Origin of the sequence: Dermatophilus congolensis, from assembly GCF_900447215.1 — a bacterium.
Lineage (GTDB): Bacteria > Actinomycetota > Actinomycetes > Actinomycetales > Dermatophilaceae > Dermatophilus > Dermatophilus congolensis_A.
In genome coordinates, this window is sequence record NZ_UFYA01000001.1 from 690779 (window position 1) to 806121 (window position 115343).

Annotated in this window: 114 protein-coding genes, 4 tRNA genes, 1 other RNA gene and 2 riboswitches (3 of these 121 only partly in view); of the genes, 87 read left to right on the forward strand and 32 right to left on the reverse strand. The window is 59.8% G+C overall.

What is annotated here, in order from left to right; genetic code table 11:
* From gmk to DXZ77_RS03005, 18 genes are all read left to right on the forward strand, one after another.
* On the forward strand, positions 1-302 hold the 3' portion of the coding sequence (gene gmk, locus DXZ77_RS02925) for a guanylate kinase (protein ID WP_115029800.1). The gene continues 256 nt to the left of window position 1, outside the view; 302 of the gene's 558 nt are visible here — the last part of the coding sequence; the start codon falls outside the window, past its left edge; it ends in the stop codon at positions 300-302.
* A gap of 103 nt (positions 303-405) precedes the next feature.
* Positions 406-669, forward strand: coding sequence for a DNA-directed RNA polymerase subunit omega (rpoZ, locus tag DXZ77_RS02930; protein ID WP_028327958.1), 264 nt, complete (start codon positions 406-408; stop codon positions 667-669).
* Between the two features lie 151 nt (positions 670-820).
* Positions 821-2152 (forward strand): bifunctional phosphopantothenoylcysteine decarboxylase/phosphopantothenate--cysteine ligase CoaBC, encoded by a 1332-nt coding sequence (gene coaBC, locus DXZ77_RS02935; protein WP_115032465.1) that lies wholly within the window; start codon positions 821-823, stop codon positions 2150-2152.
* 159 nt (positions 2153-2311) lie between these two features.
* Positions 2312-3532, forward strand: a complete 1221-nt coding sequence (gene metK / locus DXZ77_RS02940) for a methionine adenosyltransferase (protein ID WP_115029802.1) — start codon at positions 2312-2314, stop codon at positions 3530-3532.
* 208 nt (positions 3533-3740) lie between these two features.
* A complete protein-coding gene (locus DXZ77_RS02945; RefSeq protein ID WP_258553096.1) occupies positions 3741-5855 on the forward strand; it encodes a primosomal protein N' in 2115 nt (704 codons plus the stop codon).
* Between the two features lie 125 nt (positions 5856-5980).
* A complete protein-coding gene (gene fmt / locus DXZ77_RS02950) occupies positions 5981-6925 on the forward strand; it encodes a methionyl-tRNA formyltransferase (protein ID WP_115029804.1) in 945 nt (314 codons plus the stop codon).
* Positions 6922-8502, forward strand: coding sequence for an RsmB/NOP family class I SAM-dependent RNA methyltransferase (locus DXZ77_RS02955; protein WP_115029807.1), 1581 nt, complete (start codon positions 6922-6924; stop codon positions 8500-8502). Before fmt ends, DXZ77_RS02955 begins: the two co-directional genes overlap by 4 nt.
* Before the next feature lie 82 nt (positions 8503-8584).
* A complete protein-coding gene (gene rpe, locus DXZ77_RS02960; protein WP_115032467.1) occupies positions 8585-9244 on the forward strand; it encodes a ribulose-phosphate 3-epimerase in 660 nt (219 codons plus the stop codon).
* A complete protein-coding gene (locus DXZ77_RS02965) occupies positions 9244-9912 on the forward strand; it encodes a nucleoside/nucleotide kinase family protein (RefSeq protein ID WP_115029813.1) in 669 nt (222 codons plus the stop codon). Before rpe ends, DXZ77_RS02965 begins: the two co-directional genes overlap by 1 nt.
* Before the next feature lie 43 nt (positions 9913-9955).
* A riboswitch (FMN riboswitch) is annotated at positions 9956-10098 on the forward strand.
* 160 nt (positions 10099-10258) lie between these two features.
* Positions 10259-11416: a bifunctional diaminohydroxyphosphoribosylaminopyrimidine deaminase/5-amino-6-(5-phosphoribosylamino)uracil reductase RibD gene (gene ribD, locus DXZ77_RS02970; protein WP_115029815.1), complete on the forward strand. Its 1158-nt coding sequence runs from the start codon at positions 10259-10261 to the stop codon at positions 11414-11416.
* The gene (locus DXZ77_RS02975; RefSeq protein WP_115029817.1) at positions 11417-12028 is read left to right on the forward strand and encodes a riboflavin synthase; all 612 of its coding nucleotides are present in this window, start codon (positions 11417-11419) and stop codon (positions 12026-12028) included.
* Positions 12028-13329, forward strand: a complete 1302-nt coding sequence (ribB, locus tag DXZ77_RS02980; RefSeq protein WP_181816141.1) for a 3,4-dihydroxy-2-butanone-4-phosphate synthase — start codon at positions 12028-12030, stop codon at positions 13327-13329. The genes DXZ77_RS02975 and ribB overlap by 1 nt, the downstream gene beginning before the upstream one ends.
* Positions 13329-13796: a 6,7-dimethyl-8-ribityllumazine synthase gene (ribH, locus tag DXZ77_RS02985; protein WP_115029819.1), complete on the forward strand. Its 468-nt coding sequence runs from the start codon at positions 13329-13331 to the stop codon at positions 13794-13796. The genes ribB and ribH overlap by 1 nt, the downstream gene beginning before the upstream one ends.
* A 60-nt stretch (positions 13797-13856) precedes the next feature.
* A complete protein-coding gene (pnuC, locus tag DXZ77_RS02990) occupies positions 13857-14579 on the forward strand; it encodes a nicotinamide riboside transporter PnuC (protein ID WP_115029821.1) in 723 nt (240 codons plus the stop codon).
* A 9-nt stretch (positions 14580-14588) separates the two neighbouring features.
* Positions 14589-15674: a methylenetetrahydrofolate reductase gene (locus DXZ77_RS02995; protein ID WP_258553097.1), complete on the forward strand. Its 1086-nt coding sequence runs from the start codon at positions 14589-14591 to the stop codon at positions 15672-15674.
* Between the two features lie 238 nt (positions 15675-15912).
* On the forward strand, positions 15913-16143 hold the full coding sequence (locus DXZ77_RS12670) for an HD domain-containing protein (RefSeq protein ID WP_181816006.1): 231 nt from the start codon (positions 15913-15915) through the stop codon (positions 16141-16143).
* A gap of 389 nt (positions 16144-16532) precedes the next feature.
* Positions 16533-16796 carry a PH domain-containing protein gene (locus tag DXZ77_RS03000; protein ID WP_258553098.1) on the forward strand — a complete coding sequence of 88 codons (264 nt, stop codon included), beginning with the start codon at positions 16533-16535 and terminating at the stop codon, positions 16794-16796.
* 163 nt (positions 16797-16959) lie between these two features.
* Entirely contained in the window at positions 16960-18135 is a 1176-nt protein-coding gene (locus DXZ77_RS03005) for a SpoIID/LytB domain-containing protein (RefSeq protein WP_181816007.1), read from the forward strand.
* Positions 18136-18197: 62 nt separating this feature from the next.
* Here DXZ77_RS03005 and DXZ77_RS03010 read toward each other — a convergent pair whose 3' ends face one another.
* Positions 18198-18914: a TIGR03089 family protein gene (locus DXZ77_RS03010; protein ID WP_115029825.1), complete on the reverse strand. Its 717-nt coding sequence runs from the start codon at positions 18912-18914 to the stop codon at positions 18198-18200.
* A gap of 565 nt (positions 18915-19479) precedes the next feature.
* On the opposite strand from DXZ77_RS03010, the gene DXZ77_RS03015 reads away from it, so the two are divergent.
* Positions 19480-19749, forward strand: a complete 270-nt coding sequence (locus DXZ77_RS03015; RefSeq protein WP_028327938.1) for a WhiB family transcriptional regulator — start codon at positions 19480-19482, stop codon at positions 19747-19749.
* Between the two features lie 31 nt (positions 19750-19780).
* On the opposite strand, the gene DXZ77_RS03020 is transcribed toward DXZ77_RS03015, so the two are convergent.
* Positions 19781-20218, reverse strand: coding sequence for a metallopeptidase family protein (locus tag DXZ77_RS03020; RefSeq protein WP_034401654.1), 438 nt, complete (start codon positions 20216-20218; stop codon positions 19781-19783).
* Between the two features lie 63 nt (positions 20219-20281).
* Between DXZ77_RS03020 and DXZ77_RS03025 the strand changes: the two genes are divergently transcribed.
* The 14 genes from DXZ77_RS03025 (at position 20282) to secA (ending at position 38603) form a co-directional block, all read left to right on the forward strand.
* A complete protein-coding gene (locus tag DXZ77_RS03025; protein ID WP_115032475.1) occupies positions 20282-20710 on the forward strand; it encodes a DUF3499 domain-containing protein in 429 nt (142 codons plus the stop codon).
* 9 nt (positions 20711-20719) lie between these two features.
* Complete coding sequence (locus DXZ77_RS03030; protein ID WP_115032477.1) at positions 20720-22135, forward strand: phosphomannomutase/phosphoglucomutase; 1416 nt, start codon at positions 20720-20722, stop codon at positions 22133-22135.
* Positions 22136-22260: 125 nt separating this feature from the next.
* Positions 22261-22464 carry a Trm112 family protein gene (locus tag DXZ77_RS03035; RefSeq protein ID WP_028327935.1) on the forward strand — a complete coding sequence of 68 codons (204 nt, stop codon included), beginning with the start codon at positions 22261-22263 and terminating at the stop codon, positions 22462-22464.
* Between the two features lie 120 nt (positions 22465-22584).
* Positions 22585-23763: an SIS domain-containing protein gene (locus DXZ77_RS03040; RefSeq protein WP_115029827.1), complete on the forward strand. Its 1179-nt coding sequence runs from the start codon at positions 22585-22587 to the stop codon at positions 23761-23763.
* 42 nt (positions 23764-23805) lie between these two features.
* On the forward strand, positions 23806-25185 hold the full coding sequence (locus DXZ77_RS03045) for a mycothione reductase (protein ID WP_115029829.1): 1380 nt from the start codon (positions 23806-23808) through the stop codon (positions 25183-25185).
* A 307-nt stretch (positions 25186-25492) separates the two neighbouring features.
* Entirely contained in the window at positions 25493-26893 is a 1401-nt protein-coding gene (locus tag DXZ77_RS11670) for an Ig-like domain-containing protein (RefSeq protein ID WP_147279170.1), read from the forward strand.
* Positions 26894-26901: 8 nt separating this feature from the next.
* On the forward strand, positions 26902-27573 hold the full coding sequence (locus DXZ77_RS03055; protein ID WP_115029833.1) for a class F sortase: 672 nt from the start codon (positions 26902-26904) through the stop codon (positions 27571-27573).
* Positions 27574-27819: 246 nt separating this feature from the next.
* Complete coding sequence (ahcY, locus tag DXZ77_RS03060; protein ID WP_115029835.1) at positions 27820-29271, forward strand: adenosylhomocysteinase; 1452 nt, start codon at positions 27820-27822, stop codon at positions 29269-29271.
* A gap of 221 nt (positions 29272-29492) precedes the next feature.
* The gene (mtrA, locus tag DXZ77_RS03065; protein WP_028327925.1) at positions 29493-30170 is read left to right on the forward strand and encodes an MtrAB system response regulator MtrA; all 678 of its coding nucleotides are present in this window, start codon (positions 29493-29495) and stop codon (positions 30168-30170) included.
* Between the two features lie 19 nt (positions 30171-30189).
* Positions 30190-31989 (forward strand): MtrAB system histidine kinase MtrB, encoded by a 1800-nt coding sequence (gene mtrB / locus DXZ77_RS03070; RefSeq protein WP_147279171.1) that lies wholly within the window; start codon positions 30190-30192, stop codon positions 31987-31989.
* Positions 31986-33743 carry an LpqB family beta-propeller domain-containing protein gene (locus tag DXZ77_RS03075; RefSeq protein ID WP_147279172.1) on the forward strand — a complete coding sequence of 586 codons (1758 nt, stop codon included), beginning with the start codon at positions 31986-31988 and terminating at the stop codon, positions 33741-33743. The genes mtrB and DXZ77_RS03075 overlap by 4 nt, the downstream gene beginning before the upstream one ends.
* Before the next feature lie 33 nt (positions 33744-33776).
* On the forward strand, positions 33777-34562 hold the full coding sequence (locus tag DXZ77_RS03080; protein ID WP_147279173.1) for a ComF family protein: 786 nt from the start codon (positions 33777-33779) through the stop codon (positions 34560-34562).
* A 299-nt stretch (positions 34563-34861) separates the two neighbouring features.
* Complete coding sequence (hpf, locus tag DXZ77_RS03085; RefSeq protein ID WP_115029842.1) at positions 34862-35503, forward strand: ribosome hibernation-promoting factor, HPF/YfiA family; 642 nt, start codon at positions 34862-34864, stop codon at positions 35501-35503.
* 379 nt (positions 35504-35882) lie between these two features.
* Positions 35883-38603 carry a preprotein translocase subunit SecA gene (gene secA, locus DXZ77_RS03090; RefSeq protein WP_115029844.1) on the forward strand — a complete coding sequence of 907 codons (2721 nt, stop codon included), beginning with the start codon at positions 35883-35885 and terminating at the stop codon, positions 38601-38603.
* A gap of 83 nt (positions 38604-38686) precedes the next feature.
* Here the strand turns inward: secA and DXZ77_RS03095 are convergent, their stop codons facing one another.
* Positions 38687-41971: a S8 family serine peptidase gene (locus tag DXZ77_RS03095; RefSeq protein ID WP_115029846.1), complete on the reverse strand. Its 3285-nt coding sequence runs from the start codon at positions 41969-41971 to the stop codon at positions 38687-38689.
* Between the two features lie 251 nt (positions 41972-42222).
* Positions 42223-42768 carry an Rv3235 family protein gene (locus DXZ77_RS03100; protein WP_115029847.1) on the reverse strand — a complete coding sequence of 182 codons (546 nt, stop codon included), beginning with the start codon at positions 42766-42768 and terminating at the stop codon, positions 42223-42225.
* A gap of 188 nt (positions 42769-42956) precedes the next feature.
* Here DXZ77_RS03100 and DXZ77_RS03105 point away from each other — a divergent pair, with 188 nt between their 5' ends.
* A complete protein-coding gene (locus DXZ77_RS03105; protein ID WP_115029849.1) occupies positions 42957-43550 on the forward strand; it encodes a hypothetical protein in 594 nt (197 codons plus the stop codon).
* Here the strand turns inward: DXZ77_RS03105 and DXZ77_RS03110 are convergent.
* Complete coding sequence (locus tag DXZ77_RS03110) at positions 43496-43735, reverse strand: helix-turn-helix domain-containing protein (RefSeq protein ID WP_115029851.1); 240 nt, start codon at positions 43733-43735, stop codon at positions 43496-43498. The genes DXZ77_RS03105 and DXZ77_RS03110 overlap by 55 nt on opposite strands.
* Positions 43736-43976: 241 nt before the next feature.
* Here DXZ77_RS03110 and DXZ77_RS03115 point away from each other — a divergent pair, with 241 nt between their 5' ends.
* Positions 43977-45284, forward strand: coding sequence for a CpaE/TadZ family protein (locus DXZ77_RS03115; protein ID WP_115029853.1), 1308 nt, complete (start codon positions 43977-43979; stop codon positions 45282-45284).
* Positions 45285-45404: 120 nt separating this feature from the next.
* Positions 45405-45806: a DUF6912 family protein gene (locus DXZ77_RS03120; RefSeq protein ID WP_115029855.1), complete on the forward strand. Its 402-nt coding sequence runs from the start codon at positions 45405-45407 to the stop codon at positions 45804-45806.
* An 11-nt stretch (positions 45807-45817) separates the two neighbouring features.
* On the opposite strand, the gene DXZ77_RS03125 is transcribed toward DXZ77_RS03120, so the two are convergent.
* Entirely contained in the window at positions 45818-46306 is a 489-nt protein-coding gene (locus tag DXZ77_RS03125) for a DUF2505 domain-containing protein (RefSeq protein ID WP_115029857.1), read from the reverse strand.
* A 10-nt stretch (positions 46307-46316) separates the two neighbouring features.
* Positions 46317-46961, reverse strand: coding sequence for a hypothetical protein (locus DXZ77_RS03130; RefSeq protein WP_115029859.1), 645 nt, complete (start codon positions 46959-46961; stop codon positions 46317-46319).
* Between the two features lie 123 nt (positions 46962-47084).
* On the opposite strand from DXZ77_RS03130, the gene DXZ77_RS03135 reads away from it, so the two are divergent.
* On the forward strand, positions 47085-48629 hold the full coding sequence (locus tag DXZ77_RS03135; protein ID WP_115029861.1) for a sensor histidine kinase: 1545 nt from the start codon (positions 47085-47087) through the stop codon (positions 48627-48629).
* A gap of 53 nt (positions 48630-48682) precedes the next feature.
* On the opposite strand, the gene DXZ77_RS03140 is transcribed toward DXZ77_RS03135, so the two are convergent.
* Together DXZ77_RS03140 and DXZ77_RS12005 are read right to left on the reverse strand one after the other, a co-directional pair.
* On the reverse strand, positions 48683-48931 hold the full coding sequence (locus tag DXZ77_RS03140) for a WhiB family transcriptional regulator (protein WP_028327913.1): 249 nt from the start codon (positions 48929-48931) through the stop codon (positions 48683-48685).
* Entirely contained in the window at positions 48901-49047 is a 147-nt protein-coding gene (locus DXZ77_RS12005) for a hypothetical protein (RefSeq protein ID WP_181816009.1), read from the reverse strand. Before DXZ77_RS12005 ends, DXZ77_RS03140 begins: the two co-directional genes overlap by 31 nt.
* 846 nt (positions 49048-49893) lie before the next feature.
* Between DXZ77_RS12005 and DXZ77_RS03145 the strand changes: the two genes are divergently transcribed.
* Positions 49894-51381: a beta/alpha barrel domain-containing protein gene (locus DXZ77_RS03145; RefSeq protein ID WP_258553099.1), complete on the forward strand. Its 1488-nt coding sequence runs from the start codon at positions 49894-49896 to the stop codon at positions 51379-51381.
* Here DXZ77_RS03145 and DXZ77_RS11675 read toward each other — a convergent pair.
* Positions 51342-51530 carry a hypothetical protein gene (locus DXZ77_RS11675; protein WP_147279174.1) on the reverse strand — a complete coding sequence of 63 codons (189 nt, stop codon included), beginning with the start codon at positions 51528-51530 and terminating at the stop codon, positions 51342-51344. The genes DXZ77_RS03145 and DXZ77_RS11675 overlap by 40 nt on opposite strands.
* Positions 51531-51661: 131 nt before the next feature.
* Between DXZ77_RS11675 and prfB the strand changes: the two genes are divergently transcribed.
* Together prfB and DXZ77_RS03155 are read left to right on the forward strand one after the other, a co-directional pair.
* The gene (gene prfB / locus DXZ77_RS03150) at positions 51662-52768 is read left to right on the forward strand and encodes a peptide chain release factor 2 (protein ID WP_115029863.1); all 1107 of its coding nucleotides are present in this window, start codon (positions 51662-51664) and stop codon (positions 52766-52768) included.
* A gap of 147 nt (positions 52769-52915) precedes the next feature.
* Positions 52916-53800, forward strand: a complete 885-nt coding sequence (locus tag DXZ77_RS03155; protein ID WP_115029865.1) for a universal stress protein — start codon at positions 52916-52918, stop codon at positions 53798-53800.
* Positions 53801-53883: 83 nt separating this feature from the next.
* Here DXZ77_RS03155 and DXZ77_RS03160 read toward each other — a convergent pair whose 3' ends face one another.
* From DXZ77_RS03160 to DXZ77_RS03175, 4 genes are read right to left on the reverse strand one after another with little or no spacing between them, the layout of a single operon-like run.
* Entirely contained in the window at positions 53884-54255 is a 372-nt protein-coding gene (locus DXZ77_RS03160) for a biotin/lipoyl-containing protein (protein WP_028327910.1), read from the reverse strand.
* Between the two features lie 41 nt (positions 54256-54296).
* On the reverse strand, positions 54297-54590 hold the full coding sequence (locus DXZ77_RS03165; RefSeq protein ID WP_181816010.1) for a hypothetical protein: 294 nt from the start codon (positions 54588-54590) through the stop codon (positions 54297-54299).
* A gap of 51 nt (positions 54591-54641) precedes the next feature.
* Positions 54642-56201, reverse strand: coding sequence for an acyl-CoA carboxylase subunit beta (locus DXZ77_RS03170; RefSeq protein WP_115029867.1), 1560 nt, complete (start codon positions 56199-56201; stop codon positions 54642-54644).
* Positions 56202-56243: 42 nt separating this feature from the next.
* On the reverse strand, positions 56244-57746 hold the full coding sequence (locus DXZ77_RS03175) for a methylmalonyl-CoA carboxytransferase subunit 5S (RefSeq protein ID WP_115029869.1): 1503 nt from the start codon (positions 57744-57746) through the stop codon (positions 56244-56246).
* Positions 57747-57961: 215 nt separating this feature from the next.
* Between DXZ77_RS03175 and DXZ77_RS03180 the strand changes: the two genes are divergently transcribed.
* From DXZ77_RS03180 to ssrA, 6 genes are all read left to right on the forward strand, one after another.
* Positions 57962-58681, forward strand: a complete 720-nt coding sequence (locus DXZ77_RS03180; protein WP_115032481.1) for a cell division ATP-binding protein FtsE — start codon at positions 57962-57964, stop codon at positions 58679-58681.
* Positions 58678-59583 (forward strand): permease-like cell division protein FtsX, encoded by a 906-nt coding sequence (ftsX, locus tag DXZ77_RS03185; RefSeq protein WP_220181584.1) that lies wholly within the window; start codon positions 58678-58680, stop codon positions 59581-59583. Before DXZ77_RS03180 ends, ftsX begins: the two co-directional genes overlap by 4 nt.
* A gap of 122 nt (positions 59584-59705) precedes the next feature.
* Positions 59706-60185: an SsrA-binding protein SmpB gene (smpB, locus tag DXZ77_RS03190; RefSeq protein WP_115029871.1), complete on the forward strand. Its 480-nt coding sequence runs from the start codon at positions 59706-59708 to the stop codon at positions 60183-60185.
* Positions 60186-60225: 40 nt separating this feature from the next.
* On the forward strand, positions 60226-62235 hold the full coding sequence (locus DXZ77_RS12010; RefSeq protein ID WP_115029873.1) for a DUF2207 domain-containing protein: 2010 nt from the start codon (positions 60226-60228) through the stop codon (positions 62233-62235).
* A gap of 114 nt (positions 62236-62349) precedes the next feature.
* Entirely contained in the window at positions 62350-62763 is a 414-nt protein-coding gene (locus tag DXZ77_RS03200; protein WP_115029875.1) for a pyridoxamine 5'-phosphate oxidase family protein, read from the forward strand.
* Between the two features lie 137 nt (positions 62764-62900).
* Positions 62901-63273, forward strand: a transfer-messenger RNA (tmRNA) gene (gene ssrA, locus DXZ77_RS03205).
* A gap of 81 nt (positions 63274-63354) precedes the next feature.
* On the opposite strand, the gene trxA is transcribed toward ssrA, so the two are convergent.
* Positions 63355-63741 (reverse strand): thioredoxin, encoded by a 387-nt coding sequence (gene trxA, locus DXZ77_RS03210; protein WP_115029877.1) that lies wholly within the window; start codon positions 63739-63741, stop codon positions 63355-63357.
* 834 nt (positions 63742-64575) lie between these two features.
* Here trxA and DXZ77_RS11685 point away from each other — a divergent pair.
* Positions 64576-65349 (forward strand): hypothetical protein, encoded by a 774-nt coding sequence (locus DXZ77_RS11685; protein ID WP_147279175.1) that lies wholly within the window; start codon positions 64576-64578, stop codon positions 65347-65349.
* Between the two features lie 1348 nt (positions 65350-66697).
* Complete coding sequence (locus tag DXZ77_RS03225; protein WP_115029883.1) at positions 66698-69244, forward strand: DEAD/DEAH box helicase; 2547 nt, start codon at positions 66698-66700, stop codon at positions 69242-69244.
* An 89-nt stretch (positions 69245-69333) separates the two neighbouring features.
* Here DXZ77_RS03225 and hutG read toward each other — a convergent pair whose 3' ends face one another.
* On the reverse strand, positions 69334-70290 hold the full coding sequence (gene hutG, locus DXZ77_RS03230) for a formimidoylglutamase (RefSeq protein WP_115029885.1): 957 nt from the start codon (positions 70288-70290) through the stop codon (positions 69334-69336).
* A 177-nt stretch (positions 70291-70467) separates the two neighbouring features.
* On the opposite strand from hutG, the gene hutU reads away from it, so the two are divergent.
* The 4 genes from hutU to DXZ77_RS03250 all read left to right on the forward strand — a co-directional run bounded on the left by hutU (position 70468) and on the right by DXZ77_RS03250 (position 75577).
* Positions 70468-72159 carry a urocanate hydratase gene (gene hutU, locus DXZ77_RS03235; protein ID WP_115029887.1) on the forward strand — a complete coding sequence of 564 codons (1692 nt, stop codon included), beginning with the start codon at positions 70468-70470 and terminating at the stop codon, positions 72157-72159.
* Positions 72156-73346, forward strand: a complete 1191-nt coding sequence (hutI, locus tag DXZ77_RS03240) for an imidazolonepropionase (RefSeq protein ID WP_115029889.1) — start codon at positions 72156-72158, stop codon at positions 73344-73346. Before hutU ends, hutI begins: the two co-directional genes overlap by 4 nt.
* 50 nt (positions 73347-73396) lie before the next feature.
* Positions 73397-74944 (forward strand): histidine ammonia-lyase, encoded by a 1548-nt coding sequence (gene hutH / locus DXZ77_RS03245; protein ID WP_115029891.1) that lies wholly within the window; start codon positions 73397-73399, stop codon positions 74942-74944.
* A gap of 81 nt (positions 74945-75025) precedes the next feature.
* A complete protein-coding gene (locus DXZ77_RS03250) occupies positions 75026-75577 on the forward strand; it encodes a YqgE/AlgH family protein (RefSeq protein WP_115029893.1) in 552 nt (183 codons plus the stop codon).
* A gap of 32 nt (positions 75578-75609) precedes the next feature.
* Here DXZ77_RS03250 and DXZ77_RS03255 read toward each other — a convergent pair whose 3' ends face one another.
* A complete protein-coding gene (locus DXZ77_RS03255) occupies positions 75610-76431 on the reverse strand; it encodes a polysaccharide deacetylase family protein (RefSeq protein ID WP_115029895.1) in 822 nt (273 codons plus the stop codon).
* Between the two features lie 95 nt (positions 76432-76526).
* On the opposite strand from DXZ77_RS03255, the gene DXZ77_RS03260 reads away from it, so the two are divergent.
* The 3 genes from DXZ77_RS03260 to DXZ77_RS03270 all read left to right on the forward strand — a co-directional run bounded on the left by DXZ77_RS03260 (position 76527) and on the right by DXZ77_RS03270 (position 79646).
* Positions 76527-76844: a DUF3039 domain-containing protein gene (locus DXZ77_RS03260; protein WP_028327892.1), complete on the forward strand. Its 318-nt coding sequence runs from the start codon at positions 76527-76529 to the stop codon at positions 76842-76844.
* 145 nt (positions 76845-76989) lie between these two features.
* The gene (locus DXZ77_RS03265) at positions 76990-78759 is read left to right on the forward strand and encodes a DEAD/DEAH box helicase (protein WP_115029897.1); all 1770 of its coding nucleotides are present in this window, start codon (positions 76990-76992) and stop codon (positions 78757-78759) included.
* Between the two features lie 104 nt (positions 78760-78863).
* Positions 78864-79646 (forward strand): RDD family protein, encoded by a 783-nt coding sequence (locus DXZ77_RS03270; RefSeq protein WP_115032485.1) that lies wholly within the window; start codon positions 78864-78866, stop codon positions 79644-79646.
* A gap of 72 nt (positions 79647-79718) precedes the next feature.
* Here DXZ77_RS03270 and DXZ77_RS03275 read toward each other — a convergent pair whose 3' ends face one another.
* Positions 79719-81005, reverse strand: a complete 1287-nt coding sequence (locus DXZ77_RS03275) for a nicotinate phosphoribosyltransferase (RefSeq protein ID WP_243888996.1) — start codon at positions 81003-81005, stop codon at positions 79719-79721.
* A gap of 260 nt (positions 81006-81265) precedes the next feature.
* Here DXZ77_RS03275 and clpS point away from each other — a divergent pair, with 260 nt between their 5' ends.
* The 8 genes from clpS (at position 81266) to DXZ77_RS03315 (ending at position 86643) form a co-directional block, all read left to right on the forward strand.
* On the forward strand, positions 81266-81571 hold the full coding sequence (gene clpS / locus DXZ77_RS03280; protein ID WP_028327890.1) for an ATP-dependent Clp protease adapter ClpS: 306 nt from the start codon (positions 81266-81268) through the stop codon (positions 81569-81571).
* Positions 81568-82221, forward strand: coding sequence for a DUF2017 family protein (locus DXZ77_RS03285; RefSeq protein WP_181816011.1), 654 nt, complete (start codon positions 81568-81570; stop codon positions 82219-82221). Before clpS ends, DXZ77_RS03285 begins: the two co-directional genes overlap by 4 nt.
* 72 nt (positions 82222-82293) lie before the next feature.
* Positions 82294-83115, forward strand: coding sequence for a glutamate racemase (murI, locus tag DXZ77_RS03290; protein WP_115029900.1), 822 nt, complete (start codon positions 82294-82296; stop codon positions 83113-83115).
* Positions 83116-83174: 59 nt separating this feature from the next.
* Positions 83175-83945, forward strand: coding sequence for an MBL fold metallo-hydrolase (locus DXZ77_RS03295; RefSeq protein WP_115029902.1), 771 nt, complete (start codon positions 83175-83177; stop codon positions 83943-83945).
* 45 nt (positions 83946-83990) lie between these two features.
* Positions 83991-84734 carry a ribonuclease PH gene (gene rph, locus DXZ77_RS03300; protein ID WP_115029904.1) on the forward strand — a complete coding sequence of 248 codons (744 nt, stop codon included), beginning with the start codon at positions 83991-83993 and terminating at the stop codon, positions 84732-84734.
* Positions 84731-85342 (forward strand): RdgB/HAM1 family non-canonical purine NTP pyrophosphatase, encoded by a 612-nt coding sequence (gene rdgB / locus DXZ77_RS03305; RefSeq protein WP_115029906.1) that lies wholly within the window; start codon positions 84731-84733, stop codon positions 85340-85342. Before rph ends, rdgB begins: the two co-directional genes overlap by 4 nt.
* Before the next feature lie 171 nt (positions 85343-85513).
* Positions 85514-85924 (forward strand): hypothetical protein, encoded by a 411-nt coding sequence (locus DXZ77_RS03310; RefSeq protein ID WP_115029908.1) that lies wholly within the window; start codon positions 85514-85516, stop codon positions 85922-85924.
* On the forward strand, positions 85858-86643 hold the full coding sequence (locus DXZ77_RS03315) for a hypothetical protein (protein ID WP_115029910.1): 786 nt from the start codon (positions 85858-85860) through the stop codon (positions 86641-86643). The genes DXZ77_RS03310 and DXZ77_RS03315 overlap by 67 nt, the downstream gene beginning before the upstream one ends.
* Positions 86644-86675: 32 nt before the next feature.
* Here DXZ77_RS03315 and DXZ77_RS03320 read toward each other — a convergent pair whose 3' ends face one another.
* The 3 genes from DXZ77_RS03320 to bcp form a co-directional block, all read right to left on the reverse strand.
* Positions 86676-87632 carry a cytochrome b5 domain-containing protein gene (locus DXZ77_RS03320; RefSeq protein WP_115029912.1) on the reverse strand — a complete coding sequence of 319 codons (957 nt, stop codon included), beginning with the start codon at positions 87630-87632 and terminating at the stop codon, positions 86676-86678.
* Positions 87633-87904: 272 nt separating this feature from the next.
* A tRNA-Leu gene (locus DXZ77_RS03325) sits at positions 87905-87986 on the reverse strand.
* Positions 87987-88058: 72 nt separating this feature from the next.
* Positions 88059-88532 (reverse strand): thioredoxin-dependent thiol peroxidase, encoded by a 474-nt coding sequence (bcp, locus tag DXZ77_RS03330; RefSeq protein WP_115029914.1) that lies wholly within the window; start codon positions 88530-88532, stop codon positions 88059-88061.
* 162 nt (positions 88533-88694) lie between these two features.
* On the opposite strand from bcp, the gene DXZ77_RS03335 reads away from it, so the two are divergent.
* The 4 genes from DXZ77_RS03335 (at position 88695) to DXZ77_RS03350 (ending at position 90318) form a co-directional block, all read left to right on the forward strand.
* Positions 88695-88958, forward strand: a complete 264-nt coding sequence (locus DXZ77_RS03335) for a DUF3618 domain-containing protein (RefSeq protein WP_028327884.1) — start codon at positions 88695-88697, stop codon at positions 88956-88958.
* Positions 88951-89298 carry a GroES family chaperonin gene (locus tag DXZ77_RS03340; RefSeq protein WP_442778413.1) on the forward strand — a complete coding sequence of 116 codons (348 nt, stop codon included), beginning with the start codon at positions 88951-88953 and terminating at the stop codon, positions 89296-89298. The genes DXZ77_RS03335 and DXZ77_RS03340 overlap by 8 nt, the downstream gene beginning before the upstream one ends.
* Before the next feature lie 227 nt (positions 89299-89525).
* Positions 89526-89598, forward strand: a tRNA-Lys gene (locus tag DXZ77_RS03345).
* Between the two features lie 216 nt (positions 89599-89814).
* Positions 89815-90318: a copper resistance CopC family protein gene (locus DXZ77_RS03350; RefSeq protein ID WP_181816012.1), complete on the forward strand. Its 504-nt coding sequence runs from the start codon at positions 89815-89817 to the stop codon at positions 90316-90318.
* Between the two features lie 81 nt (positions 90319-90399).
* On the opposite strand, the gene DXZ77_RS03355 is transcribed toward DXZ77_RS03350, so the two are convergent.
* Both DXZ77_RS03355 and orn read right to left on the reverse strand, forming a co-directional pair.
* Positions 90400-90475, reverse strand: a tRNA-His gene (locus tag DXZ77_RS03355).
* A gap of 124 nt (positions 90476-90599) precedes the next feature.
* Positions 90600-91244, reverse strand: coding sequence for an oligoribonuclease (orn, locus tag DXZ77_RS03360; protein ID WP_115029918.1), 645 nt, complete (start codon positions 91242-91244; stop codon positions 90600-90602).
* A 132-nt stretch (positions 91245-91376) separates the two neighbouring features.
* On the opposite strand from orn, the gene DXZ77_RS03365 reads away from it, so the two are divergent.
* Both DXZ77_RS03365 and DXZ77_RS03370 read left to right on the forward strand, forming a co-directional pair.
* Entirely contained in the window at positions 91377-92516 is a 1140-nt protein-coding gene (locus DXZ77_RS03365; protein WP_115029920.1) for a PrsW family intramembrane metalloprotease, read from the forward strand.
* A gap of 24 nt (positions 92517-92540) precedes the next feature.
* Positions 92541-93332: a carbon-nitrogen hydrolase family protein gene (locus tag DXZ77_RS03370; protein WP_115029921.1), complete on the forward strand. Its 792-nt coding sequence runs from the start codon at positions 92541-92543 to the stop codon at positions 93330-93332.
* 111 nt (positions 93333-93443) lie between these two features.
* Here DXZ77_RS03370 and DXZ77_RS03375 read toward each other — a convergent pair whose 3' ends face one another.
* Positions 93444-93896, reverse strand: coding sequence for a cupin domain-containing protein (locus DXZ77_RS03375; RefSeq protein ID WP_115029923.1), 453 nt, complete (start codon positions 93894-93896; stop codon positions 93444-93446).
* A 135-nt stretch (positions 93897-94031) separates the two neighbouring features.
* Here DXZ77_RS03375 and DXZ77_RS03380 point away from each other — a divergent pair, with 135 nt between their 5' ends.
* The 4 genes from DXZ77_RS03380 (at position 94032) to DXZ77_RS12015 (ending at position 96203) form a co-directional block, all read left to right on the forward strand.
* A complete protein-coding gene (locus DXZ77_RS03380; RefSeq protein WP_115029925.1) occupies positions 94032-94370 on the forward strand; it encodes an ATP-binding cassette domain-containing protein in 339 nt (112 codons plus the stop codon).
* Between the two features lie 23 nt (positions 94371-94393).
* Positions 94394-94747, forward strand: a complete 354-nt coding sequence (locus DXZ77_RS03385) for an ATP-binding cassette domain-containing protein (RefSeq protein ID WP_115029927.1) — start codon at positions 94394-94396, stop codon at positions 94745-94747.
* A 503-nt stretch (positions 94748-95250) separates the two neighbouring features.
* Complete coding sequence (locus DXZ77_RS03390; RefSeq protein WP_147279177.1) at positions 95251-95880, forward strand: hypothetical protein; 630 nt, start codon at positions 95251-95253, stop codon at positions 95878-95880.
* A 2-nt stretch (positions 95881-95882) separates the two neighbouring features.
* On the forward strand, positions 95883-96203 hold the full coding sequence (locus tag DXZ77_RS12015) for a hypothetical protein (RefSeq protein WP_115029931.1): 321 nt from the start codon (positions 95883-95885) through the stop codon (positions 96201-96203).
* 21 nt (positions 96204-96224) lie between these two features.
* Here DXZ77_RS12015 and DXZ77_RS11690 read toward each other — a convergent pair whose 3' ends face one another.
* The 3 genes from DXZ77_RS11690 to DXZ77_RS03415 form a co-directional block, all read right to left on the reverse strand.
* Positions 96225-97655, reverse strand: a complete 1431-nt coding sequence (locus DXZ77_RS11690; protein WP_147279178.1) for a hypothetical protein — start codon at positions 97653-97655, stop codon at positions 96225-96227.
* Between the two features lie 62 nt (positions 97656-97717).
* Positions 97718-97794, reverse strand: a tRNA-Arg gene (locus DXZ77_RS03410).
* 74 nt (positions 97795-97868) lie between these two features.
* Complete coding sequence (locus tag DXZ77_RS03415; RefSeq protein WP_115032489.1) at positions 97869-98195, reverse strand: metal-sensitive transcriptional regulator; 327 nt, start codon at positions 98193-98195, stop codon at positions 97869-97871.
* Positions 98196-98470: 275 nt separating this feature from the next.
* On the opposite strand from DXZ77_RS03415, the gene DXZ77_RS03420 reads away from it, so the two are divergent.
* Positions 98471-98980, forward strand: coding sequence for a hypothetical protein (locus DXZ77_RS03420; protein WP_147279179.1), 510 nt, complete (start codon positions 98471-98473; stop codon positions 98978-98980).
* Here the strand turns inward: DXZ77_RS03420 and DXZ77_RS11695 are convergent.
* Entirely contained in the window at positions 98922-99158 is a 237-nt protein-coding gene (locus DXZ77_RS11695; protein WP_147279180.1) for a hypothetical protein, read from the reverse strand. The two genes, DXZ77_RS03420 and DXZ77_RS11695, sit on opposite strands and share 59 nt — an antisense overlap.
* On the opposite strand from DXZ77_RS11695, the gene DXZ77_RS12350 reads away from it, so the two are divergent.
* The 3 genes from DXZ77_RS12350 to DXZ77_RS03435 all read left to right on the forward strand — a co-directional run bounded on the left by DXZ77_RS12350 (position 99157) and on the right by DXZ77_RS03435 (position 102784).
* A complete protein-coding gene (locus tag DXZ77_RS12350) occupies positions 99157-99279 on the forward strand; it encodes a hypothetical protein (RefSeq protein ID WP_258553101.1) in 123 nt (40 codons plus the stop codon). The genes DXZ77_RS11695 and DXZ77_RS12350 overlap by 2 nt on opposite strands.
* 200 nt (positions 99280-99479) lie before the next feature.
* Positions 99480-101132: a dynamin family protein gene (locus DXZ77_RS03430; protein ID WP_181816013.1), complete on the forward strand. Its 1653-nt coding sequence runs from the start codon at positions 99480-99482 to the stop codon at positions 101130-101132.
* On the forward strand, positions 101129-102784 hold the full coding sequence (locus tag DXZ77_RS03435; RefSeq protein WP_115029972.1) for a GTPase: 1656 nt from the start codon (positions 101129-101131) through the stop codon (positions 102782-102784). The genes DXZ77_RS03430 and DXZ77_RS03435 overlap by 4 nt, the downstream gene beginning before the upstream one ends.
* 181 nt (positions 102785-102965) lie before the next feature.
* Here DXZ77_RS03435 and DXZ77_RS03440 read toward each other — a convergent pair whose 3' ends face one another.
* Positions 102966-103985: a hypothetical protein gene (locus DXZ77_RS03440; RefSeq protein ID WP_147279181.1), complete on the reverse strand. Its 1020-nt coding sequence runs from the start codon at positions 103983-103985 to the stop codon at positions 102966-102968.
* Positions 103986-104916: 931 nt separating this feature from the next.
* Positions 104917-105489 (reverse strand): GNAT family N-acetyltransferase, encoded by a 573-nt coding sequence (locus tag DXZ77_RS03445; RefSeq protein WP_115029976.1) that lies wholly within the window; start codon positions 105487-105489, stop codon positions 104917-104919.
* 157 nt (positions 105490-105646) lie between these two features.
* Here DXZ77_RS03445 and ettA point away from each other — a divergent pair, with 157 nt between their 5' ends.
* Positions 105647-107329: an energy-dependent translational throttle protein EttA gene (gene ettA / locus DXZ77_RS03450; RefSeq protein ID WP_115029978.1), complete on the forward strand. Its 1683-nt coding sequence runs from the start codon at positions 105647-105649 to the stop codon at positions 107327-107329.
* 141 nt (positions 107330-107470) lie between these two features.
* Here ettA and yidC read toward each other — a convergent pair whose 3' ends face one another.
* Positions 107471-108310 carry a membrane protein insertase YidC gene (gene yidC / locus DXZ77_RS03455; protein ID WP_115029980.1) on the reverse strand — a complete coding sequence of 280 codons (840 nt, stop codon included), beginning with the start codon at positions 108308-108310 and terminating at the stop codon, positions 107471-107473.
* Between the two features lie 556 nt (positions 108311-108866).
* On the opposite strand from yidC, the gene DXZ77_RS03460 reads away from it, so the two are divergent.
* The 4 genes from DXZ77_RS03460 to DXZ77_RS03475 all read left to right on the forward strand — a co-directional run bounded on the left by DXZ77_RS03460 (position 108867) and on the right by DXZ77_RS03475 (position 111714).
* Complete coding sequence (locus tag DXZ77_RS03460) at positions 108867-109268, forward strand: GntR family transcriptional regulator (protein ID WP_115029982.1); 402 nt, start codon at positions 108867-108869, stop codon at positions 109266-109268.
* A complete protein-coding gene (locus tag DXZ77_RS03465; RefSeq protein WP_115029984.1) occupies positions 109265-110140 on the forward strand; it encodes an ABC transporter ATP-binding protein in 876 nt (291 codons plus the stop codon). The genes DXZ77_RS03460 and DXZ77_RS03465 overlap by 4 nt, the downstream gene beginning before the upstream one ends.
* Entirely contained in the window at positions 110133-110819 is a 687-nt protein-coding gene (locus DXZ77_RS03470; RefSeq protein ID WP_115029986.1) for an ABC-2 transporter permease, read from the forward strand. Before DXZ77_RS03465 ends, DXZ77_RS03470 begins: the two co-directional genes overlap by 8 nt.
* A gap of 67 nt (positions 110820-110886) precedes the next feature.
* A complete protein-coding gene (locus DXZ77_RS03475) occupies positions 110887-111714 on the forward strand; it encodes an HTD2 family dehydratase (protein ID WP_220181585.1) in 828 nt (275 codons plus the stop codon).
* Between the two features lie 12 nt (positions 111715-111726).
* On the opposite strand, the gene DXZ77_RS03480 is transcribed toward DXZ77_RS03475, so the two are convergent.
* Positions 111727-112641, reverse strand: a complete 915-nt coding sequence (locus tag DXZ77_RS03480; RefSeq protein ID WP_115029988.1) for an acyl-CoA thioesterase — start codon at positions 112639-112641, stop codon at positions 111727-111729.
* A 123-nt stretch (positions 112642-112764) separates the two neighbouring features.
* On the opposite strand from DXZ77_RS03480, the gene DXZ77_RS11700 reads away from it, so the two are divergent.
* Positions 112765-112944, forward strand: a complete 180-nt coding sequence (locus DXZ77_RS11700; protein WP_147279182.1) for a hypothetical protein — start codon at positions 112765-112767, stop codon at positions 112942-112944.
* On the forward strand, positions 112941-113579 hold the full coding sequence (locus DXZ77_RS11705; RefSeq protein WP_147279183.1) for a DUF8185 domain-containing protein: 639 nt from the start codon (positions 112941-112943) through the stop codon (positions 113577-113579). The genes DXZ77_RS11700 and DXZ77_RS11705 overlap by 4 nt, the downstream gene beginning before the upstream one ends.
* Positions 113580-113693: 114 nt before the next feature.
* Positions 113694-113874: riboswitch (adenosylcobalamin (AdoCbl) riboswitch) on the forward strand.
* Positions 113875-113963: 89 nt separating this feature from the next.
* Positions 113964-114941, forward strand: coding sequence for an ABC transporter substrate-binding protein (locus DXZ77_RS03490; protein WP_115029992.1), 978 nt, complete (start codon positions 113964-113966; stop codon positions 114939-114941).
* 151 nt (positions 114942-115092) lie between these two features.
* Positions 115093-115343: the 5' portion of an iron chelate uptake ABC transporter family permease subunit gene (locus DXZ77_RS12355; protein ID WP_258553304.1), read on the forward strand. 10 nt of this gene lie beyond the right edge of the window; the window shows 251 of its 261 coding nt (coding positions 1-251); the start codon lies at positions 115093-115095; the stop codon falls past the right edge of the window.
* Positions 115298-115343: the start of a FecCD family ABC transporter permease gene (locus DXZ77_RS03495; protein WP_258553102.1), read on the forward strand. 662 nt of this gene lie beyond the right edge of the window; the window shows 46 of its 708 coding nt (coding positions 1-46); it begins with the start codon at positions 115298-115300; its stop codon lies beyond the right edge, outside the window. Before DXZ77_RS12355 ends, DXZ77_RS03495 begins: the two co-directional genes overlap by 56 nt.

Here is a 115343-nt window from a genome sequence, read left to right on the forward strand (position 1 = left end):
GGGGGCCAGTTGAGGAAGCCCTCGATGCTGGTCGGCCGATGCTGTTGGAGATCGATTTGCAAGGTGCGCGCCAGGTGCGCGCCACGATGCCAGATGCGTTGTTTGTTTTTCTGGAGCCGCCGAGCTGGGATGAGCTTGTTGCTCGTCTTGTGGGGCGCGGCACTGAATCTCCAGCCGAACAGGAAGCCCGACTCGCTACAGCAAGGGTCGAGTTGGCAGCGCGCAGCGAGTTTGATGTGTCGATTGTCAACGACACGGCCGAGCGAGCGGCTGCAGAACTCGTATCATTGATCGATCCCTGATTCCGATGCGCCCTTCTCAGGCGTGCGTGATCTTCACGGTCAACTTTTGATGAGCGGCCACCGTGCGCTCGAGTTGGCCCCATCAGCGATGAAAGGACACTGCGTGGCAGGCACCGTTGCCGATCCAATCGGTATCACCAACCCGCCCATCGACGATCTGCTGGATGTGGCGGAGAGCAAGTACTCTCTGGTCATTTATGCATCCAAGCGTGCACGTCAGATCAATGCCTACTACAGCCAGCTCTCTGAGGGGCTGCTGGAGTACGTGGGTCCGTTGGTCGAAACCGAGGTCCGTGAAAAGCCGCTGTCAGTGGCTTTGCGTGAGATTAACGAAGGTCTGCTGACGTCGACTCCGGTCGAGGCCTGAGCGGTCGAACGAACCGTTCGTCGCGAGGAACGTGGAACGTCTAAAGGCGCGCTTCTCTGATGAGAGGCGCGCCTTTAGACGTCTGTGCTGTGGGTGCACAGTGTTGCGTTGAGAACATGGGATGCGGGGCAAAGAGGAATTGGTGACTGGTATGGACAGCAATGTTGGTGCTGGCCGGCGCGTAGTGCTCGGGGTAGGTGGGGGAGTTGCTGCATATAAGGCAGCTTTGTTGCTTCGCCTATTCACTGAGTCTGGTTTCAATGTGACGGTAGTGCCGACAGATTCGGCACTGCGGTTCGTGGGAGAGCCAACATGGTCAGCCCTGTCAGGAAACCCGGTGTCCTCGCAGGTGTGGGATTCGGTGGAGCAAGTGCGGCACGTGCTACTGGGGCAACGCGCTGATCTGGTGGTGGTGGCCCCAGCTACGGCTGACCTCTTGGCGCGCGCCGCGCACGGCATGGCCGATGACCTGCTGACTAACGTTTTACTCACTGCTTCGGGCCCCGTTGTGATGGCCCCAGCCATGCATACAGAGATGTGGGAGCATCCAGCAACGACTGCGAATGTGAACACCTTGCGCTCCCGAGGGGTGCATGTGCTTGATCCGTCTAGTGGTCGACTCACAGGTAAAGACACAGGTAAAGGACGTCTGCCAGACCCAGAAGACATCTATGCCGCGGCGCTAGAGGTCCTTGATGGGGCTGAATCGGTAGCTGAGCAGAAACAGCAGCCGTTGCTTGCTGGGCTGCATGTCCTGGTGACAGCGGGTGGCACCAGGGAAGCGATCGACCCGGTGCGTTTTATCGGTAACCGCAGTAGCGGAAAGCAGGGGTATGCCCTGGCGGAGGTCGCTGTGCGCCTAGGTGCGCAGGTCACTGTGGTGGCAGCGAATGTGGCACTGCCTGACCCAGATGGGGCACGCGTCATTTCTGTCGAGTCGGCTGCACAGATGCAAGAGGCTGTCTTGGGGTGCACTTTCGGGGTTGATGAAGCCTCTGGGGGCGACGTTGCGCATGGAGTCGATAACCCGATCGACGTCGTGGTAATGGCAGCAGCAGTCGCTGACTTCCGGCCGCGTTCCATCTCTGAGACGAAAATTAAGAAAACCGATGAGACTGACCCCGCCGCGCAAACGCCCGATGCGCCCACCATCGAGCTCGTACGCAACCCTGACATCTTGGCTGGACTCGTCGCCGAAAGGCGTTCTCGCCGAACCGGACCTCTCCTGGTGGGATTCGCTGCAGAGACAGGTGACAGCGAAGGCACAGTTGTGGATTACGCCCGCGCCAAACTCCGCCGTAAAGGCGTGGACCTTCTCGTGGCTAACGAAGTGGGACACAATCTCACGTTCGGGAAAGACAGTTCCACAGTGCATCTGCTCGCCCCGGACTCAACCGGTGTCGTTACTATCGGACCCGCTGATAAACACGAGATAGCTCACGCTGTCTGGGCTCGGGTCCGCGAGATCCTGAACCAGCCGTAAACTCGAAACAGCGACGTTCGACCGCCGCGAGGGCCAGGTCCCACACCCGCTCTTATGCGGTACGGTACGGCCAGCCATCGCCGTTCGGCCGTCAACCGACGACAACTTTCAGGCGCAATCGACGCCGCCGGAGAGCCGGTGGCAGCAAGGAGAGCATTCGTGTCTCGACTGTTCACGTCCGAGTCCGTCACCGAGGGACACCCCGACAAGATCTGCGACCAGATCAGCGACTCCATCCTCGACGCCATGCTCGAGCAAGACCCCCGCGCTCGCGTGGCGGTTGAGACCATGGTCACAACCGGTCTCGTGCACGTCGCAGGAGAGGTAGCCACCAGCGGCTACGTCGACATCCCCAACTTGGTTCGCCGCACCGTTTTGGGCATCGGCTACGACTCCTCCGTCAAAGGTTTCGACGGTAAAAGCTGTGGCGTAGAGATCTCTATCGGCGAGCAGAGCGCCGACATCGCTCAGGGTGTCGACACCGCCTACGAGACCCGCACCAGCGGTGGCGAAGACCCCTTCGACCGTCAGGGCGCTGGCGACCAGGGTTTGATGTTCGGTTACGCCTGCGATGACACCCCCGAGCTCATGCCCCTGCCGATCTTCCTCGCGCACCGTCTGGCTGAGCGCCTCACCGACGTCCGCAAGTCCGGCAAGATGGAGTACCTGCGCCCCGACGGCAAAACCCAGGTCACCATCGACTACGACGGCGACAAAGCCATCAGCCTGGACACCGTTGTTGTTTCCAGCCAGCACGCCGAAGACATCAACCTCGAGAAACAGCTCCAGCCCGAGATTGAAGCAAACGTCATCCAGCCCGTCCTGGCTGAACTGGCTGACTCCGGCGTAAACCTGGACTGCTCGGACTACCGCACCCTGGTGAACCCCACCGGCAAGTTCGTTGTTGGTGGCCCCATGGGTGACGCTGGCCTGACCGGCCGCAAGATCATCGTCGACACCTACGGCGGCATGGCCCGCCACGGTGGTGGCGCCTTCTCCGGTAAAGACCCGTCGAAGGTTGACCGCTCCGCCGCATACGCCACCCGCTGGGTCGCCAAGAACGTTGTTGCCGCTGGCCTGGCCAAGCGCTGCGAGGTTCAGACCGCCTACGCCATCGGTAAGGCTCAGCCGGTCGGCCTTTACGTGGAGTGCTTCGGTACCGAAACGGTCCCGGTTGAGAAGATCCAGGCTGCGATCACCTCCGTGTTCGACCTGCGCCCGGCCGCCATCGTCGAGCAGCTGGACCTCCTGCGCCCGATCTACCAGGCCACCGCCGCCTACGGTCACTTCGGTCGTACCACCGCTGATGGCGTCGACAACCCCTTCACCTGGGAAAAGACCAACCGCGTCGAAGAGCTTCAGCGCGTCATCCGCGGCTGACCTTTTCACCGCACAGCCCGCCTAAACCGGGCACCAAACAACGCCGGGAGCCGGTGGCCAGCACGCGACGCGTCAGCCACCGGCTCCCGCGCACACCCTCCAGGTTTTGTGACGGTGCACAACCCAGCAGAGGGCAACACTGACAGTGCAATGCGGTAAAAACGAGATAACACCCACAACCATGCCGATGTGACCGAAGGGGGTGTTTATGGCCAGCGAAGACGCAGCCCCAGATCTGCTTCACATGGGCCTGGACCTGGACACCGGGCCGGTCACAGTCACTAAAAAGACCCACGAGGGCGTTCCCCTTGCGCCTGAAAATCCAGTCGCTCGCGTCGTCGTCAGCCTTGGCCTACCGCAACTAGACCAAACCTTCGACTATCTCGTTCCAGCAACGATGGACCACAGTGCCCAACCAGGTGTACGAGTGTGCGTTCCCTTCTCCGGCCGAGAACTCAACGGATTCCTCATCGAACGCACAGACACCAGCGATCATCACGGCAGCTTCTCTCTCATCCGCCGTGTAGTAGGCAGTGAACAGGTCCTCACCCCTGAAATCCTCACACTCGCCCAAAAGATAGCCCACGCCCACGCAGGCACACTTGAGGACGTCCTACGTCTAGCGATCCCACCCCGCCATGCCACCGCAGAACGCGACCTGCCCCTGACAAGACCAAACGACCCTGCCCCGCTACCGCCACCTACCAGCCAACCATGGCAGCGCTATCCAGCGGGAGAGCATTTACTGCGGCACCTACGCGAAGGCGACAACCCTGCAGCAGCCTGGGTCGCCTCACCTGGCCTACCACATGACGAAGACTGGCCATACGCGTTCGCGCACCTGGCCGCCGCCACACTCAACTCCGGTCGCGGGGCCCTCATCGTTGCCCCAGACCACCGTGACGTCGCCACCCTCGACACCGCCCTAACCGCCGTTCTCGGGCCAGACCAGCACGTATGCCTCACCGCAAGTCAAGGCCCATCAGCCCGATACACGGCCTGGCTGAAAGTACTCCGCGGCCACGTCCGCTGCGTAGTCGGCACCCGCGCAGCAGCTTTCGCCCCCGTAACCAACCTCGGACTCGTTGCATGGTGGTCCGACGGTGACCACTGCCTAGCCGAACCACATGCTCCCTACCCGCACGTGCGCGACATCCTCCGCACCCGCCGCGAACTCAACAACTGCGCCCTGTTCGTTGGCGGCTGGACACGCACAACCCATACCCAAGCCTGGATCGATGACGGATGGATCCACCCCATCAGTGAAGACCCCACCCAGCGCCGCCACCGAGCCGCCCCCATCACCATCGCCGGTGAACATGCACAAGAAGAGCGCTACGGCCCCGGAGCCCACGCCCGCATCCCCTCACTGGCCTGGCGTGCTGCTAAAGCAGCACTGGCACACGGCCCCGTCCTAGTTCACGTCCCGCGACGCGGATACGTCCCGTCCATCCGATGCACCTCATGCGCGCTGCCTGCCCGCTGCCCCGACTGCCACGGGCCGCTGTCTTTTCCCACCGCTGACGCGCCGCCCACCTGCCGCTGGTGCGCCACGACAGTGCCGCGATACCAATGCCCGGACTGCCACGGCTTTCGACTACGGGCCACTGTCATCGGCAGTGAACGCACCGCTGAAGAACTTGGCCTAGCGTTCCCCGGCGTGCCCGTTCGATTCTCCGTCGGAGCAGACATAAAAGACTCAGTACCCCCCACTCCAGCCTTGGTTGTCGCAACACCAGGAGCCGAACCAGCTGTTGATGGTGGTTACGCAGCCACCATCATCCTCGACGCATGGTCTGCACTTGGGCATGCCTGCCTCGACGTCGGTGAAGAAGCGCTATCCCGATGGATGAGTGCCGCCGCACTCACCCGGCCACGCAGCCGAGGGGGGCGCGTCATACTCGCAGGTGTTCCCGACAGCACTGCACTAACTCCAGTAGAAGCTTTCGTGCGCTGGGCGCCGGAATGGTTTTCCAGTAGAGAACTAGCCGACCGGTGCGGCCTGGACCTGCCTCCGCTCATGTGGCCAGCCAAACTCACCGGCAACTACGGTGCCCTCACCGATGCGTTAAACACCATGCAAACAGACCTCCGTGACACTAATGCCCGCGTTTTTGGCCCCGCCCTGTTAGCCACGGGCGAGAGCAAAGATGAAGACACTCCCGTCTCGGAACGACCCGCAGCTGCCCTAGTAACTTGCGACCTCGAGCATCGAGAGTGTGTGGCTGCCCTCTTGGCGGCGATGCGCGCCACTCGAGCAGCCAGACAGGAACCACAGGTACGTGTTCGCGTCGGGGACGCTGACCTCGAAGCCCTCGCCTGAGCGGCGAAGCATCGAACACAACCCCCGTAGACTGAGCGATCGACCTGACCGCCACCCAACAACACACGACGCGACCCAACAGCGTGCCGCACCCCGTAGAAACACAGCAGGAAAGCAGGAATTTAATGCGACTTGTCTTCGCTGGCACGCCTGAAGTGGCAGTGCCTTCACTCCAGGCACTCTTGGAATCTGGTCACGAAATCCTCGCCGTTGTCACCCGCCCTGATGCCGCCGCAGGCAGGGGGAAAAGACTCCGCCCCAGTCCAGTGCGGGAAGTCGCCGAAGCTGCCGGTATCGAAGTACTGACGCCTGCCACTCCTTCAGAACCCGAGTTCGTTTCCCGCATGCGTGATCTCGCCCCAGACGCAGCCCCCGTGGTCGCTTTCGGGGGCCTTATCCCACCGGAAGTGCTCTCCATCCCCACACATGGCTGGGTAAATCTGCACTTCTCACTGCTGCCAGCATGGCGCGGAGCCGCCCCGGTGCAGCAAGCCATCATCGCAGGAGACACCGTCACAGGAGCCAGCACCTTCCTCCTCGAAGAAGGCTTGGATACAGGGCCAGTCATCGACACGCTGACTACGCAGATCGGGGAACATGAAACTTCCGGTGAACTGCTGGAGCGTCTTGCTCAGGAAGGAGCCGCTCTACTGGTGTCCTGCCTCGATGCTATCGAGGCAGGAACAGCCACACCTGTCCCGCAACCAGAGGAAGGCGTCAGTTACGCCACCAAACTCTCACACGAAGATGCGCGACTGGACTGGTCAGTCAGCGCCATCGACCTGGACCGTCGGGCACGGGGCTGCACACCTACCCCTGGGGCGTGGACCTTGTTCCGTGGTGTCCGTTTGAGGGTGGGACAGATGCAGGTCGCGGCCCCTGGCGCTGTCGAAATTCCCGAAGGAGCCGAACCGGGGCGGCTTGTGGTGAGCAAGAGATCAGTCCATGTGGTGACTGGCGATGGAGTTGTTGAGCTGCAGCGGGTTCAGCCAGCTGGAAAGAAAATGATGGTGGCCAGTGACTGGGCGCGCGGCGTCCGTATCGAGGATGGGGAGTTGGTAGGACGATGAGTGACGCGCGTGGTCAGGGCAGAAACGGGGATCGGGGCTTTGAAGGACGAGGGCGAGTGAGGTACGGGGGGCGCGCCCGGGTCAATGATGCCTCGCGTCGTTCTGCGCAGCGCCCTTCGCAGCGGTCTCGTCATGGAGATAAAGCACGTTCGGTGGCTTTCCAGGCGATGCGCGCCATCGATGAAGGGGCGTACGCGAACCTGGACCTTCCGGCGCGGCTACGTCGAGCAACGCTGCATCGGCAGGACTACGCGTTCGTCACAGAGCTTGTCTACGGCACTACGCGGATGCGGGGGTTTTATGACGCGGTGATCAGCGTGGCGGGTAGTCGTCGTGTTGAGGAGGTGGACGCGGATGTCTTGGCTGCGTTGCGTTTGGGAGTGCACCAGATTCTTGACATGCGTGTCCCAGTGCATGCGGCAGTCGATGAGACGGTTGCGCTGGTGCGTGGCGAGGTCGGTGTGGGAGCGAGCAAGTTCGCTAATGCGATGTTGCGGCGGGTTAGTGAGCGCTCGCGGGAGCAGTGGTGCGAGCGTGTTGTTGAGGGGGTGGCGGATGAGGCTGAGCGGTTGGCGGTGTTGTATTCGCATCCGGCGTGGGTGGTGCGTGCGTTGCGGGCTGCGCTGATTGCTCATGGAAGTGTCTCTGGTGTGGATACTGGGGATGAGGCAGGTGGTCGGGAGGCTATTCAGCAGGCGTTGGTGGAGCTGCTGGAGGCTGATAATGCTGGGGCGAAGGTGGCTTTGGTGGCGCGCCCTGGTTTGGCTGATGTGCAGGAGTTGGTGGAGGCCGGGGGTAAGCCGTTGCCGTTGTCTGCGTATTCGGTTGTTCTTGATGGTGGTGACCCTGGTCGTATTGCGGCGGTGCGTTCTGGGCGTGCGGCGGTGCAGGATCCTGGGTCGGTGTTGCTGCCTCCGGCGTTGGTAGGGGTTCCGGTGGATCCAGTTGCCGGTGGTGGTGAGCGTTGGCTGGATATGTGCGCTGGTCCTGGCGGTAAGGCGGGCTTGTTGGCTGCGTTATCGATTGGGTATCCGGGTGATGTGGCGGTGTTCGCTAATGAGGTGAGTGAGCATCGAGCTGAGTTGGTGGAGCAGGCGGTCTCGGCTGCGCAGGATGCTGGCGCTGAGGTGTTTGTTGGTGTTGGTGATGGGTGTTCTTTGGGTGTGGAGGAGCCTGGTGGGTTCGATCGGGTGTTGGTGGATGCCCCGTGTACGGGGTTGGGTGCGTTGCGGCGCCGTCCGGAGGCGCGGTGGCGGCGTGCTCCGCGGGATGTGGCGGAGTTGGCGCAGTTGCAGGGGCAGTTGTTGGATTCAGCGATTGCTGCCACGCGTGCGGGGGGTGTGGTGGCGTATGTGACGTGTAGTCCGCATCCGGTGGAGACGGTGGATGTGGTGCAGGGTGCGTTGGGTCGGAATGCGCATGTGTCTGTGTTGGATGCTCAGCAGTGGGTGCGTGGCGCTGATGGTGAGCAGATTCAGGGGTTGGGTGCGGCGCCGTATGTGCAGTTGTGGCCGCATGTGCATGGCACGGATGCAATGTTTTTGGCGTTGCTGCGGGTGGGTGATGTTGCTGGGTGAGGGTGTTGATGGTGGTGGTTGTGTGATCTGAGCGGTTGCGCGAGCGATGGAGCCTTGGGGGTGGGGGTTCTATCGTGGATTTGTGCAGATTTCACCGAGTATTTTGTCCGCAGATTTTGCTCATTTGGCTTCGGAGTTGCAGGCGATTGCGAATGCTGATTGGGCGCATGTGGATGTGATGGATAACCATTTCGTCCCGAATTTGACGTTGGGGTTGCCCATCGTGGAGTCGTTGTTGAAGGTGACTCCTGTTCCGTTGGATTGTCATTTGATGATTGAGGATCCGGATCGGTGGGCGCCGCAGTTCGCGCAGGCCGGTGCGCAGAGTGTGACGTTTCATGCGGAGGCCGCTGCTGATCCGGTGACGTTGGCGCGCGCTATTCGTGCTGCGGGTGCGCGGGCGTCGATGGCGATTAAGCCGGGTACGGATTTTGGTCCGTATGAGGATTTGTTGCCGGAGCTGGACATGGTGTTGGTGATGACGGTTGAGCCTGGTTTTGGTGGCCAGAAGTTTATGGCTGACATGATGCCGAAGGTGGCGCAGGTGCGTGAGGCTGTGCGTCGTCATGGTGGCGATATTTGGGTGCAGGTTGATGGTGGCGTGTCGGCGTCGACGATTGAGCAGTGTGCTGAGGCGGGCGCGGATGTTTTTGTGGCTGGTTCTGCCGTGTATGGGGCGGAGTCTGCGGCTTCGGCGGTGGATGAGTTGCGCGCGTTGGCTCACAAGCACAGGCATGTCTGATGCCTGAGGTTGTGGGGGTTGAGGAGGCGTTGGCTCGGGCGTGCCGGTTGGGTTTGGGGGCTTCGGCTGGTGGTGAGCGTTTTGTGTTGGGTTTGGTGGGGCCGCCGGGGGTGGGGAAGTCCACGTTTGCGCGGGCGTTGATGGAGTCGCTGTGGGGTGATGTGGATGCTGCGTTGTGCGGGATGGATGGTTTTCATCTGGCGCATGAGGTGCTCGCGGCTCGTGGTGATGTGGGTCGTAAGGGGGCGCCGGAGACGTTTGATGCTGAGGGGTATGTGAATTTGTTGCGGCGGTTGCGTGCTCGTGATGAGGAGGTGGTGTGGGCTCCGGTGTATGAGCGGGCGTTGCATAACGGGGTTGCGGGTGCGGTGGGGGTGCCGGCGTCGGTGTCGTTTTTGGTGACGGAGGGGAATTACTTGTTGTTGGATTCGGGGGCGTGGGCGAAGGTGCGTGGTTTGTTGGATGAGGTGTGGTTTGTGCAGGGGGATGAGTCGTTGCGGGTGCAGCGGTTGGTGCAGCGGCATCAGTTGCATGGTCGTTCTGCTGAGGCGGCGTTAGAGCGGGCGACTCGTGGGGTGGATGCGCAGAACGCGGTGTTGGTTGCGGCTACGCGGGATCGGGCGGACTTGGTGGTGGATGTGCGGGGTTGGGAGTGCGCTGTTTGTTGAGTGGGTGGGGTGTGGCTGGGTAGGTGGTGGGATAGTGTGATTCGTACGTGCTCCGGGGTCGGTGTAATTCCGAGCCGGCGGTGAAAGCCCGCGAACCGAGTTTCTGCACTCTGTGTGCAGGATCTTGGCCGATCTGGTGAAATTCCAGAGCCGACGGTGAAAGTCCGGATGGGAGGCAGTGCGTGCGGTGACGCTTGTGGCGCCTGTGTGGTGTCGTTGTGGTGTTGCTGTTGGCGGTTGATGCCGTGCGTGGTCACGTTGGTTGTGGCTGCGTGTTCGGTGCTGGGTCGACTCGTCGTGAATCCCGGAGTGCTGTGTGCGTTGCAGGCTCATCCGGGAGGTTTAGATGGTTGCGGCCGTGGTCGGGGCGCGTGATCTGGTTCATTTGCGTGCCGCGTTGGATGCTGCCGTGTTGGGGCCAGCTGCTGATCCGAATCCTCGTGTGGGTTGTGTGATTACGGATTCGGCCGGGGTGCAGCTGGGGGTTGGGTATCACCGGGGTGCTGGTACGGCGCATGCTGAGGTGGATGCGTTGCTCCGGGTACGGGAAAGTGGCGTTTCACCGGTGGGGGGGACGGCGTACGTGACTTTGGAGCCGTGCAATCACACTGGCCGGACGGGACCGTGTGCGATGGTGCTGGTGGAGTCAGGTGTGTCTCGGGTGGTGGTGTTGCGTCACGATGCGGGCGTGTTGTCTGGTCGGGGTGCGCAGACGCTGCGTGCTGCTGGGGTGCGGGTGGATAGTGTGCCGCAGTGGTGCCGGGATGCTGGGCAGAGCGATGAGGCGCGGTGTGCGCGGGAGTTGGTGGCCCAGGCTGGTGACTTGGTGCGGGAGTGGGAATTTGCGGTGCTGCAGGGGCGCCCGTGGGTGACATGGAAGTTCGCGGCGACGTTGGATGGGCGTTCGGCAGCGGCTGATGGGTCGAGTAAGTGGATTACTGGTCCGCAGGCACGCGCGGATGTGCATGTGCGGCGTGCAGCGGCGGGGGCGATTGTGGTGGGTACGGGCACGGTGTTGGCTGATGATCCGGCATTGACGGTGCGTGATAGCTCCGGTGGGTTAGTGGGGCGGCAGCCGTTGCGGGTGGTGGTGGGGTGTCGTGATGTTCCTGGTGATGCGCGTGTTTTTATGACTGTTCGGTCGGCGCCGTCGTTGTTGCCAGCGCTGCACCTGCGGACGCGGGATCCGCAGGTGGTGTTGGCGCAGTTGCATGCTCGGCAGGTGCGGCATGTGTGGCTGGAGGGTGGGCCGACGTTGGCGGCGGCGTTTGTGCGGGCTGGGTTGGTGGATGAGGTGGTGGCGTATGTGGCACCGGCGTTGTTGGGCTCTGGGGTGGGGGCGGTGGGTGATCTCGGTGTTTCTTCGATGAGTCAGGTGCGTCGTTTCGAGTTGTGTGAGGTGGAGCGCGTGGGTGCAGATGTGCGCTGTGTGTTGCGTGTTCCGGGTGCGGTGCACGAGGAGCGAGTCAGTGGTGTTTCGGTTCCGGAAAGGTCGGTTGCGTAGATGTTCACGGGAATTGTTGAAGAGGTTGGTCAGGTCGTTGCGGTGCAGTGGTTGACGGATTCGGCTGTGCTGCGGGTGCGTAGCGCGTTGGCGACTTCGGATGCGTGTCCGGGTGATTCGATCGCGGTCAGCGGTGTGTGCTTGACGGTGGTTGAGGTGGATGGGGACACGTTTTCGGTGGATGTGATGCGTGAGACGTTGCTGCGTTCTTCACTTGATGGGGTGGAGCCGGGGGTGCGGGTGAATGTGGAGCGGGCGATGCCAGCCTCGGGTCGTTTTGGTGGGCATGTGGTGCAGGGGCACGTGGATGGGGTGGGGACTGTGCGTTCGCGTGTGCCGGGGCAGAGATGGGAGGTAGTTGCTTTTGATCTGCCGCAGCAGTTGCAGCGGTATGTGGTGCATAAAGGGTCGATTGCGTTGGATGGGGTGTCGTTGACGGTGAGTGCGTTGACGGCGACGGGGTGTGAGGTGTCGTTGATTCCTACAACTTTGGAGGCGACCACGTTGGGTCAGGTGGAGGTTGGGGACAGGGTGAATGTGGAGGTTGATGTGGTGGCCAAGTATGTCGAGCGGTTGTTGGGTCCGTGTGGCCAGGGTGCGGTGGGAGCGTGATGAGCGTGTCGGCGCAGTCTTTGGTTAATGGTGCCGCGGGGGAGTCCGTGGAGGGTTTGGCTTCTGTTGAGGAGGCGTTGGAGGCGCTGCGGGCGGGGCGTCCGGTGTTGGTTTTGGATGACGCGGACCGGGAGAACGAGGGGGATGTTGTTCTGGCTGCGGCGACGGCGGATGCGGCGTGGGTGGCGTGGACTGTGCGGCATTCGTCGGGGTATTTGTGTGCGCCGATGACGCAGGAGCGGGCTGATGCGTTAGGGCTTCCCGCGATGGTGCAGGATAACCAGGATCCGCATGGCACTGCGTATGCGGTGACGGTGGATGCTGCTGTGGGGGTGAGTACGGGTATTTCGGCGGCGGATCGTGCGTTGACGGCGCGACTGTTGGCTGACCCGCAGGCTGGCCCGCAGGATTTCACGCGGCCGGGGCATGTGGTTCCGTTGCGGGCTCGGCCGGGGGGTGTGCTGGTGCGGGGTGGGCACACGGAGGCGGCGGTGGATTTGTGTCGGTTGGCGGGGTTGCCTGAGGTGGGGGTGATTGGTGAGTTGGTGCATGATTCTGGGGAGATGATGCGGGCTGAGGCGGTGTTGGCTTTGGGGCGTGAGCATCGTCTTGCGGTGATCACGATTGAGGATTTGGTGGCGTATCGGCAGCTGCATGACCGGGTGCGGCCTGGTTCTAGGACGGTGTTGCCGACGGTTCATGGCACGTTCGACATGGTGGGGTATTTGGATGTGTTGACTGGTGCTGAGCATGTGGCGTTGATAGCGCCAGGGCCTGGTGGGGTGGGGGTTGATGCGCAGGGGGTGAGTACGGTGCGGGTGCATTCGGAGTGTTTGACCGGGGATGCGTTTGGGTCGCGGCGCTGTGATTGTGGCCCGCAGTTGGAGGCGTCGATGGCGCGTATCGCCCGTGATGGGGGAGTGGTGGTGTATCTGCGTGGCCACGAGGGCAGGGGGGTTGGTTTGTTGTCGAAGTTGGAGGCGTATGCGCTGCAGGATGAGGGGGAAGACACTGTGGATGCGCAGACGCGGCTGGGGTTGCCGATTGATGCGCGTGAATATGGTGCCGCGGCGGCTGTCTTGGCCGATGTGGGGGTGGACAGGGTGCGCTTGTTGACGGGTAACCCTGCAAAGGTGTCGGCGCTGCGGCAGGCAGGTTTTGATGTGGTCGAGTCCGTGTCGGTAGCTACGCCTGTGACCAGTGAAAATGTTCGCTATTTGGAAACGAAGGCTCGCCGTATGGGCCATGACGTGATGGGCATACCGGAGGGCGCAACCTCCGGGGCCGGAAAGGATATGTGATGGCAGGTTTTGGGTCACCAGATTTGGAGCACATGGATGGAGCAGGCCTGAAGGTCGCGATCGCCGCAGCCAGTTGGCATGACCAGTTCATGGATGCTCTCATCGCTGGTGCGCAGCTGGCATGCGAAGAGGCCGGGGTGGCGGAGCCAACCGTGATCCGTGTGCCCGGAAGTTTCGAACTACCTGTTGTGGCAGCCAAACTCGCGAAGAACCACGACGCAGTCGTGGCGCTTGGGGTAGTGATTCGTGGCGGCACACCACATTTCGAATACGTCGCTCATGCGGTCACAACAGGGCTGACCCGAGTGGCGCTAGACAGCGGAACCCCGATCGGGTTCGGGGTTCTCACGTGCGACAACGAAGCCCAAGCCGCTGACCGTTCCGGCTTGAGCACTTCACATGAATCGAAAGGACACGAGGCCGCGCAGGCAGCAATCGCCACCGCCGTGGCATTACGTGACCTGTAAGCCTTCCCCCGTCAACACATATGGCGGGTTCCTCCTGAAGAAAGGCACGGCGAGACAGCTGTGAGCGACGTTTTACAGTCGATCTACGAGGCACAGATCGACGTGGCCGGTTACCCCCTGTACTGGCGAGAAATCATCGGCAACGGGTTCGGTTTAGCCTCGGCGATTGGCGGTATGCGCCGGCGCGTATGGGCCTGGCCGGTCGGGATCATCGGCAACGTGATCCTGTTCACGGTGTTCGTTGGCGCCGCTGTCGGGTTCGCTGACGGCCGCCAGCCTCTGCTCGGGCAAGCGTTCCGGCAAGTGTTCTTTGTTCTCACCAGCGTGTACGGATGGTGGATGTGGCGCCGCCGCTCTGCAGGAAAAGCAAAAGACGCCCCAGCGATCGTGCCGCGCTGGGCCACCACTAAAGAACGCGCTACGTATGTCGCCACATGGGGCGTTCTCGTGGTGATCTGCCAGCAAATGTTCGCAATGATCGGAGCGGGCTGGCCCGCGCCGCGCTGGTATTACTGGACAGACGCATGGATTTTCGTTGGCTCATTCATTGCCACTTACGCCATGGCCCGCGGATGGGTGGACTTCTGGCTGGCATGGGTGGCCGTAGATGTGGTGGGGGTGCCGCTGCTATGGCACAGCCAGTACTACCCATCAGCAGTGTTGTATGCGGTGTATGGCGCCTTCGTCATCGCTGGTTTCGTGGTGTGGCTGAACGCGGCCCGCAATGAACAAGCCACCGTCCCCCCACAAACCGAACTGGAGACCACCAGCGACGGAGGATAACCTTCGCGAGTGGATCAACCCGAGAACAACAACTCTCCTGCCCTGACCGACGACGTAGCCGTGCGCCGCATGCTAGGCGACGCAACCGAACCTGAGCCAGGCCGACCCCCACGAGTACGGCCCGGTGCAACAGCCACAGCAGGCCCCGTCGCAACGATGTCAGAAGTCGGGGTAGCGCGAGTGAAAGAAACAATCGCTCACGCCAAAGGAGAACTGCTGTTCTTCGGCATCACCCCACCACGGCGCTCCACTGATCCAGAAAAACTGCCAGAAATCGCCGAACGCACCCTGGCCCGCCTGGACGGCCTCGCGCTGGACTCACTGATCCTGTACGACCTCGCCGACGAAAGCAGCCGCACCGAACAAGAACGCCCATTCCCGTTCTCCGAAACACACGACCCGGCCTCCTACCAAGCCGAATACCTACAAGCCTGGGAAGGGCACAGCATCATCTACCGTTCAGTCGGTAAATACACCCCAGAACAGCTACGCAGCTTCTTGCACACCGCACCTGCAGAAGTGTCCACCGTGTTCGTGGGGGCACCCTCAAAAAACACCCCCGTAAAAATGACCCTGCGGGACGCCTACGAGGTATACCGACACGAAAACTCACCGACGCGACTAGGGGCGGTTGCCATCCCCGAACGTCACGCTCGCCACGGAGACGAGCAAGATCGCCTCGTCATGAAACAACGACAAGGCTGCTCCTTCTTCGTCACCCAAGTCGTCTACGACCGAAGGTCCGCCAAAGACATGGTGTCCGACTACGCCCGCGCCCTACGCACCGAAAAAGACCTCCGCCCCGCCCCCATCATCTTCACCCTGTCCGTCTGCGGATCCCTGAAATCACTCGAGTTCCTACGCTGGCTCGGTGTAGACGTACCCCGATGGCTCAGCAACGAACTCGAAGACACCGACAACCCCCTGGCTCTATCTGCCGCACATGCCATCGGAGCCGCACAAGAACTATCCCAATACTGCCGCCACCTAGGCATCCCCTTCGGATTCAACGTCGAATCAGTCTCCAGCCGAAAAGTAGAAATCGAAGCCTCCGTGCAACTCGCCCACGAAGTCTCCCAACTACTTCGACGCTAAAAACATCACCCAACCGTCAGTACATATCAACCCCTGCGTGCCCCGAACTGATGCCATATCCACGCAGGGGTGAGTGCGGTATCGGATACGCAAGCACCAAATCCAAAGAAGAGTATCAGTGCAGGTCAGATGTAGCTAACCCCTAAAAATTTTAGTTAGATCCATCAAGTCTCCTGGGTATCCTTCACATAGGACCCACGCAAAGGAGCGCCATGGAGTCACAGCAGCCATCGCATGCATGGAGCACAGCCGTGCAAGCGATCTGGGGAAAACAAATCCCCAACAAGACTCATGGCTGCCACTATGGCGCCACCTAGAAGACTCCGCCCACGTCGCAGAGCTCCTTTGGGATAACTGGCTCCCCACCGCCATAAAAAACACCATCGCCTCGCATCCTAGGGCGTCCGCTTTGGGTGTTGCCGGGTGTCTATTGGTCACATCCACGGAGGCGTCTACGCCGCCCACCTGAGGTTGTTAGTTCGGTGTCCGGCCTGGTGCGTACTCTTGTGGCGCGGTTGGTAACGTGGCGATGGCGTTGCTGTGGATGGCAGCTGCGATTGCTGTGCTGGTAGCGCACCTGAGGTGGCGAGAATTCTGAGCCGCAGAGATAAGCATGCCCAGATGTGCTGAGCTGTGTGCGAGAGGGAGAAGGGAGAGGCGGTGGATCCGTATGCGACGTTCCGCCCGGTGCGGGGCAGGTGGGTTCCCGTGGCCGTTTCCGTCATCGTTTTTGTGTCGTTCACGTTCGCGGCGATAACGATCCAAGGTGCGCAATGGACACTGGTAGACCGCTTGTTCGTGTTTGCGTTGGGGGCGGGGATCGCATGGTTTTGCTCAAGATTCGTTGGGGTACGGGCGGTGCCTACGGAACAGGGGCTTATGGTTCGGAATCTGTTCCGTAAGAGACATTTTGAGTGGGCGGAGATTTTGCGGGTCCAATTCGGCGGGGGAGGGCCCTGGGCATACCTGGATGTCATGGATGGGGAAGTTTTGGAAACAGTGAGTGTGATGGCGATCCAGAAAGCTGACGGCGCCAAGGCAATCAAAGAAGCCTCACGCCTGTCAGCGCTGGTGCAGTTCCACTCCAGCGCTGAACCACATCGGGACACCCCAGGGGCCTAGCCGTCACGCGGCTGGCTCCGCCAGTTGCAGGAAAGATGATTTCTGAATAGTTAAAGGGCTGCACACGCCAGCCGATGGGTCGAATGTGACTCGTACAACGCATAACTCTGTCCGTTTTCGACGACTCGCGGTCTCAGCTACAGCGGCAGCCATGCTGTTGCCGATGTCCGCTCCCGCGCATGCCGCCACCCGAGACACCGTAAGCCGCCCCACTAGTGGCGGCTTTGTTATTTCTGGGCAAGGGTTCGGTCACGGCCGCGGAATGAGCCAGTGGGGCGCATATGGTGCAGCAACCGCTGGGCTTAGCTGGAGCCGGATCTTGGACTTCTACTACCCGGGCACCGTGCGCTCCAAGCTCCCCGAAAGCACAATGCGTGTTTGGCTGAGCGCAGATAACGACGGTGACACCCGCATCGCACCGGCACGCGGAATGTCCCTCACTGTGGGAGCAACCCGAAGAGCACTCCCATCGGGTAACGGATACCGGGCATGGCGCGCAGTCCGCTCCGGTAAAACTCTCAACGTCCAGTACCTCAACAACGCAAACACCTGGCGGCCATACACCACAACCACGGGTTCAGCTGTCATCTTTGCCACAAATTCAGGACTCGTGGACGTTCTCCTGCCAGGTGGAAATGTCAAACGAGTACGCGGATCGGTTTCTGCCGTCAGTGACCGCGCCGCCACCTCGGGGATGCGCACCGTCCTGAATTCCAGCATGGAGTCCTACCTGCGCAGTGTCGTCCCCAACGAAATGCCCGCCTCTTGGCACCCGAACGCTCTGGCTGCACAAACGGTCGCTGCCCGCACCTACGCGGCCGCATACCGCACTAACCAACGAGCAAGGAAAGCTACCTGGGATATCTGCGACAGCACTACCTGCCAGGTTTTCAAAGGCGTCGCAAACACGAGCAGACGCGGAACTCGCACGCCCGGTGAATACACCTCAACCGACGCCGCGATCAAAGCCACAACGGGAACGGTGCTACGCACCCGAAACAAAAACTTCGCTTTCGCTGAATTCTCTGCCAGCAATGGCGGATGGACCGCCGAAGGTGGCCCGTATTACCAGGTAGCAAAAGCAGACCCATACGACGGTCGAATGAAAAACCCGAATTCCAGCTGGTCTGTCACCATCTCCCCAGCGAAAATGGACGCAGCATTCGGGGTAGGGACGGTGCGCTCGCTGCGGATCACGCAACGCGATGGGCACGGCGCTCGCGGTGGGCGGGTGTTGAGTGTCTTGGTGTCTGGTTCACGGGGAACGAAGACTGTTTCTGGGGATTCGTTCCGGTGGGCGCTTAGGTTGCGTTCTGATTGGGTGTCGTTCGCTGGGTGATTTTTCAGTGAATAGATGTTGTTGCCGGGAGCGGGTTATGTGGGGCGCTCCCGGCAATGGTGTTACAGGTGGTGCAGGTTGGCTCGTTCGATTGTGGCGAGTCGGTTGAGGTCTTCTGTGGTGTCACTGGTGACGATGGATCCTCCTGCCGCTAGGACTGAGGTGATGAGGGTGAGTGTCTGCATTCGGGATGTGTCTGCTGACAGGGGGAGCAGGAGTCGTTCTGGTGAGTGGGGGCTGATGAGGTCGTTGTAGGTGACTTCGTAACCGTGGTCGGAGCAGGCGGGGTCGTGGGGGTCGGCGATGGTGGCCAGGTCTGCGTTGTCGGGGTAGGAGGAGATTTCTGCGGCTTCGTCAAGTGCACCGGCGAGGTCGCTGTCGAAGCTGCGTGCTAGGGGGGCGGTGGAGACAGCGATTGTGTCTAGGGGCAGGTGTGTCCACTTGGTGGGACGGTCAGTGATGGCTAAAAGGGGGGACCCAGTGGATGTTGTGACGGTGGCTAGGTCGGTTTCGGGGTCGATGATGTGTAGGTGCGCTCCGCATGCCCAGGTTGCCAGGGCCCAGTAGAGAGTGCGCCAGTGGCCTGCGGGTAGGTCGAGTGCGATGACGTCCAGAGGTTGGGGGCTGTATTCGGTGCGAAGTAGGTTTGTGGCTTTTGCTACCCAGTTGCCCAGGACGCGTCCGGATAGTTCGATTCGTCCCCAGGAGTCGTAGCGGGTGATGCGTGGGGTGGTGGGGTCGGTGGTGAGGGTGTTGAGGAAGCGGTGGGTGTCAAACACGAAGGTCAGCCTAGGTGAGGTTGGGTGTGCTTGGTGTGGATAGGGGGAGGTGCCTGGTGTTTGTGGCGAGTAATCGGTGTGGGAGATGGTGGCTGGAATTCATGAGTCAAGGGATCGCAAAATCTCTGTAAGACGCGCACAAAGTGGGGTCTGTGTGATTGGTGTGCACGGTGGGGGATTTGTGGATGGAATGGGGTGTTGTTTTTTGTGGAGTCGTTGTGAAAGCGGTGATGGAGTTCCTGGTCAAGGGTTCGTTTTAGGAATTGTTAGATGCCCGATTCGGTGATTGAAAAACTTTATTTGCACTTATGACCAAGACGTTTGTTTTGGACGAGTGTGCAGGTCCAATTATCAAATTCGAGCTTGACGGCTGCATTCGACACGCGTGTAATTTCGTTGTCGTTGCTTCTCTGACGCATCCGAAGTTTGGGTGCCAGGGAACACGTTCTGGCAGTAGGCATTTCCGAAGTTGATCTTGCAGGCTGTGAATGCTTCCGGGAATGCCCGTTTGTGTGGATATTAAGGCGCGAGCTCGTATAGGACCTCGGGCTAGGAGGCGTTTTAAATGAATGAGCTGCAGCTGGTTGTCGAAGAGCTAATGGTTGAGGAGACCGAGCTTTCGTGGCAGGACCGCGCATTGTGTGCCCAAACCGATCCTGAGGCATTTTTTCCCGAGAAGGGCGGATCGACACGCGAGGCTAAGCGCGTCTGCACCGGGTGTGAAGTCCGAGCCGAATGTTTGGAATATGCGCTCGAAAATGATGAGCGTTTTGGAATTTGGGGTGGTTTGTCGGAGCGGGAGCGCAGGAAACTGCGCAAGCGTGCAGTGGTGTGATGTGTTTTAACTTTCCCCTTGGTGGTGAAAGTTAGTCCCAGTCACGGGGACGGTTGGGATCCAAGGTGAGTGGATCCATGCCCAGTGCGTCGGCGACTTGGTCTACGACGAGATCGAATACCACGTAGCGCAGGTCGTCGGGGGATTCCAGGCCGGTTTCGATGGGGCGGCGGTATAGGACGATCTTGCCGGGCAGTGACTGTTCTGGCGGGAATAGTCGAGATAAGGGAACTCGTTGCTCTTCCCATGGGTTAGGGTCGGACGGAGGAACGAGTTCTACTGCGATCTCGAGGTTTTCGATATGTCCGCCGAGTCGGCGTTCAATGCGTTCGAGAGCGTCGAGGACAGCTTCGTCGAAGCGGTCGGAACGAGATTTCATTGCTGGCACTGCGGGCCAGGCGAGCGGCCCGCGGATACCGCGTCCGCGGCGGTCACGACGACGCGGTGTGTGAGGGCCGGTTGCGTTCATAGGACATGACGATACGGCGTGGTGAGCGTGGTCGGTTGTTTGAGGGGGTTTAAAGTCGAAATCGTGCCTTCCATGCGACGTTGTACCCGGACCGCGTGTGGGCGGCGGGCGGTGGCCACGCTGACCTACAACTACGCCGACTCCACGGCGGTGCTTGGCGCGTTGTCTACCTACGCCGAGCCACACAGTTACGACCTGTGCCCCAAACATGCTGAGCGGCTGACTGCTCCGCAGGGCTGGGAGGTCGTGCGGCTTATTGACGATTTTGAAAGCCTTCCTGACCCAACGGATGACCTGACAGCTGTTGCGGACGCTGTTCGAGATGCGGATGTGTGGGAGCAGGCGACGCGACACGCAGCTCAGGAGGATCGCGCGTTGTCACGTTATGGCCGTTCGCGCCGTGACGTTGCGGTAGGGGGCGAACCGTTGACGTCGAGGACTCCTCGTCTTCGTGTGCTTCGAGACAGCGACGTTCCGGACTCCGGCCGTTAGGCTGTGACCGTGAGCTCCCGTAATCTTTCCGATTTCATCAAGGCATATGACGTCCGCGGTTTGGTGCCCTCTCAGTTGGATGCCGGGGTTGCGCGGGCAATCGGTTCTGCTTTCGCGCAGGTGGTAGCACGTCCGGACGGGGCTTCTTCTGTAGTTGTTGGGCATGATATGCGCCCGTCGTCGCCTGAGTTGAGTCAGGCTTTTGCTGAGGGCGTGGCAGCTCAGGGCCTGGATGTGGTGATTATTGGCCTGTGCTCCACCGACGGTTTGTATTTTGCGAGCGGGTCGATGGGGTTGCCGGGGGCGATGTTCACAGCTAGCCATAATCCGGCGGAGTACAACGGGATTAAGTTGTGCCGTTCTGGTGCCCGTCCGGTGGGGCAGGACACGGGGTTGGCGCGGATTACTGAGGTTGCGCAGCGAATTGTGGACGGGGTGAGCCCGTTGGCTCCGGAGGGGATTGCTCCGGGGGCGATTGGTACACGGGAGACGGTGGAGGACTACGCCCGGTGCGTTCGTGATCTTGTTCCTTTGGGTGATATTCGTCATCTGAAGGTGGTGGTGGATGCGGGTAACGGCATGGGGGGATTCACTGTTCCGGCAGTGTTGGAGGGGCTGCCTTTGGATGTTGTTCCGTTGTATTTCGAGTTGGACGGGACGTTCCCGAACCATGAGGCCAATCCGCTAGATCCGAAAAACTTGGTGGATCTGCAAAAAGCTGTGGTGGAGCATCGAGCCGATGTGGGGTTGGCGTTTGATGGGGACGCGGATCGGTGTTTTGTGGTGGATGAGAAGGGCGATCCGGTTTCGGCGTCGGTGATCACTGCTTTGGTGGCGGATCGGGAGATTGCTAAAGAGGTCGCGCGGGGTGTTGATCCTTCGGATATCACTGTCGTGTACAACGTGATTTCGTCGCATGTTGTTCGTGAGGTGGTCAGCGAGGCTGGCGCGAAGGGGTTGCGCACTCGGGTGGGGCATTCGTTTATTAAGGCGCAGATGGCTGAGCACGATGCGGTGTTTGGTGGGGAGCATTCAGCGCACTATTACTACCGGGATTTCTGGTTCGCGGACACGGGCATGCTGTCGGCGTTGCATGTGTTGGCTGCGTTGGGGTCGCAGAGTGAGCCATTGTCGGCGATGGTTGAGCCGTACGTTCGGTATGTGCCCTCTGGTGAGATCAATTCCACGGTGTCTTCGGTTGAGGATGCTGTGCAGCGGGTGTGTGAGTGGGCGCAGGAGCGTCCGGTGATGATTGACCGCTTGGATGGCATTACGGTGGAGAGCACGAGCACGGAAGCGCCTATGTGGTGGTTTAACCTGCGCCCGAGTAATACGGAGCCGTTGTTGCGGCTGAATGTTGAAGCTGCGGATGTGGCAACGATGGAGAAAATCCGGGATGAGGTTCTCGGGATCGTGCGTGCGTGAGGCTGTGCCGTACCGGCAGGCTGCACACAGATCTGGCAGGATCAGGGAACGCGTTGTCCGTGCGCCCAGAGCCCGGGCTACAGCTACCGTTCCTCGTTGGGGAACGAGATTCAAGGAGATAGAGAATGAGCACCACCGGTATCGAGCCTTGGCTGCGCGAGATTTTGCGTTGCCCTGTGACGCAGAGTGAGTTGGTTGACGGCACTGGGCCTGATGGGCAGCCTGAGCTGCAGGCGAAGGATGCCGACGCGCAGGGGCGTCGTCGTGCTTACCGTGTTGAGGGTGGCGTTCCTGTCCTCATTCCGGAAGAGGCTCGTTTCATGGACTGACCTCTTTCTGGTTGGTTTTTCGGGGCGTCGCGTGTCCGCTGCGGGGATGCGCGACGCTGTCGTGTATTCGGCGTTGTGTGAGTGTTGTGGTGTTGGTGCGAACTGAGTTCGGGAGGTGGCATGCCGTATATCGATGAGGGTTGTCTCGATGATGCGGGGTGGTTGGCACAGCAGGATCGGGCTGGGACTTTGCGTGCTTTGGCCAGCGCGGGGGCGCAGGTGCGCGAGGCGCGTTTTCTTGCTGATGAGGCGGGTGTGGAGCGGCTGCGGTCGTGGGATCGTCCACGGTCGGTGTTGGTTGCGTCGGTGGGTGTGTCTGCTGCGGTGGCTGCGGTGTTGGAGATGTTGGCTGAGCCGGCTTCTCCGGTTCCTGTGACGGCGCGCCGGAATGTGCCGTTGCCGGGGTGGGTTGGGGCTTTGGATTTGGTGGTTGCGGTGTCGTTGTCTGGGCGGTCGCCGGGGGCGTTGGCGTTGGCTGCGGAAGCTGCGCGTCGGGGTGCGTCGTTGTTGACGGTGGGTGCTGTTGATTCACCGTTGGAGGCGGTGACTAGGCAGGCCCGTGGCGTGCATGTGGGGATTGGTCTTGGTCGGGTTTCGTCGCGTACGTCGTTATGGTCGTTGTTGACTCCTGTGTTGATGGGGGCTCATCGGCTTGGGTTGGTGTCGGTTCCAGATAGTGATTTGGATGCCGCGATTGCGCGTTTGGATGAGGTGGCTGAGTCTGCTCGTCCGAGTTCGGAGTCGTTTGTTAATCCGGCGAAGTCGTTGGCGTTGGGGTTGTCCGAGTGTGTGCCAACTGTGTTGGGGGATAGCCCGTTGAACGGGGTTGCTGCGCAGCGGGCAGCGTCAATGTTTTCGCGAACTGCGCGGATTCCAACCACTTTTGGGGAGATCCCAGATATGGCTTCGCAGGTGGTGGCTACGTTTGATGGGCCTTTCACTGCTGGTGGGGGCCAGGGGGTGGGCGTGAGTGCGGCGGATGACATTTTTGCTGATCCGTATTTGGATGGCCCGGCCCAGCCGCGGTTGGGGTTGTTGATGTTGCGGGAGCCGAATCGGCCGGCTTCTACTCCTGATGAGGCGCAACGGTTGGCGTTGGTGGATGGGATTGTGGAGACTGCGCAGCAGGCTGGCGTGTCTGTGCATGAGGTTTTTGCTGAGCCTGGGCCAGCGGTGGCGCGTCTTGCTGGGCAGATGGCGTTGACGGATTTTGCAGCTACGTATCTTGCGTTGGGTATGGGGGCGGATCCGTCGTTGTCGCGTCATGTGTCGGTGTTGAGGGATTTCACGGGTCGCTGATTGGGTGCTGTTCTGTGGTGTTCTCGCGCCTAGTCTGGTGCAATGGCAGATTTCGACCTTGCGATCATTGGTGCTGGTTCGGGTAACAGCCTTGTCACGGACGACTTCGCGGATGCGAAGGTGGCTGTGGTGGAGCGTCACCTGTTTGGTGGGACGTGTCTGAATGTGGGGTGTATCCCTACGAAGATGTTTGTTTATGCGGCGGAGGTCGCGGGAACAGCTCGGTCAGCTGCGCGCTATGGGGTGGATGCGCGTGTGGATGGTGTGCGGTGGCGGGATATCCGGGATCGGGTTTTTGGTCGGATTGATCCGATTGAGGAGAGTGGCCGGAGGTATCGGGTAGAGGGTGAGAACACGACTGCGTTTTTGGGTAGCGCGCGGTTTGTGGGTGACCGTCGTCTGCGGGTGGAGCTGAATGAGGGTGGTTCTAGTGAGTTCACTGCTGATCAGGTGGTGATTGCTGCGGGGGCTCGTCCTCGAGTTCCGTCAGTGATCGCTGATTCGGGGGTGCCTTTCCAGACTTCGGATTCGGTGATGCGCATTGATGAGTTGCCTTCTCGGATTGTGATTATGGGTGGTGGGGTTATTGCTGCCGAGTTTGCGCATGTCTTCTCTGCTTTGGGTGTGCAGGTGGATGTGGTGATTCGTGGTCCGCGGATGTTGCGTGCGTTTGATGAGGAGTTGTCGCAGCGTTTCACTGAGTTGGTTAAGGCGCGGTGGAAGGTGCATGCAGGGGTGGATGTGGTTGCTGCGCGTTCGACGTCTGCTGGTGGGGTGGTGTTGACGTTGGATGGTGGTGGTGAAGTTGCTGGCGACATGTTGTTGGTTGCTACGGGCAGGGTTCCGAATTCGGAAGATTTGGATGCTGCTGCTGGTGGTGTGGAGTTGCGTTCAGATGGTCGGGTGCGGGTGGATGAGTTTGGGCGTACTAGTGCTGAAGGTGTGTGGGCGTTGGGGGATATTTCTTCGCCTTTCCAGTTGAAGCATGTGGCTAATGCGGAGGCGAGGGCGGTGGCGCATAACCTCACGCATCCGCAGGATTTGCGGTCGATGCCGCATGAGGTGGTTCCGGCGGCGGTTTTTTCTGACCCGCAGGTGGCGTCGGTGGGGGCTTCTGAGGATGAGTTGCGTTCGGCTGGGGTTCGGTATGTGTCGAAGGTGCAGTCGTTTGGTGATACGGCGTATGGGTGGGCTTTGGAGGATTCTGAGTCGTTTTTCAAGGTGCTTGCGGATCCGGCCTCTGGTCGGATTTTGGGTGCGCACAGTATGGGACCGCATTCGTCTACGTTGATTCAGCCGGTTGTGATGGCGATGTCGTTGGGGTTGGATGCGCGGCGTGTGGCGCGTGATCAGTATTGGATTCATCCGGCGTTGGCTGAGGTTGTGGAGAATGCGCTATTGGGGTTGGAGTTTGATAAGTAGCAGATAGAAACTTCAATTAATCACCCGATTTGATCGCTTGTTCAATTCGGGTGATTAATTTTTTGAGTATTTTGGGAGTAGTGTCGCGTTTTAAACGGTTAAGAATAGTGAGATAGTTGAATTGCCTGGGAGTGAAAGCCGGTGGGGGAGTTGTGAATGTGGCCGGCCTCGGGGATCCGGGCGTGACGGGTCTCCTCATCCCCCTTCGCTAATGCACGGGGCTGTTTAGCACGTGGTGGCCGTTGTCACTGGTTTGCGTTCAATGCTCGAGTGGCATTGTGTGCATCTTCGATAAGAAAGGCCACTCATGGTTTCGCGGGCTCTGTCTTCTCGCTTTCCGTTTTCTCTCCTTGCGGGGGCTGCGGGTGCGAGTGTTTTTGCTGCTTCTGTTGTATTTCAGGGTGCTGCGTATGCGGCTGTAATTGATGATGCGGTTAAGCGGGTTGAAGTTGTGGAATCTTCTGCTTCCCCTGGCAGTGACGTCACGGTTGTTGTGGACTGGGCGGTTCCGGATGGGGCGCGGCGTGGCGATACGTTCACGCTTACGTTGCCGACCATGCTGGTAGCGGATGTTCTTGATGATGTTCATCGGGATGTGAAGGCCCCTGATGGTGCAGTGGTGGCGCATTATGAAGTTCATGGCCAAACTGTCAATTTCACAATGACAGAGTTTGCTGATGAGTATGTGGGCGTGCATGGAACGGTGCGTTTCGGTGTGCGTTTATCACGTTCTATTCAGCCTGGAAGTAGTAGTGAACTTGTTTTTCTTGTAAATGGTGTTGCTTTTTCTCATCAGGATGAGATTGTTGCCGTCGCTCCGCCTGCTAAAAATGACTATTCAGAGTTGGCGACTAAGTGGCAGACCTGGAAGAGTGTTGGGGAAGATAAACGAGGCAGAATTCAATGGGGGATCACTGGCCCTAGAGTGCCGCGTGGGATGGTGACAGCTTCGTATCGGATTGTTGATGAGGCTGGTCCAGGGCAAGCTATTGATTGTTCGTCGTTGACATTGTGGTCTGGGTCAGCGAATGAGGCGGGGGGTCTCAAAGAAGCCAGGTGGGTGCCGGTAAATCTGTATTCGAAGTCCTGTGATGAGAAGTCGGCTAGCGCAGTTGTGACTCCGGATGCGAGTTTGTTTGGCCGTGTCTTGATGCTGATGGGTGGTTCGCGAGTAACGGATCGGGCTTTGAATGCCTATCAGAACAGTGGCTACGTCAGCGTGTGGGACACCGCCCCGCTCCGTGTGAGCGACACCCTGCTGGTTGAAGCCACGGGGGAAGGGGCGGGCACGCCAGCTGCGGTTCCTTCGGTAACTATCACCAACCCAGCGATCCCGCCTGCTGTGACGGTCACGGTTCCACCTACCCCACCCGCGGTGACGGTGACACCTATTGCCCCCAACCCGCAAGAGCGTCCTTCGACGCCTTCAACAACCCCGATAACGGGTGCTCCTGTGAAGCCTATCCAGAATCCACAGGCTTCAGTGACTCCTTCATCGCCTAGCTCGTCCACCTCAAAACCAGCGGTGGTTTCAGTTGTTAATCGTGGGGTTTCGTATGCGGATGCTTCGCCTTCACGTATTGAGACGGGGCAGCCTGGCGATGGTCCGAATGTGCCGATGCTGGCTGCAGGTGGAGTGCTGGTCGTTAGCTCAGTTGGTGTGTTGGCAGCGGCGTTGCGTTCGATGGTGCGACGTCGGCGTATCTGATTAAGAAGATGCGCGCGAAGCTCCCTGATGTAGGGATGGGGCGGATACGTAATTTTCTTGTGGCTAGCGGTGCGGTAACGGGGGTTTTGTTGCTTTGGGGAGGCCTGAAAGGTTCTCCTCCGGATGCGGCGCCGCTGCCTGCCCGTACGTTTTCTCTCAAGGTTGAAGATGCTCGTCGTCTTACTGCTGTGCGCCACGATGCACGAGCAGCTGGGGTACGTCGGCTCTTAAGGATTTCTCCGTCGCGGGTTGTCATTCCCTCGCTGGGTGTGGATGCGCCGATAGTGGATGCGCCTGTGCGCGCAAGAGAGCTCGTCGTTCCTGGTGATGTGAAAGTGGTTGGGCGCTGGGGTGCCGGTGCGTCACTGGGAGCGGATCAGGGAGACACTCTTCTTGCTGGGCATGTTGATGTCAGGGGTGATTTGGGTGCGTTGCATCAGCTTTCGCGTATCGAGCCGGGAGCTGAGGTGTATACGAGTGATGCTGTTGGGCGAGTAAAGTTTTGGACCGCGGCTTCTTTGATTGTTCGTGCGAAAGACCATTTGCCTTCGTGGCAGGCTAGCGGTCCGCGTCGTCTGATTCTTGTCACCTGCGGGGGGCCGGTCCAACGCCGTGAGGGGCGCTGGAGTTATCGCGACAATATTCTTGTGACGGCTGTCCCCGCTGCCCTAAAGCGCTGATGTGTTGGTTCTAGGGAAAACCCCAGCGACCTTATTGTGCGGACGCGGGTAGGATGTTTTGTGGAGGTCGGCGTGTGTTCGGCCTGTGAAGCCGCGTGGAACGCGGTTCGTCTTGCAGGGGAGCCCCCCGAGCTTATTGATCGTGTCTGCTTTTGCGGGCGCGTATCCGTCGACCGTGACCGGCCATAAAGGCCGCACCCATCGGCGTCTGTGCACCAATTGCGTTTATCAACGAAAGAGGAATTCATGACGTTCGACTACAAGATTCGGGACATCAACCTGGCGGCTGCTGGCCGTCACCAGTTGCGTCTGGCGGAGGCCGAGATGCCCGGTCTGATGTCGCTGCGTGAAGAGTATGCCGAGCAGCAGCCTTTGAAGGGCGCCCGTATCGCTGGTTCGTTGCACATGACTGTTCAGACAGCTGTGCTCATTGAAACTTTGACAGCTCTGGGGGCCCAGGTGCGCTGGGCTTCGTGCAACATTTTCTCGACCCAGGACGAGGCTGCTGCTGCTGTTGTCGTCGGCCCGAACGGAACCCCTGAGAACCCTCAGGGTGTGCCCGTCTTTGCCTGGAAGGGTGAAACCCTCGAGGAGTACTGGGACTGCGCTGAAGCAATCTTCACCTGGCCTGAGGGCTCCGGGGCGAACATGATCCTTGACGATGGTGGTGACGCCACCATGCTCGTACACAAGGGACGCGAGTGGGAGCTGGCTGGCGGTGTTCCCCCCACCACTGAGGAAGACTCTGAAGAGTTCACCGTGTTTAAAGCTTTGGTGCGTCGCACCATGGAGCAGAACCCGAACAAGTGGACCGAGATCGCTAAGCAGATCAAGGGTGTCACTGAAGAAACCACGACGGGTGTGCACCGCCTGTACGAATTGGCCCGCAACGGCGAGCTGCTCTTCCCGGCCATGAACGTCAATGACGCGGTCACCAAGAGCAAGTTCGACAACAAGTACGGATGCCGCCACTCCCTCATTGACGGCATCAACCGCGCCACTGACGTCCTCATCGGCGGTAAGACCGCTTTGGTGTGTGGCTACGGAGACGTCGGTAAGGGCTGTGCTGAGTCGCTACGTGGACAGGGCGCCCGCGTCATCGTTACCGAGATTGACCCGATCTGTGCGCTGCAGGCCGCGATGGACGGCTACCAGGTTGCACGGTTGAAGGACGTCGTTGACCAGATCGACATCTTCGTCACCACAACGGGTAACAAAGACATCATCATGGCCGAAGACATGGTCAAGATGAAGGACAAGGCCATCGTGGGCAACATCGGCCACTTTGACAACGAGATCGACATGGCTGGCCTGGCCAAGGTGCCTGGTGTCAAGCGCACCGAGATCAAGCCGCAGGTGCACGAATGGACCTTCCCCGCTGATGGTGAGCGTGGTGAGCGTTCGATCATCATCCTGTCTGAGGGCCGTCTGCTGAACCTGGGTAACGCTACGGGGCACCCCAGCTTTGTGATGAGCAACTCTTTCGCTGACCAGACCATCGCGCAGATTGAGCTGTTCACCAAGCCGCAGGAGTACAGCAACGACGTCTACGTGCTGCCCAAGCACCTTGACGAGAAAGTTGCACGCGCACACTTGGCTGCGCTGGGTGTTGAACTGACGGAGCTGACCAAGTCTCAGGCTGACTACATCGGTGTTGATATCGCTGGTCCGTACAAGCCGGACAACTACCGTTACTGATTGTCGGTAGATTCTGCCTACGGGTGATCCGTGCGTCCACGATCAAGGACGCACGGATCACCCGTAGCGGGGTGGAAGTGTGCGCGCCTGGCGCAGTGATTTTCGGGCTGCGGGTAGCATGGCGGCGTTGTGAGAGCCGGTGGGGTGTGTGTCCTATGTGGTGCAGGACCCGCGGTTTTGGCAAGTGGCATGTGCGCTTGTGTCGTTTCTGAGGAGGTCTTGTGAAAGCTCACGTCCTGGTCGTGGATGACGATCTTGCGCTAGCTGAAATGCTTGGGTTGGTGCTGCAGAACGAGGGTTTTCATGTGACCCATTGCCCTGATGGTGTTTCAGGGTTGAAAGCGGCGCGTGAGCTGAAGCCGGATCTGGTGTTGTTGGACGTCATGATGCCGGGGATGGATGGCATCGAGGTGGCTAAACAGCTTCGGGCCGAGTCTGGAGTGCCAATCGTGATGTTGTCTGCGCGCTCGGACACGATTGATGTCGTGGTGGGTCTGGAATCTGGTGCAGATGATTATGTCGTTAAGCCGTTTAAGCCGCAGGAGTTGACTGCTCGTGTGCGGGCGCGGCTGCGTCGCGGTACGGATACCAATCCTGAGACGTTGCGGATTGGTGATGTGGTTATCGATGTTGCTGGTCACTCGGTAACAAAGAATGGTCAGGTCGTTCAGTTGACGCCGCTGGAGTTTGATTTGTTGGTGGCGCTGGCGCGTAAGCCGTGGCAGGCGTTTAGCCGGGATGTGTTGTTGGAGCAGGTGTGGGGTTATCGGCATGCCGGAGATGCGCGGTTGGTGAATGTTCACGTGCAGCGACTGCGGGGCAAGATTGAAGATGATCCGGAGCACCCGAAGATTGTGGTGACGGTGCGTGGCGTGGGGTACAAGGCGGGGACGAACTGAGCAGATGCCAGGTGACGTCGTGAGGTCTGCACCGATGGATGGGGTGGCCTCCGTCGAGGTGGGGGAGGTTGTTTCTCCCGGCGGTGAAGAGGCGTTGGGTGTTTCGAGTCCTGTTTCTCAGGTGCAGGAACATCGTGGCTGGAAGCAGCGCGTGAAGTCGGGGTGGAGGAACGCTCGGGCAGAGCTTGCTAAGCGGTGGCGGACAAGTCTTCAGTTCCGCACCGTTGTGATCACGGTTGTTTTGGGGGCCGTGATCACTGTGTTGTTGCAGTCGTTTTCGTATAGCCGAACGGCGGCGGCGCTGGTAGAGGGCAAAGTGGAGGCTTCGAAAGAGGACGCTGCTTATCGGGCTTCGGGTGTGCAGAGAAATTTGGATGCCACGGATCGTTCGGATGCTGAGTCGATCCGGCAGTTGACGTATGACTTGATGCAGCAGCAAACGTCGCAGGCTCCTGATCAGGCTCGTGAGGTGATTTTGACGCACGGGCCGAAGAAGTCGCCGGGCAGTATCCCGACGATGTGGACGGCTTTTGGTCCGGAGGTGTTGCCGCAGGCGTTGCGTGAGGCGGTAGTGGAGGATCCAGGGCACCAACAGGTGCAGATTGTGCCGGTGCGGGGGCATGACGGGTCTGAAGCTCAGGCGGTGGTTGTGGGGCAGCAGATCCAGATTCCAGATTCGGATGCGCATGAGTTGTATTTCGTGTATCCGATGGAACGTGAAGCCTCGACGATGGATTTAATGCTGCGTACGTATTTGTTGGGTGGTGTGCTGCTGACAGGGCTGATTGCTTTGGTGTCGTTGGCTGTGACGCGGTTGGTGGTGGATCCTGTGCGTGAAGCTGCCCAGGTGGCGGAGCGGCTGGCTAACGGTCGGTTGGATGAGCGGATGCAGTTGCGCGGTGAGGATGATCTGGCGCGGCTTTCGGGGGCGTTTAACCGGATGGCTGATAATTTGCAGAGCCAGATTCGTCGGTTGGAGGAGCTGTCGCAGGTTCAGCAGCGGTTTGTTTCAGATGTGAGCCATGAGTTGCGGACGCCGTTGACGACTATTCAGATGGCTAGCGAGATGCTTTTTGCGGATCGGGATGCGTATTCGCCTACGAGTCGGCGCTCTGCTGAGCTGTTGCACGGTGAGGTGGAGCGGTTTGATGAGATGTTGTCGGGGTTGTTGGAGATTAGCCGTCATGATGCTGGGTCGGTGGTGTTGGAGACGGACAAGCATGATGTGGTGGCTGTAGTTCAGCGGGTGATTTCGGCAGCGACCACGTTGGCTGAGACCAAGGGTAGTGAGGTCACGGTGGTTGAGTTGACGCCGGGGCCGTTCGTGGCTGAGATCGACCCGCGTCGTATTGAGCGGATTCTGCGCAATCTTTTGGTGAATGCGTTGGAGCATGGGCAGGGTGAGCCGGTGCAGATTGAGGTAGGCGCGAACGAGGAGGCTGTAGCTGTTGCGGTTCGTGACCATGGGATTGGTTTGGAGCCGGGGCAGTCTTCGTTGGTGTTTAACCGTTTTTGGCGTGCGGATCCGGCTCGGACGCGTACGACCGGTGGCACGGGTCTTGGGCTGGCGATTGCTTTGGAGGATGCGCGTTTGCATCGGGGTTTGTTGCAGGCGTGGGGTGTTCCTGGGGAGGGCAGTAGGTTCAGGTTGATTGTGCCTAAGGATGAGACGGTCTCGATTAGTGAGCCGCCTATTCCGTTGGCTGATGGTGAGGGCGTGGTGAGTCATCACGATACGGGGACGTTGCCTGTTGTTGATGGGGTGGTGCCGGGGGCCACGGTTGTTCCGGTGGATTCAGATTCTCAGGGGCAGGTGTGAGGTCGCGGCGCTGGTTGGGTGTTGCGGGGGTGGTGGTCTCGTTGTCGTTGGTGGCGGCGTGTGGTTTGCCGAGTTCAGGGAAGGTGGAACAGGGGTTGGCGGTGCAGGATCGGCCGCCGCCGCCGATCAAGTTGCAGTTTGAGGCTCCGCGGGCAGGGGCGTCTCAGGAGGAGATTGTTCGGGGTTTTTTTGCGGCGCAGTGGTCGGCTGATGATGATTATCGGGCGGCTCGGGCGTATCTGACTAAGGGTGTCTCTGAAAAGTGGTCACCTGATTCGGTGGTGGTGCATCCGACGGGTATGCGGCCGCAGACCGTGAAGTCGAAAGACGGTAGCTCGGTGACGGTGACGGTTGTTGAGATAGGGGTGTTGGATTCGGACGGTCGTTTTCATGCTTCAACGGCTGGGACGACGCGGCAGGTGGAGATTTCGCTGGCCAAGGTTGATGGTGAGTGGCGGATTTCTTCATTGCCCAAGGGGTTCGGTTTGTGGCTCTCGGAGTTTTATTTCGATTCGACGTATCGTCCGTTTCAGGTGTCGTATGGCTCGACGGTGGGGAGCACGTTGGTGCCGGATTGGCGTCGTTTTGCGGTGGGGCCTGGGTTGACGACGTCGTTGGCGCGGGCGTTGTTGGGGCCTGTTCCTTCGCATTTGGCTGGTGCGGTGCGTAGTGGTTTTCCTTCGGGGACTACGTTGGCTGTGGATGCGGTTCCGGTGGGTAATGGTGTGGCCACGATGGATTTGACTGGTCGGGCCTTGGCGATGAATTCCTCTGAACGTCATACGGCGTGGGCGCAGACGTTGCGGACGATGCGGCAGGCAGGGACTGTTGATCGGGTGGCGATGACAGCGGAAGGGCGGCCGCTGGAAGTGATGGGTTTGGGTTCGTTGCCTGAGCGGGTGGGGGATGTGGGCTTTTCGGGGGCGCCTGCGCGTTCTCCGGTGGTGGTTCGTCGTGTGGGTGATGTGTTGACTCCGTTGTCCTCGGCGTCTTTTCCTGCAGAGGTGGGTAAGGCGGCGTTGCCTGCGTTGCCGAAGGTTCCGGAGGAGTGGTCGCGTGCGGCGATTTCTTTGGACCTGCGTGATGTGATGGCTACTAATGAGTCGGGTACTGCGTTAGTGCGCTGGGTGGATGGGCAGCGTGCGTCGGTGCAGAGTCCGGGGTCGGGGATGAGCGCGCCGGCTTATGACGTGATGGGGCATGTGTGGTTGGGGGGCCAGGATGCCAAGAGTGAGGGGGCGGTGTGGGTCTTCCATCGGGTGGGGGATGCGGGTGCGGTTTCTGAGCCGCGTCCGGTGCGGGTTTCAGCGCCATGGTTGCGTGATCGGCGGGTGATTGATGTGCGGCCTTCTCCAGAGGGGCATCGGGTGGTGGTGTTGAGTAAGGATGCTGCTGGGGTGATGCATGTGGATGTTTCTGGGGTGGTGTCGCCTTCGGGGGTGCCTTCAGCTTTGCCTGAGCCGTTGGCGGTTGCGCAGGATGTGGTGGATGCAACGTCGGTGATGTGGGTGAATGACAGTACGTTGGCGTTTGTGGGGTCGCGTAATGCGGGGCAGCCGTTGGTGCCTTTGGTGGCGCCGTTGGCGGGGGTGACACAGGAGTATTCGGGTGTGGCTGGTATTTCGAGGTTGATTTCGATGGGTGGTGAGCGTGGTTTGGTGGGGGTGGATCAGGCCAATCAGGTGTTGCGTAAGGTTGGCAGTCGGTGGCAGCGGATTGGTACGGCTTCGGATTTGTTGGTTCCTGCTCGCTAGGGCGTTGTCCGCAACCGTGGTGGTGGTTCGGTGGTGGGGATAACCCGCTTTGGGGTGGGTGGGGTGGTTGAGGCTGTGGGGATGGATTGGTGTGTGCGTTGGTGGCGTGGATGTGTGGCGGCGGTGCTGGCGCTGTGTGAGTTGGTGTGGCCGGTGGTGTGTGCTGGGTGTGGGCGGCATGGGCAGTCGTGGTGTGCGCAGTGTGCAGATGTGGGGGCGTTGCCGGATGCGGAGCCGTTTTCGGTGGTGGGGTTGGGTGAGGAGTTGGTGGTGTGGTCTGCTGCGGAGTTTGTTGGGCCGGTTGCTGCTGCTGTGGTGGCGTTTAAGGACGGTGGGCGTCGGGATGTGGGGAGTGTGTTGGGGGTGGGGTTGGCACGTGCGGTTGAGGCGGCTGTGGGAGTGGAGGTGTTGCGGGGTGGGCCGCTGGATGGTCCGGTTGTGGTGGTGCCGGTTCCTTCGCGTCCTTCGGCGCGGCGTCGGCGTGGTGATGTGCCGTTGTTTGAGTTGGTTGATGTTGCGTTGGGTTCGGGTGTGTTGTCTTTTCAGGTGGGTGCGGTTGAGGCATTGCGGTGGGCGCGGCGGGTGCGAGATCAGCGTGGTTTGGGGCGGTTGGGCAGGGTAGTGAATGTGTGGGGGTCGATGGGTGTGGTGGAGCGTTGGGGTGGTGAGGTGGGTTCTTGGGGGTTGGCGGTGTTGGTGGATGACGTGTGTACGACGGGGGCGACGTTGGGTGAGGCGCAGCGGGTGTTGAGGAGGTGTGGTGCGCTTCGGGTGGTGGGCGCGGTGGTTGCGGCGACTCCGGGGGGTTCTGGGGTGTGATGTGGGTCACTGGTTGGGGGTGTTGGCTGAGTGGTGGATGCAAGTTGGCTGACAAATATGCCGGGTTCCTTCCTCCTGGTCAGAGTTTCCTCTACCGTTCTTTTATCGGGTGTTCACCCCATTGGGTGGTCGCCGGGATCCGATGTTTTGCGCGTTGTCGCGCATTGAAAGAGGTGATGCCTCACTCGCGTTAGCGAGTTGATTTCCGGGCCCGGTGTGGATTGCCTGTTTTCCCAGGGCCCATCTCAGCCCCGTAGTCCGGTTCGGGCCGTTCGGGACAGCGCTTCCAGGAGGAACTGATGGAACTCACCGTCACTGCACGTCACGTCCAGGTGTCTGATCGTTTTCGCTCCGTGCTGGAGGAGAAGATAGAGAAGATTGAGCACTTGGCGCCTAGGGCGCAGCGTGTTGAGGTCATTGTGGGGCATGAGACGTCGCGGAATGCTCCGAAGGGCAGTGTGCGTGTGGAGATTACGTGCATTGCCAAGGGGCCGGTTCTTCGTGCTGAGGCTTTTGCTGACGATCCGTATTCGGCATTGGATCTTGTTCTTGCGAAATTGTCTGAGCGGTTGCGTCGGGCGAATTCGAAGAAGAAGGTGCGTCGGCACCGTGGGCCGGATTTAGCGACGGCGACGGCTGATCTTGATGTGGTGGAGGCTATGCCGCAGGGTGGTTCTTCAGGTGGCGGCGATGAGGTCAATCCGTTGGAGGCCAAGCTTGGTGTGACGGGTGATTCGCCGGTGCAGGTGCGTGAGAAGGTGCATGCTTCCTCGCCGATGACTTTGGATCAGGCTCTTTATGAGATGGAGCTGGTGGGGCACGATTTTTACCTCTTCCATGACAAGGATTCGGATAGTCCGTGCGTGGTGTATCGGCGTCGTGGTTGGGATTACGGCGTGATCCGTTTGGAAGTTTCTGAGGCGGAGGATGTCGCGCAGTAGTTGCTTGTTTTGACCCCGCGGCATCGATGTTTTTGGTGTTGCCGTGGTGGTTGTGAGTGTGTGGGGCTGTCGTGGTGTGTTGCGGCAGCCCTGCACTGTGTCTGAAGCGTCATATCCTGTGTGAGCCCGGGTTTGGTTATCCGTGTGGGCGCGCCGCGATGAGGTCGGGGAACGCGTCGACGGTTGTAAGCGTTTAGCCTGGGTCTGGGGAGTGACCGGTGGCATGTCCTCATGTGATCTCGTTGTGGGGTCGGCGTGAGGGCGCGGAGTTCGCTGTGTTGGCGTTTTCCAGCTGGTGTCGTTTCCTGGGTGCCCAGCCGATTACTAGGTGTTCGAGGGCCGGTTTTCCGGTTTCTGTGTTACACAACGAGGAGTGTCCGTGCCGAAGATCATCGATCGAGTCCTGCGAGCAGGTGAGGGGCGTGTGCTGCGTCACCTAGAGGGCATCGTTGCTCAGGTGAACGCGATCGAGGAGGATTTTCTGTCGCTCTCTGATGCGGAGTTGCGGGCAGAGACGGACAGGTTTAAAGCGCGTATCGCTGATGGTGAGTCGTTGGATTCGCTGTTGCCGGAGGCATTTGCCGCGGTTCGTGAGGCGTCTTCTCGAACGATTGGTAAGCGTCACTTTGATGTGCAGGTGATGGGTGGAGCGGCGTTGCATATGGGCAATGTTGCTGAGATGAAGACCGGTGAGGGTAAGACGCTGGTCGCGACTTTGCCGAGTTATTTGAATGCCTTGTCGGGTAAAGGTGTTCACGTTGTCACGGTGAACGACTTCTTGGCTAAGTATCAGTCTGAGCTGATGGGTCGTGTGCACCGCATGTTGGGGTTGGAGACAGGTGTGATCTTGTCGCATCTGACGCCGGCTCAGCGTCGGGCGGAGTATGCGAAGGACATTACGTACGGCACGAATAATGAGTTCGGCTTCGATTACCTGCGTGACAACATGGCGTGGCAGACCGAAGAGTTGGTGCAGCGGGGGCATAACTTCGCGATTGTGGATGAGGTGGACTCGATCCTCATTGATGAGGCGCGTACGCCGTTGATCATTTCTGGTCCGGCTGATGGTGTGACGCGGTGGTATGTCGAGATGGCGAAGATGGTTAAGCATCTTGAGCGGGGGCGTGGCGCGGATCGTCTGCGTGGTATCGAGGCCGAGGGTGACTACGAGGTCGACGAGAAGAAAAAGACGGTCGGGATTCTTGAGCCGGGCATCGCCAAGGTGGAGGACTACCTCGGTATTGACAACTTGTATGAGAGCAACAACACGCCTTTGATCGGGTATTTGAACAATGCGATCAAGGCTAAGGAGTTGTTCAAGCGGGACAAGGATTACGTGGTCATGGACGGTGAGGTGCTCATCGTTGATGAGCACACGGGCCGTATCTTGGCTGGTCGTCGCTATAACGAGGGGATGCACCAGGCTATTGAGGCCAAAGAGGGGGTGAAGATTCAGAACGAGAACCAAACGTTGGCGACGGTGACGTTGCAGAACTATTTCCGCCTGTACAACAAACTATCGGGTATGACGGGTACGGCTCAGACGGAAGCAGCTGAGCTGCACCAGATTTATAAGGTTGGGGTGGTGCAGATTCGGACGAACCGTCCGATGGTGCGTCGTGATCAGCCGGACTTGGTGTACCGGACAGAGGTCGCGAAGTTTGACGCGGTGGTCAAGGACATTGTTGAGCGTCACCGTAAGGGCCAGCCGGTGCTGGTGGGTACGACCAGCGTGGAGAAGAGCGAGTATCTTTCGCAGCAGTTGGATGCTCATGGTGTGCCGCACGAGGTGCTGAATGCGAAGTATCACGAGCGTGAAGCGGCCATTGTGGCTGAGGCTGGCCGTCGAGGTGCGGTGACGGTTGCGACGAACATGGCCGGTCGTGGCACCGACATCATGCTGGGTGGTAACCCAGAATTCCGTGCAGTGGATGCATTGCGTCGTCGAGGGCTGTCGCCGGAGGAGACACCTGAGGAGTACGAGGCGGCTTGGGATCAGGCTTTGGCTGAGGCTGAGGCTGCGGTGAAGTCTGAGCACGACGAAGTGTCGTTGCTGGGTGGTTTGTATGTGTTGGGTACCGAACGGCACGAGTCGCGTCGTATCGATAATCAGTTGCGGGGTCGTTCTGGTCGTCAGGGCGACCCGGGGGAAAGCCGTTTCTACCTGTCATTGCAGGATGATTTGATGCGGTTGTTTAACGCTGAGCGTGTGAACCGCTTCATGGTTGCTGTGAAAATGGACGATTCGGTTCCGATCTCGGCGAAGATGGTTACCCGCTCGATCCAGAGTGCGCAGACGCAGGTTGAGGGCCGTAACTTCGATATTCGTAAGAATGTTTTGAAGTACGACGATGTTTTGAACACTCAGCGCAAGGTTATTTACGGTGAGCGTCGTCGTGTGCTTGAGGGTGAGGATCTGCATGAGCAGATGCGTTACTTCATCAACGATGTGGTGACTGAGTATGTGCGTGCTGCGACAGAGGAGCAGCTTCCGGAGGATTGGAAGCTGGAGCAGTTGTGGTCTGATGTGGCTGAGTTGTTCCCGGTGTCGTTGACGTTGGCGGATGTGGAGTCTGCTGCCGGTGGCCGTAGTTCGGTGACTCGGGAAATTCTTGTGCAAGAGCTGATCTCGGATGCTCAGTTTGCGTTGGATGCACGGGAGGCGCAATTTGGTCGCCGTGCGATGCGTGAGGTGGAGCGTCGTGTGGTTCTCAGTGTTCTGGACCGTAAGTGGCGTGAGCACTTGTACGAGATGGATTACCTCAAAGAGGGTATTGGGCTGCGTGCGATGGCTCAGCGTGACCCGGTGGTGGAGTACAGCCGTGAGGGTCACCACATGTTCCAGGCGATGATTGAGGCCATTAAGGAAGATGCTGTGCGTCTTCTGTTCAATGCCGATATCAAGGTGGATGAAAGGCAGTTGCCTCCGGAGGAGTCACCGGAGCAGAGCTCGGGTGAGGCTGTGCGTGGTGAGGGTGTCGAGCATCCTGATGCGCGTCGCTTTGCGTATTCCGGCGGCGGGGACACTGTGGGTGAGACTGAGCAGCGGGGTAACCGTCGTGAGCGTCGTTCGCGCAGGTTGCGTCGCCGCGGACGTTGATGTTGTGGTGTCCGTAGCGTTGTGAAACGTAGCTTAAGGCCCGCACGGAACACCGTGCGGGCCTTAAGCTACGTGCTGGTGGGTTACTTGGTGGTGATTTTTTCGATGCTGACTTTGGCAGAGCCGATGGCGGCGTTCTCGGAGTTCATGATTGTGAGTTCGCCGAACATGTGGCGCCCTTCGTCTGGTTGGGTGTTGGGAGTGATTTCACCCGTGATGGGCAGGGTGGCTCCGTGTTCGAGGGCGTGCAGGGAGCCGTTGTTGATGGTGAGTTTGCCTAGCGTGCTGCTGTAGTAGACGTCTTGGTAGTCGTAGGCCATTTTGCCGCTGGGGATTGTGTATCCGTCGATCTCGACTGTGTAGGTGCCCGCGGTGGGGTGAGCGAGGGTGACGGTTTCTTCAGCGGAGGATGATGCTGCGCGGCCTACTTCGGTGCCGGAGGCGTCACGGACCACGATGTCTAGGTCAGAGTTGATGTCTGCTGGTTTACCGGTGGAGATTTCCAGTCGGTTGGTTCCGGCGGGTACGGCTACTTTGTAGGTGTGTTTTTCGCCTTGGCTGATGCTGGGGCGTTCTTCGTGTGCGGAGCCTAGGGGGCCGCCGGTGCCGCGTACGGGGGTGTTACCGAAGTCGTTTTTGATGTTCCAGTTGATTTCGGTTGGGCTGCCCACTGATGCGGTAGGGATGGTTTTTTCGGCGGGGTCGACGGTGACGCCTTGTGCTGATGCGGTAAGGCGGAAGGGGTTGGATGTGACGGGTGTGCGTCGGCTGGCGTCGACGACGATTTCCCATACGCCGGGGCGTGGGTTTGTGTATGCCCGTGAGGTGGGTGGGCAGACTTTGGCGTCACCGATGGATGTGTAGCAGCGGTTTTGGATTTCTTCGCTTTCGACGGGCATGCCCAGTGGGTCGATTGCGAGGAAGCGCACGGCAGATCCGTGTGCGATTCCGGCGAGGTTGACCTGGAGTGCTTGGGTTTTTTCCGGGACGGTGACGAAGATGCTGCGTGCTCGGACGCGGTCGATGTTCCCGGCCATGGAGGCGGTGTATGGGGCGGAGTCGAGTGCGTTGGATGTGATGATGTCGGCCATCATGCGGGTGCCGCGGATGGTGTTGTCACGAGGTGTGATGTCCAGGATGGCGGCGTGGGTTCCTAGTGTTTTGGGGGTGGCGATCACCGGGATGGTGACGGGTTTTCCTAGGGGTAGTTCCACGGCGTTGGTTGAGGAGTAGGTTCCGTCGTTGCCTATCCAGGTGAGGGTGTGTGATGTGATTTCTTGGGGGCCAGCGGTACGGGTGATGGTCACGTTGTATGTGCGGCTTTGGCCAGCTTTGTGTCCACCTTTGGTGGCGTCACAGCGGTTGTAGATGCCTTCGCCTTTGTTGGGTGTAGCTAGCAGGTGGGCTAGTGGTGTGCACACGGGGGCGGAGATGGCGTATTTGTTGGAGGCTTCGGGGGCTTTGCGCAGTATTGGCCAGGCACGGTCGATGCGGATAAGGCCGTTGCCTTGGGCAGTGGGTTCGAGTCCGGGGATGAATCGTGTTGTTGATTCTAGGGATGCGCGTAGTTGTGCCGGTGTGACGGGTAGGTCGTTTTGGCGTGCTGCGGAGAGCAACAGCGCTGCTGCGCCGGTAGCTTGTGGGGAGGCCATGGAGGTTCCGTTGAACATGGATAGGCCAACAGGAAGTTTGTAGCTGACCTGCGGGATGTCTTCGGGGTCCATGAACATGGGGACAGCGCTGATGGCTGACCCGGGGGCCATGATGTTGGGTTTGAATCCGCCGTCTTCGCGGGGTCCGCGAGAGGAGTAGTTCTGTGCCCAGTATTCTTCTTTGGCTTTAGCGCCGTAGTTGGCTAGCCAGGTTTCTTTGGAGGCTCCGGCGGCGACGCTGACGGCATCGGTTGCTACGGAGGGGTCGCCGATGGTGTTCGTGCCTGCTCCGGAGTTGCCTGCGGAGATGAAGATTTGTACACCGTATTCGTCGATGATGCGGTTGTAGAGAGCAGATCGGGTGTTGTTGCCGTCGTTGAGGGCGGGGAGGCCGCCGATGGACATGTTGACTATGTCGACGCGTTGGTTGGCAACGAGTTCGATCATGCCTTCAGTGAGGGCGACGGAGGTACAGCCACCTGCGTAGACGCAGGCTTTGGCGGAGACAATTTTTGCTCCGGGGGCTGCTCCTTGCATTTTCCATCCGGGCATGTTTGCTGCGGCGATTCCGGCGACGTGGGTGCCGTGGGCGCTGGCTACGGTGCCGATGTTGATGACGTCGGCCGTGGTTCCGGCATGGCCGATGGGGGTGAGGTCGACGTTTGTGCGGTATTCGACGACGAAGGGGACGTTTTCTTGGACGCGTGTGGAGGGGTTGTCTTTACCGAAGTGTCCGACTTGGTTTTTTTCGGCGTATGGCCGCATGGGGGTGTTGTTGGTGAAGTCGTGGTCGCCGTCGGTGTCGACCCAGATGTCGTGGGTTCGGTAGTCGTACAGGATTCCCCAGCTGTCGTCGGTTTTTCCGTTCCTGTCGATGTCTCCCTTGAATTCGCTTTGCGCAGAGCTTGATTCGCGGAATGTGTCGATTGAGTATTGGGCGTCGTCGCGGTGGGGGAGTTTCCAGCTTGTTCCGCGGAATGTAGCTGTTTCTCCGGATACGCGGTTGAGCATGACTCGCCAGGTGGGGTCTGATTCCAGAAGTGGATCTGTTGCGGTGATCCAGTTGCTGATTTTGCGTTCACCGGTGGTGGTTGTTGCCAGTGCTGGGTGTTCTAGGTCTACGCCTGAGTCAAGGACGCCGATGGTGATTCCTCGCCCGTCGTAGGTGGGGTTTTTCTTGGTGAAAGCAACTGCGCCGGTGTCAGCGGTGGGGAGGTAGGGGTTTTCGGCGGGGGTTTGTGGTGAGGGGCCGGTCCAGGGGCTGGAGCCGGTGCTTGTTCCTGGTGTGGGGTCAGGTTTGGGTTCGGAGACGATTTCATCGAGGTCTACGTATTTGACCTGCGGGATTGTGGAGATGTGTTCAGCTTTGCTGGTGGGGACAGATGCGCGTACGTATCCGAGTTTGTCGTGGACGTAGCCGATGGTTGCCCCAAGTGAGGTGAGGTGTTTGACGACTTCGGCTGTTTTTCCTCGTTCAGTGGCGGCCATTACCGTGACGCGTGATTTGCCTGCGGCTTCTGCCTCGACGAGTAGCTCTTGGCTGTGGCTGCTCATTTTTTCTTTGTCGGGTGCGCCTTTGGCTCCGTCGGAGACCTCTCCTGTGGTGGAGGCAGGTGGCAGGGGATCTGCGCTTGCGGGGATGGCGGTGGCTCCGCCGAGTGTGAGTGCCAGGGCGAGGGTGGCTACGTTGCCGATCCTCGACGTGCGTGCACGCATGGGTGTTGTCCTTTCGAGAGGGGGCGAAGTGTATGGCCTTCGATCCCCCCTGGCCGCTCCGCTGTGCACACTCTCGCTGGAGGGGTGTTCTTTGGTGCGACATTTCGACGTGGTTTTTTCTGGTGTCGCGGTGAATTCCCAGGTGAATGGGTAGGTCTGTGGTTTTCGTGTCGTGTTGTTGGGGTAGCGGTAAGGCCGTGCTGGCCACTGTGATGGGTGGCTGGCACGGCCTTCTTGAAGGGTGCTGAGGGTTAGTCGAGGTAGAGCTCGGTGACGATCCAGCGCCCCCGGTTTTGGGTGATGCGTAGGGCCATGGTGTGGATGACACCTTCTTCTTCGAGGATGACGGCGGCGTCGTAGATGCCGTTTTTTGGGGTGCTGCCGACGACGGTGCGTAGTCGGACGGGTTTGATTTTCATGGTGCTGCCTGCGCGGTGGCGGCGTCGGTCGAGGGATCCGTGGATTTTGGGGCTGACGAATCGGGCGAGTGTGGAAAGGGGGCGGCGGCCGCGGAGGACTTCGAAGAGGGTGACTGCGAGGCGGCCGACGTAGTTTTCGGCAGGTGGGAGTATTTCGGGTTCGGTGGGGCGGGTGGCAGTGGTGCTGCGGGCGGGGGTGAGTTGTATGTCGAGGCGGTCTTGGGCGTAGGGGGTGGGGTTTTCCGGTTCGAGGGTAGTGGGGCGGGTGCGGGTGATGACGGTGGCGTGGGTGGGGATGTTGCTGGGGGAGGGGTAGATGCGCCATGAGCCGATGGTGGTGCTGGGGATGGTGGTGCTGTTGGTGGCCGAGTCGGTCATGGCTGTCTCCGAGGGGTCGGTGAGGGTGCTTTTGTCGGGTGGGCTACAACCTCACCTTAATGCAGTTTGATGCAGTTTGATCTTGTTTATGGGTTTAAGTGTCTCTTTAGACCTTGTTGATTTGTTGGGGTGGTTGCGGTGGTACGTAGCGGGTGTGTTGGCTTGGGGCACGTTTACAAGGAGGACGAATGCGCTGGGAACGACTGTTTTCCGATCTCGAAGGCATGGCTGACGAGCAGGATCGGGCGTTTCTGGAATCCGAAATCGCGGACCGTGTTCGTCGCGAGCTCGCTCGAGTAGAGCTTTCGGATCGTCTGCGGGCCAACGATGGCCGCATCTGTCTGGTGTTACGCGGAGGCCGAATGCTCTCCGGGGACCTCATTGATGCAGGTGCAGACTGGCTGCTGATGGAGAACCGGGAGCAGGTTCTTGTGCCTCTTCATGCCGTCATGGAGATCAACGGTCTAGGTAGGGCTGTTGCCGCGCCCTCTGATATGCGTAAGCGGTTGTCTATGTCACACGCTTTGCGTGTGATTGCGCGGCATCGAGTTCCGGTGGCTGTTGAGGATGAGATGCGGCGGGTGCGCACCGGCACGATCGATATCGTGGGTGCAGATTTCTTCGAGTTGGCCGGGCACGCCCCTGACGTTCCGCGCTCGGCGCGTTACGTCCAGGGGGTGAAGATCGTGCCGTTTAGTGCCGTGGTAGCTGTGACGACTCTGGCTAATCAGCGCAATTCATCAGCGGAGTCATCTGCGCTTTGGGGAGATTCGGCGAGGTAACGGCGCGTTTCGGCGTACATGCGTTGGATGTAGTTCTCTAGTTCCACCGATTCGACGCGCCATTGTCCGCGTCCTCCTACCCGAATGGCGGGTAGTTCGCCGCTACGCACGAGTGCGTATGCCTGGGCAGAGGAGATATTGAGGACCTCGCAGACATCGGACAACAGCAAGAAGCGTGATGTCATCGCTGGTCTCCTTCGTGGTTGCTGTGCAGGTGTGTCGACGTCAGAGATACCGGCACCTGGGTGTGGGTGGAGCCAGCGCCCGTACAGTCAACGGTCGACCGAGTTTAACCGCAGGTTGCGAGGCAAGTCGTATCGACTGTGGGCCCTGTGGATAGCTGACGTGGCGTGCGGGGAGAGCTGTTCGTGGCGGCGCTGTAGGGGGAGCTGCCGCGAGGGGCATTGAAGATCAAGGGGATTCGTAATGCGGGCTGCGCGTGTGCGAGTGATAGTCGGGGGAAATATCGGCCTTTTGCGTGAGGCGCTGGCTATCTCACGTGGTGTCGACGTGGTTGCTGAGGAAGAAGAAGTCGCCGGGGTGGCGGCTGCGGCAGAGGCAGCCCTGGCAGATGTGGCCATCGTGAATCTCACAACCGTGAGGCTGCAACGATCTCTGGTGGAGAAAATGCGTCAGCGGGGTGTGGCAGTGCTGGCCGCAGTACCACCAGGAGCAGCTGATGAGGCCCAAACCGCGTTGCGGATCGGGGTTGACGGGCACATGTTTATGAATGCGAGTCCCACCGATGTGCCTCCACTCTTACGACAGGCCTGTGAGCGCGTTGCCTGTGATGATCAGGCACGCACACAGCGACTGCGGGGGCGAGGCCCGCGAGGGCGTGAACTCCAGGCCACCAAAACCGGAGAACTCGGCGCAGCTGTGGAAGGACAGTTGGGAAGCGTCATTGCGTTGTGGGGTCCTGCGGGCGCTCCGGGACGGACAACGATTGCTGTGGGGGTGGCGGCAGCGTTAGCTGGGCGCGGTGTGCGCACACTGCTCATCGACGCCGACACTTACGGCGGCGCAGTAGCTGGTTCGTTAGGTCTTGAACAGGAATCTCCGGGACTCGTGGCGGCGCTGCGGCTAGCCGATCGGGGGCTTTTGGAGCCTGTCGATGTTGAGTTGCTTTCGGTGCAGGCAGGGCCGCTGCTGCAGGTGTTGACCGGCCTGGATCGCGTTGACCGGTGGCCAGCTTTGGTTCCTGAGTTGATTGGCCCGGTTTTTGACGTGGCACGCCGGTATGCACAAGTAACGGTTGTTGACTGTGGTTTTGCGTTGGAAGATGACCCGGAGTTGAGCTATGACACGTATGCTCCGCGCCGTAATGGGGCAACTTTAGCTGCGCTTGAGGCAGCTGATCACGTAGTCGCGGTGGGGTGTGATGATCCGGTTGGGCTGTCGCGTTTAGAGGATGGGTTGTTGGAGTTGGCCGCTGTGGGTAGCCCAGCGGAACGAGTTGTGGTTAACCAGGTCCGCACGCCGTTGCCCAAGATCACGCGAAGCGGGGTGCAGGAGGGGGAGTCCGGGCCAGTAATGGCGCGATCTGCGGCGTGGCGGCGATTGTATTTAGGGCACACGGTGCATTTGGTTCCAGCTGACCCCGAAGGCGTATGGGCTGCGCGGATGAAGGGAGTACCGGTTACTGCTCTACAGGAGCGTTCACCTGCAGGGGCGGGCATTGATCATTTGGCGCAGGGACTGCTGGAGCAAGTGGCACAGTACTCGTCGGTGTAAGGCCAGGCAGCTAGTTACCTGGCCTTAATCTCTGCTGGCAAGGCAAGAAACGTACGATGACAGTGAAGGCGTGATTAATCGGTCACGTTATATGCGTTACTGAAGCTGTGGAGGGTCCGGATGGGTGAGGTGAGGGTGTTCATCGGGGTGGGGCAAGAGGTGCCTGCTGCAGTGGCGCAGGGAGGTACATTGCTTGCTGCTGGGGGGCGTGCGCACATGCTCACGCCGACGTTGTCTGCGGTTTTTCCAGAGCATGATGAAGAAGACCTGGAGTATGAAGCACTGTGGGAGGCAGCGGCAGATTGTCCTGGCCGGATTGCTGTTGCAGCTGCAGATGTTCCAGCGGCATGGGTGAGCGAACAGCCAGAAGAAGATGCACTGGGGCATGTGGTGGTATCGGCGGAAATCCCACTTTCAGCTGTGGTGAGTTGGCATATCGAGTTAGCTGAAGATGGCCCTGACGATGAGCTCTCCTGGTACGACGTGACAGAGACGCATGAGGTTGCCCGGCTCATGGCGTGAGCCTCGCAACCTCATGCAGGCGTCCCTATTTCCTGGGCGACAGCCCGAATTGTCTCTACCAGTGCTGGGGCAGCTGCTTTTTCGATGCTGGGTCCGAACAGTGGTACGGCGGCGGTGATGTCCGCGTCGAGTTCTAGCTGGCAGCTGTCGGGGTCGGTGGGGCGCAGGTTCAGGGTTCCGATTCCGGTAACAGGGGTTCCCGGGGCGGTGATGTTGACAGATGAAGTGCGGGTTCCCTCCGCTGTGGCTGCTTCCCAGTGTTGGGTGAGTCGGACAGTCAACGTGGGGCCAGCTAGCCGCGCTGCTGCTGAGGGCATGCCTGTTGTGGGTAGAGCGAAAGTAGCTTCGACGTTAAAAGCGTCTTCCTGTTGTGTGATGTGCACGTCTGCGTTATGGGCGCCGATGTGTTCGGCGCCGCGGTGATAGATCGCCTCATCAGTAAGACGACGACCAGCCTCTTCCGCGGTTGTTGCGATCAGAAATGTCTCGTGCACATGCATGGGCGACAGGCTACCGGGTTCCTGCTTCCTGGCCGGGGTGGGGTCGTGAGGCGTTTATGTGAGGTAGTTCTGGTTCGGGGCATCCGTGCCGGAGGCGTTCGGTGGCCAAACGTAGGCGGTAGCGCGCTTTACCGGTGGCGGTGGCGTGGCGGTGGCGGCGAACATCGTCGTCAGATTCGGTGCTTGTTGGGCGAAGCAGGTCGGCGCGTAGGGCGCGCATGTTTTCTGTGAATGCGTGTAGGGCTTGTCCGAGAAACTCAGCGTCGGTGGCAACCATGAGCGAAGAGGGCATCGCATCGGGGGAGTGGGTGATTGTTGCGGCGTAGGCAAAAAGTTTGCTTGCGAGCGCGGCACAGGAGTCTACGTCTGCGTGGCATTCCAGGGATGGTGGGTTTTCGTCGTTGTTGGTGCTGGTGTGGCAGCGGCGACTGGTGCGTTCGGCGATGGCGCCAGGGGTGGGGATAGGGGCATTTTGGGTTGCGGCGCGGACGTGTTCGCTTGTTGGGTGGGCAAGGGTGGCGCGTCTGGCGATGGTGGCCAGGGCGTCGAGTAGGTGTTCTTGAGTGTGGTGGTCGCCAACGTCTACACAGGTTGTCGCTGGCAGTCTGGCGAGGGCGTGAAGGGCGATTTCGTGGGGGGTGGGGTGGTTGGTCACGGGAACACCCTAGGGTGCGGGGCGCTGGGAGGGGTGTTGCGATGTGTGCCTGTGGATGGGGTGTTTGTGGTGGGTGTTGTTGGGGATGAGTTGGTTGTTGTTGGGCGGCGCTAGTCTGGGGATATGGCGACGTTCAGCGAGAAATTGCAGTTCGTTCCAGGGCTGCGCAGTAAGGACGTCGATTGGTTGCACATGCTGGTCGGCGATTGGCAGTTAATCGCTGATTTGGCGATCGGTGATCTTGTTTTGTGGGGGCTTGCTCGTGATGAGGGGCAGGTTTGCCAGGGTGGTTTTGATCAGGCTGCGGATGAGGCGGCGTTGTTGGCTGGTCGTCGTCCTGAGGGAACGAAGTGGACGGTTTTGGCGCATGTGCGGCCTAATACGGGGCCGTTGGTGTTTTATGACGATTTGGTGGGGGATCAGGCGAATGAGGCCAGCACTTTGATGTTGGATCAGGCTGTTGCTGCGCGGGCGATTGTGACTGCGGGGCAGTGGCCGCACAGTGTGTTGCGGCGGGTGGAGGCTACGCCGGTGGTGCATCGGGGGGCGGCTATCGCGGTGGTGACGCGGCATCAGTCTGTGGCGCAGGTGCGTGCTGCTAGTCAGCTCGAGCGGGTGTATCAAGCGACCGCAGATACGTTGATGGGAATGATTCGTGATGGTGGTTTTCCGTTGTCAGGTCAGCCGAAGTCGCAGCGTCATGGCACTCCGCGGGCTGGGGATGGGGTTATTCGTATCGACAATGACGGTGTTATTGAGTATTTGTCGCCGAATGCCACGAGTGCGTTGTTGCGATTGGGGCATGAGGGCCCTTTGAAGGGTGCGTATTTGTCGAAGGTTGTGATTGACCTTCTGCAGGGGCATACGATTGTGGATGAGACGTTGCCGTTAGTGACGATGGGGCGCGCGGCGTGGCGCACTGATGTTGAGGCTGATGGCGGCGTGATGGCTATGCGGGCGGTGCCGTTGCGGCAGGGCAAGGAACGTTTGGGGGCGTTAATCCTTGTTCGCGACATCAGTGAGTTGCGGAGGCAGGAAGAGCAGCTTCTTACAAAAGATGCGACTATCCGCGAGATTCATCATCGGGTGAAAAACAATCTGCAGACGGTTGCTGCGTTGTTACGGTTGCAGGCTCGTCGTGTAACGGATACCTCTGCGCAGGCTTCGTTGGCTGAGGCTGGTAGGCGGGTGTCAACGATTGCGTTGGTACATGAGACGCTTTCGCGCAGTTTGGATGAGAGCGTGGGGTTCGATGAGATCGCTACTCGGGTGATTAACGCGATTCTTGAGGTGGCCGGTGGGACGGTGTCGTGGTCGCGGCAAGGCAGCTTTGGTCATCTTGATGCTGCGGAGGCGACACCGATGGCGTTGGTGCTAGCTGAGCTAGTGCAGAACACGGTTGATCACGCATTTGGTCCTGATGGGGGTCATGTGGTGTTGAGTGTTGCTGAGGCGGATGCTGGGGTTTTGCGGGTGGATATTTTTGATGATGGGGTCGGCTTGCCGGAAGGGTTCAAACCGGGGCGTTCAGGGTTGGGGACGCAGATTGTGCGTGCTTTTGTGCAGGACTTGCGGGGGAAAATCACGTGGGAGGCGCGCCCTGAAGGGGGAACGAAGGTGACTTTTACTGCGCGTAAACGCCTCACGGCGCACTCCCGCGCTGGGTGAGCGTGGCGAGTGCGCCGTGAGGTTTCGCCGGTGGTCGACCGGCGGGTGTGAAGTTAGCTGGCGCGGCGGGCGCGGGCGTTGCGGCGCTTGAGGGCGCGGCGTTCGTCTTCAGACATGCCACCCCATACGCCGGCGTCTTGGCCGGATTCGATGGCCCACTGCAGGCAGGTGTCCATAACTGCGCAGCGGCGGCATACGGTTTTGGCTTCTTCAACCTGGAGCAGGGCGGGGCCGGTGTTTCCGATGGGGAAGAAAAGCTCGGGGTCCTCGGTCAGACATTCTGCTCGGCTGCGCCAATCCATGAGGAGTTCTCCTTGAAGTACGTAACGGGGAAAGTGGTTGGTGGACCGATTGAGTCGTCGAGTTGTTCACCGAGGTGTGGTGTGGAGGCCACATCTCGGACATGTGCTTCCGGCATTCTGTGGAACAGGTGGGCACGTGGTGGGTGTGTCTGTTCCGTTGAACGTGTGACATCACAGGAGGATGCGTGTTCGTTAGCCGGTGTGCGTGACGCCAGGGCGTCGCACGGCAACATCCACTGACCTGCGGTGGCCAATGGGCCGCTGCCCTACGACGTCGAGAGCGATCATGCTCGCGTTGTTTGGGTCCGGTCTGTTTCACGTGCGTCTTTGCATCCCTCGTTCTGGAGGAGGAGGGCGAGTGAAACAGGTTGATCCTGTGCGCAACTCAAGATGAGTTGACCGTGGTGTGAGGGATTGATCAGTGCTTTGGAGCAAAGCGTGGTGAATGACCGCCTTCACCGCGGTGCTGTAACAGCGAAAGTTGCGGGTGGAACTGCTCAAGCATCACAGTGTGACCCGCTTTAGGGAAGAGATCTCTCAAAATTTGCGCACAAAAACTACGTCCGTTGCATACGGACGCTGCGTCAAAGTACCGCTATGCATCACGGATGGATGCCTGTGGGCGGCAATTACGTCAGGAAGGCGTGCGACCCATAGAGGAACGCTGCATATCAGCGGCTCACTGATAGAGCCTGGCCCTGTGGGTCGCCTTGACTGTCCAGACATTGCTGACTCTAACCCCAGTGAGTCCATATCGATAAATCGCGCACCATGCGACGCGATTTGCAAATGCCCACATCGCATGCTCTTGCCGTCGATCAATACATCTAGCGAGGGGTCTAGACGAGAAAGTTTCGCTACCGTAACCTACGAAACCGTAACCTAAAGTTACGTAACCGTAGGTTGCGGTCATTGCGGCCGCCCACACGCACGTGCACCACCACTGCACGGAGAGGACGGCAATGAACACTTCGCTACCAACAGTCATTCAAGGCGGCATGGGAGTAGCAATCTCCTCATGGTGGATGGCGCGCAAAGTTGCCCAAACCGGCCAGCTTGGTGTCGTCTCAGGAACAGCCATGGACTCAGTCCTAGCCAGAACCCTCGAAGACGGAGACCCCGGCGGCCACTACCGCCGCGCACTCCAACACTTCCCAGACCAAGACATGGTCAAACGCGCACTCCAGACCTACTACCGCCCCCATGGACGCAACGGAGCCCCCTACCGGCCCAACCCAAAAATCACCATCAACATCTCCCGCAAAGCAATCGAACTGGCAGTTCTAGGTAACTTCGCCGAAGTCTGGCTCGCCAAAGAAGGCCACGACGGACCCGTCGGCATCAACTTCCTCGAAAAAATCCAAATGGCCACCCCCAGTGCAGCACTGGGCGCCATGCTCGCCGGAGTCGACTACGTCCTCATGGGTGCAGGCATCCCCCGCGAAATACCAGCCCTACTGCGCAACTACGCAGCACACAAACCCGCAACCCTCACCATCGACGTAGCCAACGCCACCCGCACCCACACCACAACTCTCGACCCCACCAGCATCCTGAGCACCCCTCTACCACCACTAACCCGCCCCCACTTCCTCGCCATCATCTCCCTACACTCCCTAGCCACCTACCTGCATCGCGATGAAGAAATCCGTCCCGACGGATTCATCGTCGAAGGTGCCACCGCCGGCGGACACAGCGCACCCCCGCGCGGAAAACTCACCCTCGACCACCACGGTGACCCCATCTACGGCCCCCGCGACACCCCTAACCTCACCGCCATCGCCCGCCTAGGCCTACCGTTCTGGCTCGCCGGAGGAGAGTCCACCCCGCAGGCCCTCCACCAAGCCCAACAAGCCGGAGCCACCGGCGTCCAATGCGGAACAATCTTCGCCCTGAGCAACGATTCCGGCCTTGACTCCCACATCCTGGCCACCCTGCACCAGCACCTACGCACAAACACACTCACCATCCGCAACGACCCCCGCGCATCCCCCACCGGATTCCCCTTCAAAATCGCTACCCTCGCCGACACTCTCTCCGACCCCAATGTCTACGAACAACGCCCCCGCATCTGCGACCTCTCTTACCTACGCACCCCCTACGAACGCCCCGACGGCAGCATCGGCTACCGATGCCCCGCCGAACCCCAAGACGCATACATCAAAAAAGGCGGAGACATCGCCGAAACCGTCGGCCGCAAATGCCTCTGCAACGCACTCCTGACCAACCACGGCCGCGGACAACGCCGCAAAACCGGATACGAAGAACCACCCGGCGTCACCCTCGGCCAAGACCTCACCGGCGCGCAACGCCTACTCGACCTCTACCCCAACGGCTGGAGTGCCCAAACCGCCACACACTGGCTACTCAGCGCAGCCCACACCCCACACAACGCCAGCGGTAATCACCCTCAACTGATCTCAACCCGACGCCACTCATCAGAACGATAAAAACGCCGAACCTCTTCAAAGACCCCTGCCCGTACATACGCGACAAGCAACACCCCCGAAAAATCATCCCGCCGCGCCGTCCACTGCCCATCCCGCGGATGACCAAAATCCTCCCGACGACCATCACGCAGCCACACCCGCACCCCCACCGACCCTCCTCCTGACCCGCAACGACAAACACCACCCCCCACCCACAACAATCGGCCCCCACCAGGGCACAGTGAGCACAACAACCAACATGGTGAGAAGCAGCCACAAGCGTCGCGTAACCTTGACCATTGTGGCTGTTGACTTCGAATCCGAACTGACCGACCTCCGGACGACTATGAAGTCGGTCCGTGACGTGACCGACGTGGACGCCCTACGCGCCAAAATCGCCGACCTCGAAAAACAGTCCGGCGCCCCAGACCTGTGGGACGACGTCGACCACGCACAAAAAGTCACCTCAGCTCTCTCACGCGCCAACGCCGAACTAGAACGCGTTGAAAGCCTCGACTCCCGCATCGAAGACCTCGAAGTACTCATCGAACTCGGCCGTGAAGAAAACGACGCCGATACCCTCGCCGAAGCCGAACAAACCCTCGAACGACTCAAAAAATCCGTTGGAGAACTCGAGGTCAAAACCCTCCTCGCCGGCGAATACGACGAACGAGAAGCTGTCGTCACCATCCGCGCAGGAGCAGGCGGCGTCGACGCAGCCGACTTCGCTGAACAACTCATGCGCATGTACCTACGTTGGGCCGAACGTAACGACTACCCAACCAAAGTCATGGACACCTCCTACGCTGAAGAAGCCGGCCTGAAATCCGCGACCTTCGAAGTAAACGTTCCTTACGCCTACGGCCACCTATCCGTCGAAGCAGGCACACACCGCCTCGTACGCATCAGCCCCTTCGACAACCAAGGACGACGCCAGACATCATTCGCCGCGGTTGAAGTTGTTCCCCTCATCGAACAAACCGACCATATTGACATCCCCGAAAACGAACTAAAAATTGATGTGTTCCGCTCCTCCGGCCCCGGTGGACAAAGCGTTAACACCACCGACTCTGCCGTCCGTATGACACACATCCCCACCGGCATCGTCGTGTCCATGCAAAACGAAAAATCCCAGATCCAAAACCGCGCCGCCGCATACCGCGTGCTCCAATCCCGACTCCTACTGCAAAAACAGCAGGAAGAAGCCGCCGCAAAGAAAGAACTTGCCGGAGACGTCAAAGCCACCTGGGGTGACCAGATGCGCAGCTACGTCCTCAACCCGTACCAAATGGTTAAAGACCTGCGCACTGGCTACGAAGTTGGTAACCCTGACTCGGTCTTCGACGGCGACATCGACGCATTCATCGAAGCTGGCATCCGTTGGAAACGAGCAGCTGAAAAAGAGTGACCCCTAGCGAGTGTGCTGCCTTTCCAACACACTCAGCAACGGAACACGTAATCCGCTCAGCACGCTTCTAGACTCGAAAAATCGGGTGTCAGCGAACGCACCAGGGCCGCGGGCGCCTGCCCACCCAGACGAGACCTGGAGGCCACCATGACTGACGAGACTCGTGCCTACACCAACCGCATCGTTGTTGGCTACGACGGCTCACCCGTCTCCCAACGAGCTCTCACCTGGGCTGCCGGCGCCGCCGAACACAGCGGCGCCGGCTTAACCGTCCTCACCGCAGTCCAACTCACCGCACCCACCATCGGCGACGGCAGCTGGTACGAGCCAGCCACCGACGTACTCCTCGATGTGGCTCGCCGCGAATGCGCCGAAGGTGTCGAAACAGTACGTGCACACCACCGCGAACTTGACGTACACGCAGTGACAAGCACCGGCTCACCTGCCCACCTACTCATCGAAGCCTCAAACCACGCCCGCATGACCGTTCTGGGGTCACACGGGCGCGGCGAAGTAAGCGGACTGCTGCTCGGCAGCGTCTCCAACGCCGTGGCCGGACACGCACACGGAGTAGTGACCGTCGTACCCGAAAGCACTACCGCAGATAAGAGCGCTCCGGTAGTTGTTGGAGTCAGCGACAGCCCTGATGGTCGCGCCGCAACACGCTTCGCCGCCCAAATGGCATCTGACCTCAACGTTCCACTCATCGCCGTGCGCTGCTGGGGCGCGCTGCGCAGCTGGACCATGACAGACGAAGACCACGCACGTTTCGCTACTGCAATCGAAAACTCATCACGAGCTGTGCTCGAGGAAATCATTGCCACCGAAACCACCACCCACCCACACCTGAAGGTGGAAAAACGCCTCATCCACGGCGGCCCGGAACAAGCTCTACTGGCTACAGCCCAGAACGCTCAACTGATTGTTGTCGGATCACGCGGCAGAGGCGGATTCCACGGGCTACTCATGGGATCCACATCCCGCAGCATCCTGCATGCCGCTCCTGTGCCAGTGACAGTGGTGCACGCCTAACCGCACCAGAACCCAATACACGCCACAACTAACAGGGGTGGTGTAGCCAGCTGACTACACTACCCCTGAACAGCGAAATATGTTTAGCTTTCCGCCCACTGTAGGAGCACCTGACCGTTCTGCACGGCCTGCCCCACAGTGACCTCAACGGAAGCAACCACGCCATCCTTGGGCGCGGTCACTTCCGTTTCCATCTTCATCGCTTCCAAGATGAGCAAAGTGTCACCGGACTTGACCTCGGCACCATCTTCAACAAGCACTTTGACAACCGTGCCAGCAATGTTGGCCGTCAAAGCACTCGCCGAGGAGGCAGGAGCTTTCACCGCGGAGGTAGCAGGAATACCACCACCGAAACCGCCAACCTGGATCGCGCCGAGCTGTTTCTGTTTACGCGTGTCCTCGACCTCGACCTCGACGTCGTAGACCGAGCCGTTGACTGTGATCTTGAGCTTCATATCTTCCCTCGTATGGCTCTTGCTGGTCATTCACCGGCTGATCATCGAACGTTCGACGACTGCGGTCGGATGGTGTGCGAATGCTGAATATCACTGCGGCCTTGGTCAGCCCAGCCCGATCCAGACTTCGAGGCGAAGTGGATCTGTTTGATGGTGGCGCGCTTGCCCAGTGCCGCGGCCACCGCCGCAGAGATAGCGAGAATGACGTCCTCGCTGATCTCTTCGGGGTCGTGAAGTTCAGCAACCCTGCTTTCTAGACGTTCTACGCGGGCGCTGAGGTCTTGCACGAGTACGCGCAACTGTTCGAGCTCAGAAGGCTCAGACACATCACTCATGGTGTGTTCTCCGTTCTCGTCGACGTGTTCGTCGTGGTGAAACGTCGCCGATCACATCGGGATGAGGCCGTGCTTCTTGGGCGGTCGGATATCGCGTTTGTTCGCGAGATACTCCAAGGACTGCGCGATCATTCGGCGGGTGCTGGCTGGTTCGATGATGTCGTCGACTTGGCTGCGCGCCCCGGCAACGTAAGGGGTGGAGAACGCTTCGCGGTAATGCTGGACCAGTTCGGCTCGTTTGGCTTCGGGGTCTTCAGCGTTGGCGATTTCTTTGCGGAAGACTACGCCTGCAGCGCCCTCAGCACCCATCACAGCGATCTCAGCGGTAGGCCACGCGAATACCCGATCCGCGCCAAGGTCTTTAGAACACATGGCTAGGTAAGAGCCGCCGTATGCCTTACGGAGAACAACAGTGATCTTAGGAACCGTGGCCGAGCTGTAGGCGAAGAGCATTTTTGCGCCGTGGCGGATGATGCCGCCGTACTCCTGCTCAACCCCAGGCAAGAAGCCGGGAACGTCAACGAGGTTGACTACAGGAATGTTGAAGGCGTTGCAGAAACGCACGAACCGGGCAACTTTGTCGGAGGCGTTGATGTCTAGAGAACCAGCGAGGAAGTTGGGCTGATTCGCGATGATTCCCACAGATCGACCAGTCACTCGTCCGAAACCGATGACAACGTTCATTGCCCAACCAGCCTGCACCTCGAGGAAATCCGAATCATCAACGATGAGCGAGATGACCTCGCGGATGTCGTATCCGCGCTTGGTGTCTTCGGGAATGATGTCGTTGAGCTCAGGGATGTCTTCGACATCGTCGTTGCCATCGACGATGGGGGGCATTTCGGAGTTGTTGCTGGGCAGGAAGCTCAGGAGTTTCTTCGCGATGAGCATGGCTTGAGCGTCATCGTCGGCAACAAAGTGCGTGACACCGGAGCGGGTCATGTGCGCGCCCGGGCCGCCGAGATCTTCAGCGGAGACTTCCTCTCCCGTGACCTGCTTGATCACACCAGGACCGGTGATGAACATGCGAGATTCTTTGGTTTGGATGATGAAGTCGGTTAGTGCGGGGGAGTAGGCGGCACCGCCAGCGCACGGACCAGCGATGATAGAGATCTGTGGCACCACCCCGGAGAGCGCGACGTTCTGGAAGAACACTTTGCCGTATCCGGATAGCGAGTCGATGCCTTCTTGGACGCGGGCTCCACCGGAGTCGTTGATGAAGATGAAGGGCGTCCCGTTTTCCAGTGATGCTTTTTGAACGACCGTGACTTTTTCGGACTGTTTTTCACCGGCGGAGCCGCCCATGACGGTGAAGTCTTGGCTGGCGATGTGAACGGGGCGCCCCAGCACGGTAGCGGAGCCAGTGACGACGCCGTCGGCGGGGGCTTTGGCTTTGTCCATGCCGAACAAAGTGGTGCGGTGTTGAGCGAAGAGCCCTAGTTCAGCGAAGCTGCCTTCGTCGGCGAGTTCGGTGATGCGTTCACGGGCTGTGAGTTTGCCTTGCTCATGCTGTTTTTCGATGCGGGCTTCGCCACCGCCAGCTTCGAGTTCTGCGCGGTGGGCGCGGAGTTCTTTGATCCGCTCCGCCATGGTTGTGGGTTTGTCAGCCATGTGTGGTCCTTAAGAATGTGTGGAGGCGGTTAGGGGCTGTGGTCAGGCCGGTTTAACGGTGACGGAGTGGCTCTTGCCTCCGACGGTGACGTTGTAGGTGATGGGGACGCGGATGGGGCCGTTTTTGGTGTCTCCGGCTTGGGCTGCGCGTTCTGCTTCGAGCTCTTCGGGGCTTTGGCCGACGTTCTTGGGGCCTTCGGGCCGGGTAGCCCAGAAGCCAGGGGCGACTTTGGGGAACATGGCGTAGGTGAGGACGTCTTCATCAGTGCCGTCGAAGCCGGGGATGTTGGCTGCTTCCTCTTTGAGCTTGTCCCATTCGGGTTCGATGAGGTCGGCAGGCCGGACAGTGATGGGCTCTTTGCCTGTTTGTGCTTTGGCTTGTTCGACCACTTCGGGGTTCATGTCGCCGATGGTGGTGCCGTAGTAGCCGAGCATGAGGTCGGCGAACTCGGCGGTGAGGACTTTGTATTTGCCCATGAGGACGTTGAACACCGCTTGGGTGCCAACGATTTGGCTCGAGGGAGTCACGAGTGGGGGGTATCCGGCGTCTTTGCGGACGCGGGGTACCTCTTCGAGTACTTCTTCGAGGCGGTCGGCAGCTCCCTGTTGTTTGAGCTGGGACTCCATGTTGGAGATCATGCCGCCGGGGATTTGGCTATCGAAGATGGCGGTGTCGACGGTGTAGCTCGACATGAACTTCTGGTAGCGGGGTTTGATTTTGGCGAAGTGCTGTTTGACGTTTTTTAGCAGCTCTTTGTTGAGGTCAGCGATGTAGCCGGTGCCTTCGAGCATTTCTTGGAGGGATTCGGTGGGGTTGTGGCCCGGCCCTAGGGACATGGAGCTGATGGCAGTGTCGACGACGTCTGCGCCTGCCTCGATGGCTTTCATAAGGGAGACCAGGGTTACTCCGGTGGTGGAGTGGCAGTGGATGTTGATCTGCATGTCAGGCAGTTCATTTTTGATGGCTTTGACGATGTCGTAAGCCGGTTGGGGTTTGAGTAGGGCTGCCATGTCTTTGAGGGCAATAGAGTCCACACCCATGTCGGCTAGCTGTTTGGCGAGTTCGACGTAGCCCTCAACGGTGTGCAGCGGGCTGGTGGTGTAGCAGACGGTGCCTTGGGCGTGCCCGCCGGCGCGTTTAACAGCAGCGATAGCGTGTTCGAGGTTGCGAGGGTCGTTGAGGGCATCGAAGACACGGAAAACATCCATGCCGTTTTCGACGGCTTTTTCAACGAAGTGGTCGACGACATCGTCCCCGTAGTGGCGGTAACCCAGGAGGTTCTGCCCGCGCAGCAACATTTGTGTGCGCGTGTTTGGCATGAGTTTGCGGAAGGTGCGTAGGCGCTCCCACGGGTCTTCGTTGAGGAACCGGATACAGGAGTCGAAGGTGGCTCCGCCCCAGCATTCGACGCTCCAGAAACCTGCTTGGTCCAGGTCTGCGCAGGCGTCGACCATGTCCTCGAGTGCCATGCGCGTTGCCATGAGGCTTTGGTGTGCATCGCGGAGTGCGAGTTCGGTGACGCCGATCTGTCGCTGCGTGGTCATGGTGTGAGGTTGTCACGGTCTTGGTGGGATGCGCGCAACCTTTGGAGAAACCGGGACCAGAGTCACATGGAAGGTGTGAGCTGGGTTACGGGCTAGTGGATGGGGTTGCGACGCGCCGCTGCAGGAACGGGGTTCGTGTGGGCGAGGCGGCTAGGGTGCTGTGGCGTGTAGCCGGGGGTTTCTTGTTCGTTTCGTGTTCTGGGAGGGCAGGGGTTGTGATCTCGTTCACGGATGTGGTCAAGACGTATCGGCGTGGTGTGAAGCCGGCGTTGGATGGGGTTTCTTTTGAGGTGGGGGCCGGTGAGTTTGTTTTTGTGGTGGGTGCTTCAGGGTCGGGTAAGTCGACGTTGATTCGGTTGCTGTTGGCTGAGGAGAAGGTTTCTTCGGGGGAGCTGTCGGCGTTGGGGTGGGATGTGGTGCGGCTGCCGCGTCGGCGGGTGCCGCAGTTGCGTCGTCAGATTGGGGTTGTTTTTCAGGATTATCGGTTGTTGCCGGATCGGGATGTGCAGGCGAATGTGGCGTATGTGCTGCATGTGTTGGGGTACAACCCTGCGGATGTGGATCGGTTAGTGCCAGAGACGTTGGATGTGGTGGGGGTGGGGTCGTTAGCGCGGCGGTTGCCGCATGAGTTGAGTGGTGGGGAGCAGCAGCGGGTGGCGTTGGCGCGGGCGTTGGTGAAGCGGCCGTCGTTGTTGTTGGCGGATGAGCCGACGGGAAATCTGGATCCGGAGGCGACCGAGAGCATTGTTGAGTTGTTGGGGCGGGTGAATGCGGAGGGGACGACGGTGTTGATGGCTACGCATGATGATCGGGTGGTGGATATGGCTGGTCGGCGGGTGATTGAGCTGTGTGATGGGGTGGTTGTTCGAGATGAGGTTGGTGGTAGGTATCGGGTGGTGGCTTCGGGTGAGGGGCATGGGGGTGAGCTGCTGTGAGGCCGACGTTTTTGGTGCAGGAGGTGGGGGCGGGTTTGCGTCGCAATCTAGGGGCGTTTGTGTCGATTGTGATTGTGGCGATGGTCAGTGTTGTGTTTTTGGGGGTGGGGATGTTGTCGGGGCGGCAGGTGGATGCTGCGAAGGGGTATTGGTACGACAAGGTTGAGGTGTCGATTTTTTTGTGTACGGCATCGTCGCCGGATGCGGGGTGTGGGGGTAAGCCGGTGACTGCGGTGCAGCAGGCGGCGGTGCGGGAGTTGCTGGATGCCTCTTCGAAGGTGGTGGCGTCGTATGAGTTTGAGTCTCAGCATCAGGCGTATGAGCGGTTCCGGGCGCAGTTTGCGGGTAATCCAGCGTTTGCGCGTACTCCGGCTTCGGCTGTTCCGGCGGCGTTTCGGGTGAAGTTGGTGGATCCGAGTGAGTATGCGGTGGTTCATCAAATGTTTGGTGGGATGCCGGGGGTGGCGGCGGTGAAGGATATTCGTCAGGTGGTGGATCCGTTGATTCGGGTGTTGGACTTTTTGCGGGTGACTGCGTGGGGAGTTGCTGGGGTGATGTCGGTGGCGATGGTGTTGTTGTTGGTGACGACGATTCGTCAGGTGGCGTGGACGAGGCGTCATGAGACTGGGGTGAAGCGGGTGGTGGGGGCTTCGAAGGGGGCTTTGCAGTTGCCTTTTATGGTGGAGATGGTTGCTGCGGTGCTGGTGGCGTGTGTGCTGGCGGTGGGGGTTTTGTGGGGGGCGGTGCGTTTTGGGGTGGCTGAGTTGGCTGCAAAGTTTTCTGATTTTGGGTGGATTACTCCGGTGGATGTGTTGGTGGTGGCGCCGGTGTTGGTGGGGTGCGGGGTTGATGTGGCGGTGGTTGTGTCGTGGGTGGCGTTGGGTCGGTATGTGCGGGTGTGAGTCGGGGGTTGGGTGTTGTTGGGGTGCCTGTACGGTGGTGGAGTCTGAGCGTGAGCTATGGAGTGGTTTGCGCGGTAGTTGTGTGACCAGTGGGAGCACTGGGTTGAGGAAGGCAGTGGCAGATGGCCAAGGAGTCGGGTGTGAAGGTGATCGCGCGTAATAAGAAGGCGCGTCACGATTATTTGATTGAGGACACCTATGAGGCCGGTCTGGCGTTGATGGGTACTGAGGTGAAGTCGCTGCGGTTGGGGCGGGCTTCGTTGGTGGATGGGTTTGCGTCGTTTTCGCGTTCGGGTGAGGTGTGGTTGGAGGGTGTGCACATTCCGGAGTATGTGCAGGGGACATGGACGAATCATTCGGCTCGGCGGCGGCGCAAGTTGTTGTTGCATCGGGCTGAGATCGAGAAGTTGGAGTCCAAGGCCAGGGAGGCAGGGCACACGGTGGTGCCGTTGTCGCTGTATTTCAAGGATGGTCGGGTGAAGGTGGAGATTGCGTTGGCCAAGGGTAAGCGGGAGTACGACAAGCGTCAGGCGTTGCGTGAGCGTCAGGATCGTCGTGAGGCGGAGAGGGCGATGTCGGTGGCGTTTAAGCGGGGTCGGTGAGGCGCGGCTGTTTTTTCGTGAATGGGATTGGGGCGTAGTGATGGGGTTGTTGATGGGTGTGGCTCGGGTAGGTGTTGCCTCGGGGATGCGTCGGTGGGTGGGGCGTGGCGTGTCGGGGCTGTGTGTGGCTGTGGTGTTGGTAGGTGTGGGTGTTGGTGGGGCGTGGGCGCAGCAGGGGGACCGTATCGCTGATTATCGGGTGGAGTATTCGCTGCGTCCTGATGGTGAGGTGTGGGCGCGGGAGACGGTGGATTACGTGTTCGGTGGTGGCAAGGACCGGCACGGCATTTTTATGGACTGGACGGTGCGGCGGAATCTTCCGGAAAGTCCGGGGCATTTCCGTGAGTACGAGATGTCGATTGTGAATGTGACGAGCCCTACGGGTGCTTCGACGGTGTATGAGAAGCGGGATCGTGGTGGTGTGTTGCGGCTGCAGATCGGGGATAAGAAGCGGTCTGTGTCGGGGCGGCAGCGTTACGTGGTCGAGTATCGCGTTAAGGGCGTGGTGAACCGGATTCCGGGTAAGGATGGTGCTGCCGATACGCAGGAGTTGTTCCTGAACCCGGTGGCGACTCATTGGGAGGCGCCGATTGATCAGGCGACGGTGACGGTGACAGGTCCGGTTGGTTCTGAGCGTCGGGAATGCTGGGTGGGGGAGGAAGGATCCAGGGATAAGTCTGGGTGTGTTGGGGAGTCTGTGGGGGGTACAGATACTTTCATTGCGACAGGGTTAGGGATGCAGGGTGAGAAGCACCTGGGCATGACTGTGGTGACGGGGTATCAGGGTGGGACGGTCAGTAATGATCAGCCGATCATCCGGGAGGGTGATGCTGAGGGTGGGCGTGCGCTGACGGAGTTTGTGCCGCAGTGGGTGGCTACGGCGATGGGTGCGGGCAGTGTTGGTGTGGGTGGGTTGGCGTTTGTGGGCGCGGTTGTGGGGGTGGGGGCTGCGTATCGGCGTCGTGGTCGTGATGAGCAGTTTGTTGGGTTGACCCCTGGGGTATTGCCTGGTGGTGAGGATGCGGTGACGGAGGCGGTGCGGTTGTCTGCGTCTGCTCCGGTGGCGGTGCGTTTTGAGCCTCCGCAGGATTCGCTGCCGGGGTTGATTGGGACGTTGCAGGATGAGTCTGCAGACATGGTGGATGTGACGGCCTCGATCGTTGACTTGGCGGTGCGTGGGGTTGTGGTTATTGAGGAGGTTCCGCGTCAGGGGAAGGATTCGGATTGGCGGATTCGTCGCGGTGAGAACTTTGATGAGGGTCAGCTGCTCAGGTATGAGCGGACTTTGGTGCAGGCGTTGTTGGGGTCTTCGGAGACGGCGTTGTTGTCTTCTCGTCGTCGGCAGATGGCTACGCGGGTTGATCTGGTCAAGTCGTATATGTATGACGAGGTGACTGCGCGTGGGTGGTTTAGGCAGAACCCGAAGCAGACACGTTCGGCGTGGGCTGGTTTGGGTGTGATTTTGCTTATCGCGGGTGCTGTTTTGGCTGCTCCGTTGCTGTTTATGTCCGGGACTGTGGCGTTGACTGGTGCGCAGTTTGGGATGTTTTTGTGTGCTGGTGCTGGGGTCGCTGCCGCTGGCGTGGTGGTGTTGTTGATGGCGCGTTCGATGGTGGCGCGTACGGCGGCAGGTACAGCTGTGTTGCATCAGGCTCGTGGTTTTAAGGAGTACTTGGTGACGGCTGAGGCGGGGCAGATCCGTTTTGAGGAGGCGGAGAAGGTCTTCAGTCGTTATTTGCCGTATGCGATTGTTTTTGGGGTGGCAGAGAAGTGGGCGAAGATCTTCGATGAGGTTGTGGCTGCGGCTAAAGCTGAGGGTGCGGTAGTGGATTCGCCGTCGTGGTATTCCGGTGGCGCTACGGCGTGGGATTACGTGGTTTTCACCTCGATGCTGCGTGATTTTTCGGGAAGTGCTGAGAGTGCTTTTTCTGCCCCGATTGACAGCGGTAGCGGTGGGGGGTCTGCGGGCGCTTCAGGGCAAAGCGGTTTTGGTGGGGGCGGTTCAGTTGGTGGTGGTGGTTTTGGTGGAGGTGGTGGTGGTTCGTGGTGAGGTGGTGTTTGAGCACCGCTGGCCGTGATGTGGGGTTAGCGTGGTGAGGTGGGCGCTGCGTGCAGTGTCGGGTGTTTCGTTGTTGCACAAGGATGTACGAGGACAGGAGCGGCTATGGGCGACGAGATGATTCATGAGATGACCAAGGAAGAAGCCGTCGAGGTTCTGGAGTCGTTGAGGTTTGGGCGGCTTGCTACAGCGGTAGCTGGAGTCCCTTTTATTACGCCGTTGAATTATGTTGCGCGTGATGGTGCTGTTTATTTCCGGACGGCCGAGGGAAACAAATTAATGGGTTTGACCATCAATGCGGATGTGGCTTTTGAGGCGGATCGTTTCGTTGATGGGTGTGCTGAGAGCGTGATTGTGATGGGGCGCGCTGAGGAGGTGGTTGCGGGGCAGGAACGAGAGTTTGCTGAGTCGCTGCCGCTGCAGCCGTGGATTGAGACCGATAAGCAGCATGTGGTGAAAATCGCGGTGGGGGAGATTTCTGGGCGGCGGTTTCAGCTGAATGAGTTTGCGCAGTTGTGATGGGTGCACGGTGGTAGCGGTGTGTTTCTGGTGAGGGGTTTCGCTGCTGGAGCGCGCTGAGCTATCGTTGGTTTCCCGGTCTGTGGTGTACAGGCAGGGCGTGTTACTCGATAACAAAACAGTGTGAGACACCCCATGGGGGTGATCGGTTTCGACGTCGATAGTTCGGCCAGGGGAAGCGGGCCGAGGATGCAGGGTTATCTCGTTAACGCTCCCTGTAAACCAATAGGTGCCGATTCCAAGCGCACCGACTTCGCCCTCGCCGCCTGAGCGAGCGCATAAAGAAGTCCGTCAGCCTAGGTTTGATTCCGGCCTAGTTCCTGGCGTCATCTAGGAATCTTGCTGCAATGTCATGTCGGGGGGCATTGCGGGACTTTTACTCGACTGGGCCTGTGTTCGGGAACGTGTGCGTGCGTGCCCGAAGGCTGAGAAACACCTAAGCGCACTGCGCCCGGAGAAGTCCTGGTCTTTCATCGGCGGACGCGGGTTCGATTCCCGCCACCTCCACCATTTGTGTGTCTCGCACTGGTTATCTGTGCGCGTGAAGGCCGGGCCCCATCAGGGGCCCGGCCTTCACGCTATGGGTGGGTTTTAGTTGCTGTCGCCAGCTTGTTCGTTGCCCTGGCGTTCTGCCATTTCTTTGCGTACCTGTTCCATGTCCAGGTTGCGGGCCTGGGTGATGAGGTCTTCGAGGGCAGGTGCTGACAGTGCGCCGGCTTGGGAGAAGACTGGGATGCCTTCTTTGACGATCATGATCGTGGGGATGGAGGTGATGTTGGCGGCGGCGGCGATGGACTGTTCGGCCTCAGTGTCGAGCTTGGCGAACGTGATGTCTTCGTGCTTTTCAGATACCTGTTCGAAGATGGGTGCGAACTGGCGGCAGGGGCCGCACCAGGAGGCCCAGAAGTCGATGAGGACGATGTTGGTCGCGGAGATCGTCTGCTCGAAGTTCTGTTCGGTCAGTGCCACTGTGGTCATGATGGCGGCAACGTCGGGCAGGGGGTGTTTGATTCCTTAGTCGATGAATCTGTGTGAATCGATTCGACGCGACCCTGCTAAATCCTGCAGACGTGTCGCACGCTGTATCCGGGGGAGTTGTGTGATGAGTTAGCAATCAGCAGCTGGGTGACAGCGGTCGTCGTGCGCAGGGCGACTTCGCGAACGTGGAGGTGTGAGTCGTGCAGACCGTGATTGCTTATGCAGGCGGGGGGCTCCTCGGAGCGTGTGCAGCAGGGGTTGCTTCGGGTGGAGCGAGCCTACGAGGGCAGGTGGGGTGTTAGACCTAAGTCGCATGCGCATCACTCTGCAACGTGCGGGCTAGTTGAGTGGTCGCGCTGCCCGTCGACGTTCCGCTGGCCCGCATGGGTGCAGCAAGGGTCGCAGGCTGTGGCCTCGGTAGGCACCCCGTTGGGTGTTGAGCGCATCACGCAAAAGGCACCTGCAGATGCGGCGATCGAGGTGGCGCGGGTTCTTCGGAGCGCTCCTCGCAGGATCTTGGATCTTACTCCTCCGTTCGTCCTCGGATGCATCGATGCTGACGCGGACCGGCTTGACCTCTTTACAGACGCGCTGGGTGTCGGGCGGCTATTTGAGGTGCGCACTGCGTGGGGACGGGTGTGGAGCAACCGGCCTGTAGCGGCCATCAAGTTCGCTGGGCTGCCGCTGGTGCCAGACCCGCTCGGTTGGTCACAGATGGCAGTGGCGGACGAACTCTTTGGCGAGGTGACCCCGCTCAGAGGAGTCCGGGTTGTTAGGCCGGCAACGAGGGTGAGTTGGCGGCGCTCACGTCTAGCAGTTCAAAGCTTGGACACCGTGTCGAGTCAGCTCTCGTATGAAGGGGAGCTGGATGATCTGGTTGAGGAGGCGGCCGCGGACCTGAAGGGCACAGCGTCCTCCATAGGTCGTTGGTTTGATGGGACCCCCACGGTGGACTTGAGCGGAGGGCGGGATTCCCGTCTGGTCGCGGCCGCGTTCCTCGCTAGCGGAACGGCTATCACACTCCACAGCCACGATGCCGTCCCGGGAGACCTCGTCATTGCCAAGGAGTTGGTTGGACTCCTGGGGCGAGAAGTCGAACACCGTATCGAGCACACGAAGGCAGGGGGTACTGGGGCTGTTCAGATGCCCCCCGGGATGGATGCTGCCTATGCCTGGCATGAATACGCAGAAGGACTGCGCCCCTCATCGTTCTTGCTCCATCGCACCCCACGAACTTTGGATGTTGAGACCAACGTCGTCGTCGGCGGTGTTGGCGGAGAAGCGGCCCACTCCTATTACGGACCCCTTGGAAGAGTGGGCGAGCCGCAAGGGCTGCAGAGTGAGCTCCTGAGAGGAATCGAACGCGCATCTGAAGAGGAGGATGTGCTCAAGGCGTGCGCTGATCGGATTGTCCGGCGTCACTGCACTGGCGAGGCAGTCTTGGATCCTTACCGACAAGACTTGTTCATGCATGTCTTGTCAGTTCTCCGGAGGATCAGCCGTTCAGGTGTCCCTAGCTCGGCTGTTCTGGATCATTACTACGTGCTCGAGGGATGCGCAGGTGGGGTACAACGGGCGAAAGGAATGGTGTTTGTTCGCCCTTGCTGACGCCCAGTTTTCAACGAGCAGCTCTTGCTCTCGATCCTGGGCAACGCCGTGCAAACATGCTCCATCGCAGGCTTACTGAACGACTGGTACCTGAGTGGATTGGGGTTCCTTTCTTCCCTGGGGAAGTTCCGCAAACTTCCCCGCGGCACGGCGCTCCTCCCCGAGTCTTGCGCATGGCGGAGTGTCCTGATGCTGCTGCTATTGAGCAGGTCCTTGCTTCCGGGGATGAGGAGCAATATCCGTTCGACAGGGAAGTTGTGGCGCGGTTGTGGCGGCGGTCGGCTGCGCAAGAGACCACTGCTGACGAAGAGCTCATTATTCGAAGGGTTATTTGGCGAGCGGCATTCCAGGATTTTTTGGCAGATCTCGATGGCTTGCCTCGGTGTGAGAGGACCGGGGGTCTTCCTGTTCAGCAGGCCCCGGATGACGCGCCAGATCACAACCAGCCGGTTAACAGAATGAGCCGCATTTCAAAATCGCTCACGGTTGCGAAGACAGCGGTGCGGCGCTCTCACCTAGCGAAGGCGGTCGCAGCGAGCAGGCTGTGGAGGTACTACCGGAGCACGTGGTGCGGCCGAATGGTTCGGAGAATGCTGGCCACTGGGTAGGTGCTCTATCGCTGCCTCGTCTACCTGCCTTCCCTACAGTAAGCATTGGCATAGCCTGACCTGGTGGCGCCGGTGGGGCGCTGATAGGGACACAGTCCACGACTGCGCTGCTCGCGGGCAGGATCAATGGGTTACCGGGTGGGTGGGGGGCTTTTCGCCTGATCATTCGGGTACGGGCATCGTCTTCTTTGGGATAGAGTTAGTCACGGATGCCTGTGTTTGTGCAGGAACGATCCGTGTGTCATGTAGTTGCTGATTCCGTATGTGCGTGTGCGCATGGGATGTGGGACATGGTGGACGGTATCGGGAAGAAGTAGGCCAGCAGCACATACGCGGCGGTCCTTTGTGACTGCTGCACTTAGTGGCCTGTCCAAAGATTCCTCGGTTGCCGAGGAATTGGTGTTGTCCGGTTCGTTATGGATACGGGCGATAGCCACAGACAGGCAGTAACGGCCCGCTTGACAGGTTGCTCACCTGAGTCAGCCGGCCGAACAGCATCCGTTCTGCACGCAAACGCAATGTTGTGCCGTGCACACCAGCAGTCGTTCACATGCGCGGACTCCTCTAGCACGTTGCGTCCACGTCCCCGAAGACTGCTCATGAGATCGGTCCGACGAGGGGCCGAGCACGCGGCGATGTGACGCGTGCATGTGAAAACGACGTATGGCTCGTTCTCGACAGCGCATTCGATGTGTGCCCGGGTGAACGCGCCTGCCCGAGAACGAGAAGCGAGAGAGCAGATGCCAGACTTTCAGCAGGAAACCAACTCCGACAGCGGTACTTCTAGCCGTTCCGAACGCCACTCCGGCCCTAAACAGCGCTGGAGCCCAGCCCGCAAGGCGCAAGCCCGTAAAGCAAAAGAAAAACCGTTAAGCCCGCGTGAGCAGCGCCGAGCAGCCGAGTTCGGTAAAGATCGTCGTGATGGTGACCGTGGTGGGTTCCGTGGTGGCTTCCGTGGTGAACGCGGCGGCTACCAGGGTGGTCGGGGCTTTGACCGGCCTGGTCGTTTTGATGAGGACCGCCGTGATGAGCGTCGCGGGGACCGTGATGACCGTGGCGGGTTCCGAGGGAACCGCCGGGACTTCCGTGATGGTGACCGGGGCGGTTTCCGTGGTGAGCGCGGTTTCGACCGTGGCGAGCGTGGCGGTTACCGCGGTGATCGGGACAACCGTCGTGATGGTGACCGTGGTGGCTTCCGTGGTGAACGCGGCGGCTACCAGGGTGGTCGGGGCTTTGACCGGCCTGGTCGTTTTGATGAGGACCGCCGTGATGAGCGTCGCGGGGACCGTGATGACCGTGGCGGGTTCCGAGGGAACCGCCGGGACTTCCGTGATGGTGACCGGGGCGGTTTCCGTGGTGAGCGCGGTTTCGACCGTGGCGAGCGTGGCGGTTACCGCGGTGATCGGGACAACCGTCGTGATGGTGACCGTGGTGGCTTCCGTGGTGAACGCGGCGGCTACCAGGGTGGTCGGGGCTTTGACCGGCCTGGTCGTTTTGATGAGGACCGCCGTGATGAGCGTCGCGGGGACCGTGATGACCGTGGCGGGTTCCGAGGGAACCGCCGGGACTTCCGTGATGGTGACCGGGGCGGTTTCCGTGGTGAGCGCGGTTTCGACCGTGGCGAGCGTGGCGGTTACCGCGGTGATCGGGACAACCGTCGTGATGGTGACCGTGGTGGGTTCCGTGGTGGTGACCGCGGTGGCTTCCGTGGCGAACGCGGCTTCGACCGCGACAACCACCGCGAAGAGCGCGGCAGCTACCGTCGCAACGACGAACACACACACCACGAAAAACGCGAATTCCGTGGCCGTGACGAGCAACGCCGCACCCACAGCGGCTCCGACTTCGCTCGGGACAAGCACCGCCGCCCCCGCTCATACGACCCAGCCCGCGTAGAAGAAGCCCCCCGCGAATACGAAGCCGAGCGGATGCGCCGCGCCGAACGGCCCCGCCGCGTGGAAATCCCCGAAGACCCAACCCAGGGCTTCCAGGGCCTGGGCGTACCGATGCCTATCGTTGAGCGCCTCGCCCGGGATGGAATCGCTGAACCATTCCCCATCCAAACCGCCACCATTCCCGACGCCATCGCTGGCCGTGACGTTCTAGGCCGCGGGCGTACCGGCTCGGGAAAAACAATGGCATTCGGGATTCCCGTACTGACCCGCCTGGCAGGACGCAGCAGCGAACCTCGCTGCCCACGCGCCGTGATCCTCTCACCCACGCGTGAACTCGCGATGCAAATCGGGGACGCTATTGGCCCACTCGCTAAAGAGATGAACCTGCGCCACAAACTCGTCGCCGGCGGCATGCCCTACGAACCCCAAATCAACGCCCTCGAGCGCGGCGTAGACATCCTCGTGGCAACCCCCGGGCGCATCAACGACCTCGTCGAGCGCGGCGCAGCCTGCCTAGACAACGTGGAAATCTTCGTCCTTGACGAAGCAGACCTGATGGCAGACATGGGATTCCTCCCCGACATCACCACCCTGCTCGAGGCAATCCCCGAAACCGGTCAGCGTCTGCTGTTCTCCGCAACCCTCGACAAAGGTATCGACGACGTCGTCGAAAAATACCTCCACGACCCGGTCGTGCACTCCACCGACGAAGCAAAAGCCTCCGTCGCGACGATGTCACACCACATCTTCCTCGTGGACCCCAAGTACAAGAAACCCATCACCGGTGACATCGCTAACCGACCGGGCCGCACCGTAGTGTTTGTCCGCACCAAGCTCGGCGCCGACCGTGTCGCCATGCAGCTACGCGAACAAGGCGTGTTCGCCGCTGCCCTGCACGGTGGCCTCAACCAAGGCATGCGAACCCGCATTCTGGCCGCCTTCAAAGACGGCACTCTCCCGGTCCTTGTCGCTACCGACGTCGCATCCCGTGGTATCCACGTCGATGACGTCTCAGCAGTACTGCAGGTCGACCCACCCCGTGACCACAAGGACTACCTACACCGCGCAGGCCGCACCGCACGCGCCGGCTCCAACGGTGTTGTTGTCACCCTGGCGTTGCCGCACCAACGCAAACTGATGAAGCGCATCGCCAGCGACGCCGGCCTTGAGGTAGAGCCACAGAAAGTCGACCTCGGTCACCGTGAAATCATCGAAACCACAGGCGCATCACGCCCCAGCGGTGAACCGATTTCCGAAGAACGCCTCCGCGCAATCACCGACCCGCCCCGCCGCCCCCGCGGCGGATTCAAAGGCGGCCGCGGCGGCTTCAAAGGCGGTCGCGGACACGGCCGCGGCGGACACGACCGTCCCCGTCGCCGCTACGAGGACTGAGAACCTCTCACACTGACTGACCACGCAGGGGGCCCAACCGATTGTTCGGTTGGGCCCCCTGCGTGGTTAAATACCGCAGCTGCGGCTGCTCAACCACACGGCAGCGAATGCACACACGTAGTGATCAACCGTGCGGCCGTCCTGGCAGTGCGCCCATCAATATCCAGCTGCGGACACAGCTCCACAACATCAAGCACAACTAACTTGCCCGTAGCCGCCACCCGACGACACAACGCCTCAACTACCTCCACCGGCACACCAAATCCCGCAGGTGCGCTCACCCCCGGCGCAACAGCAGCAGGAAGCACATCCAAATCAATTGACAAATGGATAGCATCAACACGGGCAGCCAGCTCATCTACCAGCTGCTCCAATGCAGGAAGATACGCAGCCGTCGCCGCGGTATCCAGCACATACCTCACCCCCAAAGCATCAGCAGTGTCGAAAAGAACCCGCGTGTTCGACGCCTGCGCAATCCCCACCACCGTGTAATCAAACACACGACCAGCGGCGGCATCAGCAGCTGCCATCTGCAAAAACGGTGTACCCGACGTAGGCCCATCAGCCTGACGAAGATCGAAATGGGCATCAAGATTAAGCACCCCCACTCGAGCATCACCCCACCGCGAAGACCCAACCCGCCCTAAATAGCTGCCCCACGCCGTCTCATGACCGCCACCGAGCACCACCACCAAACGATGCGAATCCACAAGCCCAGCCACCCGCTGACCTAACGCAGCCTGACCAGACTCCAAATCCTCATCGAAGACCGCGACAGTACCGCCATCAAACAACGGCACCTGCGTATGCACCGCCATAGGCGCTAACGCAGCCCGCAACACATCAGGCCCAGCAGCAGCACCAACCCGGCCACCATTACGACGTACCCCTTCATCGCTAGCGAACCCCACCAGCGCAACCCCACCACCAGCATCAGTAACGGACATCGAGGCAGCACAAACCCGCTGATGCCACCGCCAATGTTCGCGGCCATGCCCATCAAACCGCCCCTGCCACACCGACGCCCCCGCCTCGCTATCGCTCATGCGTTCGACTCTAAAACCACACGCTGCGGTTGTCCTGCACAGCAGCAACAGATACCAGACACCCCACCCAGGTGTCTGGTATCCCAGACACAAACTGCCCCATCCGCGCTGACCCGACTGCGCCCGAAGCGTTCTCATGGTGACCAGATCCATACGCAGACAAAGGAGTCACCGGATATGGCACTGCCCGGAGCACGCGAAGTCCGCGCCCCACGCGGACCCGGCATCACCGCAAAAAGCTGGCAAACCGAAGCACCCCTACGCATGCTCTGCAACAACCTCGACCCCGAAGTTGCCGAACGCCCCGACGACCTCGTCGTCTACGGAGGCACCGGACGCGCCGCCCGCTCCTGGGAAGCCTTCGACGCCATCATCGCCACCCTCACCGACCTCGAAGACGACGAAACCCTCCTCATCCAATCCGGCAAACCCGTCGGCGTATTCCGCACCAACACCTGGGCACCACGCGTACTCATCGCCAACTCCAACCTCGTCGGCGACTGGGCAACCTGGCCCGAATTCCGCCGCCTCGAAGCCGAAGGCCTCATGATGTACGGCCAAATGACCGCCGGATCCTGGATCTACATCGCCACCCAAGGCATCCTCCAAGGCACCTTCGAAACATTCGCCGCCGTAGCCAAAAAACGCTTCGACGGAACCCTCGCCGGCACCATCACCCTCACCGCAGGCTGCGGTGGCATGGGCGGAGCCCAACCCCTAGCCGTCACCCTCAACGGCGGCGTAGCCATCGTTGTCGATGTCGACCGCACTCGACTCCAACGCCGTGTCTCCAAGCGATACCTCGACCTCATCGCCGACTCCCTCGAAGAAGCCATCACCAAAGCCAACGCCGCCAAAAACGACCAAAAAGCCCTCTCCATTGGCCTCGAAGGCAACGCCGCCGACGTATTCCCCGAACTACTCGAACGCCACAAAAACGGACAGATCCACATCGACATCGTCACCGACCAAACCAGCGCCCACGACCCCCTGTCCTACCTACCCAGCGAAATCCCCATCGACGAATGGGCAGACGAAGCAGCAGCCGACCCCATCGGCTTCACCAAAAAAGCCGAAGAATCCATGGCCCGACACGTTCAAGCCATGGTCGAATTCCAAGACACCGGCGCAGAAGTATTCGACTACGGCAACTCCATCCGCGACGAAGCCCGCAAAGCCGGATATACCCGCGCATTCGAATTCCCCGGATTCGTCCCCGCATACATCCGCCCCCTCTTCTGCGAAGGCCTGGGCCCCTTCCGATGGGTTGCCCTCTCTGGAGACCCTGAAGACATCAAAGTCACCGACGACGCTCTCAAAGAGCTCTTCCCCCACAACGAACACCTCCACCGATGGCTCGACGCCGCCGAAGAATTCGTCGAGTTCGAAGGCTTACCCGCTCGCATCTGCTGGCTCGGATACGGCGAACGAGACAAAGCAGGAAAACTCTTCAACGACCTCGTCCGCGACGGCAAAGTCAAAGCCCCCATCGTCATCGGCCGTGACCACCTCGACTCCGGCTCCGTAGCCTCCCCCTACCGCGAAACCGAAGGCATGAAAGACGGCTCCGACGCCATCGCCGACTGGCCACTACTGAACGCCCTCACCGCCACAAGCTCCGGAGCTACCTGGGTCTCCATCCACCACGGCGGCGGTGTCGGCATCGGACGCTCCATCCACGCAGGCCAAGTAGGTGTCGCAGACGGCACAGACCTCGCCGCAGAAAAACTCACCCGCCTACTACTCAACGACCCAGGCATGGGAGTGATCCGCCACGCCGACGCCGGATACGAACGCGCACAACACGTAGCCGACGAACGCGGCGTGCGCATCCCCATGCACGAACACAACAAAAGAGGCGAAGCGTGAGCGAACTCATCACCGGCATCACCGAACTGCTCACCAACAACCCTGACCACCCCCGCATCACCGACGCCGCCATCGTCATCGACGGCGAACGCATCGCATGGGTCGGCCAAGCCAAAGCAGCCCCAGCCACAGACTCATGCACCGACGTAGCCGGACGCGCCGTCCTCCCCGGATGGGTCGACTCCCACAGCCACCTCGTCTTCGCAGGCGACCGCTCCGCCGAATTCGAAGCCCGCATGGCCGGAGAACCATACGCAGCCGGAGGGATCGGCGTCACCACCGCAGCAACCCGCGCCGCCAGCGACGACGAACTCACCCACCTCGTGATACAGCGCGTAGCCGAAGCCCACGCTGGCGGAACCACCTACTTAGAAACCAAAACCGGATACGGCCTCGACGTGGAACAAGAAGCCCGTGCCGCGCGCATCGCCGCCAACGCCGTCGACGAAGTGACATACCTAGGTGCCCACCTGATCCCCCCAGGATCCGACGGGCGTCCCATGGACGCCGACACGTACATCGACCTCGTCACCGGCCCGATGCTCCAAGCAGTACGGCCATACGTTCAATGGGCCGACGTGTTCTGCGAAGAAGGCGCCTTCACCGTTGAACAATCACGCCACATCCTCACAGCCTGCAAAAACGCCGGACTTGGGCTGCGCGTACATGGAAACCAAATCGGCCATTCCGGGGGAGTGGCCCTGGCAGTCGAGATGGGGGCAGCCAGCGTCGACCACTGCAACTACCTCGACGACAACGACATCAACGCCCTAGCCGCAACAGAAACAGTCGCCACCGCGCTACCCGCATGCGACCTATCCACCCGAGCGCCCCTAGTACCGGCACGACGACTCCTCGATGCCGGGGTAACGATGGCCATCGCCACCAACTGCAACCCCGGCACCAGCTATACCAGCTCAATGAACTTCTGCGTCGGCGTCGCTGTGCTGCAAATGGGCATGACCATCCTCGAAGCAGTCCGCGCCGCAACTTGGGGCGGAGCCCGAGCACTCCGCCGCGAAACCGGCACCGACACCTGCCCAGCCATCGGCTCAATCATTCCCGGAGCACGCGCAGACCTCCACGTCCTCGATGCCCCAGCGGCCATCCACCTGGCCTACCGGCCCGGAATGCCCCTCACCTGGGGCGTCTGGCGTGCCGGAGCCCGAGTGCACAGCAACCGCTGACCCCACAAAACCCTTCCCGCACTGGGCCCTCGACCCACGAAAGGTTCCACATGACACGTCATCAGACCGACGCAGTGACCATTTCCACCCACTCAATGAGCACGAGCGACGTCATCGCCGTAGCCCGCCACGGCGCCCACATCACCCTCAGCGAAGACAGCATCACCAAAGTCACCACTGTTCGGGCACACATCGATGCACTCGCTTCCTCCGCTACCCCCGTCTACGGCATCTCAACCGGCTTTGGGGCCCTAGCAACCGAACACATCCCCGTCGACAAACGCACCAAACTTCAACAGTCCCTCGTGCGCTCCCACGCTGCAGGCATCGGTCCAGAAGTAGAAAAAGAAGTAGTACGAGCACTCATGCTGCTCCGCCTCAAAACACTGGCCTCTGGGCACACCGGCGTACGCCCAGAAACCATGAACGCACTAGCTGCCCTCCTCAACGCCGGAATCACCCCCATCGTTCACGAATTCGGGTCACTGGGCTGCTCCGGCGACCTGGCACCCCTAGCCCACTGTGCCCTGGTACTCATGGGGGAGGGGCGCGCCACCGGCCCCGACGGTGTCGAACGACCTGTCCCGGAACTGCTCGGCGACGCTGGAATCACCCCTATCGTTCTCGCCGAAAAAGAAGGTCTTGCCCTCATTAACGGCACCGACGGGATGCTCGGGCAACTCATCCTCGCCCTCGAAGACCTCCGCACCCTCGTCGATATCGCCGACGTCACCGCAGCACTATCTGTAGAAGCCCTCGGCGGCACTGACCAAGTGTTCCTCCCCGAACTGCACCTGCCGCTGCGCCCCCACCTAGGCCAATCCATATCCGCCGACAGGATGCTGCGCACACTGGCCGGATCCAAAATCGTCAACCACAACAGAAACAACGAAATCCGAGTACAAGACGCCTACTCACTGCGCTGCGCCCCACAAGTGTCCGGATCCCTGCGAGACACCCTCACCTACGCCACCGGTGTCGCTGAACGTGAACTCGCCGCCGCCATCGACAACCCTGTCGTTCTGGACGACGGACGGGTGCTGTCCAACGGAAACTTCCACGGCGCACCCATCGCGCACGTCCTGGACTTCATCGCTATCCCCGTCGCCGACCTAGCCTCCATGGCTGAATGCCGCACCGACCGGATGCTCGACGTCAAACGCAGCCACGGGCTACCTCCGTTCCTTGCTGATGACCCAGGAACAGACTCCGGGCTGATGATCGCCCAGTACACCCAAGCCGGCATCATCTCAGAACTCAAACGTCTCGCCACCCCCGCATCAGTGGACTCCATCCCCAGCTCAGCGATGCAAGAAGACCACGTCTCCATGGGGTGGCACGCAGCCCGCAAACTCCGCAAAGCCGTCGACGGGCTCCGCCGCGTGCTCAGCATCGAACTCGTCGCAGCAACCCGCGCTATACAACTACGAGCCCCTCTAGAACCTGGCCCCGTTGCCCGCGCCATCATCGAGGCGCTCCCCGCGCAGATCGATACTCCCGGGCCCGACAGCTTCATGACCCCACAGCTACAAGCCGCGGAAGAAATGCTTGCTGACGGAACATTCACTACCATCGTGGCAGCCGCACTCGGAGATTAAAACCGCACGAACGTCTCACATAGTCACAACGATTCCTGCGATCGACTTTTCACAACGGCCTCACGGATCGAAGATGGTCTAGTGAGATCCACCATTGGAAAGCTCCTAGTCGCCACCCCGACGATGGAAGGTGGCATTTTTCAGCGTTCGGTCGTTTTCGTGCTTCATCACGACGCCGACGGGGCGCACGGGGTTGTGCTGAACAAACCTCTCGAAACTGACCTGACTCCTGTGCTCCCCGATTGGCAGCCCTACGTCAGTGAGCCTGCCCAACTGTTCCAAGGCGGACCCGTCGGCCTGGACAGCGCTATGGGATTGGCTTCTGTGCCAGGGCAAATGCAGACCGATGGTGTGGTGTCTTTGTTTGGGTCGATTGGCGTGGTCGATCTCGACCACGCCCCGGAGATATTGGCGCAACACGTAGCTTCCTTGCGGGTGTTCGCTGGCTACGCAGGATGGTCTGCAGGGCAACTCGAAGAAGAACTCAGCGCAGATGCGTGGTACGTCGTCGAAGCCGAAGTCGGTGACGTGTTTACCCCGTGTCCCGAGGAGCTATGGCAGTCAGTGCTGGCTCGCCAGCACGGGCGATTGTCCTGGGTGGCGAGGTTCCCTGACGACCCAACGATGAACTGAGGTGATGCCCCTGCGCAGGGGCATCACGCGCATCAGAGCAGCCCTGCCTCGCTGGCTCGCCTATACGTTGCTACGCGGGCAGATTCGATACGTCGACGATTCAGCGCAGTAGGGAAAAGATTGAAATGGGGACGGGTAACCACCTGTCCGCCAGCACGCAGCGCATCCCCCAGCGAGCGTCCGCGCAGCCCACGCTCCTCACCCGCGGCAAGAACCCGGTTGAGCAAGTCATAGCGATCCAACGCAGGCTCAGGGCCATCATCAGCGCCGTCAGCGTGGGAGGCGAACCCGTCGTGGAACAACACGATGGCGCCTCGCTCCAGCGAGCTAGTAGCTTTCGCGACACGGGTGTCATTGTCGACAAACGGGTTCCAATCGTGGCTGGTGCTGCTCCACAACACAGAAGTCATTCCAGCCGAAGTGATCTCACGCCAGGCGGCAATAGTTTGATCACCGTATGGCGGGCGATACCAGCGCACCTGCTGCCCCAAAACATCTTCCAGGTCTGCTTTAGCCACCCGCAGGTTCTCGCGGATCTGCTGCGGATCCAACAGCGAAAGATGCTGGTGATCCAAGCCATGCAGGCCGATCTCATGGCCAGCAGCAACAACCTCACGCAACAACCCCGGGTCATTGCGCACCGATGTCGACAACACAAAAAACGTGCCGGTGGCGTCATGCTCAGCCAACGCCCGCAGGATCTGTGGAGTACGTTCAGCAGTAGGGCCATCATCAAAAGTAGGAACCCAGTGGCCCTGGTCTGTGCGTAGCGAACTGACAGAGCCGATGGAGTCCGGTGCGTGTTCAAGCACCTTCATAACGGCCAGTTTCGCGGTATGGACCAGGTCGCTCATGGAATGCCTTCCCCGTTTGTGTATGCACTTGAGTGTAGGGGCGTAGCTATGCAGGAGCAGCGGGCGTGGTACCAGAGGCGGCATACTTGATGGTTATGAGTACTCCGTCGACACCCGAACCCATCCGGCCTCAGGAGATGCCGAGCAGGGGCACTTCGACCTCCACCCTGGAACGCACACAGGCCGAGCCCGATTACCGCCTCGACGACGGCGATCACGAACGGTTTGCCCACTACGTACGCAAAGAAAAAATCACCTCCTCCGCAGTCACAGGCGAGCCAGTCATCGCGCTATGCGGCAAAGTGTGGGTTCCCGGACGCGACCCGAACCGGTTCCCGGTATGCCCCATGTGCAAAGAAATCTACGAAGGACTGCGCGACCCCCAAGACGGCGGAGACAACCCCAAAGAGTGAGGTAGGCCGGGAAGGAACCCCGGCTACCGAACCCAGCTCCGAAGCCACGCCCCACGCGGGTGCCTTTCATGCGCAACCCTTCGACGGACAACGAGGCGTGGACGGCGGGCTGAAGTGAGGTGGTCGGGATACAGTCAGGTCCGATATGAGTACTTCTGCCGCATCGCATTTGTCTCCGTCCTTCCCAGCGAAGGCTGCTTGGGGTACCGCCACGAAATTGCGGGCATGGCAGGCCGAAGCGTTAGCGAAGTACCTGGAGAACTCCCCACGTGACTTCCTCGCTGTCGCTACCCCCGGCGCCGGTAAAACCACGTTCGCTTTGCGTATCGCCACCGAGCTCCTCGCCCGTGGCGAAGTAGAGCGAGTCATCGTTGTCGCTCCAACCGAACACCTCAAAACCCAATGGGCCGACGCTGCCGCACGCGTCGGCGTGCAAATCAACCCCACCTACAGCAACTCCGGCGCAGCCCTCAGCAAGGACTACATTGGCGTGGCCGTCACATACGCCGGAGTAGCCAGCCGTCCCACCGTTTACGAACAGATCGTGCAACGGCACCGCACCCTGGTCATCATGGACGAGGTCCATCACGGCGGGGACGCTCTGGCCTGGGGGGACGCGATGCGAGAAGCGTTCACCGGCGCCACCCGACGACTTTGCCTGACCGGAACCCCGTTCCGTAGCGACACCAGCCCCATCCCTTTCGTCAGATACGCCCCCGATAGCGAAGGGATCCGCAGATCAGAGGCCGACTACACATACGGATACGCTGACGCCCTGCGTGATGGTGTTGTGCGCCCCGTGCTCTTCCTCGCCTACGGCGGAGCCATGCGATGGCGCACCAGCGCAGGCGACGAAATCGCCGCCCAACTCGGAGAACCAGCCACCAAAGACGTCATCAAACACGCTTGGCGCACCGCTCTAGACCCCAAAGGTGAATGGATCCCCTCCGTACTGCGCGCCGCCGATAAACGCCTCTCCGAAGTGCGTAGGCACGTCCCCGACGCAGGGGGTCTGGTGATTGCCTCCAACCAGACCAAAGCGCGCGCCTACGCCAAAGTGCTCACCGAAATGACAGGAATCAGTCCCACTGTCGTGCTATCCGACGACGGCACGGCAGGTAAAAAAATCGAAGCGTTCGCCGCCAGCGAAGACCGGTGGATGGTTGCAGTCCGGATGGTCTCTGAAGGTGTTGACGTGCCCCGCCTGGCTGTAGGGGTCTACGCCACCAGCACCTCCACGCCTTTGTACTTCGCCCAAGCCGTGGGACGGTTCGTGCGAGCACGGCGCCGCGGGGAAACAGCCAGTGTCTTCCTGCCCACCGTGCCTGTTCTACTCAGCCACGCCGCCAGCATGGAAGCCCAACGCGACCACGCCCTAGACCGCCCCCAGAAAGAAGGGCGCGACGAAATCTGGCAAGAAGACTCCCTTATCGAGGCAGCCAATCGCACAGAAAAAACAGTTGACTTCGACGCCCCGAAATTCGAAGCCCTCGAATCTGATGCCCACCTGGACCACGTCCTCTTCGATGCCGAACAGTTCGGCATGGGAGGAGTAGTCGGCTCCGAAGACGAAGCCGACTACCTAGGTCTTCCTGGCTTACTCGAACCCGACCAGGTCTCTCAACTGCTACGACAACGACAAACCGCCCAACTCAAACGCTCCAGCAAACGCGCCTCACGAGACAAAGCGCAACAACACGACGAACCCCTCGCCGCGCACCGCGCACTGACCGCTCACCGCAAAGAACTGAACTCCCTCGTGGCGGCCTACGCCCGCAAAACCGGCAAAGCCCACGCCCAAATCCACCTCGACCTGCGCAGCACCTGTGGAGGGCCAGCCGTGGACGAAGCCACCGCAGAACAAGTGCAAGCCCGCATCAACAAAATCCGTAACTGGTTCGTAGGACGCCGCTGAACTACGCACGCTGCGCGCCGACCCAAAAGATTCGACGGATCAGCGCGCGGCGAACTCAGCAGTAGAGATCAAATCAATGCCGTTGCGCATGGAAAACTTGTCTCATGGATGCGCGCCCTTCCGGCTGGTACGACGACCCCGACGACCCCGAGCTGCTCCGCTACTGGGACGGAGTCCTATGGACTGAACACACAGCGCTTCGCCGCCCACCGCAAAACCGCACCGACCAACCCCCAACCACACCAGTCACCCAACCCACCACATTCCCCCTGAACCCACCAGGGGGAAACGGCATGCGCACCGCCAGCGGAGCATGGCGCGGCATGGGAATCATCGCCGCCGACGGGCACGAACTCGCCCACTGGTGGCGCCGAGCAATGGCTTACATCATCGACGTTTTTGTTCTCGCCGCCATCGCGCTGCCCTTCCTCTACACCCCCATATCTGCAGCCCTACCGCAACTGCAGGCATGGATTGAACGCACCGTAGCCGTAGCTCAACAAGGCGGCACCACCCCGCCAGAAATGCCCCAAGAACTCCTCTCGGCGCTAGCTAGCGCCAGTTTGATGCTCGTCCTCATCAGACTCACCTACGAAGTCGTCACCGTGCGTCAATGGGGCGGCGGCGTCGGTAAACTACTCCTAGGGCTACGGGTACGCGGATACGGTCACACAGGCACTCTCGGGTGGGCCCCAGCACTGCGCCGAGCCGTCATCAAAAACATCTACAGCATGGTCGGCGGTTTGCCCCTGCTGGGGGCTCTAGCCCTCGGATTCCAAGTAGCCAGTTTCGCCTGGCCACTCTGGGACAAACAACGCCAGGCACTGCACGACAAAATCGCCACCACTGAAGTCATACGTATCACTCGAGGCACGCAACAGTGGTGACTAACGCTGTGCGCCAGGCCCCCTGTGCTATAACACAAAGCAGGGGAGCCTGACTCACAGTAGGCACACACCTCAGCCAGGGATGTCACCGACAATCCGCACCGTCTGGTCACCCTCGACCCACATCGTCGGAATGACCGGTGACCCTTTCGACAACCGCAATGCCTTACTCGGCAACTCCGCCAACGCAGCCAAACGCCGCTGGCGTGCCGCATGCGGATCATCCTGCGCCACGATCTGGCCGCCCTGAACCAACGGAACCAGCAGCAGTCGATCATTCGACCCCATGGCGGGAGCCTCACCGATACCAATCACCTCGGCCTCAGCAATACCATCAGCACCCAACCGCCGCGCCGCGACCTTACGGCCACCTACTGAATCCTTCGCGACGCTCCGCTTGGCCACATTCACCATCGTCCCCGCCGAGTTCTCATGCGCGACAAGCTTGTACACCAGCCCCGCAGTGGGGGCTCCCGAACCGGTCACAAGCTGCGTCCCCACGCCATACACATCCACAGGCGCAGCCGCCAAAGCAGCAATCGCATACTCATCCAAATCCGAGGTCACAACAATGCGTGTCTGAGTAGCCCCCAACTCATCAAGCTGGGCACGCACCTCACGTGCCTGAGTCACCAAATCACCCGAATCGATCCGAACCCCACCCAATTCAGGCCCAGCGATACGCACCGCCGTCTCCACAGCACGACGCACATCGTAGGTATCGACCAAAAGCGTGGTCCCCTTGCCCATGCTCGCCACCTGCGCCGCGAATGCTTCCTCTTCGGAGTCATGCAGCAACGCAAACGAGTGCGCACTCGTCCCCGCAGTAGGGATGCCGTGTCTACGGCCAGCCTCCAAATCACTTGTCGTGTTGAAGCCACAGATATATGCCGCACGCGAGGCTGCCACCGCCGCCTGCTCATGCGTACGACGAGCTCCCATCTCGATCAAAGGCCGTGCCCCGGCAGCCGTAGCCATCCGCGAAGCCGCACCAGCCACCGCGCAATCAAAGTTGTAGATCGACAATGCCACTGTCTCAAGCAGCACCGCCTCAGCGAACGTGCTCTCCACAATGAGCAACGGAGAACCAGGGAAAAACACCTCACCCTCGGGATAGCCCCAAATATCGCCTGAGAAACGGAAATTCGCGAGGAACTCCAAGGTGTCTGCATCCACCACCTTGTTCTCCCGCAGGAATGACAACTCCTCATCCCCGAAACGGAAATTCTGCAAAGCATTCAATAAACGCCCAGTCCCAGCCACGACGCCGTATCGACGCCCCTCTGGAAGACGGCGCCCGAAAAGCTCGAACACACTCCGACGATGCGCCGCCCCTGAACGGAGCGCAGCCTGCACCATCGTCAACTCGTAATGGTCTGTCAACAACGCCGTACTGATCACAGCCGACACCCTAGGCGCTTCCTCGAAGAAGAAGTGACGCCCCTAGTGCGTTCCACACAGACCACAGTGAAAAAACCCATCACTACCTCAACGAAGTGGTGTGATCTATCACGCTTCACTGCGTTCTACCCTGTTTCTACAACCACACCACCACAAGCCTCCTACACCACACCCCGATCGTTGAGGACACCATGACGCCCACACAACACCCCGAGGTGATGAGCACCGCACCCACGGGCCCATCCGAGGGGACAGCCACCCTCGAACTACCCGAGATGGATCAACTCCCAGACACCCCATGGATCACGCTGGTGTGGAACGACCCAGTGAACCTCATGTCATACGTGACATACGTATTCCAGACCTACTTCGGCTACAGCAAAGACAAAGCAACCGCCCTCATGCTGGACGTACACCACAAAGGCCGCGCCGTGGTTGCAACCGGACCTCGTGAACAAATGGAACGCCACGTCGAAGCGCTACAGAGCTACGGCCTATGGGCCACATTCCAGAAAGACGAATGATGAACTACGGATTTACTCGTGACGGCGACCGCTTTGTCGCAGACCTTGACGACGAAGAACGCGAAATCATCGTCGGCCTCATCGAACAGACCGCCGAACTCCTGGAACAGGCCGCACCAGCCGAGCCCGAAAACCACCACCCAGACAGCGAGGACAGCACCGGCGACATGGGAGGTGAATTCGAACGCATGATGACCGCCGCCGGGTTAGGCCCCACCAGTCAGGACCCCAGCAGCAACCCCCCAACCACAGGGTTCATCAACGAGAACGCTCTAGCCGCCGACCCCGCCCTCGGACGCCTCCTACCTGATGCTCACCACGATGACCCACTCGCCGCAGCCGAATTCCGTGCCTGGTCCGGCGACACCGTCCGCCGCACCAAACTGAACCGCCTTCACGCCGCCGCAGACACCCTCCGCCCCGACGGAACCCCTCTAAACATCGACGAAGACACAGCCGTCACCGTGCTCATCGCCCTCACCGACCTTCGACTGGTCCTAGCTGAACGTCTAGGGCTCCACGACGAAGAGGATGTTGAACGGCTCGAACAAGCAATCCAAGACGGCCAGATGAACGACGCCACAGCGCTGATCCTCACCTACGACTTCCTCACCTGGCTGCAAGAAACCCTCGCCAGCTCACTAACCTGATCCAGCAATCCGGCAGCCCTAGCCGACTCTGCAAATAGGTGGTAGTCACCCACGAGCGCATATATTCACCTCGTGGTTGAACGCGACGCACCCATCGGCATCTTCGACTCCAGCCTCGGCGGCCTCACCGTCGCCCGCGCAGTGCTGGACCAGCTTCCCAACGAGTCGATCGCCTACCTCGGAGACACGGCCAGGGCTCCCTACGGTCCCCGGCCCATCGCCCAAACCCGCGAATACGCCCTCTCCTGCTTGGACCGCCTAGTCGACAAAGGTGTCAAAATCCTTGTCATCGCGTGCAACACAGCCAGCGCTGCAGTCCTGCATGATGCCCGCGAACGCTACGACGTGCCTGTCGTAGAAGTGATCCGTCCTGCAGTGCGCCGCGCCGCAGCCATAACCCGAAATGGATCGGTCGGCGTCATATCGACCGAAGGAACCCACAAATCACGGGCTTACATTGACGCCTTCGCCGCAGCTCCCCAGCTCACCGTCGTCAGCCAGCCATGCCCACGATTCGTGGAATTCGTGGAACAAGGCACCACCAGCGGAGAAGAACTCCACCAGGTCGCCCACGAATACCTCGACCCACTCATCGAACGCGGCGTCGACACTCTCATCCTCGGATGCACCCACTACCCACTCCTGACCGGCGTGATCAGTTACGTCGTCGGCGAATCCGTGACACTAGTCTCTTCTGCCGAAGAAACGGCGCGGGACGTGTACCGCATCCTCGCCGATCGTGATGCACTGCGTCCTGACACCGCCACCCCACCCATACACACCTTCAACACCACGGGTGACCCAGCCGAATTCGCACGTCTAGCAAGCCGGTTCCTCGGGCCGGAAGTCGACAGCGTCCAGGCCGAAGGGAATGCGGTATCAGCCCAGCCCTAACTGGGCATTGGATAGCCAGCCGCGGTCAACCCTGCCCGCACTGCTCAAGGAGGAAGTACGTGTTCGTCACCGCCGTCGGTAATTCGGGCAGTTACCCTGGGCCACAATCGGCCGCATCGTGCTACCTAGTACAAGCCGAACACCACGGACGAACCTGGAACATCGTGCTGGACCTAGGCAGCGGATCCCTGGGATACCTGCAACGCTACATCGAACCCGCTGACCTCGACGCAGTCCTGCTCACTCACCTGCACCCCGACCACTGCCTCGACATATGCCCCCTATACGTGCTGCTCAGCCATCACCCCACCCGCCGTCGAGATAACCCCATGCCCGTCCACGCACCCCCTGGCGCTGCAGAACGACTCGCCCGGGCCTACCACGTTGACGAAACCGAGCCCCTCACCGACCGATACATCTTCACCGACCTCATCGACCGCACCCCCCTCCGAATCGGCCCATTCCACATCACCCCCATCCGTATGCGCCACCCTGTCACCACCTTCGGATTTCGAATCGAAGCTGACGGCGCCATCTTCGCCTACACCGGCGACACCGACACCACCCCCAACCTCACCCCCCTGCTGCGGAATGCAGACCTCGTGCTCGCCGACAGTGCCTTCATCGAAGGCCGCGACACCGTCCCAGGTATCCACATGCACGGGCGCGCCGTCGCCCAAGCAGCCCTGACCGCAGGGGGCATCAAACGTCTTGTCTTAACCCATATCCCTGCCTGGAACGACCCCGAAATCTGCCGAGCACAAGCCGCCACGCTCTGGCCCAACGTGGAACTCTGCCACCCCGGACAACGCTTCACTGTCACACGGTGACAGCTGCACCCACCACCAAAACGCCCGCACCGATACGGTGAGTTCATGACTCGACACGACGGACGACTAGACGACCAACTCCGCGAAGTACGCATCACCCGTAACTGGCTCGACCACGCCGAAGGCAGCGTGCTCGTCGAATTCGGCCGCACCCGTGTCCTATGCGCAGCCTCTTTTACCGAAGGAGTCCCGCGATGGAAAAAAGGCAGCGGAACCGGTTGGCTCACCGCCGAATACGCCATGCTTCCCCGCGCCACCAACACCCGCAGCGACCGCGAATCCCGCAAAGGAAAAATCGGAGGCCGCACCCACGAAATCTCCCGACTCATCGGGCGCAGCCTGCGCGCCTGCGTCGACCTAAAACAACTCGGCGAAAACACCATCGTTCTGGACTGTGACGTACTCCAAGCTGACGGAGGAACCCGCACAGCAGCTATCACCGGCGCTTACGTCGCCCTCGTCGACGCAGTCCGCGCCGGACGGAGAATGGGTGCCATCCGTCCCTCCGCCACCCCCATCACCGGCTCCATAGCCGCAGTAAGCGTCGGCGTCGTCGAAGGACACCCAGTCCTGGACCTCGACTACCCAGAAGACTCCACAGCTGACACCGACATGAACATCGTCATGACCGGCGATGGCCGCTTCGTCGAAGTGCAAGGAACAGCCGAAGGTGACCCCTTTGACCGTGAACTCCTCGGCGCACTCCTAGACCTTGCCACCACCGGATGCGCTGAACTCACCCGCCGCCAGCAAGAAGCACTCGAAGCCACCCCGCGGGAGCAGATGTGAGCCGCCGTATCGTCCTGGCAACCCGCAACGCCGGCAAAGTCAACGAACTACGCGATATCTTCGCCGACGTGCTCACCGACCTTGACCTCGAACTCGTGGGCATTGATGCATTCCCCGATGCCCACGACGTCGTCGAAACCGGAGTGACATTCCAAGCCAACGCTCTCCTTAAAGCACAAGCGGCCGTCGCCGCCACGGGGCTTCCTTGCCTCGCCGACGACTCCGGGCTAGCGGTCGATGTTCTCGGCGGAGCCCCAGGAGTGTTCAGTGCACGCTGGTCCGGGAAGCACGGAGATGACCAGGCAAACCTTGACCTGCTCTTAGCCCAAATCGCCGACGTGCCAGACGAACACCGCGCAGCCGCTTTCGTGTGTGCAGCAGTACTCGTCCTTCCCGACGGCCGTTCAGCCGTACGCATGGGCCGATTCACCGGCACTATCGTGCGTGAACCCCGCGGAACTAACGGATTCGGATACGACCCCATCCTCCTTGTCGACGGAGACACTCGCACTTCCGCTGAACTATCCCCACAAGAGAAAAACGAACGTTCCCATCGAGGTAAAGCTTTCGCTGCCCTAGCAGCCGACCTACGCGAATTCCTCGGATAACCCCCCCTCACAAACGGCGTCCCGCTTTCATATACAGAAAGTGGGACGCCGCCCCAACCCCGAGAGTTCTCATATACGCCCCCTGTGCCGCTATGTTTAGCCGGTGCGCGCTACACCAGTAGCGACGCGAAAAATTTCGGCTCGGGGGATGCTGAGGTTTGGGGGATCATCGTGCCTGTCACGATCACACACATCATTGCTGCTCTTTTCACGGCAGCCACCATGATCGGCGCACCAGCCATCGGAGGCGCAGCCGTAGAAAACACCCCAACCACAACCCCACCACACCACCAGCCCACCAGTGCCCTATGGCGTGACCTCACCCCAACCTGCAGCGGCACCGGGAACGACGGCGCCCGTGTCCAAGCCGTCTACGCCCACGAAGCTGGCACACACAGCCAATTCCACCGCGCCGAACCCATCATCCGCCGCGAACTAGCCCGCATCGACTCCACCTTCGACCTGTCCGCCAGAAAAACCGGAAGCGGACGCCGAGTCCGCTGGGTCAGCACACATTGCCGCCCCCACATCGCCACCATCACCGTGCCCCCCCCGGAACCTTCACTGCATCCACCGGCATAGAAACCACCGAAAAAGCACTCCTCGCCCAAGGAATGGGGTCACCCCAACGCAAATACCTCGTCTTTGCCCAATCCCGGAACATCTGCGGTGTCTCCACGATCTACAGAGACTCATCACACCGCGACAATGCCAGCAACGGCCGCTACACCGCCCACGCCCGTATCGACGAAACCTGCTGGAGCTCACCGGACTGGTCTGTGGCGGCACACGAGTTGGTGCACATGCTCGGTGGGGTGCAGCCAGACGCACCGCACGCGTCCGGTAAATATCACTGCGACGACGCCAACGACCTGATGTGCTACCGCGAAACCCCGACAACCCGGCTGCGCCCGGTATGTGGCCTCGAGCATGTGGGGTTGCTCGACTGCGGCGGTGATGACTACTTCTCTACCGCACCCCGCCGCGGCGGCTACCTGGCATCGCACTGGAATGTTGCCGATTCGGTTTTCCTGGACCGCACTCCCATGCTGTCTGCTGCGCAAGGGGCACCGATCGCTGTTCGAGGCAAACCAAAACCGGGGCGAGCCCTGGCTCTGAGTGTCCCTGTCATTCCAGGGGTGCAGAAGTACACCTGGCGTGGGCCAGGAATCAGGAACAACAACCGGTCACGCACCCGCGCGGTGCTGCCAGATCGACCCGCAGTAGTGACATATCGACTGTTGATCAACATGCCCGATGGTGTGGTGCAGGAATCGACACGCACTCTACGAGTCCGGTAGCGCATCGCTCCTGTTCCTCGCCGGGGTAGTGGTTACCGGACGCGGGGCGGGAACTGGTGTTCAGTAACCAAAGCGCCGATGAGGTATTTGGCTAGAACCTGGTTAGGGTCGCGCTCCTGACCGTGCTTTTCCGAGAATTTAGCGGTGGCGTCGGTGCCGCACAGGCTCTTGATGCGTCCAGGGCCGCCGGGGTGCCGTGAAATCCATGCTGTGAGGTCGTAGACCTTGTTGTTGATGCTGACCCAGCAGCTCGATGATGTCGAGTGCTGCTTCACCTGTGCCATTGTGATGGGGCGGCGGGTGCCTGTGGGAGTTGGGGTGGCGCCTCGCGTGGGGGAGGGGGACAAGTGCCCTGATGGTCCGGTAGGTGTGGAAGTCGATGAGGGGGCAGTAGAGGACGTAGTGCTGTCTTCGCCTTGCAATCCGGAAGTGGGGGTGGTGTTAGAGATTTGGTCTTTCCAGGTAGCGGTGGCGCCGGTGTGGCCAACCATGACGACAAGAATCAGCGTGGCAACTGAAAGTACAGCGATGAGCAGGCTAAGCATTTGAGACGCAATTGAAAGCATAGGGGAGGCAGAAGGGGTTTTGCGGTGCGGTTCTGCCGTGCTTTCTTCCGTATGGAGAGGTTCAGGTGAGTCAGCTTGGTGGGTTTTTCGCGCAGCGAAAAACCCTAAGAGCCACCAAAGCATGGTGGCGAGTACCGTGAGGCCAGTGACGAGGGTGAGGATGTCTGCGTATTCGGCGTGCACGCCGGGGTCGCCGATGCGGTGCTCGAGGGCTTCGCCAGATTCTTTAGTAACGAGTGTGAGCAGACCCACCAGCATCACCACGATGGTGATGGGGGTGCGTAGACGAGGCTGGATGCGCTTGGTGAAGATGACTGCAACCAGGGCGATGAGGGCCAGGGGGAGTAAGACGACGGTGGCGTGCAAGGTGAGGGCATGTACAGGCAGCTCGCCGATAAGGTCGAAAGGTCCTGATGATTGCATGTCGGGTTCTCCTGCGTCGGACTGGTCTCGACGTGGCGGGGTGTTCGCCGGCGAGGGTCGTCCGGTCTACGTGATGGCACAGCGGAGCGGGGGCTCCGTATGCCTCATCGTGCGAGAGAGAAGGAAACTGAGCTGGTAACTCAAGAAACGACGCGCCGTTTCTTGGTGATTTAAAGAAGAAATTGAAGATTTCGATGCCGCGCGCCCTCGTTTGGGGCCTCTCAAAAAACGGGACACGGCCCGTGAGGCCGTGTTGGTGAGTGAAGAAAGAGTGCGCCAGGCGGGAGTTGAACCCGCACGCCCGGAGGCACAGGAACCTAAATCCTGCGTGTCTGCCAATTCCACCACTGGCGCGTCTGCCCACTGACCTTACCGGTATTGGCGCCGAAGGTGGGAATCGGCGTGGTCAGCGGGGGAGTGGAGGCTTCAGGTGAGGTTGAGTTTCATCTGTTTAGTCAAGGATGCGACGTGCCCGGTTGCTTTCACGTTGTAGCGGGCGAGCTCTACGGTGCCGTCGGTGTCGATGACGATGGTGGAGCGAATAATGCCGATCGATACCTTGCCGTAGAGCTTCTTCTCGCCGTAGGCGCCGTAGGCGTCGGCGACGGTTTTGTCTGGGTCAGACAGCAAGGGGTAGGTGAGGGCATCGCGCTCAATGAACTTGGTGAGTTTTTCGGGGGAGTCGGGGCTGATGCCGATCACGTCGTATCCGGCTTGCTGCAGGGGTGCGAGCGAGTCACGGAAGTCACATGCTTCTTTGGTGCATCCAGGGGTCATCGCGGCGGGGTAGAAGAAGATGATGAGTTTGCGGCCTGCGTAGTCGGCGAGGGAAACGGTGGACCCGTCGGCGGCGGTGAGAGAGAACTCGGGGGCTTTTTGGCCGGTTTCGAGACGGGGCATGCATGGCTCCTGTGAGTGAATGAATGGGTAGCGGTTCGCGGGGTAAAGGGTGCTGCGATAACCGTTGGGCGGAAGGTCGCGTCGCGGGGGAGGCCTGTTCCGCGTCAGTAGATTATCGTCGGATTGAGGGTTTAACCGACCATCTCTATCGAAAGGCAAGCCATGAGCAACGGCACCCGTTCTCCCCAAGAGATCGAGAACGACATTGTCCGGTCCCGGAACCGTTTGGCCGCGACGGTCGACGAGCTGGCATACCGAGTCAAGCCGAAGACGATTGTCGCTCGCCAGGCTGAGTCTGCGCGGGAAACGCTGAACAAGGCTGTGAAGAATGAGCATGGTGAGCCTCGTCTTGAGGTGATTGCCCCGGCAGCGATCGTGGTGGTCGGTTTGACTGCTGTGGCTATCGCACGTCGTGCGCGTGGCTGAAGTGGCAGCGGAGGCACGAACCTCATCTGGATTGCCGATCCGGATGCTCGGTGACCGAGTGTTGCTGCGGCCTGAGGATAAAGAGGGTGAGCGGCAGTCTGGCGGGGGATTGTTGATTCCTGCCACGGCCAGCCTTGGTAAGAGGCTTGCCTGGGCGGAGGTTGTTGCTGTGGGGCAGCATGTGCGGCAGGTCTCTTTGGAGGATTACGCGCTGTTTGACCCTAGCGAGCAGCCTGATGTGGAGCTTGATGGCGTGCGGTATGTGTTGGCGCGTGAGCGTGATCTGCATGCGGTGCGGGCTGCGCCTGGCGATGATGCTGCCGCTGGCCTGTATCTGTGAATATCGCTGAAGTTTTCACCGGGGCGCCCTTCTTCATGCGTTGCAAGGAGGGCGCCGCGCCGCATCGAGATACCCCTGATGAGGGCAGGTGGTGCCGGTGTGTCGCTTGTGGTGAGCAGTGAATTTTGCTCTTCCCGCAGAGCCGTGTAATGTTTCAGGAGTCGTCGGGGCGAGGCCTGGAAAGCGATCACAAAGATCAGCTAACCGAGACACAAACTGAAGACCAAGCGCCATTAGCTCAATAGGCAGAGCAGTTGACTCTTAATCAATTGGTTCGGGGTTCGAGTCCCTGATGGCGCACAAGCAAACCCAGCAGCTAATCCTGCTGGGTTTTTCGTGCCCTCACAGCGGAGAATCGACATGGCAGGATCGGGTGTGACCTTTGTTGTGTGAAGGAGATCTCTCATGTCGCGTCCGGCTACGCACCCTCACCTGAACCACCCCGTTAAAAAAACTCTCACGCTACCCCTGAGAAGATCTCTCACTACGGCCGCAGTTTCCCTGTTGTGCTTCCTGATGGCATCCCCAGCATGGGCACACTCACAACTGGTCGACTCAAACCCAGAAAACGGTGCTCGCCTAGACGCCATGCCTAGCTCGGTCACTTTCACCTTCAATGAAGAGATCAACTCTCAGTTCTCCCAGATCGTTCTGGTCGGCAATGACGGCAAACCCCACCCCGCCACAGATATACAAACCAAAGGCGAAAAAGTAACCGCCGCCATCCCCCAAGGCCTCGCCGGCCCATCCGTGAAAGCGAAATACCGCATCGTTTCCGCTGACGGGCACCCCGTCGGAGGAGAAGTGACTTTCACCGTGCCGGCAACAACATCCACACCCTCTGCGCCCGCGCCAGCAGCCTCCAGCAGCGCTACCAACCCCGCACCGGCCCCCACAGACACCAACACCCCAGAAAACGCTTCAGAGGGCGCGAAACCATGGCTTATCGGCGCGGCTGCAGCAGCCGCGCTCCTCGTCGGCGGAGCAATCCTCCTCGCCCGCCACAAACGCAAGCAATAACCACCCGCCATGGTGCCTCAACCCACCAGGCGCCAGGACACGAAGTAGGCCCCCGCAGATATCCGCGGGGGCCTACTTTTGTGGGGTGAGTGACGGGACTTGAACCCGCGACCACCTGGACCACAACCAGGTGCTCTACCAGCTGAGCTACACCCACCATCGAAAACGCTCACATCAACGATGCGGGCGATCCGTTGCCGGTGAAACCGAACGAGACGAACTTACGGCACAAACCCGCCTGACTCAAAATCGAGTGGGAAAACCGTGGTGTCCATACCCACTCAGGACACCCCAGCACCACCATCAGGAACCGGCAACTCATGCCGCGCCGCGATCTCCTTAGCCGTCGCAGAATCCGGCCCCGGATCAGCCACAAATACCGCCTCACGGTAATACCGCAGCTCATTGATGCTGTCCCGAATATCCCCCAATGCCCGGTGCCCACCCTGCTTAGCCGGCGCATTGAAATACGCCCGCGGGAACCACCGACGCGACAACTCCTTCACCGAACTCACATCAATATTCCGGTAATGAAGATGCCCCTCCAACTCAGGCATATCCCGCGCCAAAAACGACCGATCCGTGCCCACCGTGTTACCCCCCAAAGGCGCCTTACCCGCCTCAGGAGCATGACCACGCACATACGCAAGAACCTGCCGCTGCGCCTCATCCAGCGACACCCCACCATCCAACTCGGCAAGCAAACCCGAGTCGACATGCATCTGATGCACAAAATCATTCATCTGAGCCAACGCCTCCGCCGGAGGCTTGATGATCACATCAACCCCCTCATCCAACGGCTCAAGATCAAAGTTCGTCACAATTGCAGCCACCTCAATCAAGGCGTCATGCTCCAAAGACAAACCCGTCATCTCGCAGTCGATCCACACGATGCGGTCATTAACACTCTTCGCAGAATTGCTCACCGCACCAGGTTACGCACCCGTCCCTGCGGCCTTTCCGACTCCGACACCAACGGCACGTACTCTTGATCCACATCGTGGATCAGCACGCCACGGCCCCGGCACCCTCAGCGCACAGCCCAAGGAGACCCAGGAATGGACCAGCGGTCCACGCACCCCACCACCACACAAACCGTGCGCGCCCAACGCTCACGGCGACAACGCCTCCGCCGCGGCTTTGTCTTCGCTGCCGTTCTTCTCGCATTCGGTGTCACCGGATGGCTCCTACCCACCGTCATCGGACTCGAACTCGGCGGAGCCACCGGACTACTCGCCCTGACCGTGTCTCTGCTGCCCGTAGGCATCGTCATGCCACTACTGCTCTGGCTCGACGCCTACGAAGCCGAACCCCCCGCCATGGTCATGCTCGCCTTCCTCTGGGGCGCAGTCATCGCCACCGGAACCGCCCTAGCCCTCAACACCGGATCCACCCTGCTCCTAGCCTCAGCCACCGCCGACCCAGACGCCGTCAGCGCCGTACTCGTAGCCCCCATCGTGGAAGAATCACTCAAAGGAGCAGGCCTGCTATTCATCCTGTTCTGGCGACGTGAAGAGTTCGACGGAATCATCGACGGAATCGTCTACGCCGGCGTCATCGCCTGCGGTTTCGCATTCGCCGAAAACATCCTCTACCTCGGCCGCGCCTTCAACGAGAACGGCACCGAAGGCCTCGTAGCCGTCTTCGTCATCCGCGGCCTCATCTCCCCATTCGCCCACCCCCTATTCACCGGCGTCACCGGCGTGGCACTCGGCTGGAGTCTGCACCGCGGCCCCCTCCTACGCTGCATCATCCCGCCACTAGGCCTCTGCGCAGCCATGACCCTCCATGCCGCCTGGAACCTCTCCTCCGTCACCGGCGCAGGTGGATTCTGGTCCGCCTACCTCGTATTCCAAATGCCCATCTTCGCCGCATTCACCGCCTTCGCGATCTGGGTACGCGTACGCGAACGCGGCCTCATCCGCAGCCACCTGACCGTCTACGCCGACTACGGATGGATCTCCCCAGCCGAAGTACGCATGCTCACCAGCATCTCCGAACGCCGCACCGCACGATCCTGGGCCCACACCGTCGGCGGACGAGAAGGCAAAACAGCCATGCGCGACTTCCAAGACGATGCCGTCGAACTAGCCATGCTCCGCCGCCGCATGACCAACGGCAGTGCCGGCCCCGGCGCCCCCGCCGAAGAACGACGCCTCCTCGAAGCCATGACAGCCGCACGCGCCGTACTGGGCTAACCCACCACCACAGAGGAAAGAACAATGCGCATCGCGTTGGCACAAATCACCACCACCCGAGACCTGAACACAAACCTCGACCTCGTACACACCTGGACCCACAAAGCCGCCACCCACAACGCCGACCTCGTCATCTTCCCCGAAGCAACAATGCGCGCCTTCGGCAACCGCCTCACCGACATCGCCGAACCCCTCGACGGCCCCTGGGCCAACCACATCCGCCACATCGCCACCACCAACAACACCACTATCGCCGTCGGCATGTTCACCCCCGCCACCACCCCCGGCAAAGTACGCAACACCCTGCTGGTCACCGGGAAAAACATCGACACCCACTACGACAAAATCCACCTCTACGACGCCTTCGGATTCACCGAATCCGACACAGTAGAACCCGGAAACACCCCCGTCACCGTCGACATCGCAGACATGCGCATCGGCCTGACCACCTGCTACGACATCCGATTCCCCAACCTCTACACCACCCTCGCCAAAGCCGGCGCCCACGCCACCATCGTGGCCGCATCATGGGGCACCGGAGTAGGAAAAATCCACGCCTGGGAAACCCTCACCACCGCCCGCGCACTCGACTCCACCACCTACATCCTCGCCTGCGGCCAAGCAGCGCCCGCCGGAACCACCAACAGCACAGCACCAACCGGCGCCGGACACTCCCGCATCATCACCCCCACCGGAGAAACCCTCACCGCCGCACACGACACCCCCGAACTCCTCATCGCCGACATCGACATCGACACCGTCACCACCGCCCGCCGCGAACTACCCGTCCTCGCCAACACCCGCGAATTCCACTAGCAGCCACACCCCACACGCACTGACTCTTCACACGGCCACCACTGCCGAATAACTGCGAGGCAGTGGTGGCCGTGTGAACGTCACGGCACCGAACCAGCAGACCTGCGCCCGCTAGGCCCGATACAACTCAAAATCCGCGAAATCAAAACCCGGCGTGACAATGCAAGAAACAAGCGAAGGCTCCGCATCCAACGGATACGCACGCTGCCACACCCCAGCTGGAACCAACCCCTGAACCACGTCACCAGCCGAAGGATCAGGGCCAATCACAAGCCTTTCCGTTACCTCGGGAACATCCCCAACACCCCCCAACTCCAGCGCCACCCGGCCACCACGCGTATACAGCCACAACTCATCCGAGATCACTCGATGCCAAGCAGACTGCTCACCCGGCAACAGCATGAACTGAATGCCCGTCGCGCTCGCACGATCACCACCATGCTCCACAAGCATGCTCCCAGGAATCACCGTCGAAGAACGGTACGTCTCGACATACCAACCACCCTCTGGGTGCGGAACCATGCCAAGCGGTTTAGCCCAATCGGGCAGCTCTACATCACTCATCCCACCATTCTCCCCACCCCACGCCAGGAGCAAACACCTGCTCAACCATCCGACGCGTGAATCTGATGTACACGCATCGGATGTATCACAGCTGACAGTAATGTCTTCGCCAAGGAAGGCCGTGTAGGAGGAAAATTGAGTCAGTTGAGCGTCGAAAACGTCACATTCGCCTACAACGGAGGCCAGACAGCACTCACCAACGTGTCCCTTGATGTCCAGCCCGGAGAAATAGCCGGACTCGTAGGCCCAAACGGAAGCGGAAAATCAACCCTCATCAAACTCTGCTTCGACCTACTCGAACTCAAACACGGAACCATACGCATCGCAGAAAACGAGCACTCAACACACCAAGCCAAACGCTCAACCCTCTACCTCCCCAGCGACGACTACCTCCCCGAATTCCTCACCGGCGTCGAATACCTCACCACCCTGGCAGCCCTATACGGAGAACCTGCCCCCTGTCGAGAAAAATAGAAAACCTCTACAAAGAATTCGGCATGCCCGGACGAAGTAGCTCACTCATCGAAGACTACTCACACGGAATGCGCAAAAAAGCCCAAATCATCTCAGCTGTCCTCCTCGCTCGCCCTCTCACGATCATCGACGAAACATTCAACGGAATCGACCTGGAAGCACAACGCGCAGCAGAAAAATGGATCAAAAAACTCAATAACTCAGGTGCAGCCTTCTTAGTGTGCAGCCACGACTTCTCCATGCTAGAAAACCTGACCCAACGGATCTGGGTACTCAAAAACGGAAAAAACATCGAAACATTAAATGCAACACATATAGCTACTCAAAAACGCAGACTACGAGACGTCATTGACGAACTAGTCTTCGAGAAGCAATAAAACCCATGAAAAAACGCTGCCAAAAAAGCACAGCTGCCACATCCTCGAAGATGCGCAAGCCGTATGGGTGCTAGTTCTTCTTTATGTAAGATATTTCACCCGGAAAGTTCTGAATATAGGGCCCCTATGTAAACCCCTAGTTCGAATCGCTATTGCTGGGGTGGGCGCAGGTGTTTTCGGGGTTTTCTCCCTAGGATCTTACCTTTTCCTTAAATCAATAAACATCACCGAAAAAACATCGCGCTAATCCTGCAGGTAACAAGCATATCCCTGCCATTATGGGTGCTGACGTTTTTATCATCGCAAAAACACTCTTCATTAAATCAAGTGAATTTTTACAGTTCACGCTTCAGCTTCCCGCGACAAACCGTCAGTGAAATCTCTTCCTCGCCGTATTTGAATCCACAATGGTGCTAGCAGCAGTCATCGCAATCATGCTGCCGCTGTCAACCGCACTGACAGTCAGCGCGGGAATCGCCACTGTTCCCCTCGTGATTACATGCATGGCACTACCTATCACGGTCTTTTACTTCACTACAGGAGTGCTGTACCACGTGCACATCCGGCTTATCGGGGCCCTCGGATTTACGCGAACCTCAGCCACCATATCCATACTCCTCGTTGGCGTATGGCTATTTGCCTACAGTGCGCAAATACCACGACTCCTCTCTGATATGAGCGAAGATTACCTATCTAATAAAACAAGCCTGCGTGGTGTGGATCTTTTCAGCTATATCGCCATGCATCACGGAACCCTCGCTGCAGGGTATCTCGGAATCGGAGCTATCCTCGTATTGGCAGCACTATTCGTCTTTTCAGCCCCAGCCCGTATTCCTCTCGCGCGAAGATTCCTGCGCATTCTGATACCAGTGAACCGGGGGATATTCTGGGTTTACGTAGCCGCCGCAACAAGGCGAGCTGAAACGATTCTCATTACCGTGATCTCTTACCTGCTGGCGGCAGTTCTTTTCCTCGAAGGGGGGATGTACCTAGCGGCACTAGGTGTCCTCACAGTTCAAAGCATCTACGCTTACTCTGGTTCCGCTAATATACGCGCCCTCAAAAACGGACGTATCCACCCACTCCAAGAATTTTTTACTTATTTTTCTCCCAGCTTCTACACATTTGGGTAAGTGTGCTACCGTTCCTCATTTTCTGCTACTGGAGACCCGAAGACCTCCAGGTCACTCTTATTGCATTCCTGACCTGCGGCAGCGGAATACTTATATCCCTCTATGTGGGAATTTTAATACCAATGGACCGAGAAAACCCACTCGCTGCCTTTATTGGGATCACCGTAAGCTTCGTGTCCCCGCTTGCTATTTTTGTTGCCCTCGCAATGACAGGAATGCCTATAGTGCTGCAGGTTGCCGCAGGCATACTTGCGCACGTCGTAGTGATGTACTACTCCATTGACGGCATCCATACCCTAGAGAAAAGTGCAAGAAACGCGTAGCCACACAAAGCAAAAATAAAATCACTTAGCCTGCATGCGGAACACACCCGTCATCGCGCCCTGCCACCAGACGCCATCCTTAGTGATAGTGCCAACCATCTCCAACGTGTCCCGTAACGCAGAATGCGCGATCTTCGTGCGAGAGGTCACTGCTCCCGTACTCGGATTCACCGTTACCGCCTCAAACGTGCTGCCCGTCACCACCCCAGCAGCAGGACGAACAATGGTGTAAATCGTGTTATCCGCGATAGACCAACGAGGCACCGCAGAAGACAACACCGGAACAGACCACACACGCCGACACCCCGACCCATCAGCAGCCACCTCAAACCGCTCCATACCACCAGCAGTAAACGAGGCCACCCCAGGCTTACTCCTGCCAGCCCCCTGAGGCAACGCCGGATACGGATACCCATACGTACTCGCCACAATCACAGATCGGCCATGCCCCATCGCAGAGTTCTCCGTCCCACTGGCCCCCCGCGCGAAAACCCCAGCCGAACACACCAACGAACCATCCGACACCTTGTACACCAGCAGATGCTCCTGCTCATCGGCGTTATCAGTGATCGTGACGTACTCATCAGAGCCCTTCGGTCCAAAAAACGTCGGCGTAGCCCCCGTCCCCCAACTTAACTGCCCAGGCTTGCGTGCACTGCCACGGTCATACCCCTTACGCCACACCACCCGCGGCACACCGTCATCAGAAGCATCCAGCATGTACAACGCATGCGAACTCGCGATCGCCACACCTCGCGGCGATGACGAAATCGAATTATCTACACGCTCACCAACCCCCAAACGCAGACTCTTCACCTCTGCGGAACCAGCAGAAAACACCCCCACCTTGCCCTGCCGTGTCGCCAACCAGATACGCCCCCGCCGATCCGGAGCCAAACCCACCACCGCATCCGCCGAATCAGCGCCACCAGCGGTAACAAACGCAGAAATCTCATACGACTGCGCAGCAGAAACCACCCACGACCCATTACTCGCCCGCGACTTACCGATTTTCAACAGCCGATGCTTACCATCCACCATCACCAAACGGTTCTGATCATCCACATACGCATATACGCCACCAAGCAGCGCACCCTTAGCAACAGGCATCGATGCCAATGTCGCCCCAGTGGTCGAATCCAACAAATTCACCACCGGAGCACGGTTAGTGATCTGCGTACACAGCGACCACACCATGCCCTCACGATCAGCTAACACCGTGGGACACGCAGCCTGCTTACCAGAAAAAACGCTACTCACACCCCGCGACCCAGGGCCCGGATTCGGCGTGGTGTCACTGGACTGTGCATCCCCATGCATCGTCGCAGTACCCACCGGACCCAAGCCATGCACCCCGCCCTGCGAACCCGGATCAGGAGCAGCCGCCGCCACCGGCGCCACCAGCACCGACAATCCCAAAGCAGCAACAACAGCCAAAAAGCTACAGCGCATGACTCGACTCCTGAGAATCGGGTGATCTTGATCTAGCCGAGCGCGCAGCCATAGGCGATCAATGGCGCCCCCGGCAGGATTCGAACCTGCGACCGGGAGATTAGAAGGCTCCTGCTCTGTCCAGCTGAGCTACGGGGGCGAGTGCACAAGTGGCTGTGCGGGATCAAGTGTAGGGGCTATGTGGGGGAGTGGTAACGCACCTAGTGGTGTGGTTCAGGATTTTACGAGCCTGCGGATAGCCGCAGTGGCCTCCGTGAGCTTAGTGTCAGCGACATCACCGCCGGTACGGGCAGCATCAGCAACACAATGACGCAGGTGATCCTCCAATAACCCCAAGGCAACGTTCTCTAGAGCTGAATCCAACGCAGAAATCTGCGTCAAAATGTCAATACAGTATTGGCCTTCGTCAACCATCCGAGCAATCCCACGCACCTGCCCCTCAATCCGACGCAACCGCTTGAGATACCTCTCCTTCTCACCCACATACCCCGGATCAACCCCGCCACTATCCGTGCAACAAATCTGCGCCGACTCTGACACTGACGCATCGCTTCTATCGACAGGCACAGGCACTCCTGGCAACTTGGGTGAACACACGAGAAAAAGAGGGCCCAGCCAGTCTAACGAAGCAGCACATACCCCCCGAAGGTATCCAGACACCCCCCCGCGCCGCCCCCAAACACCCAAAAGTTGTCGACAAACCCCCACCCCCACAACTCAATGTCCTCTTAGGGTTCAAAAGGCGCCACAACAGCGCCACACCAACAACTGGCGTCTCTGCACCGGGGGCGTCGCCACCCGGGGGGAACAACTACGTGACGGTCAGCGACATCATGATGGGCAGCATGACAGGCTGGAGCTACCACCAAGCCGGACACCTCATCGCCGCAGCCCTACGCGGAGCCACCCCAACCACCACACTGCACATACGCGACTACATCGACCGCAACGCCGTCGACCCAGCAGCCGCGCCATTCCTCGCCTTCGCAGGACCCTGGAGCGAACGCGAATGCGGAGCCGCAGACGTAGAAATCATCCAAGGAAAAGACGCCTTCGACCCCGCCCACGCCAGCGCACAATGCGCCGACGCAGACATCATCGACGACGCCAACCACAAAGTCGTCGACCTTCTACGCCGCGGCGGCATCGACGAAACCCGCTCCTGGGGATGGGTGCCCGGCGTCACCGCCGCATGGCGCGGCGAACTACGCGAAGCCTGGCCCGTCATCCGCTGGGCAGCCACCGCCCTCCTCAACGAAAACACACTCAGCGTTGCACAGGTACAAACCCGGCTGCGCGAAGAAGGAATTCCGCATAAGGGTTAACCACCCCACCCTGAGCAAAATCAGCAAGCTGCGCATCCAGCCACACAGCCGGATCACCCACCGTCGACTTCCGTACCTGCGCCACCGCCTCAACCGTGGCAAACGCCGCAGCCTGCTGCAAAGCAGCCACCACGCCCACACCAACACCACTAGGACCAGACAACACACTCTCGTACATGACCGTTCTCCTCCATGAGGTCCACTTCGCCATCCATAGCGAAACGCGGCGCCAAGAGCTCAACAACTTCTCCCGCAACCGCGCGCCAGCCCCCTCATCGGCTCACCCGAACCGAGCATGAGCGTTCACAGCACAACGCCACGACGGCAAACAAAAACAAACAAAAGGAACCGGCCACACCCCACACAAACACAGCCACCAACACACGAAAACGACGAATTCACACACCCCGCCGTGTTCGAACCTCGCAGCACCAACGGAATAAGAGATCATGGGCAAGTGGGAAACGAGACCGGTCAACTACTGAGCGGAGTAGAAAACGTGCGCGCGCAGCTCGGTGCAGCCACCTTTCCGCTCGACGGAGAAGGCACGGCGCAAGCACGAACCGACATCGCCCGCCTCACAGCTCAACTCGACGATTATATACTTCCCCGACTCCGCGACGCCCACGCCCCCCTCCTCGCCGTCGTCGGAGGATCCACCGGGTCAGGAAAATCCACACTCGTTAACTCCATCGTCGGAGAAAAAGTCACCGAATCAGGCGTACTACGCCCCACCACCCGCACCAGCATCCTCATCCACCACCCCACCGACAACCAATGGTTCACCGGCACACGCATCCTGCCCACCCTGGCCCGCAACACCGGAACCACCCCCACCAACGACCCCAACAGCATCCACCTCGTCTCCAACACCAGCATCCCCGCCGGCATAGCCATCCTCGACGCCCCCGACATCGACTCCATCGTCGAAGCCAACCGCGACCTCTCCCGACAACTCCTCGCCGCCGCCGACCTATGGCTATTCGTCACCACCGCAGCCCGATACGCCGACGCCGTCCCCTGGGAAATGCTCGACGAAGCAGTAGGACGCGGCACCTCCATCGCCATCGTCCTAGACCGCGTACCACCAGGAGCCGAAGAAACCATCGGCGAACACCTCGCCGCCATGCTCATCGAACACGGACTACGCCACTCACCCATATTCACCATCTCCGAAGTCCCCCTCGACAACGGACTCCTACCCCTATTCCAAACCCAACAACTACGCGAATGGCTCAACGGACTCGGCTCCGACGCCCGCGCCCGCTCACTCCTCATCCGACAAACCCTCACCGGCGCACTCGACTCCCTCGACACCCGCATCAAAACAGTCGCCGAAACCTACTCCATGCAAGTCCAAACCAAACAACAACTCGACGCCATGATCACCAGCGCCTACGGCGCCGCCCTCCAACGCATCACCATCGCCCTCTCCGACGGCTCCCTCCTCCGCGGCGAAATCCTCGCCCGCTGGCACGAATTCGTCGGAACCGGAGAATTCCTCAAAACCGTCGAAATCAGCTTCGGACGCCTACGCGACCGAGTCACCGCAGCCATCACCGGAAAACCCACCCCCGCCAGCGAACTCGGCGAAGCCCTCCGCAGCGGAGTAGCCGAACTCCTCATCTCCCACGCCACCATCGCCCGCGAAGACCTCACCACCCGCTGGGACACCACCCCCGCCGGAACCCACCTCATCAACACCAACCCCAACCTCCACCGCCCCAACCCCAACCTCGAAGACAAAGCCAACCGCCTCATCCGCGACTGGCAAAACGACATCCTCGAACTCGTCCGCGCCGAAGGAAAAGACCGCCGCACCACCGCCCGCATCCTCGCCATCGGCACCAACACCATCGGATTCATCCTCATGCTCGTACTCTTCAGCCAAACCGGCGGCCTCACCGGAGGCGAAATCGGCATCGCCGGCGGATCCTCCGTCCTGGCCCAACGCCTCCTCGAAGCCGTCTTCGGCGACCAAGCCGTCCGCACCCTCGCCACCAAAGCCCGCAAACTCCTCATGGAACGCTGCCAAACCCTCCTCACCGAAGAAGAAAACGACATACGATCCACCCTCAACACCATCGAACTCGACCCACAACTACCGCGCCGCCTCGCCGACGCCCTCGCCACAGTAAAGGCCTCCCGGTGAACAACCCAGACCCCACCAACGGCCCCAACACCCGCCTAACCCTCGCCCTCGAAGGCATGATCACGGCCCTCGAACACGGCAGCAACTACCTACCCACCGACACCGTCGAACAAACCCGCACCCTCTTAGACCGTGCCGGCGAACGCATAGCCATCAGCGGCAACCACACCGTCATCGCCCTCGCCGGAACCACCGGATCCGGCAAATCCACCCTCTTCAACGCCTTCGTCGGCGACCTCATCTCCGAAGTCGGACGCCTACGCCCCACCACCACAACAACCACCGCAGCCATCTGGGGAAACGACCCAGCCACAGAACTCCTCGACTGGCTCAACATCCCCAACCGCCACCACGTACCCCCCGGCACCACCACCCGCATCAACACCCCCAACCTCGACGGACTCATCCTCCTAGACCTGCCCGACTTCGACTCCTACCGCACCGAACACCGCGAAGAAGTCGACCGCCTCCTCCAACTCACCGACGCATTCCTCTGGGTCACCGACCCTCAGAAATACGCCGACGCCCTCATCCACACCTACCTACGCCGCGCCAGCGACCACACCAACATCTCCACCGTCCTACTCAACCAAGCAGACCGCCTCACCAACGAAGAACAAATAGCCTGCGCCAACGACCTCCAACGACTCCTCCACGAAGACGGACTCACCAACACCCACGTTCTACTCACCTCCACCCTCACCGGACAAGGCCTCACCGAACTCGGCCACACCGTCGCCACCACAGTCGCCACCAAAACCGCCACCCGCGAACGCCTCATCGGCGACCTGCACCGCCACGCCCGCGCACTACGCGAACACGTCGCCGACACCGAACCCACCCTGCCCGAAAACGCCCCCACCAACCTCATCGACGCCCTCGCCAAAACCGCCGGCACACCCACCATCCTCGACGCCGTAGAACAGGACTACCGCCGCCGCGCCACCGCCACCACCGGCTGGCCACCCCTACGCTGGAGGCAAAAACTCACCCCAGACCCCCTCAAACGCCTACGCCTCGACGCCCACCGACACCCCGAAACCACCACCGCACCACCCGAAGAATTCAACACACTCCTCAACCGCACCTCCCTACCAGCCCCCACCGCCACCGCCCACGCCGGCGTCGACCTCGCAACCCGCCGACTCGGCGAAACCGCCATCACCGGCCTACCCCGCCCCTGGGCCTACGCCATCGCCGCAGCCACCCACCCCGCCCACGACGACCTCGCCGACGCCCTCGACCAAGCCATCCTCAACGTCGACCTCGGCCAACGCCGCCCCGCCTGGTGGACCATCATCGGCGCCCTCCAATTGGCAGCCACCATCGCCCTGGCCACCGGCCTGACCTGGCTACTCCTCCTCGCCGGCATCGGATACCTCCAACTCCCCGCACCAGCCACCCCCACCATCGGCCCCATCCCACTACCCACCCTCCTCCTTGCCACCGGCGCCCTCACCACCCTCCTACTCGCCCTCCTAACCCGCACCTGGACCCGCATCGGAGCCCACCGCGCCCGCACCCGCGCCGAAAAACGACTCCACACAGCCATCGACGACGTCGCCCGCACCCGCGTCATCACCCCAGTACGCGACATCCTCACCGCCCACCGCACCACCCGCGAAAACCTCGACAAAATCCTCGCATCCTGAAAGGTATAAAGGCAGCGTTCAAGTCCCGCCCCTAGAACAAAAGCTTGGAAATGTTCCCTGAGTGCCGATTTAGGGCTAGATCAGTGATCTCGTCATTAATTCTTTTAGTGATAAGAGTTAACACCTATGACCCATAAGGATTAAGCTCCAAAGGCCGATGCCATCACTGCTTTCATTGCACTCAATCTCCGCTACCCTTTTTCCTTCCATGGCGGAGTAAATTTTTAAAGGAGAGGTCACTTTTTGCTCGACTCCTTGAATGCGCATTAATCAGCTTCCGGCGTTCTGCCACTTCTAAAACTGCAGCCTCATGCTGTTTTAGAAGCTGGTTATATATATTTTCCCAAAAAATTTTTCCCGCATCCTTCCTGAAAATCAGTAAAAAAATTCTAAAACGACCTATCTTAAACTTGTGGCGTCCCGAATAGAAAAAAAGGAGACCAAAGATGAAAGGAATGAGAAACATTAAAGATATGACAACCGAATACGCGTGTTTGTCTGTGCTGTGAAAGAACAATCCCCAAAAGATGAATAGAATCGGAGGCAATGAGCGGCTTAGTAGTTTCAGGAAAAAGCCGTCATTGAAAATTTTTTTAACTCCTAGAGTTGCGTAAAAATATACCACTACCCCGCCTAGTAAGCATAGGTATATTTCAAGGAATACCTGCAGGGGAAAGTTGTATTTACGAGGCTCGTCTTCGAGATGCCACCATACTGCAATTGTAATGAGGAGGAAGAACGGTAAAGGGGAAAAGATAGATCTCCAGGCGAGTGAAAGTTCAGGACTTTTCCAAGTATTCTCAGGCTCCTCGCGTTCACTCAGATGTTTTCGGAATTTAGTTAGCTTCTCAAACATGTGCTGCTCATGCTCCTCCGCTTGATGGAGTTCAAGCATCGGAACTCTGCGAATTCGGATGGCTTGTCCGATCTGAAGTAAAGCTAAAACAGTTGTCCAAATAAGTAGAAGGCTAAATATGTTTCCAGAAATGGCGTCTGGTGGACTTTCTGAGAGAATGGATGGAATAATATGAAATAAGAGTGATCTAAATGTTGCGAGCCATGCAGTAGTGCTTCCTGCTATATCTAGTATTGAGGTACCGATTTGTAGATGATTAATGCTTTCGCTCTTGGCCAGGGCTCCTTCGAAATCGCTGCCGAAATCCTGCCGGGCATCTATTGCTAGGACTACGTTGATCGCCACTGAAGCAGCAAGAAACCCGAGAACCCAAGTGGTAGCGGAAGTTATATCAATACCGACATGCCATCCAAACTCCTGGACTGTCCAATTTTCCTTATAAAAAAATGTTCAAAACCTTTAAAGTCTTCTTTAGAGGGGTATTTGTTTAAAATTAAAACACGGGAGGAGAGCGAGATTGCGCTAGCTATGAAGAAGCTGCCTAGTATGGTGAGTATAGGGCTCGATGGCGGTGTTCGAAATCCTGAGATATAGTCGGAGCCGCTTTCTGTCTGTGTGGATTCCCCTGGCTTTAATCGCATGAGTATTTTTTAATACACCAAGGTAGGAGAAATCAAGCTGGCGTTAATTTTTCAACCCCTGGGTTGCTGTTGAGAATTTTTTTGGTCGGGCCTCGTCATAGGGTCGAGTGTCGTAAGCTACGTGAAAAGATTTTGAAGTTACTTATTAGTGATATATTTACTTGCACTCAGTGAAGGTGAGGTTCATCTTTCGGCTAACATTAGTAAAAATTCTAAGTCCCTTAGAAAAGCTATCTATGGGCCATGTTGGGTGCATCTCATTGAATTTGATGATTTAATGAGATGCGAGAACTTTTGTTAGGTTGACTGCAAACTTTCTAGTTCCATCCGCTGATTCTTGTGTGCATCAAGGTAGCCTTATCTTTTTATGATTGATGGGTGCTAGGTTTGCATACTCGATACCTCCGCAGTGGCGAGTATGGGTTTCGCTCGTGAAGATGGGCGATTCGCGAACGTCGTATCAAGATTAAAGAATCCGTTAAAATTAAAAATATCGGCATTGCTGGTAGGATTGATATAAGTATTATATACTTTAATATGCTATATCCCGTTGCGTGAAGCTGAATGGGCAGTCTGATCTTGTTTGCTCCTGGGGTGAGAATTCAGCATATGGGTAGCGTAATGAGTTAAATAATTCAAAAATTGCTTTGCCGTGTTAGCGAAGTGCGTGAGTTCCAGTCAGGGACCGAATACGCAAGGACGGAGTAACTGCTCTCCCTCCATGTAAATGAGCCAACAAAACGCCACCCTAGGTGGTCATGTATCTGACGAGACAAAATATTCTCATCTTCAACAAAAGCCAGCGCTTCTGCATATTTCCCATCAGCCCAGTTGAATGCTGCCTCACTCATGGCACGTAAGAGACCACTTCGGCGTGCGTGACGAGATACAAGAACGGGGCCATACAGAAACATGTCGGTAATTCCGGCCCTCTTCGCCGTCTCTACCGCGAGCCTAGGAGGCCCCGGCTGGTTCCCCTCAGCGGTGGAAGTGAACAAAACACCGGCAGGCTCATCGTCGGTTTCGGCCACAAACGAAGGTGTCTGCGAATTCAGTCGCTGCTCCAAAGCCTGAGTGTCTAAGCTGCCTTGGACATACCCGTGATCTGTCCGCTCCTGCGCAGTCAGCGCATCGCGTTGATTCGCTGAGTAGAGCTCAGCAACCCAGCAAATGTCAGAAGAGACAGCACGACGAGCAGCGATGGCCATAGTAAATCCTTATCAAATCAGCACCTAATAAAACGGCAATTGTTGCCAGATGCCTGTGTCGAAGAAAGGGTCCGTTACGGCAACGACCACCCCGGTTTGCTGAGACTGTGGGGTGTTCGGATTCGTGGCGGTTGATCCGAACCGATAGCCTGGGTATATGGCCGAGTTCATCTACACCATGACCAAGGCGCGTAAGAAGGTCGGCGACAAGCTGATCCTCGACGACGTCTCGATGTCGTTCTATCCGGGCGCGAAGATCGGCGTCGTCGGCCCCAACGGCGCCGGAAAATCAACCATCCTGAAAATCATGGCCGGGCTTGACGAACCCTCCAACGGTGAGGCACGCCTCAGCCCCGGCTACAGCGTCGGTATCCTCCTGCAGGAGCCCGAGCTTGACGAAAACAAAACCGTTCTCGAGAACGTGCAGGAAGGCCTCGGCGACATCAAACGCAAGGTCGACCGTTTCAACGAAATCTCGGCCGAAATGGCCGAACCCGACGCCGACTTCGATGCCCTCATGGAAGAGATGGGCAAACTCCAAACCGAAATCGACGCCGCAGACGCCTGGGATCTCGACAGCCAGATCGAACAGGCAATGGACGCGCTGCGCACACCCCCAGGGGATGCTGACGTCACTGTTCTCTCCGGTGGTGAACGTCGCCGCGTCGCGCTGGCCCGTCTGCTGCTGAGCAAGCCTGACCTGCTCCTGCTCGACGAACCCACCAACCACCTCGACGCCGAATCCGTGCTGTGGCTCGAGCAGTTCCTGCAGAAATACTCCGGCACCGTCCTGGCTGTCACCCACGACCGTTACTTCCTCGACCACGTCGCTGAATGGATCGCCGAAGTCGACCGCGGCCGCCTCTACCCCTACGAAGGCAACTACTCCACCTACCTGGAGAAAAAAGCCGCCCGCCTCCAAGTGCAGGGCAAAAAAGACGCCAAGCTGCAGAAACGTCTTAAAGAAGAACTCGAATGGGTTCGCTCTAACGCTAAAGGCCGCCAAACCAAGAGCAAGGCCCGCCTGGCCCGCTACGAAGAAATGGCAGCCGAGGCCGAGCGCACCCGCAAACTCGACTTCGAAGAAATCCAGATCCCCCCGGGCCCACGCCTGGGCAGCACCGTCATCGAAGTTGCTGGTTTGCAGAAAGGTTTCGACGGCCGCTCCCTCATCAACGGGCTGTCGTTCGCGTTGCCCCGCAACGGCATTGTCGGTGTGATCGGCCCCAACGGTGTGGGTAAAACCACCCTGTTCAAAACCATTGTCGGGCTGGAATCTCCTGACGACGGTTCAGTGAAGATCGGTGAAACGGTCAAGATCAGCTACGTCGACCAGAACCGCACCGGCCTGGACGCAAACAAAACCCTGTGGGAGGTCGTCTCCGACGGCAACGACTACATCCAGGTCGGGCAGGTCGAGATCCCCAGCCGCGCCTACGTCAGCCAGTTCGGCTTCAAAGGCGCAGACCAGCAGAAGAAAGCCGGTGTGCTTTCCGGTGGTGAACGGAACCGACTCAACCTCGCGTTGACTCTCAAACAGGGCGGGAACCTGCTCCTGCTCGACGAACCCACCAACGACCTCGATGTCGAAACGCTCGGGTCACTAGAGAACGCTCTGTTGGACTTCCCTGGCTGTGCAGTGGTGATCAGCCACGACCGGTGGTTCCTGGACCGGGTGGCCACGCATATCCTCGCGTGGGAAGGCACCGAAGAAAACCCCGACCAGTGGTACTGGTTCGAGGGCAACTTCGAAGGCTACGAGAAGAACAAGGTCGAGCGTCTGGGTGAAGACGCTGCCCGCCCGCACCGCGTCACACACCGCAAACTCACCCGCGACTAAAACCCACCCCCGGGACCGCATAGCCTAAACCTTGCAAAAGACATGCAGCCCCGGTGGGGAAACGTGTGGAGGCTTCCCCCCAGTCATTGGGGTCAAGCCTCCACACGTTTCCCCACACCCAGCCAGTGCAGCCCAGCGGATTTATTTATTCGCTGGGCTGCACTGGCCACGGCGCCGAGCGAGCGCCTCAGCTGCAGGTGTGTAAGGAGTGGGAAACCAGGTGGTGATGATGCCGGTCTGCACCAGAGTCAAGGCATTAGAAACCACCCAATACACCAACAGCCCCACCGGGACAGCCACCGCGGCGACGAGAATGCCGACCGAAGAAAGCAGCGGCATCATTTTCTGCACGTCAGCGAACCCTTCAGGCATACCCTCAAGTGACATGTTGGCGAGCACGAAACGTTTCTGCGTGATGTAGATCAACGCCGCAGACAGCACCGCAAGCGTGATGATCACCGCGAAATGCCCCGGCGATGAGAACAAATTCCCGAACCCTCCGATACGGTCAGCGAGAGAAACACCGACTAGCCGGCCGCTGCGCATCGATGCGACCAAATCGCGGGTCATGACACCGATAGGGTCACCGTTCGCGACGTGCTGCAACACTTGGTATAGCGACCACATGATGGGGATCTGCAGCAGTAGGGGCAGACAGCCGATGCTGGACATCCCATGCTCGGCTTGGATGGCCATCTGCTCGGCGCGCATCGCTTTGAGCGACTCAAGGTCGGTTTTTCCTTCGTATTTTTTGCGCAGCTCATTCAATGCTGGGCGAGCCCGACCGGAAGCTTGAGCGAGTTTCACGCCGTGGATGGTTAATGGCAGCATCACTGCCCGGACCACCACGACAAGAACCGCGATGGACAGCACCCAGGTCAGGGCGCTGTTTGGGGCGAAACCTACTGCGGCTAGGGCGGAATGCGCCGCGGCTAGGACCGTGCTGATGGCGTAATCGAACGGGTAGAGCAAATTGGGCATGATTCTCCTCGCCCGGGAGCCGGGCTGTTCGCGAGTGCAGGTGCAGGTGATTTTCTCGTGGGGTTTTACCTGGGGGGGAGGGTGCGCGTGGCCTGCACGGATGGCCGCAAATATGTCTGCTGGGGTGGGGCGGCGGTGGTGAGGTGAGGCGTTGTAGTGCGAGGTGTGGGCTGGCCGGCCGTGGTGTGGCTGGTGGGTTTTTGTGCTGGAGAGCAAGGGTCAAGGCCGCTAGGCCGACCATCATGGTGAGGGCGAGTTGTTGCTGGTCGGTTGCTGCGGTGGTGATGAGGGTGAGGAAGATGCAGGTGTAGGTCGAGAGTTTTGCTGCTAGTTCAGCGGTGGGGTGTGTTTGCGCGCAGGGGGAGAGAGCAATACGCATGGCGTTCCTCTCTGGTTGGCGGCGCGGTGGCTTGAAGGGGGGAGTGGTCTTTGGTCATCACAGGGTACGCATAGATGGGTGTGTGCAGCGGTGGGGAGTGGAGGTGGGGTTTGGGTGTTGATGGGGTACCGCACCCTCCTTACTGTCTATAGTGACTATAGACAGTAAGGAGGGTGCGTGCAGATACTCATCTCAAACTCTTCCGGGCGCCCCATCTACGAACAGATCACCGCCCACATCCGCGCCGCCATCCTGCGCGGAGACATCCAGGCAGGAGAACAACTACCCTCCATCCGCAAACTCGCCCGCGACCTCCACGTCAGCGTCATCACCACCACCCGCGCCTACAGCGACCTCGCCGCAGAAGGACTCATCGACAACATCCAAGGCAAAGGCAGCTACGTCCGCCCTCGCGACCCAACCCTGACCCGCGAACACGCACTACGCGAAGTAGAGAAACACCTCAACCTCGCCATCCACACCGCCCACACCACCGGCCTAACCCCCACCGACATCCGTGCCTGCCTCGAAGCGCTCCTCGCCAACCCCCACCCCAGCCCATACGAGGAACAACCATGACCACCGCCACCTTCAACAACCCAGACACCGTCGTCGGTATCCGCGGGTTACGCAAACGCCGCGGCACCTTCACACTCCACGACCTCAACCTAGACATCCCCCGCGGATACGTTCTAGGCCTCGCCGGAACCAACGCATCAGGAAAAACCACCATCATCAACTCCATCACCGGAGCCCTCATCCCCGACGCAGGAAACATCCGCGCCCCCACCAGCGAACGCATCGGCGTCGTGTTGGACACACCCTTCTACCCACAGCACTGGACCGCAGAAAACATCGAACACGCCAGTGCCCCCTTCTACCCTACCTGGTCACCGCAACGGTACCGAGACCTCCTCCACCGACTCCGCGTACCGCTACACACCAAAATCAAAAACCTCTCACGAGGCCAAAGCATGAAACTCCAGGCCGCCGCAGCCCTAGCCCACAACCCCGAGCTACTCATCCTCGATGAACCCACCGCCGGCCTGGACCCTCTCACTCGCGATGACCTCCTCGACCTCGTCGCCGAGTACATGGAAAACCCCAACCACTCCACCCTCTACTCCAGCCACATCACAACGGATCTCGAGCGCATCAGCGATCACCTCCTCCTGCTCCACCAAGGACGAGCCATCTACCACGGCCCCACCCTCGACCTGCTCGAGAACTACCGCCTCATCCGAGGCAACCTGCACGACCTCAACCACCCAAACCGCCGTCACCTCTACGGGCTACGCGTACACGCCGCCGGATTCGAAGCCCACGCTCCCACCCACGTCGTCAACACCTGGCCACGCCCCTCGTGGTCGAACGCCCCACCCTCGACTCCCTCATTATCGCCTTCGCTAAAGGACACCCTGCCCCAGCTCCAGGAGACCTCACATGAATAACCCGGCCACTAGCTCTCACAACATGGTCGGCGCGACCGGTGTGTTTGCCGCTTTACGGTTAGACGTTTCTCAGGCTACGGGGGGATGGGGCACCTTGGTAGGGGCGTCTTTTATGTGCGGAGCCATCTCGGCAGCGAGCGTGCTCGCTGCGCCTGAAAGCAGTTTGCCCTTCGGGCTTTTCGCGTTCGTCGCGGTGCCCCTTATGTCCTTGCTGTCTTCGATGGGGCAGGCAGATAACGGCGGGATGATGCGCGCGGTATTTCCTCTTTCTCGCCGAGATGTTGTTTACGGACGCTACCTCTTGGTGGGAGTCATCGCAGCGATCGTGCTCATCGTGCACGTAGCGGTCAGTGCGCTCATTGGGTACGTCATGCAGACATCGCCTGGCCAGCAGTATTTCTCCGCGCTGCTCACTGCCGTTATGGCAACGACGGGCATAGCGGCCGGTTTGCGGTGCGCAGTACGACTTTCTCAATTCGTGGCAACTTTGTGTGCCCTGCTGACTGCAGTAATGACGGCTTTGCTCTTGCCTGCTGTGTGGTCAGTGACTTTTGGTTCCTACGAGATCTGCGCAGCCAGCCACATGCTTGGTGCTGCAGTTGCGCTGCTTGCAACCGGGTTTTTCGTGACCGCCTGCTGCCTGTCCACGGCGCGGGCAAGCGAAAAAACAGACATATGACAGTTGTTACTTTTTGCCCCCGTGCCCGGTGGGGTTCTCTGCTTGGTAATACGGAATGATGGGGCCTATGGCTGCCAGCGACATAAACGATGGTGTCGACATGGTTCGTCGCCACGGCATTCTTTCTCCCGGGCCGTGCGCACGCCTGGCACACCTTTTGGATCTGGAAGCTCCCACGGATGTGGTGCCGGTTGGGTGGCACATTCTTTACCTGTTGAACAATCCCACCACAGCTGAGCTGGGCGAAGATGGGCACGTCGCGCGTGGCGTACCCGGTGCTGGTGCGCTTGGTCGCATGTTTGCTGGTGGCCGTATTACTACGCACCGCCCTTTGGTTTTTGGGCAGAGCGCACAGCGACAGATTCGAACCTTGCCGCCGGTGCATAAACAAGGACGCACGGGGGCGTTGACGTTCGTGACGGTTGAGCACAGCATCATCCAGGGCGGGCAGGTCGCTGTTACTGAGCATCAAAACCTTGTCTACCGTGACCTCAGTTCTACCGGGAGCAGGGGGGAGTTGACGGCGCCGCCAGTGCGCAGCATCGCGGAGGATGAGCCGCGGTGCGAGCTGGATGTGGATGAGGTGATGCTGTTCCGGTTTTCGGCGTTGACGTATAACGCGCACCGTATCCATTTTGACCGTGACTGGTGTCGCCGTAGTGGCTACCCAGATCTGGTTGTGCATGGCCCGCTGATGGCGTTGTTAGGTAGTGAGTTGGCTAGGCGGCAAGGTATTGACCTCATCGGACGTGAATACATTTACCGGGTGGAGGCTTCTGCGTTTGGGGCGCAGCGAATCACAGCGGTCCCGGCGGTTGAGGGGCTAGGCAGCGGCGTGGAGGTCCTAGCTGCGGACGGCACTCGCACTGTCACGGGGCATTTTTCTGCCCCGTGACAGTGCGTGGGGCTAGTCGCGGATGTGCACCATGCCTTCTTGGGCTGCGGTGACACCGAGTGTGCCGTCTGCGGTGTACATGTGGCCTAGGCATAGGCCACGCCCGTGAGCTGCTGTCGGGGAGGACTGGTTGAACATGACCCATTGGTCTGCGCGCATGCGCCGATGGAACCACATAGTTTGGTCCAGGCTGGCCACGCGTAGCCGGGGATCGAACCAGGCGATGCCGTGGCGGCGTAGTACCGGGTCGAGGAGTACCCAGTCCGAGGCGTAGGCAAGGATCGCGGCGTGCAAGAGTGAATCGTCGGGGAGTTCACCGATGGTTTTGAACCAGACTTGCTGGGTTTCTTGGGGATCGCTGGCCGGTGAGAAGGCAACATGCCCCTGGACGTGCCGGATCTCAACGGCCCGGCGGAGTACCCAGTTTCCCGGTTCGGTGGCGGGCATGGGGTAGAGGTCTTCGGACAGGCTGGGCAGTCCTTCGGGGCCGAGGACGTGGGGTGCTTCGATCTGGTGGTCGAAGCCGTCGTTGGGGCGGGCGAAGGAGCTCATCGCAGCGAGGATGGGGCGGCCGTTTTGAAGAATGTGGACGCGCCGGGTGGAGTAGGAGCGGGATTCGCGGAGACGCTCAACAACGAACTCCAGGGGAATATTGGGGTCACCAGGATGGAGGTAGTTGACCTGGTGGGAGTGAATGTTCATCTCCTCCTCGCGGCTGCAGGCGACGCTGCGGCCAGCGGCGATGATGGACTGGGCGAGTACTTGTCCGCCGAAGATGCGACCATGAGGCGTGGGCTGGCTACGGCCGGTGAACCTGTCACGGATAGTTCCGTCTGTGCCGGTGGTGGAGTCGGCGTCGTGAAGGTCGAGGGTTTCTAGAAGATCGGCCAGCGGGTCGAATTCATTGAGAGTCTCGTCGTGGGTCACAACAGCTCATCTTGCCAAATGAGTGTGCTGGAGGGCAGGTGTAGCAGTTGTTGCGTGGCGGGGACAGCTTCGACAACGGTGAGTGTTCGCTGTTGCGCAGCGGGTTCGGCGAGGATGTTCGGTGTGGATCAGTGGAATGCGCCAGCAAATGTGGTCCGATCTGAGGTGCCGTTGCGGTTTTCGGGTATGGATGCGTTGGTGTATGTGAGTGAGTTGGGTGAAAGTTCTATGCGGATTGATGTCCAAGCCCGGGCGGTTTTGTGCGCCCATATGGCTGCTGGTGTTCGGGAGGGGGAGCGATGAGTTTTGTCACGCTTGCTGATGAGGATGCGTTGAGTGATGTGGCGACGTTTGTGTCGCGGGCGCGGGTGTTGGTGCCTGATGGGTATGTGCGGTTGCAGACGGTGGGGTCGGTGTTGATGTCGTCGGTGTTGGTGCGTAGTGGTTCTGGACTGTTGGGGGCTGGGACTGTGGTGGGTATGCGCGGGACGGCGTTGGGGCAGGGGGCTGGTGCGTTGGATGTGACGGTGGATTTGTCGGCGGTGGCGGATCGGTTGGCGCGGATGCGGGGTGCTGGGTGGCTTCGCTTGGATGTTCCGCCGGTGTTGCGTCAGGCGCCGTGGGCTGCGGTGTCTCCTCCACGTGGGGGTTGGTCGGTTATTGGTGAGTTCGCTGGGGAGGATGTGGCTTTCGTGGCGGAGTCGGGGTTGGCGCGGGTGCAGCGTGAGCGCGATGCTGGTGCGGATACTGCGGCGCTGACTGCGTTGGATAAGCAGGTGTGGGATGAGTCGGTGGGTGAGGGAATGGGGCAGTTCCGGGCTGCTTTGGCGTTGGGAGTGCATGCGTTGGGTTTTGGTGGGCAGGGGCCGGTGCGGTTGTTGCGTCATGGGTCGTGGACGCGGTTGTCCACGGCTGCTGGTGATGTGATTGGTAGGTGAGGGTGTCGGTGGGTAGTGGCGGTGTCGTAGGTGTAGGTGCCGTTGTAAAGGGTGGCAGAGGCAACGGGGGAGAGCATCGACACAGCTGCTGAGCTGTCCTGGGGTGAGGTGCCAGGGATAACGTGGAGGTGATGGTGGGTCGAAGTCTGGTGAAAATCCGGCACTGGCCCGCAACGGTGAAGCCCCCCGGTTCTTGAGCCCGTAGTAGCGGGTAGGGCAGGGACAGGATGAGTCCGGTCAAACCCGCTGTCACTTTAAGATTCGACGCTCTCGAGGAAAGGAGCGGTTCGGAGCCGCCTCGCTTAGCCTTGCAGGGCGTTAGAACTTCACCTCCTCGAGCGCATCGCGCACCCTTTGCCCTGCTCACAGGGGAGGAAACCGTCAATGCGGTTGTCTAAAGTCAGCGCCATTGTTGCAGCAGCGCTGCTCGTTCTTACTGCCTGCAGTAATGCCTCTACTGGCAGTAAACCTACTGGCACTTCGCCTGCTAGCGCCGCTGCCGGGACGGGAATGTTCCCGGTTGTGGTGAACACCTCGATTGGCCCGGTCACGTTGAAGTCGCAGCCGCAACGGATTGTTTCGTTGTCGCCGAGCGCTACCGAATCGTTGTTTGCTATTGGTGCGGGTAAACAGGTGGTCGCTGCCGATAAATATTCCACGTATCCTCAGGGAGCTCCAGCTACAGATTTGTCTGGGTTTGAGCCGATTGTTGAAGCGATCGTCAAACATAAACCGGATCTTGTGGTTATCAGTAATGACGTTAATGGTTTGGCTGCATCGTTGAAGAAGCTGAATATTCCGGTGTTGCTTTCTCCTGCGCCGCCGACGCTTGATGCAGGGTATGGCGAGCTCGCTATTCTCGGGCAGGCCAGTAGGCATGTGAACGAGACGACGGAGCTCGTGGGGACGATGCGTGCGCAGATCAATGCTGCGTTGACTAAGGCACCGAATAAACCGCTGTCTGTCTATCACGAGCTTGATGACAAGTATCACTCGGCGAGTTCGCATAGTTTCATTGGGTCTATTTACGCCAAGATGAGCGCCACGAATATCGCTGATAATGCAGATGGCCCTAAAAGCGGGTATCCGCAGCTGACTGAGGAGGCCATTATTAAGGCTGATCCGCAGGTCATTGTGATCACTGACCAGTCGGGCTATACGGCCCAGGATGTGGCTCGCCGTCCGGGGTGGGCCAATGTTGCGGCAGTAAAAAACGGCAATGTCGTCACAGTAAATTCCGATATCGCATCCCGGTGGGGGCCGCGTTTGCCGCACCTGGTTGATCAGCTTGCTGGCGCGTTGACTAAAGCCGCTGCTGGGGCAGGGAATAGCGCTGCAGCCCAGCCCACCACAGCCGGATGATGAGTTCTTCTACCTCAAAGGAGGCGCTCTCTCGGGCGTTCAAGGTGCCCTTGGTCCCGGTGATTGTTGGGGTTGTGCTTCTTGCTGTCGCGGTGGGGGGAGCCTGACTTCAGGGGCTGCTGGCCTTGAGTTCGCTGAAGTTGTGGATGTGATGTTCGCGGGGATTCCTGGGGTTGGTTCCGGTAGCGAGTTGGCTGATCCTGTCGCGGATCTGTTGTGGCAGATCCGGTTTCCGCGCACTGTGCTTGCCTTGATGGTGGGGGCCTCGCTTTCTTTAGCGGGGGCTTCTTACCAAGGGGTTTTTCACAATCCTCTTGCTGATCCGTATCTTCTTGGCGCTTCTGCGGGGGGCAGGTGTGGGTGCTGTGCTCGCGCTTGGGTTTGGTGTGCAGTTCACGGTGG

Coding starts and splice junctions, on each gene's coding strand:
- DXZ77_RS03350 (WP_181816012.1), top strand. CDS start 89,815: ATGGCATCCCCAGCATGGGCACACTCACAACTGGTCGACTCAAACCCA.
- DXZ77_RS03175 (WP_115029869.1), bottom strand. CDS start 57,746: ATGACCACGCAGCGACAGATCGGCGTCACCGAACTCGCACTCCGCGAT.
- DXZ77_RS03095 (WP_115029846.1), bottom strand. CDS start 41,971: ATGCGTGCACGCACGTCGAGGATCGGCAACGTAGCCACCCTCGCCCTG.
- DXZ77_RS03475 (WP_220181585.1), top strand. CDS start 110,887: ATGGCTGCCAGCGACATAAACGATGGTGTCGACATGGTTCGTCGCCAC.
- DXZ77_RS03335 (WP_028327884.1), top strand. CDS start 88,695: ATGAGCAACGGCACCCGTTCTCCCCAAGAGATCGAGAACGACATTGTC.
- DXZ77_RS03005 (WP_181816007.1), top strand. CDS start 16,960: ATGTCCGCTCCCGCGCATGCCGCCACCCGAGACACCGTAAGCCGCCCC.
- DXZ77_RS03170 (WP_115029867.1), bottom strand. CDS start 56,201: ATGGCTGACAAACCCACAACCATGGCGGAGCGGATCAAAGAACTCCGC.
- DXZ77_RS03135 (WP_115029861.1), top strand. CDS start 47,085: ATGGCGACGTTCAGCGAGAAATTGCAGTTCGTTCCAGGGCTGCGCAGT.
- DXZ77_RS03035 (WP_028327935.1), top strand. CDS start 22,261: ATGAGCACCACCGGTATCGAGCCTTGGCTGCGCGAGATTTTGCGTTGC.
- DXZ77_RS03055 (WP_115029833.1), top strand. CDS start 26,902: ATGCGCGCGAAGCTCCCTGATGTAGGGATGGGGCGGATACGTAATTTT.
- DXZ77_RS03225 (WP_115029883.1), top strand. CDS start 66,698: ATGCCAGACTTTCAGCAGGAAACCAACTCCGACAGCGGTACTTCTAGC.
- DXZ77_RS12670 (WP_181816006.1), top strand. CDS start 15,913: ATGGAGCACAGCCGTGCAAGCGATCTGGGGAAAACAAATCCCCAACAA.
- DXZ77_RS03125 (WP_115029857.1), bottom strand. CDS start 46,306: ATGCATGTGCACGAGACATTTCTGATCGCAACAACCGCGGAAGAGGCT.
- DXZ77_RS03470 (WP_115029986.1), top strand. CDS start 110,133: ATGAATAACCCGGCCACTAGCTCTCACAACATGGTCGGCGCGACCGGT.
- ribB (WP_181816141.1), top strand. CDS start 12,028: ATGAGCGTGTCGGCGCAGTCTTTGGTTAATGGTGCCGCGGGGGAGTCC.
- ribH (WP_115029819.1), top strand. CDS start 13,329: ATGGCAGGTTTTGGGTCACCAGATTTGGAGCACATGGATGGAGCAGGC.
- clpS (WP_028327890.1), top strand. CDS start 81,266: ATGAGCACCGCACCCACGGGCCCATCCGAGGGGACAGCCACCCTCGAA.
- DXZ77_RS03370 (WP_115029921.1), top strand. CDS start 92,541: ATGCGCATCGCGTTGGCACAAATCACCACCACCCGAGACCTGAACACA.
- DXZ77_RS02945 (WP_258553096.1), top strand. CDS start 3,741: ATGGCCAGCGAAGACGCAGCCCCAGATCTGCTTCACATGGGCCTGGAC.
- hutH (WP_115029891.1), top strand. CDS start 73,397: ATGACACGTCATCAGACCGACGCAGTGACCATTTCCACCCACTCAATG.
- DXZ77_RS11670 (WP_147279170.1), top strand. CDS start 25,493: ATGGTTTCGCGGGCTCTGTCTTCTCGCTTTCCGTTTTCTCTCCTTGCG.
- DXZ77_RS03255 (WP_115029895.1), bottom strand. CDS start 76,431: ATGAGCGACCTGGTCCATACCGCGAAACTGGCCGTTATGAAGGTGCTT.
- hutU (WP_115029887.1), top strand. CDS start 70,468: ATGGCACTGCCCGGAGCACGCGAAGTCCGCGCCCCACGCGGACCCGGC.
- DXZ77_RS03120 (WP_115029855.1), top strand. CDS start 45,405: ATGGGTGAGGTGAGGGTGTTCATCGGGGTGGGGCAAGAGGTGCCTGCT.
- DXZ77_RS03145 (WP_258553099.1), top strand. CDS start 49,894: ATGAACACTTCGCTACCAACAGTCATTCAAGGCGGCATGGGAGTAGCA.
- DXZ77_RS03260 (WP_028327892.1), top strand. CDS start 76,527: ATGAGTACTCCGTCGACACCCGAACCCATCCGGCCTCAGGAGATGCCG.
- DXZ77_RS12010 (WP_115029873.1), top strand. CDS start 60,226: ATGGGGTTGTTGATGGGTGTGGCTCGGGTAGGTGTTGCCTCGGGGATG.
- ribD (WP_115029815.1), top strand. CDS start 10,259: ATGGTTGCGGCCGTGGTCGGGGCGCGTGATCTGGTTCATTTGCGTGCC.
- ettA (WP_115029978.1), top strand. CDS start 105,647: ATGGCCGAGTTCATCTACACCATGACCAAGGCGCGTAAGAAGGTCGGC.
- rph (WP_115029904.1), top strand. CDS start 83,991: ATGACTCGACACGACGGACGACTAGACGACCAACTCCGCGAAGTACGC.
- trxA (WP_115029877.1), bottom strand. CDS start 63,741: ATGACCACAGTGGCACTGACCGAACAGAACTTCGAGCAGACGATCTCC.
- DXZ77_RS11690 (WP_147279178.1), bottom strand. CDS start 97,655: ATGCGCTGTAGCTTTTTGGCTGTTGTTGCTGCTTTGGGATTGTCGGTG.
- DXZ77_RS03285 (WP_181816011.1), top strand. CDS start 81,568: ATGATGAACTACGGATTTACTCGTGACGGCGACCGCTTTGTCGCAGAC.
- DXZ77_RS03200 (WP_115029875.1), top strand. CDS start 62,350: ATGGGCGACGAGATGATTCATGAGATGACCAAGGAAGAAGCCGTCGAG.
- DXZ77_RS02975 (WP_115029817.1), top strand. CDS start 11,417: ATGTTCACGGGAATTGTTGAAGAGGTTGGTCAGGTCGTTGCGGTGCAG.
- DXZ77_RS12005 (WP_181816009.1), bottom strand. CDS start 49,047: ATGCCGGAAGCACATGTCCGAGATGTGGCCTCCACACCACACCTCGGT.
- DXZ77_RS03040 (WP_115029827.1), top strand. CDS start 22,585: ATGCCGTATATCGATGAGGGTTGTCTCGATGATGCGGGGTGGTTGGCA.
- fmt (WP_115029804.1), top strand. CDS start 5,981: ATGCGACTTGTCTTCGCTGGCACGCCTGAAGTGGCAGTGCCTTCACTC.
- DXZ77_RS03490 (WP_115029992.1), top strand. CDS start 113,964: ATGCGGTTGTCTAAAGTCAGCGCCATTGTTGCAGCAGCGCTGCTCGTT.
- DXZ77_RS03265 (WP_115029897.1), top strand. CDS start 76,990: ATGAGTACTTCTGCCGCATCGCATTTGTCTCCGTCCTTCCCAGCGAAG.
- DXZ77_RS03320 (WP_115029912.1), bottom strand. CDS start 87,632: ATGCAATCATCAGGACCTTTCGACCTTATCGGCGAGCTGCCTGTACAT.
- DXZ77_RS03105 (WP_115029849.1), top strand. CDS start 42,957: ATGCGCTGGGAACGACTGTTTTCCGATCTCGAAGGCATGGCTGACGAG.
- DXZ77_RS03110 (WP_115029851.1), bottom strand. CDS start 43,735: ATGACATCACGCTTCTTGCTGTTGTCCGATGTCTGCGAGGTCCTCAAT.
- DXZ77_RS02965 (WP_115029813.1), top strand. CDS start 9,244: ATGCCTGAGGTTGTGGGGGTTGAGGAGGCGTTGGCTCGGGCGTGCCGG.
- DXZ77_RS03445 (WP_115029976.1), bottom strand. CDS start 105,489: ATGGCCATCGCTGCTCGTCGTGCTGTCTCTTCTGACATTTGCTGGGTT.
- DXZ77_RS03385 (WP_115029927.1), top strand. CDS start 94,394: ATGCCCGGACGAAGTAGCTCACTCATCGAAGACTACTCACACGGAATG.
- hutG (WP_115029885.1), bottom strand. CDS start 70,290: ATGAGCGATAGCGAGGCGGGGGCGTCGGTGTGGCAGGGGCGGTTTGAT.
- DXZ77_RS11705 (WP_147279183.1), top strand. CDS start 112,941: ATGAGTTTTGTCACGCTTGCTGATGAGGATGCGTTGAGTGATGTGGCG.
- DXZ77_RS03270 (WP_115032485.1), top strand. CDS start 78,864: ATGGATGCGCGCCCTTCCGGCTGGTACGACGACCCCGACGACCCCGAG.
- DXZ77_RS03365 (WP_115029920.1), top strand. CDS start 91,377: ATGGACCAGCGGTCCACGCACCCCACCACCACACAAACCGTGCGCGCC.
- hpf (WP_115029842.1), top strand. CDS start 34,862: ATGGAACTCACCGTCACTGCACGTCACGTCCAGGTGTCTGATCGTTTT.
- DXZ77_RS03165 (WP_181816010.1), bottom strand. CDS start 54,590: ATGAGTGATGTGTCTGAGCCTTCTGAGCTCGAACAGTTGCGCGTACTC.
- bcp (WP_115029914.1), bottom strand. CDS start 88,532: ATGCCCCGTCTCGAAACCGGCCAAAAAGCCCCCGAGTTCTCTCTCACC.
- smpB (WP_115029871.1), top strand. CDS start 59,706: ATGGCCAAGGAGTCGGGTGTGAAGGTGATCGCGCGTAATAAGAAGGCG.
- yidC (WP_115029980.1), bottom strand. CDS start 108,310: ATGCCCAATTTGCTCTACCCGTTCGATTACGCCATCAGCACGGTCCTA.
- DXZ77_RS03115 (WP_115029853.1), top strand. CDS start 43,977: ATGCGGGCTGCGCGTGTGCGAGTGATAGTCGGGGGAAATATCGGCCTT.
- DXZ77_RS03465 (WP_115029984.1), top strand. CDS start 109,265: ATGACCACCGCCACCTTCAACAACCCAGACACCGTCGTCGGTATCCGC.
- DXZ77_RS03020 (WP_034401654.1), bottom strand. CDS start 20,218: ATGAACGCAACCGGCCCTCACACACCGCGTCGTCGTGACCGCCGCGGA.
- DXZ77_RS03045 (WP_115029829.1), top strand. CDS start 23,806: ATGGCAGATTTCGACCTTGCGATCATTGGTGCTGGTTCGGGTAACAGC.
- DXZ77_RS03375 (WP_115029923.1), bottom strand. CDS start 93,896: ATGAGTGATGTAGAGCTGCCCGATTGGGCTAAACCGCTTGGCATGGTT.
- DXZ77_RS03015 (WP_028327938.1), top strand. CDS start 19,480: ATGAATGAGCTGCAGCTGGTTGTCGAAGAGCTAATGGTTGAGGAGACC.
- DXZ77_RS03160 (WP_028327910.1), bottom strand. CDS start 54,255: ATGAAGCTCAAGATCACAGTCAACGGCTCGGTCTACGACGTCGAGGTC.
- DXZ77_RS12350 (WP_258553101.1), top strand. CDS start 99,157: ATGACCGTTCTCCTCCATGAGGTCCACTTCGCCATCCATAGCGAAACG.
- DXZ77_RS03275 (WP_243888996.1), bottom strand. CDS start 81,005: ATGGTGCAGGCTGCGCTCCGTTCAGGGGCGGCGCATCGTCGGAGTGTG.
- DXZ77_RS03100 (WP_115029847.1), bottom strand. CDS start 42,768: ATGACCGACTCGGCCACCAACAGCACCACCATCCCCAGCACCACCATC.
- coaBC (WP_115032465.1), top strand. CDS start 821: ATGGACAGCAATGTTGGTGCTGGCCGGCGCGTAGTGCTCGGGGTAGGT.
- ahcY (WP_115029835.1), top strand. CDS start 27,820: ATGACGTTCGACTACAAGATTCGGGACATCAACCTGGCGGCTGCTGGC.
- DXZ77_RS11695 (WP_147279180.1), bottom strand. CDS start 99,158: ATGTACGAGAGTGTGTTGTCTGGTCCTAGTGGTGTTGGTGTGGGCGTG.
- DXZ77_RS03140 (WP_028327913.1), bottom strand. CDS start 48,931: ATGGATTGGCGCAGCCGAGCAGAATGTCTGACCGAGGACCCCGAGCTT.
- DXZ77_RS02955 (WP_115029807.1), top strand. CDS start 6,922: ATGAGTGACGCGCGTGGTCAGGGCAGAAACGGGGATCGGGGCTTTGAA.
- DXZ77_RS03390 (WP_147279177.1), top strand. CDS start 95,251: ATGGCACTACCTATCACGGTCTTTTACTTCACTACAGGAGTGCTGTAC.
- DXZ77_RS03155 (WP_115029865.1), top strand. CDS start 52,916: ATGACTGACGAGACTCGTGCCTACACCAACCGCATCGTTGTTGGCTAC.